The following is a 113,828-nucleotide window of genomic DNA, read 5'->3' on the forward strand; positions in this document are numbered from 1 at the left end:
TGGCCTCCCGGCCGACCAGCAGGGGCACGGTCTGACCTCAGAAGTCGATGCTTCCGGCGTCGAAAGTGCTCACCTGCTGGCGGCTACGGAACCAAGCATTCCCCGGTTCCGCAGCTCCCATTAGGCGCTGTCGTCGACGTGGCAACCGTCGCAGACTGATGATTCGTCACAAACCAACGCTTTCACGGTGATTGTCTCCATTCAGGCGTATCCACCCCCGCCCCGCACCGGCACGAAAGGTCACGACTACGGCTGCCGTGCCTGATGGTTCATTTGTCGCGTTCGCCGCCTCGCCGGCCGGCTGCGGGAGTAATATACAGCAGCGGTGATCACTGCTTACACTTCTCGGTGACCATGCAGCACCACCGAGGGGGTTTTGTGTTCGCCCTGCCCAGCCCGACATCCGTGTCACGAGCCGTGAAGGGTGCGGTGTCCGGTCTTCCGAGCCAGTTCTGGTGGCTGTGGACGAGCACGCTGATCAACCGACTCGGTGGCTTCGTCACCACCTTCATGGCGCTCTACCTGACTGCGGACCGCGGTCTCTCGGCGAGCTTCGCGGGCCTGGTCGCCGCTTTGTACGGGGCCGGCGGAGCGGTCGCCTCGGTGCTGGGAGGTGTGCTGGCGGACCGGGTCGGCCGACGTCCCACACTGCTGGTCTCCCAGCTCGCGACAGCCGTGGTGATGGCGATACTCGGCTTCGTGCGGGAGCCCGCGGTCATCGCGGTGCTGGTCTGCGTGCTCGGGGTCGCCGCCAACGCGGCGAGGCCCTGCATCCAGGCCATCATCGCCGACCTCGTGCCGCAGGAAGACCGGGTCCGCGCGTTCTCGCTCAACTACTGGGCCGTCAACATCGGCTTCGGTGTGGCGTCGGCCGCGGCCGGACTGATCGCCGAGCGCGGTTATGTGCTGCTGTTCCTCTGCAATGCGGTGTCCGTGCTGGTATGCGCAGTTGTGATCTTCTTCAAGGTTCCCGAGACCAGGCCGGAGATCGTGGCCGACAAGACCGGCGGCACGCTCGACGCCGCGACGGCGGACTCGGCCGGCAGTCCCGCCATCGGCCTCGGCACCGTGCTCCGCGACACCAAGTTCATGGCGGTCGTGGGCCTGTCCTTCCTCTTCGCGATGGTTCTCATGCAATACACCACCTCGCTGCCCGTCACCATGGGAAAGGAGGGCTTCTCCAGCGCGGACTACGGCTTCGTCATCGCCATGAACGGACTGGTGGTCGTCCTCGGCCAGATCCCCGTGAACAGGGGACTGCGGCACGTCAAACCCATCACGGTCCTGATCGTGGCGTCCCTGCTCACCGGCTTCGGCTTCGGACTCACCGGCCTCGCCCACTCGGTCCCCATCTACATCGTGACCGTGTGCATCTGGACCCTCGGCGAGATCATGCACAACCCCACCAGCATGGCGCTCGCCGCCGCGCTCTCCCCGCCCACCGCTCGCGGGCGCTACCAGGGCGTCTACTCGCTGTCGTGGTCCGGCGCGACCTTTGCGGGACCGCTACTCGGCGGGTTCCTCATCGACAGCTTCGGCGCCGATGCCCTCTGGGCCGGGTGCGCGGTGGTCGGTGCGGCGGCCGCCGTTGGCTACTGGCTGCTGAGGACTCAGCTGGCTGACGTGATCGCGCCGGCCGCCCCGGTCGAGGCGAAGCCGGAGGAGAAGGAGGTCGGCCGCAAGGCGTAGCCGGCCCGGGTCCCGCTCGACGCCGTGGCAACCGGCTGGCAGCGCGGCATCTGACGCACAGTCGCGGGGTGGCGGCTTCGAACGTGACCCCGCCCTTGTCGATGACCTCACCCGCCCTGCTGAGAGCTGGTGAACGGTGACTCACCGGATGCCGACCGCGTTGTCGGGTCGGCGCTCTGGCGAGACCGGCATCACCCCGGCATGATGATCAACCGTGCTGCTGCGACTTTCCTGTCTGAGTGTGACAAACGCGTTCCTGGTGCTGCGTCTGCTGCCGATGAGCGACCGCTCGGCTCAGTCCTGCCCGAGAGGTAGGCGGGGTGCTGTCACGTTGTCGGGGGTGTGATCGCCTGAGGGCATGCCGGAGGCGGGCGTGGCCCGGTGTTCAGGCGATGGCGGGCATGCCGGTGGCGGCGGTGATGTGGTTCCAGATGGTGAAGCGGATGGTCATCTCGAAGCGGTAGTGGCCGGCGGTCATCAGATGCCGATGGGGCCGGAAGTGGGGTGAGATCCCGGAGAACGCGGCCATGAAGCGTTGCGCCCCGCCGGGGCTGCGGAATCCTTTCATCGCGCGTTCACGCTGTCTGGTGGGCTGGTGGGAGTTCTCCGCCCGGTTGTTGATCCCCTTGTGGGAACGCTGCTCCACCGACGACATGACCTCCCGGTGGGCTGCGCCGTAGGAGCGGAGCTTGTCGGTGATGATCACCCGGGGCACCGAACCGGTCGTCTTGAGGAGTCTTCGGAAGAAGCGCCTGGCCGCGGCCTTGTCCCGCCGGTTCTGCACGAGGATGTCCAGGACGTTGCCGTCGGCGTCGACGGCTCGCCACAGGTACTTCCACTCGCCGTTGATCTTGATAAACACCCGCGCCCGTGAGGACTGGCTCCGCCGGCTGCTGCGCGCCCAGCTCCAGATCCGCACCCATGGGCCCGACTACGTCCGCGGCCTGACCCTGATCAGCATGGAGGAGCTGCACGCGATCCGCCACGAGTGGGTGGTGGTCAAGCACGAGGTCGAGGACACCCTTCCCCGTATCTACCAGGAGGAGACCGGTGAAGCCTTCCCCGGCCCGGCCACCCTGGACGGCGGCTTCGGCTTCGACGCCGACGCGATGGCCGTGCTGCGGGAGGTCTGCGGCGACGAGGGCCTGTACGAAGGGGTCCGCGCACTGCTCGGCGTGGAGCGGCGCTTCCGTACCTCCACCCGTCGCGCCGGCCTCTTCGGCGCCCTGGAGAAGACCGTCACCCGGCACATGTTCACCGGCGAGGACGACGCCCTCGACTTTGCCGTTACCCGCGAGCAGATCCGCACCGGCCTTTACGATCAGGCTGACGCCGATCCGGCGGACGCGGGCGCCAGTGGCACCGGCCAGCAGCCTCCGAAGGAGAATCCGTGACCGATCAGCTCCCCGCTGCCGATGCCCCCGTGCCCGAACCTGGCCTGCCGTGTGCGGAATGCGGGGAGGACCTGCTGCCCGTCGGTGCGCGTTTTGTCTGCGGGAACGGGCAGTGCGCGGAGTTCGGTATGGAGAAGCAGGTGTGGCGTGCGCTGCGGGCGGCCGGGGTGGCGGCTCCCACCGCCGCTGGGCTGCCGCGGCCGGTCCACCACGGTCTGCCGGTCCCATGGGTGGCCGCGTGCACGTCGACGAAGGTCTGGTGGCGCGCGATGGATGCCGGGCGTCTGGCTCTCGCCCAACGGGAGTGGCGGTGCCAGGTGTGCGGTCTTGCCCTGTCCGAGCGCGCCTGGGTCCTGGCCACCCCCTCCGGCGCCGTGCTCCAGGCCGCGCTGCACGAGAGCTGCAAGGAACTCGCGCTGCGGTTCTGCTCTCACCTGTCCAGCGACTCGACGAAGGCCACGGCCCATCTGGTCACCCGCGATCAGCTGACCGCCGACGGCCTGCCGCTGCCAGAGGCGGTCCCCTCCGACCCCGACTTCCTTCAGCAGTGGGAGCTGGCCGCAGCCCGACCGACAGCGGTCACCCGTTGCAGCGCGGCGGGTCAGCAGCCGTAGGACTTCAGGATCTGGATGGACTTCGCATCGGCCGCCGTAAGCCGCTCAAGGCCGCCCCGGACAGCGTGATCCAGCACCAGCGGCTGGTACGCCTTGTCGATCGGGGTGACGGTCATCCGTCCCGAGCCCGGTTCGTCGTAGGTGATCTGCGACGACTTCGGGAACTCACGCTCACTGCCGTACGGGGTGGCGTGCAGGCAGTGGCCCGGCCCTCCGAGTTCACGGTGGTATCGGGCCATCTGGTCGGGGAAAACGTAGGCGGCGGCCTTCGGGGCCGCGGCGCCCGCGCAGCACAAGAGCGCCGTGGCAAGGGCGATGTGCCACCAGTGCGCGCCGAAACGCCGGAACACCGCCTTGGCCGCGAAGAACACGGTGAACGTCGCGGCGACCGTGACCGCGCTGATGACGGTGTACGCCGTCGTGCGGTGGTCGCTCAGGAGCTGGGACTCCAGCACGAAGTAAGCGGTCCCGACCAGGGCGACCCACATGGTGCCCACCGCGATCCCGCCCGCCGGTGCGGTGTAGTCCGGTTCCCCCCGGCTATTTCGGGAGACCCGAATACGCGAGGCGAGCGCCACATTTCCCCCTATGCCCGATCAGACCTCTCTCGGTCTGCCTTCGATGCACAGTACGACACGCCTCTGACAGACCGGAGCCGTCTTCACGCCCTTCGTCAGCCGAGCCCGCCCTCCCGACCGTGACATCGAACGATGCTGCGCACCTGGACAGGGCCACCCGCCACGGCGCGGCGACAGCGCCTCGTACCAGTTCCCGCACGACCAGCCTTCGCACCGGCCGCTGTCCTGTCACGAGTGTTCGTGGCCGTTTGGCCCGGTGAGCGGAAACAGCGGTCTCGTGCGTGCGCGTCCGCGGAACCGCGCCTCGGGCCTTCTGCGCCGAGGCGGCACGTATCGACCCCTGCCGGTGCAGGGTGACGGCCTCTTCGGCGGCTAGAGGGTCGGGGTCAGCAAGATCGCGATGGCGGGCAGGACAGGCGCGGACCGAAGTCGGCGGGCTGCACATATCGTGCCGCAGTCCCTGGCGGCCACCGAAAGGGCGTTCCATTTTGTCGGCGGGTGGGGCTACTGTCCTGATACGCAAGATCGCAAGGGGGCACAGATGACTTTCGCAAATCACCGGCCGGGCCGGCCACCGGGCATCCGGGTAGGGCCCCACGGACTGACACCACGCCAGCAGGCCATCTTGGACGCCATCGCCGAATCCGTCACCAGCCGCGGATATCCGCCCTCGATGCGCGAGATCGGTCAGGCCGTCGGTCTGTCCAGCACGTCCAGCGTTATGCCGCTAGTTCCATCGGTCCTTCGCTGAGTCCAGCGGCCGCATAGTGCCTGCTCAGGGCAGGCAAAGCTCTGAGTTTAGGTGCAACAGTGTTGTGGTGCGTGTGATGGGCTTGCTGAGGCATCGAGGCGCGTGGTGATCAGACGCTCGCTCAGGGCGGTCCTCATGGCATACGGGGCCGACGAGGTAGTGCTCGGACTTTGGCGGCTTGCTCCTCGCGGCCAGACAGAGCGGTGTTCTCCAGCGTGAGAAGGCTGACTGCGGTCGCGTAGATGGCGAGTCGCTCTTCCAGGACACGGCAGCGGTCCTGAAGCTTGGTGTGCTTCTTCTTCAGCTCCTCGAAGGCGTCCGCGGCTCGGACGTGGGTCGCCCGTTTCGCCTCGGCTTTGGCGGCTTCGCTTTGGAACAGGTCTTTGAGGTCAGAATGCTGGTGGGTCAGGTGCCAGCGTTTGACGTCGGCTTCAACCGCGAGCTGGGAGACGTTCAGCCGCCCTGCGGATCGTTGCGGGGTGCCGGCGAACAGCCGGTTCATCGCGGCCAGGATGGCCCGGCGGACGGGGTCCGGTTCGCTGTCGAACGGGAAGCTGGTCACCGGGTGTCCCGTCCTTCTTCGTGGGCGTCGATGATGGTGTTCAGGCGGGCCAGTTCGTGCCGCTCGCGCTCGTGGCGGTAGGGCGGGGCGAGGGGGTCAGCGACGATCTCGGCCAGCGCGTCCCGCTGCCGCCGGACGTACTCGATGTCGCGGTCGGTGCGGGACAGGTTCAGGCATTTGGGTCGGCAATCGTCCGTGTCGGGGGTGACCATGGGGTCGTCGACCGCCCCGCGGAGCTGGCAGGCGGCGGTGGCGGGGTTCAGGACACAGGTCATGCCGTCACCGTGGTGAATCTGCAGGAGGGTGTTGCCGACCAGGTCGCGGGCCTGCCGGTCGCTGGTCAGCACGAGGCCGGCGAACTCGCGGGTTGCCGCGTTCACCCGATAACGGTAGGCGTCGGCGGCCGGACCACTGACGTGCTCGCCCGCCGCGAGGGCCTTCTCGTCCTCGGCCAGGCCCTCGAGCCGAAAGAGCCAGTCCTCGAATGCGTATTCGTCGGGAAATCCGGATTCGTAGGAACCCGCGTAGCCTTCCAGCATTCGTGTATGGGCATGGCCATACTGCACCGTGGCCGCGACCAGCCCTCGTGGTCTGCGGCGAATGAACCAGGCCAAGGTGCGCCGGAACCGACTGGCGGTCAGCCGTCCGCGGCCGTCGTCCGGGATCAGGTCGGTGCGGCCCAGCACCTGGCACTCGGTGTTGACCCAGGCTGTGAACCCGGCCAGGTCGTCGCCGATCGGCGTGCTGGTGCGCGCGCCGCCCTGCCGCTTCCAGGATGCTGCCCGCATCAGGTAGGGCTTGATGTGCTTGGGGAACAGCAGAGGGCTGTCGTGGAGCCGTTCCATCACCGCGACGGCGCGGGCGACGACCTCGATGACGACCCACGGGTCGGGGCGGATCATCCCCTCGGGGATCTTGTTGCCGTCCTTGTCCTTGGCGCCCTTGAAATACAGTCCTTCCATCAGCCACAGACCAGTGTCCTTGTCACGGTGGACGCAGCCGCGCCGCAGATTGAGCACCTCTCCCATTCGGGCGCCCGAGAGGTAGGACACGACCACGAAGCCAGCCGTGGCCAGATGCCGGGTCAGGGCCGGGGACTCGTCGAAGGTGATCTGCCGCCGCCACGGCTTCGAGTCCAGCAGGCCCGTGATCGGCGTACTGAGCACGAGACCCTCGGAGATCGGCAGGCCAGATTCCCGCACTATCTCTCCGACCGGCGTGTGCTGGATCGCCGAGCGGGTCTCCAGCTGCATGGCCAGGTAGGACCACCGGATCTGCAGAGTCCCGTCTTCGTCCCGGATGCCTGGCAGTGATTCGCCCCGTTCCCGCAGGCCCTCGAGGTGTGCGGAGACCTGCGCCCGCAACTCTCCCCTCCGGCGCCGCAGGCCGGGTTGCCGTAGGCGATCCGCCACGAGAGGGGAATCCGGCCGGCGACTACGCAGGTCTAGGTACTCGACATTGGCGGCCACGATGTCCTCGGCGAAGTCCTCGATGAACCGGATCGACCAGAGCAACAGCAGCTGCATGGTCTGCTCGCCGATCCGGCGGGTCAGGTTCACCCGGCCCTTGACGGAGCGGCCCAGCAGATCCTGGCTGGCCTCGCCGTCCCAGGGCGGTGCCGGCGGCAGCCGCATCTCGGCGGGCAAGAGGTCACGGTTGGCCCAGAGCCTACGGATTTCGCGCAGGAACGCGTAGCGCTGGTGGAGTGAGACTTCCTCGTCCTCGAGATAGTCGAGGTAGTCATCCAGCATTTGAGGTGTGACCTGCGAGAACGTCGTCACCCCCTGTGTCGTGAACCAGGTGAACACGAACTGCATGGCGCCGGTGAAAACCCCTGCGACGGTGGTGACCGCGATCCGGACGCCGGGCGCACGGCGTACCGATCTGGGCTGGGGATGGTTCAGCAGCTGCCAGACATAGTGCTTGGCCGCCGACCGCAACGGGGCCGGGACCAGCCCGAAGTTCACGCAGTCGGAGTTGGCGTGCTCTTCGAAGATCCCCGGATTGAGGTCCCAACGGTCCTCGCCGAACCGCGACAGTCGGGCCAGGTCAGTGCCCGGCCTCAGTTCACGGTTGAACAGCACCAGGGTTTGCGGTCCGGGCCAGTGGGTTCCGGGCGGGACTTCGCCCCAGGCGTTCAGGGGCAGTGGCGTGCTCATCGCAGATCCAACTCCCGGTTCAACAGCCGCCCGACCAGAGCCTGGTCTCCGTCGGTGAGGTCGTGACGTGCGTCGTGGACCGCGGCTTCGCCGTGCTCGTTCATGATGTCGGCGAGCTGGGCGTGCGGGCCCGCGAACCGCTCGGCCCAGGTGAGGGCGCCCATCTGCTCGCGCCGTTCCTCCAGTCGGTCGTGCAGCAGCACCTGGACCGGCAGATGCCGTGGCAGAGCGCGGGCGCACTCGCATCCCAGACATACGAGGAACGATGCCGGGCAGGGCTGGCCGACCTGCCCGTGGGTGCCGCCGGTGTGGTCGCTGCAGGCCGCCACGACGGTGTCCAGCCGGCCTGCGATCATGCGGGTCAAGGTCGGGACGTCCAAGCCCTGCTCGGCCGCGACCGCCTCCGGGGCGGTGCGGGCCCGCTCGACGTCGGCCGCCGACATCACCGCGACCGCGCCCCGGGCGCGCGCATGGGCCACTTCCGAGGCCAGCGTGTCAGCGACCACCTTTCGGTACTCCTTGACGTTGCCCCGGTTGCGGACCAGGTAGGTCCGCATGGTCTGCTCGGAGTGGGCGACCGGCCGCTGGTGCAGTTCGATGAAGGTCAGCCGCAGCAGATCCAGCCGGACCACCAACGGCACCGGTTGGTCCTCGTCGTCTGCGGCATCGGCCGTCAGTCCCCATGCCTTGCTCCGGCGCCCGACCTGCGGTCCGCTGGCAGGGATCGGTCGCAGTCCGCGGCCCTGGCCGCAACCACCTGACTGGGAATAGCCGACCAGCAGGCGAGGACCGCCGACCAGCGTCCGTGAGCGGGCCGTCAGCTCGTGCAGCAGCACGTAGAGGCCGAAAGCGGTGTGCAACTCGTCCTTAGCCGAGACCTCGTCGGGCTGGTCCGGGATACTGATCCAGTCCGGGACCTCCGTCAGCGCCAGGTCCATGTAGGCACGTCGGCCCCGCCGAAGCTTGCGCAGGCTCACGATCGCCGTCCCGGCTGCTCCGCTATAGCCGTCGGCCCGGTGGTGGGTGGCCGGCGTCTTCAAGATCACCTCGGGGTTCTCGCCGGTCAGCACCCCCAGCAGCACCGCCGCGGCCGCGACCTCGTCCGACGACAGATGCAGCCAGCAGATGATCTCCTTGACCGTGCCGTGGCGAGTGATCCATCGCTGCTGGGACAAGTTTTCCTTGCCAGGACCCGAAACCCGGACCGTGCGGGGGACATCGCCGAGCCGGTCTACGGAGTCCAGGAGCCTCCACCGCTCCTGCACCCGGATGTCCCCGCAGCTGGTGATCTCGCCGGCACGGATCTGCCGCAGCGTCTCGCGGTTGGCCCGGATGCGGGCCGCAGCGACGCGCAGGTCCTTGCGGGCAGCCTCCGCGATCCGCTTGAACTCCGCCCGGCTGTAGCTCGCCTTGGGTTCCATGTCCGGCCGCGGCGCGAAGGGCACTTCCATCCGACCGGCGAGGCGTTCGCCCACCCCCTCGGCCCGGGCCAGCACCCTGACGAACTCGGCCACCTCCTGGCCGCTGCGGGCCACATGCGCGCGGTGCTTCAGCATGCCGTCAATGTGCTCTGGCATCACGTGCACCATCGCCGTCGGCGGCCAGGAGAGCGTGGACACGTACCGGTCGAACAAGAACACCGCGCGACGGGATTTGTTCATCGACTCCAGCGACGTCAATCCGGCGCCGGGGGCCGTGCGCTTGACGAAGGCGGCCACCAGCGCATCGCGCAGGCCGGCCGCCATGGTCAGGGAGGAGAAGTCATAGTCCTTGCACTCCTCCCCGTCCTGGCTGAAGCACCGCACCACCACCCGGCCGTCCTCAGCCGGCAGAAGGCCATGACCTGTCCGGGGGCCGGCCCCCGGCAGCGACGCGCGCCGTCCCCGCCCGCTCACCGTGCGACTGCCAGCGGATCGGTGAGCACCCGCGGATGGCCGGTGAACACGTCGGCCATGAACGCAGCCACCGGGAATCCCGCCGCATGGGCCAGGAACGCCTCGACGTCCAACGTCAAAAAGGGCTCCAGATAGACGCTCTTCGTCGTGTCCACGCTCCGATGACCGAGCATCGTCTGGACCAGGTGCCAGACATCCCCGAACTGCTCGCGGAAGTCAGCCCGCTCGGACTCGGTCATGTGCCCGAACCGGGCGGCCTGCACCAGCTTGCCAACCGAGTACCACTTCAATGCGAGCGAGTGACGGAGCATATGGGCGGTGCAGCTGAAGTGCTCCAGCCCCAGCAGCTTGATCCTCTCGTTCGCGGCGTCGAAAGTGTGCTCCCAACCCCGCCCGTCGCGCGGCAGGCCGGTCCTCGTTCAACCACAAGGCCACCGGCTCCAGGCCCTGCGGAGTGCGGTGGAACAGGCGCAGGCGCGTTCGTGGACCCACGTCGTTCCAGGCCATGCGCTTGGCGCCGCCCCGGGTGCCCTCCAGCGTCACCGCGTCGGTGCCGTGCGTGGCCAGCACGACCCGCAGACCGGGCACCCGCTCGTAGCGGCCTGCCACCTGGGCGCGGCGGACCGCGGCGGACCGCGCGCCCTCCCGGTAGGCCAGCACCCCTTTCAGGACCGAGCGCGGCATCCAGTACTTGTGCCCGTACCCACCCTTGGCGCAGGCCTCGGCCAGCTCCAACGTGTAGTAGGCCCGCTTCCGGTCGTAGATCGGCAGTTCGGGGATGGCCACGCTCGCCCATTCCGCGACCCGCAGCCCATGACCGTAGCTTGTCGTTTAACCCGAGTGCCGGGGCCTGACCTGCTGTCCGGTGGGGATGAATGCGGCCACGTAGTCCTCGAACCCTTCGTGTAGACCCCATTCCTCGCGGGACATGGCGGCTTCGTGTCTGGCTCGGGAGTCTTGGCGGCCCTTGGCGTAGACGTGGACGGTGTAGATCGTGGTCGGGTCGAGCTGCAAGGCTGGGACATGTCCCTGGCTACCTGTAAGCCAGCCCGCAGCTGGTGCGGCAGAGCCGGTGGTGGGGCCGTACATGCTCATCCGCCCGCCTGAAATCGGCAGGTAGGGCCGCGTGCCGAGTAACTGCCAATGCTTGGACTGTTGGACGGGCTCGGCCTCGGTGAGCATGAGGGTCACCCAGGCGTCATGGGACTGGACGCAGCTGACGATCGTGAGCTGGCCGGGGGTGACGATCACAGGCTCGTCGGTACGGAAGTCAGGTGTCTGGTCGACACCCTCCAACACGGTCTCGATGTGCTCGTTGATGTAAAAGTGCGAGTACTCGATGCTGACAACGCCGCTGACTATGTCCATGTCTGGACCGTACGTCGTCATCACACTGGAGTGAGATGAGGTTGCCTAAGACGTGATGCGTCTGGGTTTGGTGCCCTGCTTGTGGTGGCTGGGGCGCGAGTACGGTTCACCGGTTTTGAGGACGCGTCCGACGTCGTGAACGACAGCGCGAATGCCGTTCTTGGATCCGAGCGGGCGCCCGGGGCCTGGCCTGGCAGGTTTTGGTGCACCGGCTGGCTGAGGGCACTTCGCGCGGAGGTTCCTGAACCCGCGCCGGACTCGGGCGGGAGTGAGCTTGTTCGGTGCGGCGGGTCTCTCCCAGGGCCGCCGCAGGTCGGCAGTGAGAGGTCGGGCGAGCCGAAGTTGGGCGTGGACGGCGATGATCAGCCAGGTCCAGCGATCCGCTGCCTCGGGGAGACGGAGTTTCGGACGGGTTCAGCCGAGCGTCTGCTTGAGAAGGCGGAAGGTGTGCTCCAAGTCGAAGCGGCGAAGGAAAGCGTGCCAGAGCCGGTCGACATCCACCGGGCTCGCGTCGGTGCCGGACCACCACAGCCAGACCGGCTTGGGCTCGCCGCCCGTGGGTAGCCGATCAACCTTCAGGCGGATCACGGTGCCCTCAATGATCGGCAGTTCGGCTCCGTGGCTGAGCCAGGCCGCACGCCGGGTCAGTCTCGGGTGGAGACGGTCGAACGCGGTAGCCACCGCTGTGCCGTACCGCTCGGTGACCGTGGCTGTCCGGACGTCCGGCTCGCCCCAGGTGTCAGGCTGGCCGAAGACAAACTCGCCGCCATGCTTGGGCGGCCGGCCGCCCTTGGGGTCGTAGACCCTCGGCGGGGTCGGACGACGCATCACTCTGTCCGACCTCAGCCTGCCCAGCAGTTCCAACGGCAGATCCTCCAGCAGGAACGACAGCCGTTGGACGTCGTAACCCGCGTCCAGTACGAGGAGGATGTCAAGGTCACCCGGCTTCCACTGCCCGGCTGTCACCAGACGCTCGACGACGTCGCGGACCTGGGTGGCGGTGACGGCCGCGACATCGGCACCCGGCTCCAGGCGGACCGCGTCTAACAGCGCGGTCCAGGAGGTGCGGCCTACCTCCAGCGCCGCGACGATCGAGTACGGCCAGCCCGGGATCATCCGGTGCTCGTTCTTGCCGCGGCCGTAGGTATGGCAGAACGAGCGGTCTGGTGAAGTATTCGCGTCCGGCCGCAGCCACGGGCTGACATCCGCGGCCAGGACCAGCCGCCCATCCGTGGCCCTCGGCAGTGGCAGGCCAACCAGTGTCCTGCGAAGGCGGTCGATGTCGATCCGGCCCCGATTGAGCCCGGCATAGAGGGCGCCGTGGCCACGGCGGTGTTCGGGTGCGAGCGCGAGATCGACCAGAGTCCGAACCGGCCCATCGGCGCACAGGACCGCATCCGTGAGCTCGAACAGTTCGTCGCCGCGAGTGGTCAGACATAAGTAGAAGTCGGCCCGGAAGCGTGACAGGTCAGCGAGCGCATTCGCTTGGGCACCTGGAGGAGCAGACTCATGTCCACGGCCTTCGTGCTGGTCACATGCCTGATTCGATACGGCACACAATCGCGCGAAGACCGCCCACGTATCCAGTGAACTGTACAAACCCGGGTCAAGTTCGAGACGCCGTTCGACGCCGGACGTTAAACGTCAAGCTAAGAGGGCGTTTAGTTCTTGATTTAGCTGGTTTGTAGGCATATTGAGCCGCAGTTGGCTGGGGCTGTTGGGACTGGTGTGGTTGGTGGTGTGGGAGTGGTGGTCAGGCGGGTGTCTTGGTCAGGCTGCTCCCGTTTGGTCCCAAGACGCCGGGCTTCGCGCCGTCTGCTTCGGGCGCCGGTCCGCGCGCCTGGGTCACACGGGTAGTTCCAGAGCATGCCTGAACGTCGCCGCTATCCGAGTGACCTCTCTGATGCCCGATGGAAGCTCGTCGAGCCGGTCCTGAACGCCTGGAGATCCGAGCGCCGCGGCCGCGGTCTGGACATCGGCCGACCGCCCGACCACGACCTACGAAGTCTGCTCGACGCCGTCTTGTACGTGAACCGGACGGGGATTCCCTGGCGCTACCTCCCGCACGACTACCCGCACTGGAACACCGTCTACGCCTACTTCGCCCGCTGACAGGAAGGCCGGGAGGAGGAACCGACCGCATGTGTCATCGACTCACAGAGCATCAAAACCTCCACCAACGTCCCCGCCCGCGAGCAGGGCATCAACGCAGGAAAGAAGATCGTCGGACGCAAGCGGAGCATCGTCATCGACACCGTCGGACGCCTCCTCACCGTCCTGGTCACCGCCGCCAGCGTGCAGGACTCCATCGCCGGCCAGACCCTCATCGACCGGATCGCCGCCGAGTATCCGACCGTCCGCAAGACCTGGGTCGACGGCGGCTACCGCCAATACCTCGTCGAACACACCGCCACCCTCGGCATCGACATGCACATCGTCCGCCGCGACCCCACCACCAGGGGATTTGCCGTCCTACCGCGACGCTGGACCGTGGAGAGGACGCTGGGGTGGCTCATGAACCACCGCCGCCTCGCCCGCGACTACGAAGCCCACTCCCACCGCTCCGAAGCCATGATCCACCTCGCGATGATCAACCTCATGACCCGCAGACTCACCCACGAATCCACCCCCACATGGCGCGGAGCATGAAACAGGATCAACCCGGTAATCCGGGATAAAACAATGGGATGAAACGCCCTCTAAGCGTTCTCAGCCGCATTCAGCTGTCCAGGCGGTCCTGTGACTGCTCCATCTCCGGGCGTTGACGCGGACATGGGGCGGGGTGATCTGAGTGATGCCGAGTGGGAACGGCCGGCTACGGCCGTTCCTGCCGGTCAGCCACCTCGCCGCGGTCAAGACCTACAGCACGAAGCCACCGTGTCCCCGCTCGCCCGTTGCTGCGCCTCAGCCGGGCCACCCCAAGGCCATCAGCTTCCGAAACCCGGGCCGTCCTTCCGGCCCACCCCGATCGAGGGAGCGGTAACCATAGGCTCTGCCTTCCAGTTACCAGCCGGGAATCCCCCCTCACCCGACGAACACGAGGTTCCTGTGCGACCCGCCCATCTCCCCCTGCTCGGCCTGGCCGCCACGGCCCTGCTCGGCCTCGGCACCCCGGCCGCCACGGCAGACCCACCGCCGCCATCCCCCGCGCCCTCACCAAACTTCACGCCACCGCCGAGCGATATTGTCGGTGACTGCGCAGTGGAGGGCGAGATGAGAGTCTCCGGCACAGGATTCCTCACCTGCGACCACGGACGGTGGGTCTACCGGGACTGCGGCCCCGGCACCGCGGCCCGCCCGACCGTCGGCGGCATCGTCTGCGACTATCCGCCAACCCGGCCCGACGACAACCAGACGCCCCCACCGTCGTCGCCACCGCCACTGCCGCCTCCGCCGTCGCACGCATACCTCCCGCCGCCCCCAAGCGGCGACCCGTACCCGCCGTCGCCCCCCAACGGCGGCCCATACCCGCCGCCGGCTGCGGACGGGCGCTAGTCCTGTCACCGCGGCCCGCCTTCCCAGCAGCACAGGAGGCGGGCCGCCCACAACGCCACCCGAACAAGGGTCAGCCAACCATCGGACGGCGCAGCCGCTTGAAGCGCAGCGCGTGACACCACACCCCGCCCCGGTCGACAGCCCGGTCAGCGCTGATCTCCGCCACCAGATCCGGGCGGACCAGGGTCGCGTCCAGGACATCGCGGGAGCCACAGGACGCGGCGAACCGCACGCCCTCCCACGGGTGGCCGGGGCCGGCGGCGGCCAGGTGCTCCGCGACCTCGCAGGCCGCGTCCGGGCGCAGCGTGGTCGTGCGGCCGACCGTGCGCAGCCGCCCGGCCTGGTCGTGGCGGCCGAGGATGAGGAGCTGAGGGCGGGTCAGGGCCGGTGATCGCGCCGATGATGGCTTCGGTGGTATCTCGACGGCGGATCTTGGAGCTACCTCATCAAGATCACCACCAAAGTCCGCCGCGGTGTCGTTGTCGAAGGCGCCGACGTCCCAAGTGCCCATGGTCTCTCCTGATCACGATGTTGACCGGGGCATCCTGACAGAGGCCACTGACAGAAGCCGGGGGCCAGAGCGGGTTTTCAGCTGCATGTGACTGGTCGAGACAGATGTCGCATGGCCTCGATGGCCGTCACCCGTGTCAGCTCAGCGGGCTGCCATCATGCTCAGATGGCCCACGACATAGTGTTCTTCCTCGCCGCCGACGACGAGACCGCTGCTGCGACGCGCCTGCGGGGACCTGGTGGCCTTTGAGTCTGTGACCTGCCGTTTCATTGAACCGGACAGCGCCATCACCGAGTGGGACATGTACTTCCAGAAGCCTTCGGCCGAGGCCCCACCGGTTGATCAGCTCCTTGGGTGGGCGTGGCCAGAGTGGGTCACCGGCCCCTTGAACGATGGCGTTGAGTTGTTCGCTCTGCCGAAGTGACTGACCCGATCACTGGCCAACGCGAGCTCCGCCGAACTCGAAGAGCTCGCAGGCCGCTGGGCCACGCGCCTCCGATCCGAGGACGGAGACGACATGACCGACGATGACCTGCTGGCAGTCCTGCAAGGCGTTGCCTGCCTCGCAGCGTCTGCGGTGAATACGGGTGGCGGCCTCTACAGCTGGAGCTTCTGACCGGCGCTCCGCGAGGGACGCTCGTTCTTGACGCCGCTGCACGCCAGGAGCTCGGTCCCGGTGGCGTCGAAGTACAGGGTGAAGAACCAAGATCGGCTTGCTGCGACGATGTTGCCGGTACGCAGTTGCTCATCGCGGTGCCGGGCGCGGAGGATCTCAACGGTCTCGTCAAGGCCGACGGTCGTCAGGCCGATCTTCAACGACCGCCTCAGTCTTGTCGCAGCAATGCCAAGGACCATCCACTGTGGAGGCTGTCCGTCGTAGAGCATGACCTCGCCGCCGGCTGCGATGGCCTCGCGCGCTGCCTTGCAGGCACTGGTCTGGTCTTTGAGCATCGCAATGATGTCGCGCTGGCTTGGATTCTCGTCCTCGGTGGCCATGCGGCGACTGTAGAGACCGAACGCAGGCGTTGCTACAGGATTCGCCGTGACCTGCGCAAGGGCTTTGGGACAGCGGCGGTCGTAACAGGTAGAGCTGGAGACCGGCATGTCAACGATCAAGTAATTCGGCTCTGTCGGGGATTTTGTGATGGAGCGCGTCTGCCGTCACGTGCTCGTCACGCTGGTGACGGCAGCACAGGGTTCGCCACGGCTGGGTCAGCACCCGGCCAGTCCTCACCAGTGAGAGTCGCAGTCAAGCGCCCGTCCTGTACGGCCACCCCCACGTCCATGCCTTCAGCCGCGGCCTCGGCAAAAGCAGCTGGCGAGGTGTCGTCGAGGAGGAAGACGAAGTGCAGAGTGAAAGGCGGCCAGCTTTCGTACGGGACGCCATCGGCGTCGAGCTGCAGGTTCGCATTCCAGCCTGCCTGGCAAAGGACCGAGACGAACAGACCGAGGAACTCGACACCGAGCAGGTCATCGGCGTTGTCAATCACGACGGCGATGTCCTTCGAGTCGCCGCCGTGGCCGTGTCAGTCGTGCAGGCAGTCCACCAGGGCATCCCAGTTGCGGCCGAAGTAGCCAGGAAAGGACAGCTCTCGGGCAAAGGCAGCAAACAGCGAAGTTGGCTCTCGCAGCTCCCGGCCGTCCAACCGGAACACGCGCCCGCCTTGCTCATGGAGTTCGGCGGTTTGGGCGCTCACCCATCGGTCGTCAGCGTGAGTGAAGACGACCCAAGGAGACCGGCGCTCCGTAAGGGTGGGGATGTTCATGACGGAATCCTCGCACGGGTGTGCGGCGCCATTCAGTTGTCGCAGGGTCATGGGCTGAGGAGGATCCGTTGACGTAGGAGGTCGAGGTTTGCGCGGCCGTAGCCCATGCGTTTGAGGAGTTTGACGCGGGTGACGTCCTTCGACCTGGACCGAGCTCCATGGTGTGGACAGTCCGGCGGTGACGGCATCGAAGTCGCGTCGCAGGCCGCTGACCAGGGAGTGCAGTGCCGGGAGGTCGTCGCCCATGACGCGGTCCATCCAGTCGGGAAGTTGGTCTCCGCGGAGCTGGTGGAGCATCTCGGCGAAGTCGTGGACGTGGCGGGCTGCGGCGTCGAGGTGAGGGCAGACCGTGCGGATCTCCTTCAGTTCGGCGGCGTTCGCGGGGGTGAGGTGCTCCGGGTTTGTGAGGATCCACCGGACGACGCGTCGGGGCTTCGGCGCCGGCCTCGGTTGAGGCCGGGATACGCGCTGCTGCTTCCGCCCTGGCTGGCGGGGCGGTCTGAAAGCCCGGAAGTAGCGGCGGACGCACTGAACACCTCCGGTAAATCCGCGCTCTCGCAGTTCCCGGTGGAGCTGGGGGATGTCGTGACAGCCTTCCAGCCAGCGGGCAGAAGGTACGGCTTGTGCTCGTCCAGTACGGACAGGCGTCCGGTGGCTTTGGCCAGGAGTTCGTCGAGGCTGCCGGCGCGGGCGAACCGGCGGACAGCGGAGTGGTCGAGCCGCAGTATCCGGCCGATCGCCGCCAGGGATTTCCCCTCGGTCAGCAGCTTCTGGACCGCCGCGTAACGCTCGGCCGTGCGGGCCACCAGACGCCGGGGCTTGCCCATTACGTCAAGAGTGCCGTCGGGTGGAACGAACGGCACGGCCGCAGCCCCGGCCGACTCCGCCGCGACCGGGGCCTGCACGATCGCCTCCGCCGTGACCAGGGACTGGGTGAACGCCTCCCGGATACATCCGTGGTGGGATCCGACCAGCTCAAGCACTTGAAGCGTCGCACGATCAGCTCGATCACCATCGGGATACCGGCGACGGGCGCGTCACCGAGCCTCCGGACGTACCGGCCGTGCACCCGCCACGACGGCATCCCGCACCGCGGGCATCTCACCGGCAAGCTCTGACACCCGGCGCGAGCGTGATGACCCCGGCCGATCGCTTGATCGACTCGACGACAACTCCGGACAGATGCGGCAATAACCGCCCCAACGCCCCTGAACCGCACACCCGAAGACTGCCCAGCTCAACCCTGCGACATCACAAGATCCCCGACAGAGCCCGTAATTCCCCACGATCTGCATGATCAGCGTCAGGTACCTCCCCACCCTGGCGGTCAGGATTCCCCAGGGGGACGCTGACCGTTGATGGTGTCGTAACCAAAGACTGCCGGAGAAATGCCGAGATGATCTGGTATCCGACCGACCGCGAGGAAAACCCGTTGGCCGTCGGTGTTCCCTGCTGGAACGATCCTGGGATGACCGACCACCGTGATGCCGTCCTCCGCCTGTGGGGTCGCCAGCTCTACGAGCGTCAGAGCGAGCCGCTCGCCTGGGCGGAGGCGGTCCTGGAGGCCACCGGTCGCCCGCCGACCGCCGTCACCGCGGCGATGTCCGGCCGACTCGACGCCGTCGCTGATTCCCCATCGGACCGCGCACCACTACTGTTCCGTACGGTCGCCAAGCTGGCCGCGAACCTGCGGGGCGACGGCCGCTACGACGCGGACGTCGGCACCCGAATCGGCCCACTGGCCCTGTCGTTGGGCGAGCGCGAACCACCGCTCGCCAGCCCGCTCGGGGACGCACTCGGCCACCCGCCGGACGGGCCGACATCCCTCGTCACCGTCCACGCCGCCGAGTTGAGCAGGAACCGCACGATCCGGCTGCGGGCGATCGACGCTCTGCTGGAGTGGGCTGAGCTCGGCCATCCGCAGGCCCGGGCGGCCCTGTCCGAGGTCGCCTGCGACCACCGGACGCAGGATGTCACCGTCTGGACCAAGGCACTCAACCGGATCGCCCTGTTCGGCGACGCGAGCGTCGAACCCGGGCTACTGCGCGCGCTCGCCGACACCGGGCACCGCGGGGTGCGGTGGTCGGCGCTCGCCTGTGCCGAACTCGGCTTCCGCCGGGCGGTTCCGCTGATCACCGCTCTGCTGGAGCATCCCGATCCGATGGTCCGCGAGGGTGCCTGCGAGGCTCTCGGCCTCTTTGAGGAACCGGCCGCCGTGCCCGCGCTGGCAGCCCGGCTGAACGACGAGACCAACTGGGTACGCAGCAGGGCCGCCCTGGCGCTCGGCCAAATCGGCGGCGACCGGGCACTCGCTGTGCTCTGACAGGCCATGATGGAACACCGGAACCCGAAGGCCAACCATCTCGCCTCAGCGATCGCTGCCTTCGGCCCACCGGTGGTGGACGACCTGATCGCCCTCACCACCGATCCCGACCCGGACCTCCGAGCACTGGCCTGCCGCGCTCTTGGCTCCACCGCCGACGACCGGGCCCTGCCAGCACTGGAACACCTCGCCGCCCACGACCTCGCCAGAACCACCCTCGGCGGCCTCGTGGCAATCGCCGCCAAGCAGGGACTGCGGACCGCGCACCGCATTCGCGCGCGCACCGCATTCGCGCGCGCACCGCATCGACCTGAGCTCGACGCTCGTCTCGACTGACGTTCACTCTGAACCCCGTCGGTCGCCCTGACCGTACAGCGGCTGGGCGTGAGACGGTGGGAAATCGTCTGACGTTTGATATAGGGAATTGACTGACCGGCGACACGGCAACATAGCGGTCAATCGGTCAATGCCAAACCCTGGCTGCAAGAGGCCTTCCAGGCCCGCGACGTCGGTCCAGGACTCGAGCCACTCCCGCGCCACGGCGACGTCCGTGGTCATCGGGCAGAGCATCCACGGGGCCGTCAGGGCGCGCGCAGAGAAGAGCACTTCCAGTCGGCGGCGGCGTTCCCGGTAGGGAAGGGTGAGCAGCTGCTCGCCGTCCTGCTGCAACACATCGAACACCACGAAGTGGGCCGGCAGGCTGGCCGCGAGGGCGGCCGCGCCCCGGCTGCGGGCGGCCGCCCGGCGCTGCAACCCCTCGAAGCTCAAGTGGCCCGCCTCGACATCCCAGACCAACAGCTCACCATCGAGGACCAGGGCGCCGGGGAGCTGGGCGGCGGCGGCCGCCAGGTCTGGGAAACGATCCTGGATGAGAGACCCGCGCCGGCTCTGCACCAACACCCGCCCGCCCGGCCCGGCCGGGGTGAACACCAGCGCCCGGTGCCCGTCGAACTTCTGCTCATACGCCAGACCCGGGCCGCTGCGGGGCGGGGCCGGAATCGTATCGGCGGCCTGCGCCAACATCGGTTCAACCGGCGGTCTCAGGGTCATCCTGGAGCCTCCCTTGTCGTCCTCCCTTCCAGAGTCCGCCAGGCCAGACCGGCCGGTCCGCAATGCGTCCAAGGCGTCATCCATCCGAGGGGCAGGCGGGGCCGTCAGGCGAGCGGGGTCGCCTGCGTGCGGCACGGTGGCGGCATGCGCCGCTGGTCCCTCCCCCTGCTCCTGGCCGTCCTGCTCACGGCCCCCGGATGCGTCACCGTCCACCCCGCCCCGCTCCCGCCTCCCGGTGCCCGCGCCGCGGGGGCGGCCGATCACAAGCACCCGGCCGGCCCCCTGCCCGCCCGGCCCGTGCCCGGGGCGGCACTGCCGCTCTCACCCCTGCCCAAGCCTGCGCCCGCCGCACCGACGGCTCCCACCCCCGCGCAGGACCACGGACCCGGCCCCACGGCAACGGACCGCCAAAGCACCAGCGAGGCCCGGCGCACCGGGGCCGCTCCCCGCCGCCCGGCCGGGCCGGGAACGCCACGGGGCCGACGGGCCACCGCCCCCAAACGGGCCGCGCCCCCCGCAGCGAAACCGACGGCCCGCGCGCAGACGAAAGCCCGCCCCAAGGCCCCGGCGCCCCACCGGCCGGCCCGTCCCGCACCCGGTGCCGGTGCCGGTGCCGGTGCCGGGGACATGCGGGAGCTGTGCCGCGCCGCGCACGGCGTCACCAGCCCCGCCATCACCTCGCTGTGCCACCAGACCTACCGCTGACCTACGGCCCGCCACCTCGCACCGAAAATCGAACACATGATGGAATAGGGGGACCCCCGCACCGAGGAGCAGCGCCATGACCTCCCCCGCCCCCACTGCCAGACCGCAGGTCGCTACCTGGTCTCCCTCGCAGACCGGACCCTGTGCGTCCTGGCTTGTTGACTGCACTAACGGTGCTCGCGCCCCGGCGCCGTAATTCGGGGTAGGGCGGCAGTCAGACCCTGACCGCCCGTTCTCGACGACCAGGGCCAACCCGCTCGCGCCAGGCGTTCGGGGCCCGGGAAGCGGATCGCCGCGTCGGAACCCAGAGGAGCGAATGGAGGAATAACTACGCCTGGCTATGGGACAGTTCATGAAGCCGTGTCACCGGCTGCTGGGGGAAGGGCGGAATATGGTGGACGAGGGGGGCGGCTGGCTGACGGAGCGCCAGGTGAGCACCTTGTGGCCGGGCGTCGGTACTCGCTCGGTGTATGTGAATGCGCTGGCCCATGGGGTGCGGATCCATGCGGAGAGCTGGATGACCACTACGGGGTACGCCAGCAAGAGGTGGTATCACGCCGACGACGTGCGCCGAGTGGCCCCGCAGATAGCAGCCCAGCCACCCCTCAAGGGGCCGTCCCCGCTACCGTGCTGTCTACTGCTGATCGTTCTGGCAGCGGGACCTGTCGTGTGGCTGGTGATGGCAATACGACCTGTCTGCTGCTGATCGTTCTCGCAGCGGGACCGATCGTATGGCTGGTGATGGTTGTACGAAGCGGGCAGCAGAGGTCAAGCGTGTGGCTGCGCGGCCGGCCAGCCGCGAGATGCTGGGGTGTCAACTGCAACATCTCTGGCTCATTGGGCAGGGCGCTTCCGAGCCTCAAGGAGAGGCCGGACAGATGCCTGCACGCGTGGGTACGGCGTCCGCACGTCCGTAGCCGAGCACCTGGGTGATGACTTGCAGGAACGTGATGAGGTCTTCGGCCGGCGCTTCGATGACGGCCTTGATCTCGCTGTCGGTGCAGAGAAGCCACGCTCCCACCTGCCGTTACGGGATAGGGGCTTCGCCTTTGTGCCCGGCCTGCCGCGAGCGGCGCCGCGCCCAGTACGGAACCTGACCACCCCATCGCCTTCCGGCCCGCGGACGTGGTCGGCCACCTTCTGCGCGCTGACCGTATCCACCATTGGGCACCCGTCGCCCCGGCCTTGTTCCACCTAGCTCTCGTCCACACCCACGGACGGACCGCCGTCGAACGCGCCGAAGCCCACGCCGTACGCCGCCTGAACACTCGCTGAGACAGAAGCCCGAATTCGGTTCGTTGAGAAACGACTCGGTTGAGTGAGACGGGACATCACCGAACTTTGATCGATGGAAGCCCGGGTCACGAGCGGGCGAATGCCGCACCCAAGGCCGACGCTGCTCTACGGCTCCGCCGGGATCTGGCCAGCGTGATCAATCCCTCTGGCCACCGGCCCGCGCCCCGCAACGCTCCTCGCACCCCCGATGACCTCGCGCCGGGCCCGCCTCGCTGCCGAGCCGGCTGACACGCCCTGCACGGCCGCTGAGGCGCCACCAGCGCCCCGATCCCCCGGCCGGCGCACGTCGCACGCGGGTTCGCCCCGCAGCGGAAACCCCGGTTCAAATCCGGGCGCTGGCCGCCCACCCCACTCACCCTGTGAGTGGGGTCTTCTTGTCCCGGTCGGTGCGGGGTCTGCCACCGCGGGTAATGCACCTGGTCACCCCGGCGGGTGTTCCCTCTCCGGTTGCCGCTGGGCATGAGTTCCCGGGGCTTGCGGAGGGGGAACGGCGGGTCAACAGTTGGTGGTTGCGCGGTCAGCGGCTGTGGTCAGGCTGTGGCGCAGGGGCTACCGCTGAGGGTGAAGGTGGTCGGGGTGGTGTTCGTGCTGCCCCTGTTGGCGATGAAGCCGAGGACGACGGAGCCACCGGCGGGGATGGTGTTGGTGTAGGAGGCGGGGGTCACGCTCACCGAGCCGCCGTTCTGTGACGGGGTGCCGCCCCACATGTTGTTGATGCTCTGGCCGCCTGTGAAGGTGAAGCCGAGATTCCAGCTGTTGATGGCGGCGGTGCCGGTGTTGCGAATCACGATCTCGCCCTGGAAGCCGCTTCCCCAGTCCCCCGCGATGCGGTAGCCGACGGAGCAGGTGCCCGTCGGGGCGCCCGTGGTGGTGACGGCGACGGGGGCCGAGCGTGCGGAGCGGTTGCCGGCCGCGTCCTTGGCGTAGACGGCGAAGGTGTAGGCCGTGTTGCCGGACAGCCCCGTAACGGTGACCCGGTTGGACGCCGAGCCGGCCACCTGCGTCTCGGTGCCACCATGGACACCGACGACGTCGTAACCGGTGACACCCACATTGTCCGTGGACGCCGCCCAACTCAAGGTGGCGGATGTGGCCGTCACCTCGGAGGCCGTAGGAGTCCCGGGAGTGGTGGGCGCCGCGGTGTCATCGCCGGGACCACCGGGGTTCTGGCTGAGCAGGTGCGTCCTGAACCCTTCCCCGTAGGTGCTGGTCGGTGTGCCGTTCCAGTCCTCGATGAGCACACTGCCACCGCTGCAACCCCAAGGGTTCCAGGTCCAGGCCGTGTACCCGATCCTGTGGGTGTCCGCCCAGGCCATCACCTGGTCGATGTAGTCGTGGGCGCAGGTGTTCTGGCCGATCTCACCGGCGTGGACCGGCACCTGGGCGGCGACCGTGCCGATGTTGCTGTCCCAGCACGAGGTGGTCACGCAGCCGTTGAAGTTGTACGAGTGCCATGAGGCCATCAGATTGCCGGTGGGGTCGGTCGGCTTGAATTCCAGCCACCGGCTCAGGTTGTTGGCCCACTCCAGGCCACCCGCCATGATCACATTGGTGGCGCCCGTGTGGCGTACCGCGTCGACGAGGGTCTGCATGCCGGCGACCTGGTAGTTGATCCCGGCGCAGGTGCCGCCGTCTCGCAGGCAGGTCCACGCGGCCGTGGCGTCGGACCAGTTGTTGGCCGCGTCCGGGTACGGCTCATTGAACAGATCGAAGATGACCGCGTCGTTCCCCTTGAAGGTCGTGGCCACCTCGGACCAGAACGTCGGGGTGTAGCGCGTGTTCGGCATCGGCTTCTGACAAGTGGCCGCGACATCCGGGCATCCTGCGCCGGGCCCGGTGTACTCACCCCAGGTCCAGTGCAGATCGAGGATCACGTGAATGCCGTTGGCCACCAGCCGGCCCGTGTAGTCCTTGACCGCCTGCTGGTACTCCGCGGCGCTGGGTGCCGTCGCGGGGATGTTCTCGGTGCCCAGCCAGCACTCCTCGTTCAGCGGGAGCCGGACGGTGTTGATGTTCCAGGCCTTCATCGCATCGATGGCCGCTTGGTTCGTCGGCCCGTCGAATATCTCCTTGCCCTGGACACAGCCGAACTCCCCGCCGGACCGGTTGACGCCCAGGGGGCGGAACGGGGAACCGGACACGGTGACCAGGCGGTTGCCCGACACGTGCAGTTCCGGCGCCGCGGCGACGGCCGATGCCTGGCCGGCTGTGGCAAGTTGACCGGCCGCCGGTGAGGCGACCGCCGAGTCCGGGCCGCCGAGTCCGGCCACCGAACCCGTCACAAGCACTCCGACGACACCGAAGGCCCGAAGAGCTCTTCGCATGCTCATCACACTCCCTCAACCCGCGTATATGACTGATCGCCCCATATGGGCGCCAGTCGGCAAGAGACCGGCCTCAAAACGGTCGAAGCAACGTCTGCGTCAGCGAACGGGATCCGTGACACTCACCGGCTGCCGCACCGAGGCGATACCACTGCTGCTCCAACAGCGGGCGAGGCGCCTCTACCTGGACGACCTTCTCGACTGTGCATGACGGTGATCCGCTGGCGATGGGAGCGCTCCCATCGCCAGCGAGCGTAGACGCGCCAGACAGCCGGACGGAAGCTCTCTGCAGACACTTAATTTTTCCGGAGACCCTGAGGCCTCGAATTAGAGGTGCCGTTTCCCGAGGGCGCTTGCCCACAGGACCTAGCCTGCAAGAACGGTCCGATCGAGAGAACGGGGGTTCACACCCCCGGTGCTACCTCCGGTCCCCCGCTGCAAGCAACCGTTCAGCCCCCTTCCGGGTGCAACCCCGATCCGTCCCGCAGCCGGGGAGGGTAGACAGCGACGGGTCACACGGGAGTACCCGTGCGACCCGTCGCTTCACAGCGCTGATCAGGCACGGCCGTCTGGGTAGCTGGCTGCGTCGCGGCTTGATGTCCCCTTGCACGGCAGTAGGTACTGGACACCCAGACGGCATTCGACTTCCGGAGACTGAGTGCGCCTACGACAGAGGGGCTCATCCCCGCATACTGGGTCAGTGGCCACACGGGCCCCAGCGGTTGCAGCAAGGACTAGCAGATGAACGACTGGTCAATCGGGGACCGGGTCACGCTCACTACCGCAACAGACCACCCCGAGGACCCTGTGGGCGAGGTCGTCATGAAGACTGCGGACGGCGGAATCGTCGCCCTCTTCCCCCAGGCAGGCGCGGAGGTGCACCGGCCTGAAGATCTCGCACCCGCCCCTGAGCCACCCGTGTAACGGGACGCCCCACCGGGCAGCTCACCCAACTCCTCGCCGGCCAAGACCTGCTCCCGGTCAACACCGGCGACCGTACATACCGGGCCTCCAACGCCTCCAGCAAGGCGCGGGCCGGCCTGATGCCGAACGCTTTCTGTATCTTCCTCCGCCGCAGTCGCTGTCAGTGGGCCGACGAAACCCCGCACGGACAGCTCGACTGGACCCGGGCCCGCAGTGGAGCGCCCCCAGCGCCCGGGCCAAGGACGAGCCGAAGGACATGCAGGGCCGTCCGGCGCACGAGCGCAGCAGCCAGAACCCGCCGCGTGAGCGCGAGCGGGAGATGGACGACGACATGCGTGACGACGCGCTGGAGCGCGCCGCCACGTAGCGGGCCCGCCCGAACCGCGCCCTCGGGCGGGCCCTGCCATGTCCTCGCAGCCTGTCCAGTGGTGTGCGGCACCGTTGCAGAAGGAGATGTCCGCGACCGGCCGGACGTCCGCGTCGGCAGATGCGCCCAACCAGGCGAGCCGGCTTCGCCCTGCCGGCAGGGGCAACACGGTGCTCCTACATGTGCGGCATGTTGTAGTACCGGCCGAACTGCTCAAGGTAGGTGGGCTCGCTCGTGTGCTGGGCCTCGTCGAACTCGGGGGCGTCCTTGATCTGCTCTTTCGTCCGGTCGACGTAGACCGTCTCCTGGACAGCGTCGATCAGCGTGATGGTCCCGGCAGGCAGCAGGACGTGCTTGCCGAAGATCCACACCCCGGTGTCAACGACGAGGTAGGACGCACCGACCTCCTCGGAATGCTTACTGATCTTCCCGATGCTGCCGTCGGTGGCCTCGACCTTATAGCCGATCAGGTCGGTTCCCTGCTGGTACCCAGTGGTCGGGCGATAGCCCCAGATGTCGAACTCGCTCACAATCAAGCCTCTCCGGTAGGTGATGGTTTTGGAGAATCTGCCGGATTTGACCAGAGATGAAACGGAAGTGTGCAACTCCCACCCGGCTGCCTGCCCTTCGCGCCAACTGAGCGAGGGTCAGCCGGCCGCCGGCCCCGGGCCGAACCGCGCTACGTCCTCCCCGGAGCGGAGTGGTCAGGGAGCGGGCGGCGAAGAGCCCTTCCAGTCAGCGGCGCTGCTTGTACGGGAGGGTGAGCAGCTCTTCGCCGTCCTGCTGCAACACGTCGAAGACCACGAAGTGGCTGGCAGAGCGGCCGCGGGGCGGGCGCCCCCGGGCGTAGGCGGCTCGGCGCCGGTGACGTCACCGCGGACGACGACCTGCGGGTGGATCACGACGTAAAACGGTGGGCTTGTTCGACTTGGCCAGCGCCCGTTTCCTGGCTCAGCGGCAGTCCCTGGCCGAGGCAGGCCGGCGGCTCCCCGACGAGCGGTCGTCCTCTACCGCCACGTCGTGGGGCCAGAGACCGTGCTCGATGAAGTGCGCCACGGCCCGGCAGGCGACAGGGAAGGGGACGGTGTCCCGATTGAGATACGTGTCGATCTGCCCGTTGGACATCGCGTACCCGCCGGAGTCGCCCTTGCTCTTCGGATCGACGAGGTGCTCACCGGGATCACGTGCGTGGTCGAGCAGAGCGACCACCGCGCGCTCGCCGTTGGTGATCACGGACAACAGCTGGCCCTGGCCATCCTCGAACCACGTCTCGTTGCTCGCCCAGTCCAGCCTGTGTACGAGCAGCGTGCGGGCCTCCTGACCGGTGTAGCCGTCAGAGACAGTGCCCCGCAGACGCCAGCGTTGTGAAATGGCCATGGGATTCTCCGATCTGGCGTGTCCGGCAAAACCGGAGATGCAGGGCCGGCAACGTTGGGCCAGCACATGATGTGCAGCAATTGTCACACCTGAAGCCTGAGCGACCTGCTGGCCGACGACAGGGCTTCGGCGAGGGCGTTGGCGAGCCACCGCGAGATGTCCCCGCCTCGTTTGATCTTGGCGGTGGGCGGGTCAGCAGGCGTTTGGCGCTGCGCGTGCAGTCCGTCGGTCATGGACAGTGCAGACGGACGGCATCTGCCGGTCCGGGGCGCAATAATCACCCGGTCGTCGCTCGGTCCCCGCAGGCCGGGACCTCAGCTCGGCCGAGGGGTACTCCCACCGTCGGCTGCGCGCCATCGACGCCCCCACCGCCGATGACAACGAACCTCATCCGTCTCATGCAGGAGAGGCGAAGTCGAGATCCGCGGCGGCCTGGATGTCCGCGTCCATGTTGATCTCCATCATCTGCAGAGCGCTCTGTGAGGGCCTCATCGCCTCCGCCGGCTAAGCAGTTGATTTGACTCCACCCGCTCCCGGTACGCGATGTGCCCACGTTGGAGCGTCGCCGAGCTTGAGTACCTGAACCTGCGAGGTGTTCGTGGGGTGTGAGATGCGAAGGGTTGTGCGACCTGAGCATCGAATTCACCCCTGCATGAGGTCGATTCACCTATCTGGCGGCGTGCCTGCCTGGGCTTGGGCGGCGGTGGTGGGGCGACACTTGCAGGAACGTTCAGCCCTCCCGCAGAGCCCGTGAAACGGGCCTGGCCGCGCCCGTGGTCAGGGCCTCGTCGGCTGCTGCATCAGGGCTAAGGCAGTCGGAGGTGCATGTCCCGTGGTGGCTGATACAGATCCACTCATCAGGCGGCGCTGGCTGGGGGCCGAGCTTCGCAAGCTACGCGAGTCCAAGGGCATCAAGTCCGCCGAGGCAGCAGCCCTGCTCATGGTCTCCCAGCCAAAGATCAGCCTGCTGGAGAACGGCCACCGCCGGATCAACCCGCGTGATGTCCGTGATCTCTGCCGGATCTACGGAGTCCAGGACCAGCAGGTCATCGACGCACTCATGTGTGAGGCCAGCGAATCGTGCCCAGCGGGCGCTCCGAGGTAGCCGGCCCTGGCCCCCACCTCGTGACGCAGCCGCGTTGAAACGCAGCGGATGTCAGAAGACCCCGCCCCGGTCAACGGCCCGGTCGGTGCTGATCTCCGCCACCAGGTCCGCGGGCGGACCAGGACCGCGTCCAGGACGTCACGCGGCCCTCATGCCGCCGTGAACCGCGCCCCCTCCCACGGGTGTTCGGAGTCGGGGGCGACCAGGTGCCCGGCGACGCCGCGCGCCGCGTCCGGGCGCAGCGGGACCGTACGCCCGACCGCGCGGAGGCGGCCCGCCTGGTCGTGGCGGGCGAGGATGAGGAGTGGGCGGCTGGCAGGGCCGGTGACGTCACGGCGGACGACGACCTGCGGGTGATCCGCCCCAGGTCTGGGAGAGCACCGGGCCGCCCGGTACGAGTGAGGTGAAGAGCAACGCCCCGTGTCGGTCGATTTTCTGCTCGAAGGCCAGCGAGCCGGCCGTCTTGGGGGTCGGCATCGACTCGGCGGCTTGCGCGAGTATCGGCGCGATCGGCGGGGACAAGACCACTCGGGATGGCCTCCTCGCCGGCGCCCGCACCTCACCGCGACCAACATGACCCGGATGAACCGGCGAGTACCCCGGAAGGCTCAACCTAATTACTCGGTACTAATCAACGGGCGAACGCGGTGCCCCCTTTCGGGGGGCGTCCCGGCACGGCACCGCGCCCCACCGGAGGAATCCGGTGGGGCGCGGTGAGGGGGCACCGGGGTGTCGCCCGCGGTGGGACGGCACGGATCAGATCAGGTCGGTGAACTGGTTCCAGCCCGCGCCCAGGGCGGTGCGGGGCTCGTAGGTGGTCGCGGGGTCGAGCAGGGTGCGGCCGCTCGCGGTGTACAGCCAGAGCGTGCCCTGGGAGTCGCGGGCGACCAGGTCGGACAGGCCGTCGGCGTTCAGGTCTCCGGGGGAGACGATCGCGGTCATGTCCTTCCAGCCACTGCCGACCTGGACCGGCTGCGCGAACGGCATGGCCGTGTCGCGGGTGCCCTGGTACAGCCACAGGCGACCGTCGGTGCCGCGGCCGACCAGGTCGGGGAGGCCGTCGCCGGTCATGTCGCCGGCTCCCGTGATCCGGTCCAGGGAGTTCCAGTTGCTGCCGACCTTGAGGCGGTTGTAGAAGCCGGTGCCGGTGCCGCGACCCGGGTACAGGTACAGATCGCCGCCCTTCTCACGGGCCAGCAGGTCGCCGCGGCCGTCCCCCGTCAGGTCGCCGATGCCGATGACGGTGTTGTAGATGCCCCAGCCTGCGCCCAGGTTCACGTCACCGGCTTCGCGAAGCGCCCACAGCTGACCACCGGCGGTGATCTTGAGGACGTTGCCGTCCGCGTTGGTGCCGAGCCCCGAGGCGTGGATCAGGGTGTCGGTGCTGCTCGGGACCTGACTGAACGCGTAGTAACCGACCGGCCCCTCGAAGCGGTTGCGGCCGCTGGAGAGGTACCGCGACATGGAGCCGCCGGCGTCGCGGGCGATCAGGCTCTTCTTGCCGTAGGCACCGTTCGGGGAGTCGTCACCGGCGAAACCGAGGAAGTGCGGGAACTCCAGGTCGTAGGTACCGGTCTGGCTCAGCTTGCCGTTGCCCAGGCTCGTGTAGACCAGCGCGCCACCGTCGTTCATGCGGGCCAGGAGCCGGACATTGCCGTCCTTGTCGCCCTGGGCGAGGACCTGGTCGAACTGCTGCCAGCCGTGGCCGATCTGGACGGGGGCGCCGAACGTGTCGCCGGGCTTGCCGGTGGAGGGCCGGAAGTACAGCAGACCGTCCGGGGACCGGGTGATCAGGTCGGCCAGGCCGTCCTTGTCGAAGTCGTAGCCCGTGACGAGGTTGACGAGGTTCCACTGGTTGCCCATGACCTCGATCGGGTCCGTGTACGGGCTGGTCGTGTCGGCCTTGCCGGTGCCCGCGTACAGGAAGAGCCGGCCCTTGGTCGTACGGGCCAACAGGTCCGGGCGGCCGTCGCCGGTCAGGTCGCCCGCCCCCGCCACCTTGTTGAACACGTGCCAGCCGCCGGAGGCCCAGCCGGTCGGCGTGCTGCCCTTCGTGGTTGCGGTGTGCAGCTGGATGCCGCCCAGGGTGTTGATGGTCAGGAGCTCGGGGCTGCCGTTCCCGTCGAGGTCGCCGACCGGCACGACCTCTTTGTGCTCGGCGACGTTCTTGATCTCCCCGGCGATCGGGAACGCGGCGGTGGCGCCGGAGCCGTAGCGCACCGACCAGCCGCCCCACACGTTGCGCAGAAGGAAGTCGTCCTTCCCGTCGCCGTCAATGTCCAGGCGCGGGGAGACGGCCGCGGCCGCCTTGGCGGCGGTCTTGGCCTTCGGGGCGGCGACGGCGCCACCCGGCTGCGGGACGGTCTGCGCCGCGGCGGACGGCTTGCCGGGGACGACCGGCGGCTCGGAGGCGAAGGCCTGACCGGTGGTGATCATCCCGGTGACCAGGGCGAGGGCGGTGCAGGTGAGCACGCGGAAGCGACGAGAGGTGGCGCGGGCGTTCATGAAGATGTCCCCCAGGACTGCTGTCTTGACCTCCCCCCCTGGGAGGCAAGATGAAATGTAGATCATGCAAAACCACTGGTGGAAGAGGGTTTTGAGAGGTAGCTGAGGCTGCGGCAGCGTGGTGACGGCGCTATGACGAGCTCGTGACAATCGGGCCGGGAAGGGGTCGTTCCGATACCAGGGCCGACACGCCGACCCGGGCCTACGGGGCGGGGGGACCTGACGCAACACTTCCCACAGCGGTCGGGAGCCAGCGGCCCATTGAGCGAGGACTTTGCGGTCCACCATTGCAGGCGTTGGTCCTTCGCGAAGTCCACGCGGCCGTCGGTCGCGTCGGCGGCCATCTGCTGCGATGGCATGGCGTCGGTGCGCTGCGCTAACAACGTGGTGCACGATTACGTCGGCCGTCCGCAGTGCAGGATGGCCACCATGCGTGCTCCCTTCGACCGCCCTGAGCCCCGCCTGGTCCCGCCTGGTCCCGCCAGGCGAATACCCCCTGTGACACGAGGCTCTCGCTCTACTCAACCGCGATCTGGCGATGAGCGTGCCGGAGCAGAAACTCCTCCAGCTGCCGGCCCTTCCCCCATACGACGAGGACGAGCCGGAGAGCGTCTACGTCGCTTTAGCCAACGGTGAGTGGCACGGCAATCCTTTGGATCCGGACTCGGCGGAGAACCTCGCCCTCGCCCTGGCGGCCATCGCCGACGCCGCTCAGGAGACCGTCACCGAGCGGCTCTGGCGGGCGTGGCCGCTCTGTACCGAGCACGGCCTCGGCATGCATCCGCTAGGCGGACGGGCGGCTCTCCTGGTGGTGCGCAGGCGAGCGCCTCCGGTCCGGTCCGTCCCACATCCGTGCAGTTGTGGGCGAACTCGACGCACTCGTACGCCCGCGCCGCCCCAACCGCAAGCGGCGGCGCCAGAGCTGACGACGCGGTGTGCCAGAGCCAGTGTGGGCGTGCGGTGACGTGAGGGAGGCCGGGCCGTGCGAGTTGGTGTTGTTGTAACGCAACACCTGGCCAAGGACCTCTTTGAGAGCAGCCGTACCGCCCGGCGCCCCGTCATAGAGGGGCTGCCCGCGTCCAGCGGCGTCCCGGCTGCGCGCTGAGGTCCGGCCGTATGTCAGGCCGCGGTGGAGGCCGGCGGGGTCAGAGGGCCGGCGGCCCGGTTTTCGGCGTTGTCGCGCTGCGCTTCCTCGAGCTGGCCTTCGAGGATCATGATGCGGCAGGCGGCTTCGATGGGGGCGCCGTGGTCCACCGCAGCGCATCCTTCGCCTGGCGGCATTGCGGCAAGGCGCCGGCATCGTTGAAACGGGCGCATCACTCACGAGACCGTTGCCGAGCCGGTCTCGCCGCCGGTCTGGCCTCCCCCTCGGGCCAGGACTGCCCGAGGGCCTACAGGCCCGCCGCCCCGGCGCACCAGGCGGAAAGGGGACGAGTCGCTGCTGCGCCGCTTGCGGACAGGGCCACGACTACCTCCCGCCCAGCCGTCGTGCCGCCACCCCGCTCGTTCAGGTGGGTTGCGCGGACGAGGGGCGAGTTCGGCGGTCGTTTCCAGGGCTTAGGCGAGGCGCAGCAGGGATCCGATGCCGAGTGTGGCAGGGCGCGTGTCGACGTACTCAACCGCCGACTGTCCTGCAGGGGATCTCAGCCTGCCAGCTTGTTGAACTTGCGGATCTGCTGGTCGAAGACCCGCGCCGGAGCGAGGCGGCGCAGCACGCTGAGGCGCCTGGCGAAGGGGCCGGCGGTGTAGCGCTGCTTCGGCTTGGGGGTGGTGGCCGCTGTGACGATCGTGTGGGCGACGGTGGCGGGGGCGTCGCCGCCTTTGACCGCTTGGGCTACTACCTGGTCAGTGACGCGCCGCTGTTCGGCGTAGACCGGCAGCGGCGCGTCGGGCTGCACGATGTTCCCCTCGAACGCCGTGTTGGTCCCGCCGGGCTCGACGAGGAGGACTCGGACGCCGTGCTCGCGGACCTCGTGGTCCAGGGACTCGGAGTACCCCTCGACCGCGTGCTTGGAAGCGACGTAGACGGCCATGTAGGGCTGGGGGATGAAACCGTAGATCGACGACATGTTGATGATGCGCCCGCGGCGCTGGGCCCGCATGTGCGGCAGGACGGCCTTCGTCATGCGGATGACGCCGAAGAGGTTGATGTCGAAGACCTGCTGGTCCTGGGCCAGAGAGGTCTCCTCGGCGGCACCTGTCGAGCCGATGCCGGCGTTGTTGACCAGGACGTCGATCCGGCCGAACCGTTTGATGACCTGCTGGACCAGCGTGGTGACCGACGCGTCGCTGGTCACGTCGAGGTCGAGGAAGGTCACGCCGTCGCGCGGGGTGACCTTGGAGGTGTCGCGGCTGGTGCCGACCACCTCGAAGCCGGCTTCGACGAGCGCGAGGGCGGCGGCTTGCCCGATACCGGATGACGCCCCTGTGACGAGTGCTACCGGACGGTTCGTGGTCATCATGAACTCCTGGAGAGTTGATCGTTTTCGGGGTGGTTCCACGGGCATGTGGGGCGTCGGCCGGCAGTCGGGGCCCTCCTTCGGGCAGCGGTGTCCCCCTTGCTCGCGACGGCCTTCCCCGGCCTTCGCGCGGCCCTTCCCGACACAGGCCAGGGCGCTCGGCCAAGAAGGCCCTCATCGTCGCCTCCCGTCCTTCTCGGCGGCCTGGCACTCACGACGCGGTCGGCGCCAGCGCCAGGCCCTGCTTGACGATCCGGGTGACGTCGTCGGCGAGGATTTCGGGCAGGCCCTGCTCGATGGCGTCCAGGGCCTGGACGGCGACGTCGGCGGGGTCGGCCTTCTGATCCGCCGGGACGGCGCTGGCCATGTCGGTGTCCATGTACCCGACGTGCAGTGCGGAGACGGTGATTCCGCGGGGTGCCAGCTCCTCGCGGGCGGCGTTGGTCAGCGCCCAGGCGGCGGCTTTGGCCGCCGCGTAGGCGCCGAGGTCGGCGGGGTGGAGCCAGGACAGGACGGACAGGACGTTGAGTACGGCGCCGCCGCCGTTGCCCTCGATGACCGGGGCGAAGGCCCGGGTCACGGCGAGGGGACCGAAGAAGTTCGTCTCCATCTCCAGGCGCACCGCGTCCGGGTCGCCCCCTATCAGGGGGGTGCCGGTGGAGATTCCCGCGTTGTTCACCAGCAGCGTCGCGTCGGAGGCGAGGTGCGCCGCGGCCCGGATGGACGCCTCATCGCCCAGGTCGAGGCGCAGCGGGATGACACCGGCCAGGTCCACGGACTCGGGGCGGCGGGCCGCGGCGTAGACGGTGGCTCCTCGCTCCAGGAGCTGGGCGGCCATGTGGCGTCCCAGTCCTCGGTTGGCTCCGGTGACTACGGCGACCGCGCCCTTGAGTTCCATGTCCGCTCCTTGTGTTTCTGCCGCCCGAGGACCGGGCGACGTTTAGATGATGACTGTAATCTAACTCGAGTCTAAGATAGATGGCAACCGACATCCAACTGGGAGGTGGCCGATGGGCCGCGTGTCACAGACACAGGCGCAGGAAAACCGGCAGCGGGTCGTGGAGATCGCCTCCCGGCTGTTCCGCGAGCAGGGCACCCACGCCAGCGTCGCCGACCTCATGAAGGCCGCCGGCCTGACCCACGGCGGCTTCTACAAGCAGTTCGCCTCCAAAGCGGCACTCATAGACGAGGCCACCACTCACGCCTTCGGTGAACTCGCCGAGCTCCACACGGCCGGCCTCGAACGGCACGCCGGACAGCGCGAAGCCGCCCAGCGGGAGCTGATCGACACCTACCTCTCCGTCGGGCACCGCGACAACGCGGCAGGCGGCTGCCCCGCCGCCGGGCTCGCCGCCGACTTGGGACGCGCGGCCGACCCCCAGGAAGCTCATCGCGTCTACGCCGAGGGCGTACGGGCCTTCGCCGACGCGCTCGCCACTGAGGACCAGGAGGGCATCACCCGGCTGTGCACCATGCTCGGAGCCCTCGTCCTGGCCCGCGCCACCAAGGACTCCCCGATCTCGGAGGAGATCCTCACCACCGCACGCGCGGCCCTGACAACGGCGAGCGCCGATCCGGCGTAGCTCCCGCGCTGCGGCCGTCGGCCGCCCGGCCTAACGGCGCGTCGCATCACATCGCGCACGGTTACGCAGGCCAATGCCCGGAGTACAGCAAGGTCGCCGCGCGCGTTGGAATAAGCGCCGCCGACCGGCCGACGGAGGGTCGGCGTTCGGGCTCTGCCAAGAATTCCGTGAAGCCGATCATGCTCCTGCACGCTGGTGACACCCCGTCACCCACGGCGTGATGCCCGCCAAGCGTGAGGAGCTACTGAAGACGGTGTTACCGCACCTGAGCAGGGGGATGGTGGAGCAAGTGAGCCCCGAGGCGGAGGGTTACGCATCGCGGCCAGAACATTGGAGTCGGTGCCTGCGCTGCGCCCGGAGCCGCGGGGCATTGTCGACGCGACGGCACAGCGGACACCGGTGCTGTCTTGCGGATGGCGCGGGCGGCGGGCGGCGGGCGGCAGGTGCGCATCGAGCCGACGATCCGCCGTCTGTTCTGCGACGCGCCGTGATGCGTACGGGTGACCTTCGCCGAGCAGGTGGGGGGCGAAGCGTCAGCCCATGTGCGCCGCATCGAGCAGGGTGGTCACCGTGGGCGCGATGAGCCCTGTCAGGTTGTCGGCGCCGATCCCCGCGCGGGCGCTGGCGCCGTCGAAGACCAGGGTCAGCTGCCGGGCCAGCAGGTCGGGATCGCTCGCGCCACCCTGTTCGACCTCGGCACGGAAGAAGGCTTTCAGGTTTCCCTTGATCCGGTGTGCCACCTGGCTCGCGGGGTGGCTCTGGTCCTTCAGCTCGATCTGGACAGACAGGTATCGACAGCCTCGGAATTCGGGCGCGCCCGCCTGCAGTTCCACCTGTTCGAAGACGTGCAGGATCCGCTCGCGGGGTACACGGTCGTCGTCCGCCGCAGGCAGGAGCCCGGCCACGAAGGCGGCGGCGCGTTCCTCCAGGCTCGCCGCCAGCAGTTCGTCCTTGCTCTCGAACAGCTGGTACATGGAACGCTTCGACACCCCCGCCGCCTTGCACAGCGCGTCGACGCCGATGCCGGCACCGTCTCGGTAGGTGAGCGTGGCCGCCGCCTCCAACAGCCGCTCGCGGGAACTTGGCTTCACATTGGTGGTCATACTGCGAGGTTAACTCGATTCCGGCGAAATGGAAACCGATCGGTTTATGACGCTTCGCCGGGACGGCCTTCGCGCCATCCACGGCCGAGCGGGCACGTGCGTACGTTCCGCTACGCCCGGGGTGCGGCGCAGCCCCTTGCGGTCGCTCCCCTTGACCGCGACCGGCACCCCGCAAACCGATCAGCCATCAGAACGAAATACAAAAGTGCAGGTCAGGTGATGCCTGACCTGCACTTTAAAAGCGCCGCCTTCGGGATTCGGACCCGAGACCTACGCATGGCGAGGTCGTCGTCGTGGATTTTCCCGTGGGTACGACAGCCTCAGTGGGCGATGACGGGCTCGCCCTCCGACGCCGCCAGGGCCGTATGGGGGATCAGGAGCGCTGCGAGTACCGCACCGACCACGAAGAACCCGGCGCCCCACGCGAGAGTGGCCGTGTAGCCCTCGACTCCGGCCTGCGCCGCGGCCAGCGCGCCGGGCTTGTGCGAGGACAGGTAGTCGGTCGCGGCCGATGAGGCAATGGTGGTCAGCAGTGCCGTGCTGATCGAGCCGCCAATTTGCTGGCCGGTGTTGATCAGTGCCGAGGCAACGCCCGAATCCTCGTGGTGGATGCCTGCGGTCGCGCCCTGGAACGCGGTGGTCATCACCCCGCCGAGGCCGAGACCCAGCAGGATCAGGCCGGGCATGATGTGGGCGGCGTAGGTGCTGTCCAGCCGGAGTTGGGTCAGCAGGGCCATGCCGGCTGCGGCGACCAGGAAGCTGGCACTGACCACGACCTTCGGGCCGACCCTGGGCAGCAGCAGAGCAGGCGCCGTGGTCGACGCGAGGACGATGCCCCCGACCATCGGCAGGAACGCCAGACCGGTCTTGATCGGCGAGTAGCCGAGGCTGGCCTCCAGGTAGTAGGTCAGGAACAGGAAGATCGAGAACATTCCCATGCCGATGACGAACACCGCCAGGAACGAACCGCCGCGGGTGCGGTCCCGTACGAGTCGCAGCGGCAGCAGCGGATGCGCGACCCTGGTCTCCAGCCATACGAATACCGCGAGCAGCACCACGCCGACGATCATGGAGCCGAGGGTGACCGGGTTGGTCCAGCTGGTGGATTCGACGTGCGCGAACCCGTAGACGATGGCGAACAGCGCGGCGCTCACCACGGCGGTGCCCGGAATGTCGAGTTTGGGCCGCTCGGTGATCGCAGGCTTGGCCAGCAGCAGCAGCGCACCGACCAGCGCGACGGCCGCGAAGACGACGTTCACGTACATCACCCAGCGCCACGACGCCCATTCGGTGAGCATGCCGCCGAGCAGTAGCCCGATCGCGCCGCCCGCACCGGCCAGCGCGCTGAAGATGCCGAAAGCCTTCGCCCTTTCGGCCGGTTCGGTGAAGCTCACGCTGAGCAGCGAGAGTGCCGCGGGCGCGAGCAGCGCGGCGAAGAGGCCCTGGGCCACGCGTGCCGCGACGAGGATTTCGAAGCTGCCGGCCGCGCCGCCGACGACGGACGCGCCCGCGAAACCGATCAGGCCGACCACGAAGGTGGTACGCCGGCCGAACAGGTCACCGAGTCGGCCACCGAGCAGCAGCAGGCTGCCGAACGCCAGGGCGTACCCCGTGATGATCCACTGCCGGTTGCCGTCGCTGAAACCGAGGTCATGCTGTGCTGCGGGCAGCGCGATATTCACGACGGTCGCATCGAGCGTGACCATGAGCTGCGCCACGCCCAGCACGACAAGCACCCACCAGCGCATGGCATGTGAGCCGCGGCGGCCCGAGTCCGTTGTCCCGGAGGCAGGCGCCCCGCGATCGAAGGTGGTAGTCATGTCTTCCCTTTGTCGCTGGTCATAGGCCGAACACCGATCGGAAACCGATCTGTTTCCACCTAGGAAAACAGATCGGTTTCCGCGGCGCAAGCGGGCGGGCACCCTCTGCCCCATGAGCGAGTACGCCTCCCTCGGGCTCGGCACGCTGGAGAAGGCGCACACCGCTGCTGGCCTTGGGGCCTGGGACCTGGGACCTGGGACCTGATCGTGGTCGATGAGACGTCGCACTTCGACGTCGCCTGGGAGGAGGAGGGACTGGCCGCTGCACGCGGGTGGGCCGCCGAGCACGGCCATCTCCTGGCGCCGCTGGACGCTGCCTTCCAGAGCGCGGCGGTGGGGATCTGGCTGAAGAACGCCCGGGGCGCCGCGCGGAACGCGCAGGAGATCGAGGAGCGGCGTGCCGAGGGGCTGCCGGTGGAGTCGTCGGCCGGAGCGATGACGAGGAAACGGCATGAGCAGCTGGAGGACATCGACCCCGCGAGGTGCCCGGTGTGGCCGCGGTCATGTGGCAGCGCTGCTTCCACCTCGTCCGACTCCACCTCGGCACCGGAGCGACGCCGCCGACCACTGCGGGCGAGGTCGTGCGCCAAGGCGAGGACCGCGGCCGGTGGGTCACCACCGTCCAGCACGGGTGGGACCAGCTCACCGGAGTCCAGTAGTGGATGTGCGCGCAGATCCTCGGCATCGAACCCGCCACCGAGGAAGAGAAGCCGAAGCGCCGCACCAGCCAGGCCGACAAGTGGGCCATGCACTACGCCGCCTCCGCCCAGCACTTCGCCCGCGAGGGACACCTGACGGTCCCGCGCAAACACGTCGAGACGATCACTGTGGGTGGGGAGGGCGAGGGCCAGGCGCAGCGGGGCGTAGAGCTGAAGCTCGGGATGTGGGTCGACAACCAGCGCCGTCGGGCTGCCACACTGGCGCCGGAGCGGATGGAGTTGCTGTCCAAGGTGGGGATGCGGTGAGCGTGATGGGCGTCGTCACCGCGGCCGGCTATCTGCTCGGGCGGGGGCGCCCGTGGCAGCTTCTGGGCGCCTGCGCGGGCGATCAGGTGCGCTTCACCGGGCCCTGGCCCACGTCGTCACCGTGCCGTGCGCCAGCTGGCGGGTGATGCGCGCTCCGATCACCGAGGCGCGGGCGCCGGTACCCGTACGCGATCCTCGCTGGTTCACCAATCCAACCCGGACAGACAAGGCACAGCGTGAGCTAGGACCAGCACGACGCGACGCGCACGGCCAGGACTGGCCGGTCCTGTGGGAGGCCCGGGGGCCTGGAAGCGGGGAGGGGGGTGCTTCCGGGCCCCGGGAAGCCGCCGACCGCGGGGGCGGGTGCATTTGTTCGGCGACATCTGATTTAACTATTCTCCCGCCACCACGTCACGGGCATGGGTCAGGCTGGATGGACCGGGGCTGGCCCGGTGATATCGCGGCATGCGGCAGTCCCCCGTTGCACGGCCGGATGCTGATCGAAGTCAGGCGTCGACACCATCCAAGGAGGGAAGGGTGGCGGTCATGACCGAGCACCACACGCGGGAGCATGCCTCCAACCCGCACCAGGACCGCGAAGAAGCCGTCCTGGAGCGTTACCTGGAGGACTTGCGCAACCGCGTGGGCGAAGAATGCTTCGAGGTAGTGGTGCGGGCGGTGCAGGACGCCTGCCGGCGCTTGAACGGTGAAGGGCAGGTACTCCTTGACGTGCCGGGCGAGGACGGCTGGACCCCTGGGCTGCAGCGCGAATGTCTCAGCCTCCTGGCCGTGATGATCACCGGAAAGCTGGACCATCACCTCATCGAACGCCCCGGACCCGGGCGCAGCACAGGCTGGCTGGTAGTCCAAGCGGACACAGAGCATTCTGCGCCCGCATCGCCGCCGCTACCGCCCCAAAGCGATCCCGCGGCACAACCACCCGGGAATCCCAACCAGTCCGGAATCCAGTCTCCTGCGCTCCAAGGCCCCAACATGACACTGCCGCCGGCCACCCACACGTACCCCGCGGCGATGGTCGACACCGGTACACGGGCACTCATCGAACGGATCGTCACCGCTGTCCGCGACGGCCAGGACCAGCAGGTCCAGGAACTGATCACAGCATTCGCCACCGTCGCAGCCGGCCCCGCAGACCTGTACCTGCTGCACGCCCGCCTCCGCGACCCCACGGCAGAGTGACCTCCAGCAAGGAGACCTCGCCCACGGCCACGCACCTGGCGGGTGGGGGGAGGCCCGGCATGTCACCGTGCGCCAAGCCCCCTGTGAGCCCCCGGCTCAAGACAGATCAGGGCCGCGCGATCGCGCGGCCCTGATCGTGTGCGTCACAGATCCCGCCGGGCCCGAACGAAGCCACAGCAAAACGCCCACGCCAACGGCGTGGGCAAAGGGGAACTTCCGAACCACGACAGCTGACCCAGACGGTACACGCGACAACCCGCTGTCACCAGGGGAAACGGCTACACGCCACGCCCGGGCACAGGTGCGCGCAGGCCCGCCGAAAACACGGCGGGCGCCCGCCGCAGCTCAAACCGCGGCCGTCGGATTCAACGATTCAGCAGCACACCGATATCCGGCGTTGATTCGCTGGGCCTCCTCGAGCTGGTCCTCGAGGACGATGATCCGGCAGGCCGACTCGATCGGGGTGCCCTGATCGACGAGCTCCCGGGCACGCGCGGCGATACGCAGCTGGTAGCGGGAGTAGCGGCGGTGCCCGCCCGCCGAGCGCAGCGGGGTGATCAGGCGGGCCTCGCCCAGGGCGCGCAGGAAACCCTGGGTGGTGCCGAGCATCTCGGCGGCCCGGCCCATCGTGTAGGCGGGGTAGTCGTCGTCATCAAGCCGGCCGAACGAGTCGTCTGCTGTCATTGCACCTCTCTGTGAAACGCGTGGAGGGGCCCGGGTGCATGTGGCACCCGGGCCCCGAAGGAACTGCTACACCATCTGCCGGCCCTCATCCTGCGCCGGCCTTCTGTTTCCGCCGACCCGACTGATACTCCGTCGGGGGTGCGGGGATCGCGGTTGCTTGACCGGAGACCACCTCACTAACGATGTCCTGCGGTACCCGGACTCAACACTCCGCCCGGGCGATCCTGATGATGCTTAGCCCCTCCGCTCTTTCCCTCTGGATCAATCACTTGCCATACAGGAACTGCGTACTGCTGATACTGCGAACTGCTGGCAACGCTGCACTGCTGTAACGCGGGTGCTACATCTACTGCTGATACTGCGCACTGCTGTGTGGCCTGCGGTAGCGCCACTCTTCGGCAGCCAGCCCCGTCGCCGATCCTGCGTCTGCTCTGGCTTAGAACCCCACTGCCGAACCTCCCGGTGCGCGCGCCCGCAGCCGACGCCTTCACCGAGGAACTACCCACTTCACTTCACTGCTGGGTACCGCGAACTGCACTTACTTTGGGTACTGCCAGTACTGCCACTGCGTTAACTGCGGTCCTGCATGGCGGCCCCTGATCACTGCGGGCCACCCGGTCCGGTCGTCAGTCCCGTCGCCGTCCTGCAACCGCTCTGGCTTCGGAACTCCACCACCGCACCGTCCTGCGCACTGCAACTGCGTGTACTGCGGGTACCGCTCTGCCCGGCAGTTCGTGTCTGCCAGGCCCTGCTGTCTCTCTGGGCTACGAGAGAAACCATAACCACACCACCGCCCAATGTCTACTCCGGCCGTCAGAGGTTTTCGCGCGTTCGACAGAGAGGTAATTGACCTCGAACAGCACGGGGCATAGGGCGGCCACTGCCCGCTTGACCAGTACAGAGCGGGGCACAGGAACGGGGCAACATGCTGGGCAGGACGACGTGCGAGCAGAGTCAAGGGGAGACCGGATGGGCACGATGGGCACCGACCTCGCAGCCGCCCCTTCCTCTGCTTTCCCCGCCAGCGCACGCGAGCGGCACCCGGGTCTTCCTCGACACTCTGGCCCGTCCGCTCCCCGGCGAAGCCGAGCAATCCGTGGTCCTGGTCGCCTCGGAGCTCGTCACCGACGCCCTGCGGGGAGGCTTCGGCTGGCCCATGGTCAACCGCCTCGCCCCGGCCACCCACGTCACCGCCACCCCCGGCGGCGGCAAAACCGCACGAGCCCTACTCCCCCGCTAGAACCCACCACAACGCATCCCCCGCCTGGCGGCATTGCCGCCAGGCACCGGCGCCGTTGAAACCAGCGCATCAATCGCGAGACCGTTCCCGAGCCGGTCTCGCCCCCGGCCCTGGCCTCCCCACGGCCAGAGCCGTCTTCCTTCCCCACACCGCAGCCATAACCACGGCGGGCGAACACGGGCAGCGGCCCTGTCCATGCGGGCAAGCCCCAGCTGCCGCCGACAGCGGGGGCTTGCCCAGGATCACCTACGGCTTGCCCACACCTGTCGGCGGGAGGCTTGCCCGGGGATCAGGGGGCTTACCCGGCGGAAGCGGGAGCGCCAGCCGCGGGCCTTCCGCTCTGGTAGGACCTGCTCCTGGTGCGGATCACGCCGAGCCTGGCTTTCTACATGTCGAAAGGTTCTGGCTCAACTTCTGTGGTGCCGGCTCGACGCTCGGTTCACCAGGGTGCTGAACGCTTGAAACCAGCAGGTCACTCCGTTGGTCCGAAGCGAGCACGGGCACGGACGGCGCAGCTCCACAGAAGCTGTGCCAGAGCCTGTCGAAGAGCAGCGTTTCGACAGTAGTTCGGGAGTCACCCTGGCCGTCGGCACCGAGCCGTTGCTCACGACAACGGGAGTCACCACCCATCGCCGGGACTCACGCTTATGGCCTGGGCGCCGCCGGGGCCGGGCCCGGCCGCAGGGGAACATCAGCGCCGCACGCCGTCGGACGAGACCTCTGCACGACACGGCAGCTCCGGGGGCACTCCTCCCCGCATTCGACATGGCCGCGTGCTAGGGATAACAAACAAAGAAGCCCAAAATGAGAGGTATACGACGATGCGCACAACTCTTCTCCGCGTGACGACCGCACTGGGCGCCGCGACGGTGCTGGCTGTCTGCGGCGCCGGCACGGCCAGCGCCGACGACACGGGGCCGGGCCATTCTGTGGGTAGCTCCGGCTTCGGTAACTCGGGCGTCGGCAACGCGGGCGCTCTCAACGACGGCCTCGGCAACGCAGGCATCGCCAACTGGGGTCTGGGCAACGCGGGCATTGGCAACACCGGCATCGGCAGCCACGGCATCGGAAACTCCGGCATCGGCAGCTCCGGCATCGGAAACTGAGGCAGGCCCACGGCCAAGCACCACCGCGTCACACGACGCGCCTGGCTGACCTCGGGCCGGCCCACCCGGGCCCCCTTCCATGAGCGGCAGGCCCGGGTGCCCGGCGCGGAGCAGCTGACCCACGAGGACGGCTGACCGCGCGAGCAGAATCGGCTTCACCTGGTTGCACGAACACCAGGACGCCGCCGCCCCCCATGCGGCCCACCTGGCCGCATGGGGGGCGGCGGGTACGGCTTCAACGCCGGATCGCGGCCCACTGTGGCTCGCTGCCTTCCGCTCTCGTTCTCGTTCTCGTTCTCGTGAACATCGACATCCCGGGCACCAGGGCGGGAAACCCGCCCGCTCGGTAGTGCCGGACCCACTGGTCCAGCGTGCTGCGGACGACCTTCACCCATCGGCCCAACGGATCGGTGTGTTCCTTCTCTGCCAGTTCGCGGGCGAGTTTCCCGCGCTGGCGTGTCGTGAGCTTCGTGTCGATCAGGTCCTGGATCAGGCCGTAACGGAACAGGCCCATCTGCCGGGCCCTCTCCGCCCGCCCACGGTCCTCATCCTCGTTTGGTGACATAGGCAACCCACCTCGCGTCTCGAACAGAGCCCGCCGATTCCCCGGCGGACACGATCAAGGCTTCCGGCACCTGCCGATCCCGCCCAGGGGCGGCCCGTGGTGATCAAATGGCTGTAGAAGGCGAGGTCAGCAGCCTGCCACCTATCGCCCGTCCGGCGAACTCCCACCGCGACACCGTGAGCATGTGCGGCCACCTCGCTGCGGCTGCCCGGTGCGCTGCTGCCACCGCTGAAACGGCATCGACGAGCGTCAACGGCGCCGCAGCCGGCATCACTGGGTCATCGGCCAGCGCGACCAGGACGACGGTGAAATGCCGTCGGACGTCCTCCGCCCGCCCGGCCAACGCCCGCAACCAGTCGCGGACCGTGCCCTCGGCCAGGCCCAGGACGGCGGCGACTCGGCCGTGCCCCATGCCCAACGCGGCTATCTCCAGCCCGGCCCCGATCACCACGGCCGCATCCGCCCGCCGCGCCCAGAAAACCTCCGCCAGCAGCACGTGCATGACGCCGCAGCCCGAGCAACGCGTACAGCGCGGCCGCAGAAACAGCCTCGCTCCCAGATCGCCCCGTACTTCCCGGGGGCGGCCATGACCCCACGGTGCCAGAACCGCCCCACATGGCGGGCACGTCAGCCGGCCGGCCCGCAGCTGTCGCTCTACCAGCAGCGGAACCTGTGCAAACGAACCGGCGGTCATGCCCGGATCACCCGGTCAGTAGCACCAGATTCCGATCAGCCACACGCGTCTGGAGGGGAGACTGTCCCGAATTCGGTACGCCAGTCCGGCAGATCCTTGTCCAGCCATTCCTCGACCGTTCGCCGCCACGGGTCGGGGGAGTCGCCGCCGGCGACATCAGCCCACGTGTCTTCCGCCAACTCCGCATCGATGACCAGGCTGTCGAGGTAGGCGTCGAAGCTGTCAGTGACCTTGGTGAAGACACCTTTCGACAGGTATCCGGGCCAGGAAATGCCATGGACGAAGGTGTGGAGCTGGCCATGGGTCGCCGGATTCAGGTCCAGAAACAGGGTGTCGCTGCCGCCGTTGCGGGCAATCGGCAGAAGGCCCGCGAGCGAGACCTCATCGGCGAGCCCTCCTTCACGGCTGCGGCGGTAGGGGCAGGCCGCAGGCGGAAAGAGACAGCACCATCTCGTCGACGCCGGTCAGCCGGCGCTGCCGCTTCTTGAGATCTGCGGCTCGAACGAGCCCTCCCGGTCCCTCGGGACCTCGAGCACCACCGGGCCGACCTCAGTCACCACGGTCTTGGACCGGGTTCCGTTGCGGGTGTTGCCCGAGCCTGCCTTCTCGTGCTTCTCGTGCCCGAGATGGTCAGGGATCTCGCCTTCCAGGGCCGACTAGAGGATCCTCTTCCTCAGCTGCTGCAACATGCCACCCTGGCCGGTCAGCTTGATCCCCTCGGCCTTGGCACGGTCCACCAGCTGACCGATCAGCTGGTCATCCGAAACGTCCGGCGCCAAGCTGGCCGGCTGTACTTCCACCACGGCCTCCGCCGACACGGTCACGTCTGTCATCAGGTGTCACTTCCTGTTAGAAGATCCACCGTCGACCGTACAGACCCTCAAAAGCCCAGGCCCGACTTCCGTGGGCTCTTCCCGGGCACCGAGCATGACTGCTCGGAAGCACTACGACCAGTACCCCGACACGGCGCCCTCCTCATGACGCTCTGACACCGCCCGCACGGCTGCGCCCCCGCCCGATCGCTCGGCGGGGGCGGGGTCCGGACCACGCTGATGGTCCTACCGGCGCCGCGAGCCACGGCTCCCCGTAGCCACACTTCGACGGCCGCCCAGGCCGACAGCCGTGGTCAAGACCCGGGCCGGCCTGTCGGCAGCGCTCCTGATCAGTACACCTAGGACGCGTAGGTCTCGAACTCGGCGATCTTCGGGGTGCCGGTCGAGCCGGTGATCTCGAAAGTGACCTTCTGGAACGAGGTCGCCGGGAAGGTGATGACACCCGCCCCGCTGCCGGACGTCAGGACCCTGCCGGTGTCTCCGTTGACGACCCGCCAGGAGCCGATGGAGCCCGCCGAGCCCGCCGGCTCCCGGATGGCGATCCGGGACACGGTGGTGGCGGAGGCCCACTTGATCGAGACGGAACCGGCCGTGCCGACCGGTGACCAGAACGTGCTGAGGTCACCGTCCCGTACGTTTCCGTAACTCGTGCCGTCGGCCTTGCTGGAGCCGTCGGAGCCGGCGCCGATGGAGAGGTTGGTACCGGTGGGCTGGGTCGGAGTCGGCGCGGGGGTGGTAGGTGCGGGGGTGGTGGGCGCGGGGGTGGTGGGCGCCGGCGTCTGCGGGGAGCAGTTGCCGTCCGACACCCGCAGGCCCTTGCCCGCGCCCGCCGTCTGGCTCACGACGGCCGGTACGCAGCCGGCATTGTCGAGGCTGTACGCGTAGGGGATGGCGACCGTCGTGTTGGACTGAGGGTTCGGGCCGGCCGGGTTGTTGTCGGTACCGGGGCTGGACCAGGTCACGTTGTCGAAGGTATTGCCGCTGACCTGCCAGTATCCGGCCGCGTCCGTGTAGAACGTGCCAAGGACGTCCTTGGAGTCCTGGAAGTAGTTGTTGTCCACCTTGGCACGTGCTCCGGCCCGGGAGTTGATGCCGGACTCGTTGAGGCTCACGTAGTGGTTGTTGTAGATGTGGGCCGTGCCGCCACGCAGCAGGGGCGCACGGGAGTCTATGTTCTCGTACAGGTTGTGGTGGTACGTGATGAAGCTGTTGGAGAGGTCGCTCTCGCTGGAGCCCACGAGGCCACCGCGGCCGGAGTTGCGCAGAGTGCTGTAGGACAGGGTCACGTACTGGGTGTTGTCCTTCATGTCGAAGAGGCCGTCGAACCCTTCCGACTCCCCGCCCGACGCCTCCAGGCTGACGTGGTCGACCCACACGTTGCGGACGTCGCTCTCCATGCCGATGGCGTCGCCGCCGTTGGACGTGGTCGACCCCGACTTCTTGACGTTCCGTACGGTCACGTTCTGGATGATTATGTTGCGGGATTCACGTATGTGGATGCCGACTTGGTCGAAGACCGCGCCACCGCCGACGCCGACGATCGTGACGTTACTGATCTGCTTGAGCTCGATCACCCCGTCCGCGGTGTTACAGCCGGTGCCCGACACCTTGCCGGTGTTGCCGTGGTTGACGGTTCCCTCGACCTCGATGACCAGGGGCGTGCTCGTACTGGGGCGGGCGCACAGGGCCGCGTGGATCGCCGTCCCGGTGGTGGCCCGAACCGTCTGCCCGCCCGCGCCTCCGGTGGTCCCCCCGTTCTGGGTCGCATAGCCGGTGGCGCTGCCGGTCGCTGCCGATGCCTCGGGCATCAGCAGCACCGCGCCACCCGCCGCCACCAGGGCCGCGGCGGCCAGTGCCGCGCCAAGTCGTGGTGCGACTGCTCGTCCCATTCTCGTCTCCCAACTCGTCTTCGACACGCGTCGTCGCATGCCGGGTCCTCTGCTGCGTACGTGGTCGTGCGCCGGCGGGCCGATCGCGATCACAGGCCTGGCGGACAGCCGGTCCTGACGCGTCGACAGCCCGGGTGGAACGCCGCGCCGGATGCCAGATCGGTGGCGACTCCTCGGTCACCTCTGCCGGGTGTTCCGTGAGGGGACGAAGCGTCTTCCACCGACCAGAAAGCGCTTTCTGTTCGGCGACGATAGGGTGCCGTCAGTTCAGCTGGCAAGATTCCGTCGTCTCTCAATTCAGAGATGTGAACGGCAGGGTCTCCTACAGCCCGGTGCTGAGGGGGTGCCGATCAGCGCCTTACGATCGGCTCCGCCGAGTCCGCGGCTGCCCATGAATCACGCGATCCGCCTCTCCAGCGACGAGATCGGCGCGATCGCCGCGATCGCCGCGCATGACGTACGGGTCACACACAGTCCGCTCTGCGACATGCGTTCGCGACAGGGTGCTCGGTCGGCAGCAGCCAGCGGGGGCGCCGCCTTCCCCTCCGGCCCGCGCGGCCGATGTGAGCTGTTCCGACCCACACAGCTTATGACGGGCGTTATATCGCGGTGTAGGCTCGGTTTATAACAGTCGCCATAGGGAGAGTCACGACCGTCATCACCGTGAACAGTCCGAAGGGCCGCCTGAGCCTGGAGCAGCGCCGCAGGCTGGCCGAGACACTGACGGACGCCGTGCTCGTGCCCGAGGTCGGCCAGTTCGCCCCGGCCGCGCGGTCGGATTCCAGGTGCACTTCACCGAGCGCGAGCCCGACATGATGGCCATCGGTGGCCGGCTGCTGGCGGATGCGGGACCGGACGCCGACGCGATGGTGATCGATGTGACGGTCATGGACGGCGACTGGCGCCAGGATGTCCGCAGCGAGGTCATCAAGCGCGTCCTGGCCGCGATGGCCGACGCCTGCCGTGCGGCGGAACCGTCGCCGACCTGGTGGGTGACCTTCCGCGTGATCGACGAGGGCAGCTGGGGCTCGCGCGGCGCCGTCCTGTCCGTCCTCTCCCTCCTCGACACCGGCGTGTTCACCCCCGAGAAGGCCGAGGCCGTCCGCACCGCGCTCGGCGCATGAGAAGCGCGCGGCCGGCGCCCCTCGCTCACCACGTGGGACGTCGGCCGCGCCGTGGCGATCGCGGCCGACGCTCCCTCCGTCAGTCTTTGATCGTGGCAGCGATGAGGGTCTGAAGCTGCGCCGTGGTGCGGTCCAGGGGTTCGGTGCTGCGCTTGGCGCGGCAGAGGGCCACGGTGCCCTCGACGGCCGCGACGATGAGCGTGGCGACCTGCGCTGCCTGCTCGGCGTCGGCGCCGTGTTCCCGCAAGGAGTCGGCGAGTAGCGTCTCCCACTGGTCGAAGACTTCGGCAGCGGCCGCCAGGGCGGGCGGTACCTCGCCGGTCGGGGGTTCCTCGATGGCCACGGCCAGGACGGGGCACCCGGCGTGGAAGTCGGTGTCGACGATGATCTTGCGCCACAGGGCCAGGAAGGCGTGCAGTCCGGCAGCCGGGCCCGCCGTGAGTTCCTCGCGCAGGCTGCGGGCGACCCACTCGCCCGTGTAGCGGACGGCTTCCGTCGCCAGCTGCTGCTTGCCCTCGGGAAAGTAGTGGTACGTCGAGCCGAGCGGCGCATCGGCGTGCTTGGCCATCTCCCGGATGCTCGTCGCGCTGAGCCCGCGCCTGCTGATCATGTCGGCAGCCCCGGCCACGATCCGGTCGCGGGACGACGTACCGCCACTGCTCTTGGCCACCCGTGCACTCTCCTCTGGCTATAGCGATCGTCATAGTCTAGCGTGGCCTCTCGTTATGACGAACGTTATAGCGAGTCCGGAGGACCAAGGAGCTGCCATGCCGATGATCCGATTGACCGTCCCGACCGGCACCCTGACCGATCAGGGTCGCGCGACGATTCAGCGAGATCTCGCCGCCGTGCTGCTGCGGTGGGAGGGCGCGCCCGACACCGCCTTCTTCCGGGCCCAGGCGTAGAGCTACCTCGTCGAGTTGCCCGAGGACGCTCAGACGACGGCCGAGGACGAGGGGCCCCGCTTCCTGGTGGAGGTGACGGTTCCCCTGGGGGCGCTGTCGGAGCGGCGCAAGGGCGGCCTGGTCGAGGAGGCCACCGCCACCGTGCTCGCGGCCGCCGGGCTGCCCCCGGCCGAGGCGCCGCGGGTGTGGGTGCTGGTGCACGAGCAACCGGACGGCACCTGGGGCGCGGGCGGCTCCGTCGTCCGCTACGCCGACCTTGTCGCCCTGGCGAAGGGGCAGCGGGCCGATGCGTGAGCTGACCTACATCGCACGGCGCACGGTCGAATGGCGCGAGGCACCCGACCCCACGATCCAGTCCTCCCAGGAGGCGATCGTCGCCCCCGTCGCCGCCACCTCCTGCGACGTGGACTCCTCCATCCTCGCCGGGCACGGCTTCATCGACCCGCCGTTCGCCCTCGGCCACGAATGCGTGGCCCGCGTCACCGACATCGGCGACCACGTGACCAGCGTGGCCCCTGGCGACCTGGTCGTGGTCCCCTGGTCCATCAGCTGCGGCACCTGCGCCCCTTGCCGTGGCGGGCTCACCGCCCACTGCACCTCGGTCCCGCACATGGCCATGTACGGCGCGCCGATCGGCGGCAGCTGGGGCGGACTCTTCTCCGACCTGGTCCGCGTCCCGTACGCGGACGCCATGCTGGTTCCGCTGTCGGCCGGCCTCGACCCGGTCGCCATGGCCTCCGCCAGCGACAACTGGCCCCTTGCCTGGCGCCTGGTCGCCCCGCACCTGAAGGCCCGCCCTGGCGCCCGGGTCCTGGTCGTCGCCCGGGGCAGCATCGGCCTGTACGTGTGCGACATCGCCCGCGCCCTCGGCGCCTGCGACGTCCTCTACGTCGCCCCCGACGCCGAACACCGCCGTCTCGCCGAAAGCTACGGCGCCCGCACCGCCGAGACGATCGAGCCGATCCGCCACGGCTTCGACCTGGCCGTCAAGGCCACCGGCCGCGTCGACCAGCTCGCCCTCGCCGTACGGTCCCTCGCCCCCGAAGGCATCTGCGAGTCTGCGGGCAACCACTTCCGCCCCGGCGAACTCCCGCTGCTCGACATGTACCTCACCGGCGTCACCCTGCGCATCGCCCGCGCGCACATCCCGGACGCCCTCGACCTCGCCGCCTCCGGGAAGGTCTCACCCGAACGCGTCGTCTCCCACGTCCTCGACTGGGATCAACTGCCCGACACGCTGCCGGAGAAGCACCTCAAGCCCGTCTTCGTACGCGACCTCACCCCGTCCCCGGCCCCGAACTGACCCACTTCACCCCGGCCGCGGTACGCGGCCGTGCAACGAGAAACCCGATGAAATCACCCCTGCCCCACCACTCCCCCATCAGCCCCACTCCCGAACAGAGAGACGAGGAGGAACTGCATCAGCAACGGGCGGCGATTGCCGCGATCGGCCATGAGCTGCGGGTGCTGGTCGATGTGGCCGTCCGCACCGCAGCAGCACCAGACACTCTGCACCGCGTGGCGGAAGGTGTCCGCAGCCTCGCCGCACAGTTGACCGGGCACCTCCGCGCACGCGCGGAAGTCCCTGCGGTGGACGAGTTTCCGGGGGGAGTGCGGATGTACAGCCCCGTCACCGGTACCGGCAGCCCACTCTCGCCGCCCCTGCGCGTCACACGGCTCGACTGCGGCGCGGCCGGCACCTGCGTCCTCGGCACCGCACACGAAGGGCCGCCCGGCTACGGGCACGGCGGCATCAGCGCCATGCTGCTGGACGAGCTGATGGGATGGGCGTGTGCGGCCGCGGGAATGCCGGGGATGACCGTCTCCCTCCAGATGCGCTACCACCGCCCCGTTCCGCTGGAATTCCCACTGCAGGTACTCGCCCATGTCACAGGCACCGAGGGCCGCAAGGTGTATGTGTCTGGTTCGATCACCACCGAAGACGACCTCTCCGGTCCTGGTGTCGGCGGAAGGAGTCTTCTTCTCACCGGACCCCGAACACGCCCAAGCTCTGCTTCCCGGCCTGCGGGGCCGCTCCGCGATAGGCCCCCTCTGCCTCGACAGGAGCCGTTCCACGGCGACTACCACCCAGGGCGGGCAGGCTGGAGTCGATGGCCGTCCGAGGGATGAGCTCGGTGGTGAGGCCGGCTGAGCCGGGCGGCGATGTCGGCGGTGACGTAGCGCTCCGTGGGTGTGAAGCCGGCCTGGTGGCAGGCGTGCAGCATGGCTTGTCCGCAGTCCGTGGTCGGTGGCGGCAGGGCAAGGCTGTGCGTGGCGGACTCCCACAGGGCTATGGGCCGTTCGTCGGCTCCGTCCGCCGCCGTGACGACGAGCAGCTCTCCTGCCCGGACCCTGCTCGACGGCTCCGGCCGCGCCAGCCTGAGAGCCCGCTCGACTCCCACTCAGTCGCTGCCCTGACGGAGCGTGCTGGCGCCCTCCACGTGAGCGAGAGCAAGGCGTCCACATGGCACGGAAGTTCGCCACAGCAGCAACCGCTCGCCCGAACACGATGGGCCGCGTCCGTGCGGGTGCATCGTCGGCCACCTGCCCGACCGTGAAGGCGAGCTCGTGGCGCACTTGAGAGCACTCGCTGCCTGGTAGTGCTTCGCTACGCGACCGTGGTCTCCTCCACGACCCACGCGCGGTATCCCTCGGAAGCTCCGCTACCCGCCAGGGTGATCCACTCGGGCACGTCGTAGCGGTGCTCGTTGCCGACCCACTCCGCCAGGGCCGGCAGACGGTCCTCAGTGGTCTTGAAGGACACACGCCACTCCATCGCCACCTCAATCTTGTCCTTCCAGCGGTAGACCGCTGTGTGGGGAGGGTCGATGTGCGCGCAGGCGGCCAGCCGCGCGGCCACGGCGCCCTGCGCGAGCTCCCTCGCACCCTCCTCGTCATCAATGGTGGTCTGCACGATCACGATCTCGGTCGCCACCATGCCCTCTCCCTTCATTGAATGATCGACTCGCACCCATGACGGTCGGTCAAGATCACGGCCTGCTACGTACCCGCACGACGATGCGGATGGACATGACCGCGTTGTACAAAAGCTGTCCGCCCGCCGCCCAATGGACGCCCCGGAGCCACCGTCGGAACGGGAGCCGGACGGTGCTCATGCGGCCGAGCCACAGGGCAGCACCACGCTCGGGGTAGCCCTTCGCGGTCCTCAAGCACTGCTCCTTGATCACGACTGTCGTCGGCGAGATCGAGCCGACCTTATCGGCCTCCGTCCATCCAGCTCTTCCAGGGCTTCCAGGGCTTCCAGGGCTTCCACCGTGGCGTAATACCTCGCACGGTACGGGCCCGGCTCACACGGTGCCCCGACTTCCGCCCTCCTCGGTGTCCCCTTCCCCGGTGCCTTGTCGTTCGTGGCCCGCCGGACCTCGACCCACCCGGACGCCCGCGACCTGATACTGCTCTGCCGGTTCCTGCATGAGTCACGCGGCGGGAAGTCGATCTGGCGGTGCGATGGCGAGGACCTTCTCGCCTACAAGCGCGTACGGCTGCTGAGCAGCGGCCCGTGGACCGTCTCGGTTGGCACATGGCGACCGCAATGACTCGTTCGCCGACGCGCTGGTGCACACGGGCATGCGGTTGGGAGAAGACTCGTTAGGGCACCAGAATTCGCACTAGTACTCCAGTGTGACTTCATAGTCCACGTCACGTGGTGCGTGTAGTGGCTACGCGGAGTCGTGCCCGATATGGCGCAGGACATCGGCGAGCCAGACCAGGTGGTGGCCGACGGCCCGGGCCGGGTCGGCAAGAGGCCCTCTATGTGCTGCCATGACTCGGAGAGCTGTCCGATTGTGATCGTTCTCGGTTCGTTGGGGGCGTCATAGAGTTCGTCGCCCGGAACAGACCGGAAGTGAGGACGTCGAATTCCTGCCCAAAGGAATGCGGCTGACGCTGCTCAAGTACCGTGCCCACCGGCTGCGGCACCGGGCATTGCGCGACGCGACCCGAAGCGGGTGAAGGAAAGTGATGTCACCGACGGGATCTTCTCCGACCAGCCCGGGCGGGAGGCCAGCGAGGTGGTCCGGCGGCTCCCGGCAGCCACAGAGCAGGCCAGGCGGAAGGCGCCGCACATCGCCAACCCACTGTTCGTCCGGGCCATGGTCCATACCGATGGCCATCTGGCTTTTGACTACTGGAAGCCCACGTTCCACCGCCACTCTCGGCGTGTGGCTGGAGTTCTGGGAGTCACCATGGCCGGAGCAGCCGACGCCGGCCGGCTGCGGAAGTCCACGAAGGTCGAGAAGGCGATCGTCACCAGAGGACGGATCAGCGCCGCGGCCGACGACCACTGGGTGCTGGAACCACCGCCCAGTTCGATCAATCAGGTGAGGAGAGAGGACCCCCGGTGCTTCGATAAGAACGTCCGCCGGCCGCCGAACGGTCGGGAAACCGGCTCTTCCCTCTTGGAGGTCGCGCACGATGGTGACGCACGGACGCACCGGCCCCACGCTCGAGGAGGTGGCCGCGCTCGCGGGCGTCGGCCGGGGCACGGTGTCCCGGGTAGTCAACCGCGCGCCCGGCGTGAAGGCGGCCACCCGGCTGCTGGTCGAGAACGCGATCGACGAGCTGGGGTACGTCCCCCACCACGCCGCGCGCGCCCTGGCCGGCCACCGCACGGGAGCCGTCGCGCTGGTCATCACCGACAACGAGCGGCGCCTCTTCGCGGAGCCCTTCTATTCCGAGATCGTCCGGGGGATCAGCACCGAACTCGCTGACCGCGAGGTGCAGTTGCTCCTCACACTGGTGCGGAACGACCGGGAGCGGGCACGCTTCACGCGGTACGCGAGGGCTGGCGGGATGGACGGGGTGCTGCTGGTCTCCGTCCACGACGAGGACCCGTTGCCGGACCTGCTCGCCGAACTGGGCCTGCCGACCGTCCTCGCCGGCCGCCGCTCGGCCGAGGAGTCCCTCTCCTACGTCGACTCCGACAACGTGGGCGGGGCGCGGGCCGCCGTCCGCCACTTGGTGGCCACCGGGCGCAAAGCCATCGCCACGATCACCGGCCCGCTGGACATGCACGTGGGGCAGAGCCGTCTGCGCGGGTACCGGGAGGCGATGGTCCAGGCGTTCGGCGGCGTGGAGCCCTCCTGGATCGCGGAGGGCGACTTCTCCGAGGAGAGCGGCCGACGAGGCACCGCGGAGCTGCTCCGCCGCCATCCCGGTCTCGACGCGGTGTTCGCCGCATCGGACCTGATGGCCGCGGGGGTCCTGCACACCCTGCGCGCGGCGGGCCGCCGGGTACCCGAGGACGTGGGTGTCGTGGGCTTCGACGACACCCCTTTCGCCCGGCACACCGACCCGCAGCTCACCAGCGTCCACCAGCCGGTGCAGGAGATGGGCCGCACCATGGTCCGGATGCTGCTGCAGGACATCGACGACGACCAGGACGCCGCCTGGCGTCACGTCGTCCTGCGCACGAAGCTGGTGCGCAGGGCCTCGACCTGATGAGGCATCGCTCGACCGGTGCTCCGGCGGACTCGCGGCGCTGCGCCGGGTTGCCGGCCTCGATCGGCCGCACGGCGGTGGTGCGCACAGGACTTCCTGGGCGGGCGTGCGAAACGGGGCTGGTCTGCGCTGGGCTGGGCGGGGCTGGTCTGCGCTGGGCTGGGCGGGGCTGGGCTGGGCTGGGCTGGGCTGGGCTGGGCCGATGGTGGGTGAGCCCTGTGGTGGGCGAGCCCTGCGGTCACCTGAGCGGGGCCCGGCCGAGGGTGGGAGCGCTCCTGGCGGTGCGGAGCCCATGCGCCATCGGCGGCGGACGCGCACTGCTGCCCCACTCGGAGTGAGGCGGCGGGTCATCGGCGGGTCGTACCGGGGGGGGCGAGCAGGCCGAGAGGTCCAGCCGTCGCCGGGTGCCTGCGCCGGACGTCCGGCTCCCCCGCCCCCCGGGGCGTCGAGCGTCGGTCCCGCCGCCGCGGGAGCCGATGTGCCGTGCAGGTGCCGTGCACGACGGTGCCGGCTCCACGCACGGCGGAGCCGGCATCGTCGTACGGGGGCTGCTACCCGACGCAGCCGATCGTGCCTTCCGGGAAGTTGTTGCCGGTCGACGTCGCGGTGAAGCCGAAGGTGACGCTGCCGTCGGCCGCGATGGTCCGGTTGTAGTCGAGGTTCTTTACCGTGACCGTCCCGTCGGACGCCGTGGTCAGCGCACCGCTCCAGACGTTGCTGAGTTTGGTTCCGCTGCCCGGTTTCCAGGCCACGGCCCATCCGTTCCGCGGCGTCGTGCTGTGGTTCATGACCTCAACGGAACCCTGGAAGCCGCCGTTCCAGGAGTTGGTCACCATGTAGACGGCCATGCAGGTCCCGGTGTGCGGGTCGGTCGGCGTGGGCGTAGGCGTGGGGGTGGGAGTCGGCGTGGGGGTGGGAGTCGGCGTGGGCGTCGGAGTGGGCGTGCTGCCCGAGCCCCGGATTCCGGTCACTTCGCCGTTGCCGCCGTCGAAGGCGATGTCGGAGCAGGAGAAGAAGTTCTCCTGGCTGTCCGACCGCACCCACTGGATGAACAGGAGCGCGTTGCCCGTACGGCCCGACGGGAGATTCAGGTCCCAGGTGTACGCACCGCCGTCCGTACCCGCGGAGCCCGACTGCGCCGGGTTGGTGACCGTCTGGATCAGGTCCAGGTCGCCCCAGCCCAGCGCGGAGGTCGGCGAGTAGCCCGGTTTGGACAGGTAGACCCGGAAGTCACCGGGGTGCGCGGCCCAGTTGCTGTAGCGGACCTTCATGGTCGCCCCGGAAGTGAGGTGCGTGCGCGGCCAGTCGGCACGCGTGGCGTTGTAGCCCGTGAAGTTGTACGGGGAACGGTCGCCGGCGCTGCACAGCTTGCCGTCCGGCACGTACCCCGCGCCGCGGCCGCCCGCGTTGGAGTCGAGCACCGCGAACCAGTTGTACAGCGACGAGGCGCCGCTCTCGGCGAGCGCGGCCTTGCACGCCGGGTTCGTCGGGTCCATGCCGCCGGTGGCGGTGCGACCGTCCACGTAACAGAGGTATGTGCGCGATCCGGGCATCATCGCCACCCCGTGCGCCTGCGCTTTGCCCTGTCCGAGGAGGGTGAAAGCGAGGCCGGCCAGCAGCGTCGCCAGCGCCGCCGCCACGGAAACCAGTCGTCTTCTACTTCTGATCACGCTGTGAACCATCGTGTCTCCTACGCCTTCTTCGTGTGGGTCGTGCCTGGTAGCGGGTGAAAACCCCGCCCGTCCGGCTCCGGCTTCGGCGCAGGACGGGCGCGGGGGTGTTGGGGGGGGAACGGGCGGTGTGCGGTCGGGTACGGATGGGGCGGTCCGCGCGTACGGGTACGTCTCGGGCGGCGTGTGCGGGGGAGGTCAGCCGGCGGTGCACCGGGGCGCCGGAGCGCCTGCCGTGCCCCCGCCGGTGAACCCGAAGGAGGTCGTGGCGCCGACCGCCACCGCGCCGTTGGACGCGGTGTTGCGCACGGTGGCGCGGCCTCCCGCCACGGTGAGGACCCCCTTCCAGAGGCTTGAGATCGTCGCCCCTCCCAGGTCCCAGTCGACCGTCCAGCCGGTCAGCGGCGCCGTGCCGCTGTTCCTGACGGTGACCTCGGCCTGGTGTCCGCCGGGCCAGGAGTTGACGACCCGCAGGGCGGCGGTACAGACCTTGCCCGCAGGCGTCGGGTCGGGATCGGGGCCCGGATCGGGATCGGGGACCGGGTTCGAGGTGAACGTCAGACCGAATCCGTACGGGAAAAGGGGACTCTTCCCGTCGCCGTCGTTGATCGGCTGCTGTGACGCGCTGCGCATCCAGCTCATGGGAAGCCTGCCGGTCGGGGCGTGATCGCCGAAGAGCACGTCGGCGACGCCGCGACCCTCGCTGCCGGGCAGCCAAGCGGCCATCAGGGCCTTCCAGTCCGGAAGTTGGGCCGCGATATCGAGCGGGCGCCCGGCGACGAGCACCACCACGACCGGCACGCCGCTCGCCTTCAGCCGGGCCAGCGTCTGCAGGTCTTCCTGGTCCAACCCCATCCCGCCCGGCCGGTCACCGTGCATCTCGGCGTACGGAGTCTCGCCGACGACGGCGACCGCGGCCGTATAGCTGCCGTCGATGCCATTGCCGTAGCGGTCGTAGGTCACCCGCGACGGGTCTGCGGCGGTGGCCCGGATTCCCTGGAGGACCGTGGTGCCCTCGGTGACGGGACCGCTGCGGCCCTGCCAGCCCAGGGTCCATCCGCCGCTCTGGTTTCCGATGTCGTCGGCCGACTTCCCCGCGACGAACAGCTTCGCGCTCTTCCCCAGGGGCAGCATTCCGCCGTCGTTCTTCAACAGCACCTGCGACGCGCGCACGGTCTCCCGGGCGAGAGCCCGGTGCTCGGCGGAACCGACGGCCGGGGTGAGGGAGCGGTTGGTCAACGGCCGTTCGAAGAGACCGAGCTGGAACTTCTTGGTGAGGATGCGGCGATTGGCGTCGTCGACGCGCGGCAGGGGGATGCGGCCGGCGCCCACCTCTCCGCGGAGCAGCGTCAGGAACTTCCTGTAGTCGTGCGGGACCATCACCATGTCGACCCCGGCGTTGACGGACGTGGCGATCTCGGCGCCGGTGAAGCCGGTCTGTCCGTCGAGCTGGTCGACCGCCGCCCAGTCCGAGACGACGAACCCGGTGAAGCCCAGCTCACCCTTGAGCACGTCGGTGACGAGGTACTTGCTCGCGTGCGAGCGAACCCCGTTGAAGCTGCTGTAGGAGAGCATGACCGAGCCGACGCCCCGGCGGACCGCCTCCTTGAAGGGCGGCAGGTGGACGGCGCGCAACTCGGCCTCGGACACTTCCGAGTTCCCCTGGTCGACGCCGCCGGTGGTGCCGCCGTCGCCGATGTAGTGCTTGGCGGTGGCGAGCACCGACGCCGGGTCGCCGCCCAGCGTCTGGCCCTGCATGCCGGTGACGAACGTCGCCATGGAGGTGGGCAGTTCGGGTGTCTCTCCGAACGACTCGTAGGTGCGGCCCCAACGGTCGTTGCGGGCCACGCACAGGCAGGGCGCGAAGCTCCAGTCGATGCCGGTGCCCGCCACCTCCTCGGCCACCGCGCGCCCCACCCGCTGCGCCAGCGCGGGGTCCCGGGTCGCGCCCAGGGCGATGTTGTGCGGGAAGATCGTGGCCCCGCGCACCGCGTTGTGACCATGCACCGCGTCGATGCCGTAGATCATCGGAATGGCGAGCGGGGTACCGAGGGCGGTGCGCTGCAGGGAGTCGTAGGTGTCGGCCCAGGTCTGCGCGTTGTTGGGGCTGACCGTGGAGTCGCCGCCGGAGAGCACCGAGCCGATGCGGTACGCGGCGAGGTCGGACTGCGGGAGCAGCGCGTCCTTCTCCACCTGCGTCATCTGCCCGAGCTTGTCGTCGAGCGTCATCCGGGCCAGCAGATCAGCGACCCGGTCCTGTACGGGAAGTCCGGCGTCCTGGTACGGGAGCGCGGCGACGGCGTGCGGTGGGTCGGACGGCGGGGCGGCGGCGGACAGTCCGGTCACGGTGAGCACGGCGGCACACAGCGCGGCGACGATCGCGGGTCGGCGGGTGGGGGACGTGGAACGCGGGCGCATGGGGGGCCTTTCCGGGTGTGGGCCGGACGGGGCGGGGAGCGAGCGGTGGGGAAGGACGAGCCCGAGGCGACGGGCGAACGGGGATGCGCGAGACGAGGGGGCGTGATCGGGGATGAGCGGGGGCGGGACCGGCGGTCACGGACGGGCGGCGGGGGTGGGGCCCGGTTCTAGCGGTACGGGGCCGGTGGGGGCCGAGAAGTATGGCCGTGCGGCGGATGGGTGCTCCAGGGCCCACCCCCTGTCGGCGTAGGGAGGACGGGTGGGCCCGGGAGCGGTCCTGTGTTGTGGTGGCGCGGCCAGGTGCGCGTGGCAGCTTCGGGTGCGTGCTGTGCTTGAGGTGCCCGGGGGTTCTCGGTGCGCCCGGGGCCGTAGGCGCTGTCGCTCCCGCGAACACCGCCGGCTCACCCCGTGGTGCAGGCGGCGCCGTTCAGGCTGTAGCCGGACGGTTTGGCGAAGCTACCGGTGTAGGTGCCCTGGAAGCCGAACGTCTGGCTCCCGCCCGCCGCGATCCGCGCGTTGTGCGCCAGACCGCTCGCCGTGACGGACCCGGACGACGGGGAGACGGTGGCGTTCCAGACGTTGGTGATCCCCTGTCCGGAGGGCAGGGTGAAGGCGAGCTTCCAGGCGTCGACCGCGGACGAGCCGTTGTTGGTGACCGTGACGTCGGCTGTGTAGCCGCCCTGCCACACGCTCGTGGCCATGGTGACCTTGCAGGACGCGGGGGTCCCGGGATCGCCCGGGTCGCCGGGACCCGCGCCGGTGTTGACGGTCGAGGAGAAGGAGTTGACCGCGAGCCCGGCGCCGTTCTGCCAGGGCTCGAAGCCGGACTGGACGCTCGTCAGGTACCAGGTGTTCTGGGCCATGCCGCGGGAGATGGTCTGCCGGACGAAGTCCATGACGTCGAAGCTCCAGCTGCTGATCGCCGAAGGGGCGACGAAGGAGATGACGTCGTTGGAGCCGTTGCTGCCGGTCCACACCTGCCAGGTGCGCCCGCCCACGGTCGCCGTGCCGACCTGCGAGCCGATGGGCTGGATGGAGCCGACCTTGTTGAACCAGATCATGATCTCGGTCCGGTTGACGCCGTCCTTCCGGGGTGTCGGGTCGAGCCAGATGTCGTACGAGGCGTTGTAGACGGCGTTGGAGACGTAGCCGTAGGAGATGGAGCTGGGGGCGCTGGAGACGGTGCTGATCTGCGCCGGGAGGTTCGTGCCGGGCGAGCAGTTGGTGTAGTGGCAGCCGTTGAACACCGACGGGTAAGACTTCGGGGCGCCGTTGACGGGCACCGAGCCGTCGGCCTGGGCCAACCGGAATCCGGTGTCGGTGGCGGTGACGCACTGGGTGGCGCTGGTGCCCCAGCGGTTGTTCTGGACGACGTAGCGCCCCTGGATCGTGGTCGATCCGAACGGCTCACAGAGCGTGGTGTCGGCCTGGGCCGCCGACGCGCCCGCCAGGAGGGCGGCCACGGTGGTGAGTGCGGTCAGTAGGGCGCCGAACAGTGCGCGGACGGTGCGGGGGCGGTGCGGTGACGGTCGCATGAGGGGGCCTCCTTCGGAGGGTCAACCGGATTCGCGTGCGCAGAGCGGAAGCGCTCCCACTCCCCCGAAGATGGGAGCGCTCCCATACCTTGACTCGGACGGGACTGTAGGAGTCGACCCATACCCGTGACAACCCCGGGGAAGGGACATTGTCGAAGCACTTTCGAAGTCCCTGATCAGAGGGGGTAGGTGGGGCTTCTTGATCCAACTTGGCGTCACAGTAGGCCAGTTGAAGCACCCGGCGGGGGCCGCCGCGCCCGGAGGCCGCGACCCGCCATGCTCGGATTCCGCGAGACCGCCGCCGATGGCCTCCCGGGGGGCAAGGCGGGTGACCGGCAACCGCAGCGGCCGTCTGTCCGCCGTCCGACAGTCCGGCAACCGGTCACCCGAGCAACCTGTGACCACGTCGGACAGGAGGCAAAGACCCGCAGGACACGTCCTGCCGACGCCATGCCGGCGCCGCGGGTGAGCCGTCAGCAGCCGATCGGGGTGGACCCCACGGCCACGTCGTCGAACCACAGGGTGTCATCGCCCGTCCCGTAGCTTTCCCAGCCCAGGCGCAGGGCAGTGGGCCGGGGCGGTACGGTGCGTGCGAGCCACTGCTGGTCGACGTCCTGCGTGGGGACGCCGTCGGCGTGCAGGCCCGCAATCCGCTCGTCGCCGAGCCACGTGTCGAGGCCGACGGCCCGTGTGTCGATCGCGAGGCGCAGGCACTGCCAGGTCCCCGTCGGCAGCGGCCCGCTCAGCGCCACACCGGTCGGACTCTGGGCCGGCAGAGTGGCGTCGTCGCTCTCCCGGTTCCATTGCAGCGCGCCGTTCTGCCCCCCGACGCGCAGGCTCCGCCCACTCTGTGAGGCGTCGGGCAGGGAGAGGAAGGTGACGTGGGCGGCGGGGAGCGCGGTGGTGTGCCGGACCCACGCGCGCACGTACAGCACCGGGCCGACGGACGACAGGTCCGCGGTGGCGGTCACGAAGGCGTGGTTGCAGTAGCCCGCCCGGCCGGCGATCCGAAGCGATCTGCTCCCGCTGTGCGCGATCGCGGTGTCGACGGCGACCGTGCCGGTGCCCTGGCAGTCGGGTGCGGTCACCCGCCAGGCGCCCGACGGGACGGAGCCGGTCTGGTCCTCGAAGTCGGAGCAGATCACCGCGCTCCCGCAGTCCGCGCTGGGCGGCGGGGTGGTGGGGGGCGGCATGGTGGGCGGAGGTGTCGTCGGCGGAGGGATCGGCGGACTGCCGCCGCAGGACACGCCGTTGAGGGCGAAGTCCGTCGGCGCGGGGTCGGAGGTCCGCCAGGTGCCCTGGAGCCCGAACTCGCCGGTGCCTCCCGTGGCCAGCGCGCCGTTCCAGCTCGTGCTGACGGCGAGTACGGACGTGCCGGTCTGGGTGACGGCCGCGTTCCACGCCGACGTCACCTGCTGGTCGCCGGCGTACGTCCAGGACAAGCGCCAGCTGTTGAGCGCCTGCCCGAGGTTGGTGACCTTGATCTGTGCGGTGTAGCCGCCGGTCCACTTGTTCGCCGTGTAATCGACTCGGCAACCGGACTCGGCTCCACTCGCGGACATCGCCGTGAAGCCGGACGCCAGCACTACGAGGGTGGTGAGGACCACCGTCCAGGGCTGGGGCAGTAATCGCAGAGAGAGGACGCGCATGTCTACCTCCGAGGGGGCCGAGGGGGGGTGAGAAGGACGGGAACAACTCCGGCCGTCCGGACACAGGGGGGGCGGGGTCCGGTCCCCCCGTACGGACTGGGAGCACTCCCGAACCCCTCGACGGGACTCCGGTTCGGACCAGAGCCCCGTCGAGGGCGTAATGATGGGGGGGGAAGGGTCAGCTGGTGGGGAACGAATCAGGGGTACTGATCCTGCTCTTGACCAGGGCCCCGGACTCGGTCAGCACACCGCTGGAGCTGTAGTCGGTGCCGCTGCAGGTGCCGGGCCGGAACGCGGCACTGCTCTCGTTGGCGTCGGAGTAGGTCCAGTTGGCGTAGCCGATCTTCAGCTGGTCGAGCAGGTCGAGCCAGGCCATGGTGCTCGTGCGGTCCATCGCTCCGCCGCCGGTGGCACTCACCGTTCCGAACTCGGTGACGAACAGGGGCAGTTGCGACGCCGCCCGGCTCACCGTGGTGCGGTAGTTGTCCTTGTGACTCGCGGCGTAGAAGTGGAAGGCATACATGATGTTGGTGGCGTTGACGGGGTTGTTGACGATCTCGCTCTCGTTGGAGCCGTCCGAGACGCCCAGCGACGACCAGCCGCGGGTACCGACGATGACCACGGCGTCCGGGTCGGCGGCCCGGATGACCGGGATGACCTGGTCGGCGTAGTTCTTGATGGCCGTCCAGCTCACGCCGTTGGGCTCGTTGGCGATCTCATAGATCACGTTCTTCTTGTCGGCGTTACGTGCTGCGACGGCTCCGAAGAAGTTCTTCGCCCGGTCGATGTTGAAGTTCGGGTCCCCAGGTGTGAGGGTGTGAAAATCGATCAAGGCGTACATACCGCGGGCTTCGGCCTGGTCGACGAGGCTGTTCACCCGGCTGGTGAAGCCCGAGGGGTCGGTCTCGTAGCCGCCCTCCTGCACGTACATGGCTATGCGGAGCAGGTCCGACTTCCAGTCTTTTGCCAGCGCGTCCAGAGAGGCGGGGTTGTAACACTTGCCGAACCACTGGAGGCCGTGCGTACTCATGCCCCGTAGCTGAACGGGCCGGCTGTACTGGTTGCACAAGTGCACGCCGCAGACGTGGAGCTGTCCGTTGACGTCCACGGGCGTGTCGCTGCCCGGGGTCGGCGGTGTGGGCGTGGGCGCCGGCGTCGGCGTCGGCGGCGTCGGCGTCGGCGTCGGCGTCGGCGTCGGCGTCGGCGTCGGCGTCGGCGTCGGCGTCGGCGTCGGCTCACCGGTGGAGCCCGTGCAGGCGACACCGTTGAGCGTGAACGCCGTCGGTTTCGGGTTGGCGCCCGTGGAGGTAGCCGTGAATCCCAGGTCCGCGACCGCACCCGTGGCCAGCGTGCGGTTCCAGTCCAGGCTCGCGGCGCTGACCGCGGAACCGGACTGCGACCAGGTGGCGTTCCAACCCTGACCGAGCTTCTGCCCTGCGTCCGGCATGGCGAACTTCAGCATCCACCCACTGACGGAGTCTCCCAGATTGGTGACCTTCACCCCGGCCTGGAAACCCCCCTGCCACTGGCTGGTGACCGTGTAGTCGACGCGGCATCCGGCGGCCGCGGCCGCCGGGCTGCTGAGCAACGCGTGGACGCCCAGGATCATCGCGCAGGCCGTCAGTAAGGCCAAGATGCGTTTCATGGTGTTCCTCCTCGAGCGAAGCGGACACAACATATTGGGAGCGCTCCCACCTTCCGGCCGGTGACGGCGCCCCCCGGTCGTCCGATCGACAGGGGGACACCGTCATGCCGGGCCTGGTGGCCGACGGCCCTCTTGGGAGACCGCGACATGGGTTGCGGGAGATCAGGGGGCGGTGCCCCAGGAGAGGGTGCCGTTCACGTACGCGCCGATCTTCGCCGCGTCGGTGAAGGACGTGCTGGTCGAACGGCTGTAGTCGTCCGCCTCGTTGAAGTTGGACCAGTCGCTCTTGTTCAGCCGGAGCTGCATCTCACCGGTGGAGGCGCCGGCGGCCAGGGTGCGGCTGCCGAAGGAGACCTCCAGGTAGTGGCTGGCACCGGCTGCCGAACCGGCGGTCCTGACAGCGTGGGTCAGGGTCCCGCAGCCGATGACCGCGTAGTCGCACGAGGTACCGAAGGTGGAGGCCCCGGCCTCGGGGGTGAACCAGTAGCGCAGCTTCACATTGGACAGGTCCACCGCGGCGCTGCCGGTGTTGACCAGCTGGAGGGCCATCCGGATCTGGTTGTCGGTGGCGGAGGAGTCGGTGTTCTTGTACTGGACCTTGAGCGCGCCCGTCCCGGTGCCGCCGCCCGCGGACGTGGTGACCGAGAAGGCGCTGGAGGCCGCAGAGACGTTACCTGCAGCGTCCTTGGCCTTGACCGTGTAGCTGTAGGCGGTCGAGGCCGCCAAGCCCGAGTCGGTGTACGAGGTCGTGCTGGAGGAGCCCACCTTCACACCGGCGCGGAACACGTCGTAGCCGCTCACGCCGGTGTCGTCGGTCGACGCCGTCCAGGACAGCGAGACGCTGCTGCTGGTCTTCACGGCCGACGTCAGGCCGGTCGGGGCGGTCGGCGCCTGGGTGTCGCCCCCGCCGCCCCCGCCGTTGATCGCCGGGTAGGCGTTGCGCACGAGCTCCTGGAACTGCGCGGAGAACCAGTGGCCCGCGAGCGGGGAGTTGGGCAGGGCGCCGGTCATGCTGTTGCCATTGCGGCCGTTACCGGTGTACGTGGGGTCGCACATCCGGTCGAAACCCTTGCCCTCGTCGTTCTCGACGGGGGCGCTGTTGCCGTCGGACTCACCCGGGGGCTTGGCCCAGACGTACGCGTCGATGCCGGGCTCCGGGGCGGCGGTGGGACGTTCGCCGATGCCCGCGCCGCTCTGGTTGCACCAGTTGCCGGCGTGGATGCGCCGGTCGACCCGGCCGCCGTTGACGTAGGTGTCCACGCTGGTCAGGGGGCCTGCGGCGGTGGGCCGCGCGGAGCCGCCCCAGCCGTTGCGGGCCGTGTCGATCAGCATGCCGATGTTGGGGTTGAAGCCCTCGGTCACCAGCCGGGTACGCAGCGCCTGGGCGAACGACAGTTCATCGACGTAGTAGTTCCAGTCGACCCACTTGGACTGGCGCACCGTGGTGCCGTTCACCGAGTCGGTGACCTTGAAGTTCGGCTCCTTGAGCGCCGAGTAGTTGGCCGTGTTCACGATGAAGCCCGAGACGTCGGCGACCGTGGCTCCCTCGGACGTCGCGGCCTTCTTGAACTCCGTGGCGGCCGGGCCCATGTTGGTGTCCCAGCCCAGCCAGCCGTGGTGCGCGGCGTCGATGTAGTTGTAGACGTTGGGAATGGCGCCCAGGGTGTGCAGCGCGTAACCGATTCCCTTCTCGTAGTTGCCGTTCGCCTTCATCGTCGCGCAGGCATCGGTCGAACCGGCCGTGCCGCCCGCGTTGGTGACCAGGTTCGGAAGCGAGTCGGGCTCGATGATCGTGACGATGCGCAGGTTCGCGTACGCCGGATCGGCGAGTATGTCGGAGATCGGGTCGATGTACTCGTTCTTGTAGCGGCCGAGCTCGGTGGGCCCGAGCTCACCGTTGGACGCCAGCGCGGCGCAGTCCCGTCCCGGCAGGTCGTAGATGACGACCTGGAACAGGTTCGCGCCCTGCTCCAGCGCCGTATCGAGGTGCTCGCGCAGGCTCATCGCCTGGGCCGAGCCCTCGATGGCCGCGATGCGGTCCATCCAGACGAAGGCCGGCGTGTCGGCGATGGCGGCGCCGCCCGGTTCGGCCGCCGCCTTGGCGGACCAGTCGGGGTTCACGTAGGCCGTGGCGCCCACGTAGGGGTTGTCGACCCGTGCCGCCGCCGAGGCGGGAGCGGGGATGACGACGGCCAGCGCCGCGCCCATGGCCATCGCGGAGACTGCGGCCAGTCTCCGGCGTAGCCCGTGCGAGGTGGTTCCTCTGGTACTCATTGCGGCTCCGTGCTCCTCTCGTGCGCCTGCGGGTGCTCCCCGCAGACGGTTCGTGGGGGTGTGGACCGGGAGCGGGTGGCCCGGGGTCGGGGGCCACTGCTCCCGTCAGGGCGCCGTCGGTGGGGACGGGGACCTTCGGTGCGTCGGTGAGACGGTGGTGGAAGGCGGGTCGTCCGGCGGTCAGGGCTCGATGCCCCAGGCCTGCTCGCCACCCACGTAGACGACGATCTTCGAGGCGTCCGCGTACGAGGTGCCGCTGCCGTGGCTGTAGTCGTCCGACTCGTCGAAGTTCGACCAGTCCGCCTTGTTCAGCCGCAGCTGGATCTCGCCCGTGGAGGCGCCCGGGGCCAGGCTGCCGCTGCGGAAGCCCACTTCGAGGTAGTGGTCGGCGCCCGTCTTCGGGACACCTGCGGCGACCACCCTGTGGGTCACGGTGGAGCAGCCGATCGGGGACCAGTCGCACCACGTGCTGTACGCGGAGGCGCCGTTCTCCGAGGTGAACCAGTACCGGACTTTCACGTCCGAGAGGCTGACCGTCGCGCTTCCGGTGTTCACGAGTTGGAGACCGGGCTTGATCTGGTTGTCGCGCGCCGAGGAATCGTTGCTCCGGTACTGCGCCTTGAGCACCCCTGGCTCGCCGCCCTCCCCGCCGTCGTCCTCCCCGCCCAGAGCCGTGCGTACGGCGGAGTAGGCGGGCTTCGGCAGCAGGTTCTCGTCGTACAGATTGGCCGCGCCCTGACCGGGGAACGCGCTCGGCACCCAGGAGTACTTGTCCGTGTAGTCCCAGACCGTGAGACCGACGCAACGCTCGACCGCCAGGCAGGCTTCGACCACTTGCCGGTAGTACGAGGACTGCGTGGCGGTCTTGGCCGTGTCGGCCGGCAGCTGCATGCGCACGTCGAGTTCCGTGACGGCCACATCGAGACCGAGGTCGGCGAACCGCTGCATGTTGGCCCGCATCTGGTACGGGAAGCCGTACTGGACGGCCAGATGAGCCTGCATCCCGACGCCGTCGAGCGGCACGCCCTCGTCGAGCAGCTCGCGCACCAGGGCGTACATGGCGTCGCTCTTCGCGCCGAGCCCTTCGATGTTGTAGTCGTTGAGGTACAGCTCGGCGTCCGGGTCAGCGGCACGGGCGGCGCGCAGGGCGGTGGCGATGTAGTCGCGGCCCATGGCGGTGTAGAAGGGGCTCGTGCGGAAGGTCCCGTCCTCGTTGAACGGCTCGTTCACCACGTCCCACGCGGTGACCGCGCCGCGATAGTGCGTGGCCTCCTCGGTGACGTGGCGGGTCATCGCCGCCTCGACCTGCGCCGGCGGCAGAGCGCCGACCCAGCCCGGCAGTTGGCTGTGCCAGACCAGGGTGTGGCCGCGCACGGTCTGCCCGTGCTGCGCCGCGAACTCGGTGATCACATCGCCCTTGGCGAAGTTGAACTGGCCCTGGACGGGCTCGGTGGTGTCCCACTTCATGGAGTTGCCGGGGGTGATCTGCCCGAACTCGGATCCCAGGATGGCCGAGTAGGCGGCATCGGGTAGTTCCGGGTTGTCGGTGGCGGAGCCGAAGTACTTGCCCTGGGCCTCGGCCAGTTCATGCAGCGTGTCTTGGGCCGCGGCCAGTTCATGCAACGTGTCCTGCTGGGCGGCGGTCGCCGACCCGCCCGTCAGGATGAGGGCGCCGATCAGGAGAGCCGGGAGCCCTCGGGTACTGGTGGGTCTACAACGCTTCACCGAGCTCATGACAAACGCCTTCCTCTGCCGGGTGGCGTGGAGCGTGGCGGGGAGCGCGTATGCGCCCCCCGTCACGCCCTTTCGCCACCCGGTGCTGGGGAGAGGGGAGGGAGCGGAATGTGCGAGTCACCCTTGTGGGAGCGCTCCCAAAGTGACGCGATGAGAGGCACGTGTCAAGGCTTAAATCACAACTGCCTTACGAGGGGGTTAACACCGCCACAAGTTGAACGTGCCTCCCTCTGGACGCGGTTGACGCCAACCGAAGAGGTGTGCCGCGCGCCGGGGCGCCGGTTCCGGAGGGAGACGATGGCTTCGCGGGCCCGGTATGGACGCCCCGCGAAGGTGTCCGGCCATCGGTCCGGGACCGTTCGCGTTCGCGTGCGGGGTGGCCGCGTCGGGCCCTGTCCGCGGCATGCGGATCGAATACGTTCGGTGACGCAGGGGGAGCCCGTGTGAGTCGGTGCATCGGTGCGGGCACCTTCGAAGGAAGACCCACACGGATGGCGATCGGCTTCGTTGCCGGGCGGTGCCGCCAGTGGGGAACAGCTGACCTGCCCGGCAGGAGACAGGGAGGAAGGTGAGGGGGCGCGGCGCGGTGTGAGCGCGAGCGGACAATCCGCGTTGCGTGAACGCCTGGAGCCGGAACATGGCGCGCCCCGGCCTGCACCCGTCCCGGCGTCGACGGAGAGTGACATCCGGAATGAGTTCGACGCGGAGCGGCGATCTTGCCGCGAAGGGCTCGGATGCTCAGGTCGGAGTGCGCAATGGTGTACGTGGGAGCTGCCGGCCCGTCGGAGTCCAGGGGCGCGGGTCACCGGCCGGGCGCCGCAGCAGCCGCTCATCCCCGCACTGCGCCGCGAGATCCAGGTACTGGTGCGGCATTGCACGGCGGACAGCGGCGCGCCGGTCTGGCGCATGGTCGACGCATCACCCGTTCTGCGGCAGTACGAGGACGCGATGAGGCTGCGCCAACGACCGGCCGTAGCCGACGATTCCGAACTGTCACAGACCGCCATAGCGAGCCGGACGATCGCGAGGTCCGTTCCCACACACCGCGGCCGCCGTCCTCGTACTCACTCCAGAGGTTGCGGTACGGGTCCTGCACGAATCCTCGCCAGATCCTGACGGACTCGGCCGTGACGGCAGGCCACAGATAGTTCCGGCGCCTCTCGACCCTGGCAACTTCGGCAAGAGCAGGCGCGGACAGGCCAGCGATAAAGGGTTGATAGGTGTGCCTCGGCCGCTGCTCGGCACGGACACGCCCGGGCCGTCTACGCGGCATGGGCCTTTCTGTAGAACGTCATGGGGTGATCCTGCCGGAGACGATCGCGCCGCGGCACCTGACTTGCAGCTCAGTCCGTTCGTCGCGGCTTCGTCCCCTTCTTGTGGTGGGCAGGGCGGCTGTACGCCTCCCCGGTGGCGAGGACTCGTCCGACGTCGTAGCGGGTGGCTGGCCGCCGGTTCTTTGAGCCGAGCGAGCGGCCGGGACCAGGGCGGGCGGGTTTCGGTGCACCGGCCGGCGTGCCCGTCTTCGCCCGGTTCCTGAACCGCGACGGACCCGGGCAGGGGTGAGTCTGTTCGGTTCCCCCTGCCTCTCCCACGGCCGTCGCAGATCCCGTGCGAGAGGGGAGCCAGGCGGAGCTGAGCATGCGCGGCCAGGACGAGCCAGGTCCAGCGGTCGGCTGCCGCCGAGTCCCGCAGCTTCGGCCGGGTCCAGCCGAGCGTCTGCTTGAGGAGCCGGAGGGTGTGCTCCACGTCGAAGCGACGGATTCGCCGCCGTACTTGGGTGGGCGCCCGTCCTGCGGCGGGCAGATCCACGGCACCGGAACAGGCTTGCGTATCACCCGGTCCGAACGGAGCCGACCCAGCACCGCGACGGGCAGGTCGGCGAGGAGATGGACGATGCGGGGTGCGTCGTATCCGGCGTCGAGCACGACTAGGAGATCCGGGTCACTCTCCCGCCACTGGTCGGCGTGCATGAGGCGTTCAACGACGTCGCGAGTCTGATCGGCGGTGACTGCGGCCACGTTGGCGCCGGGCTCCAGCCGGATCGCGTCCAGCAGGGCCGTCCATGAGGTCCGGCCCGACTCAAGAGCGGCGACGATCGAGTAGTGCCAGCCAGGGACCATCTGGTGTTTGCCCAGGCCGCGGCCGAAGGTGTGGCGGAAGGACCGGTCTGAGCTGGTGGCTGCGCCCGGCCGCAGCCACGAGGAGACGTCCACGGCCAGGACCAAGCGGCCGTCGCTCGCCCGGGGCAGCGGCGCGGCCGCCAGAGCGCGACGAAAGCGGGCGACGTCGATCCGGCCCTGGTTGATCCCGGAGTACAAGGCGCCGTGCCCGCGCCGGTGTTCCGGCGCGAGCGCCAGATCCACGAGGGTGCGGACCGGTCCGTCGGTCCACAGCAGCGCGTCACACAAGTCGAATAGGGCATCCGGCCGCGACGTCACGCACGCGTACAGCTCCGGCCGGACTCCGACGGCGCGCCTCCGTGAGCGTCACGGTCCGGGCCTGCTGGCCGTGCTCGCGCTGTCGTCCACGGTCCTCGCCCTGTCGCGTACGGCGGCTTCCGCGTGCCGATTCCACAGCTCGGTACCGCACATCATGGGTGGCACTCCTTCCCGCGCGTCCTGTGGTTCCCCACACCTTTTCGCTGCCCCGGAGGACGGCCAGCGTCTTACCCACGACACCGGCCGCGGCGAGGGCCCGCGCGGGGTCGCGTCCCCGGGCCCCCGTCACGCTTTCTGCCCGGACAGTGCGACCGGCGGCACGGCGGACGCTCTCTGCCGTGCCGCCGGGCTAAGGCCGCTGTCCCGGGCCGGCGCGCTCGCTCAGGCTGGCGGGGTACCCCAGGCGAGAGTGGTTCCGGTGTAGGCGGGGATCTTCGGAGCGTCGGCGTACGAGGTGGCCGTCGAGCGGCTGTAGTCGTCGGCCTCGTTGAAGTTCGACCAGTCCGGCTTGCTCATCCGCAGCTGGATGTCACCGGTGTCCTCGCCCGCCGCGAGGGAGCCCCCCGCGAACGTCACCTCCAGGTAGGTGTCCGCGCCCGCGACCGGTGTGGACAGCGGGACCGTTTTGAGCTTGACCTGCGCACATCCGATGGCGGCGTAGTCGCACCACGCGCTGACGGAGGGGGTTCCGCCGTCACGGGTGAAGTAGTACCGGACCGACACGGTGCTCAGATCGAGGGACGTGGTCCCGCTGTTGACGACCTGGAGCCCTGGGCGGGCGGCGTTGTCCGTGGCCGAGCTGTCGTTGTTCTTGTAGCGGACCTTCAGTGCGCCCGTGGGATCGCCTCCGCCGCCTCCGGCCTCGGTGGTCACGGTCAGCGCCGCCGAGGGCGCCGACATGTTGCCCGCCGCGTCCCGTGCGCGCACGGTGTAGCTGTAGGCGGTCGACGGTGCGAGGCCGGTGTTCGTGTACGTCGTGCCCGTCACCACAGTGGCGTTCACCTTCACCGTGCCCCGGTACACGTCGTACCCGGTCACGGCCACGTTGTCCGAGGAAGCCGTCCACGACAGCGACACGCTGTTCGCCGTCCTCGCGGTGGCGCTGAGCCCGGCCGGTACGGTCGGCGCGGTGGTGTCCGTCGGGTCCGGTTCGCCGCCGCCGTACACGTCGGCCAGACTGATGCCGGTAGTGCTTCCGGCACCACCCAGCGGCACCTCGTGGTCGAGGCTGACGAACTTGCCGCCGTGCTGCCACAGGGCCGGCTTGAGGAGGGCGTACTTCGCCTCGTCCCATGACTTCCAGTCGCCCAGCAGCAGGCCGCCGGTGTCTCCGGAGTTGGGGTTGAGGCACCAGAAGGTGTGGTGGATGCGGTGCTCGACGATGAGGTCCCGCAGGGCCTTCATCCACTTCTCGTTGGGCCCGTTGTCGAGGAATCCACCCCATTCGCCGATCAGCAGCGGGGCCTTGTTCTCCTTGTGCAGGTAGAGCCAGTTGGGGTCCCACACGTCCCGTTCCAGGGTGGTGCGGTTCCAGTCGCCGGTGAACCAGGGCTGGGCGTAGACGAGCGGGCCGTAGTCGTGCGGGGAGTACACGAGCTGGTCGCTGTCGGCCCCGAGGTCGACCGGGTGGTCGCGGACGCCGCGCAGGTTGCCGCCCCACCAGGTTGAGTAGTAGTCGGTCGCGGTGGTGGAGGACCAGCTCGCGCCGGCCCTGGGGTACACCTCGATGCCCTCGCACAGCACCAGGACGTTCGGGTTGATCGCCAGAATGCGCTTGCCCGCGGTCTCGCAGGCGTATTTGAAGTTGTCCTGGTCGGTCGAGCTGTCCCACTTCGCCCGGAGCGTCTCGTTCGCCCTGCCGTGCGGCTCGTTCTTGATGTCCATCGCGACCAGGGTGTCGTTGGCCTTGTAGCGGGCCGTCACCCATTCCCAGGCGGCATAGAACTGCTCGGTCGTGACCGTGCCCTTCCACCACACCGGGTAGACGTGACCGGAGTTGTCCGCCTCGGCGCTGTGGACGTCCAGCATGACCTTGATGCCGTACTGCTTGCACAGGGCCAGCCAGTAGTCGAAGATCTCCAGCGAGGTCTTGCCGGCGATCTCGGGGTTGGCGTAGTTGTTGACGCCGGACGGAACGGTGGCCTGGCCGTTATTCCACTCGAGGAGAAGCTGGGTGGAGATCGGGACCCGGACGAGGTTGATCCCGCGGTCGGCCATCGACTTGGTGATGTCGGTGATGTTGCCCGACCACAGGCCGTGGAAGACCCGCTCACCGGCGTTGAACCCGAACCAGTTCGCGCCCGTGAGCCAGACCTCGTCGCCGTTCTTGTCGACGATCTTGTTACCGGAGGTGTGCAGCCAGTCGTCGCCGGCCGGGGCGCCCGCAGCGGACGCGGCGGCCGGCGCAGCCGTGCCGGCCGTCAGACCGGCCACCGACAGGAGCCCCGTGGTCACGATCCCGACGACCAGCCCTCGCAGGCGTCGTCTTCCTCTTCGTAGTGGTCCCACTTGCATGCCGTCCTTCCGCCTTCGGGAGAGATGGGGAGTTGCACGTGCGTGTGTTGCGTGCGAGGTCCGGAGAGGGGGGTCTGTCTGGCGGGTGGGACACCGGGCCGCTCCCGGACACGGCTGGGCGGGGCACCGGGCCGGTCCGTCGTACGCGTCGTACGACTTCTACGAGTCGCAAACGGTCCGTACGGACGGAACCGGCCCGGCACCCTTGACGCGCCGTCAGGTGGGTTCGGTCATCGCGGTGGTGTCGTCGCGCAGGGCTGGTCGTTCAGCCGGAAGACCCGGGGGTCGTACACCAGGCCGGTCGACTGTCCGTTGAAGCCGAAGCGGACGGTTCCGCCGACCGGAAGGGTGGTGTTCCAGCTCAGCGCCTTGGCCGTGACCACAGGACCGCTCTGCTCGACGTCCGCTCCCCAGGGGGCGGACAGCTGCTGCCGGTCGGCGAAGGTCCAGTCGAGCTTCCAAGGGCTGATCACCTTGGTTCCGGTGTTCTTCACCACGACCTGCGTGGTGAACCCGCCGCTCCAGCGCGTCGAGTTGTAGGTGACCTCGCAGAGTGGCTTCACGGTCTTGCCGCTACCGAGGTCATCCACGTAGGAGGCCACCCAGGCGAGCGGGGCGTTCCAGTTGATGGTGACCTCGTTCGTGGCCCAGGACTCGATGTCGTCGATGTAGCACATCGACGGCGCGCAGCCCTTGAGCTTGGCCTGGGCTACGGGGTCCTCGATGCCGTCGTTCGGACCGCCGGCCAGGGAGCCGGGTGCGGGGTTGGGAAGGGCCGGGTCGAGCTGGTTCGCCCAGAAGCGGTGGTGCTGGTTGTGCGAATCCCGTTCGCCGTAACCGGTGACGTACGACAGGTTCAGGGGGTTACGACCCAGCAGGTAGTCCAGGCCGCGCAGTACGGCGTCACGGTAGACGGTCTTTCCTGTGAGGTCGTGCGCCGTGCCGAGGACCACCATGTTGTTGGCGACCTGACTATTAGAGCCCCACACGTAGTGTCCGCCGTCGGGGGCGTAGGGCAGGCCGTACGCGGCTTCGGCCGAGTCGGTCGCGTAGCCGTCGGCGGCCTCGGTCACCGTGGTCCGTACCGTCTTGAGCTGGTCGGCGGTGAGCTTGTTCGGTACGGTCGCGAGGTTGAGCGCGCCCAGTCCGGCGGTCGCGCCCCAGGCCATGCCGCCGCGCGGGAAGACCGCGTCGGTGTCACCGTGCAGCGGGGAGCGGAGGACCTCCTGGCGGTAGCCGTCCTCGCCGGTGGTGAGGAAGAGTTCGGCCGCGGCCCAGTAGAACTCGTCGCGCACGTCGTCGTCGGGGTAGGCGCCGCCACCTGTGCCGTCGGCGGGGTCGGCGTAGATGGCCGGGTGGGCCTTGGCGGCCGTCCAAGCGGTCCGCGCGGCCTTGCGGCACTGGTCGGCGAAGTTCGCCTCGTACACCTGGAACAGACGCGCGCACTGGGCGGCGGTGGCAGCCAGGTTGAGAGTGGCCGCGGTGGTCGGGGGGTGCAGTTCACGGGGTTGCGGGTCGCGGTCGGGCCTGGTGGGCAGTCCCGTCCACGCCTTGTCGTGCAGCTTGTGGTGCGCCATACCGGCCAGCGGCTCACCGGCGGGCACCTGCATCCGCATCAGCCACTCCATCTCCCAGCGTGCCTCGTCGAGGACGTCGGGAGTGGCATTGCCGTGCTCGGGCAGCCGGAGCCTGCCGTCGCCGAGAGGTTTGGCGTCGGCGTTCTCCTCGTACAGGGTCCGCTCGAACGTCGACATCAGCTGGGCCACGGATATACCGCCGTTGACGACGTACTTGCCGTGGTCACCCGCGTCGTACCAGCCGCCCGCCGCGTCGAGCCGGTAGTCGCACACACCGGGCTGGCACGGTACATCGTTGTCACCCTGGTTGGGGCTCGCGTTCACGTGCCCGGCCGGTCGGGCGTATTCCTCCCCCACGATGCCGGCGTCGATCTCGATGCCGCTGCGGTTGTGGTAGAAGTACGCGAGCGCGTCGGTGCGCAGGGAACTGTAGAGATCGTCGCCGATCTCGAACGGCTCGCTCTTCTTGCCCGCCACCGTGACGGTGTAGCCCTTGCCCGGCATGGTCACGGCGCTGAAGCCGAACGTGTGGGTGTTCTGCCGCGAGCCGGAGTCGACGCCCGCCGGAACGGTATTGCCGCCGGCCACGCGCGTTCCGTCGGCCGCGTTGAGGGCCCAGGGCTGCGGAGTGGTCTCCTCGGTGACGAAGGTGCCGCTCTTGGGGCCGTCGGTGAGGTAGCCCACCTGGTTCACACGGACGGGGGAGCCGGTGTCCGGCTCGTAGGGCGGCGGTGTGGTTCCACCGACCAGGGACACGTCGTCGAGGCAGAAGGTGAGGGCCTGCGCGCTCCCGCCGATCTGGAAGACGAGTTGCGCGGCGTCGTGGTCGGCTCCGGCCGTGAAGTTCTGGGTGACGGGCACGGCGGTCTCTTCGACCCGTTGGGTGACGGCCAGTTCAGAGGTCCACGGGTCGACCGGCACCTGCACGTTGGTGCGGATGGTGATGGGCACGGTGGAGGTTGCCGTGTAACTGAGGGTGTAGCCCTCCCCGGCGGTGAGGGCGAGGTCGTTCTGCCCCACGATGGCGTCCCAGGCGTTGGCGGTGCCGGCGGGAACGTCCGCGCACAGGCGTCCGTCCACGACGGAGAGGGGGCTGTTGGCCGTCGACCACCAGGGGGCGGTGCCCGCGGAGAAGTCTCCATTGACGATGAGCTCGGGGCCCTCCGCGGCGGCTCCGTCAGCCGCGGCGGGCACCACCAGCGCGGCGGCCAGCATCCAGGCGGTGGTCATGCTGCCCAGCAGCGCACCGGCGCCTCCGGGCAGGCCCGCTCGGCGCGGTCTGGGAGAGGTACGGGATCTGCGGGGATCGGGGGACTGATGTCGCGGCACGCTGTGGTCCTTAGGAGGTAGGGAAGGAGGGTCGGCGACCGAGAAGGTCTGCGGTGATCGGGATGCTCAGTTGCCGGGGGTAGCCGGGAGGCGCGGCAGGTTCTTCGTGCAACGAACGTGGGAGCGCTCCCAATTTCGGTGCCGGGCGAGGCGCCGTCAAGATGTCGAACAGATCTCGCAGCAGAGAGGCCCGGGTTGTCGGGGTTCGCGGCCCCCTCCGGCTTCCGAACGGCTGCGACCGTGACGGATCCGTTCAAGATTCGATCAACACGGTGAGGATCGGGCGCCTCCGGTGATTCGATGTGAACGTCTTGTGCGACGAGAAGCGGCCGCAGAACCGAACATCCCTCCTTAAGGTCGCGCACGATCGGGCGATCACCGAGCCGGGGTACGTCCCCAACCACGCCGCGCGCGCCCTGGCCGGCAGCCGCACCGGCGCGGTGGCGCTGGTCATCGCGGACAGCGAACGGCGCTTCTTCGCGAAGCCCGTCTCCTCCGGCATCGTGCGCGCGGTCGGCTCCGAACTCGCCGACCATGACATGCAGTTGCTCCTCACGCGCTGGTGCGGAACGACAGGGAAAGACTGCGCTTCGCGCAGTACGCGCGGGCGGAGTGGACGCAGTCGTGCTGGTCTCCGTGCATGACGAGGACCCGCTGCCCGACATGCTCGCCGAGCTGGACCTGGCGACCGCCTCAGCGGCCGCCGGTCGGCCGAGGAGACCCTCGCCTACGTCGACTCGGACATCGCGGGCGGAGCGCGGTCGGCGGTCCGTCACCTCGGGACCTCCGGACGACTGGCCATCGCCACGTTCACCGGCCCGTTGGACATGTACGCCGCGCAGAGCCGGCTCAGCGGGATACCGGGAGGCGATGACGGAGGCCTCCGGTGAGGTGGGGGCATCCTGGATAGCCGAGGGTGACTTCTGCGAGGAGAGCGGGCGCCACGCCACAGCCGAGCTCTTCCGGCGACACCCCGAACTCGACGCGGTATTCGCCGCGTCGGACATGATGGCCGCGGGCGCGCGGCAGGCCGGCGGGTGCCGGAGGACGTGGCCGTCGTGGGGTGCGACTACTCCCCTTTCGCCCGGCACACCGATCCGCAGCTCACCAGCGTCCACCAGCCGGTGGAGGAGTTGGGCGGCACCCTGGTCCGGTCGCTCCCCAAGAACATCGACGACCCGGGAACCGCCTGGCGCCACGTCGTCCTGCGGACGAGGCTGGTACGACGAGGCTCCACCCGAGACGCCCTCCGGCGCCCGGTCCGCCGGCCGGGAACCGCGGTACGACGCACGGAAACCGCGGTACGCCGAGAGCTCCGCGCCCGCCGTCGGGCCCGCAGAGCGGTCGCGCCGTTTCCGTCCCCAGGTTTTCACCGGTCGGCGCATTCGCCGCGGCGGCGCAGTTCAGCGATGGCCGCCACCGGCCCATCGACGTACGGACGCATCTCGGCGGCCGTCCGAGCGACCCGCCAGCCACCGCCCTCGGACACCATGCGCAGGGCGCCCGCGACACCTCCGCCGCTCCAGTGGACCTCGACCGTGCGCCGGTCCACGGGCGCCGGACCCTCTACCAGGCGCTCCGCGCTGGCCGAGAAGAGTCAGCCGCACGCCGCCCTTGAGGCCAGCACCACGAGCAGCACTGCCCTTACGACCAGTTCACTCTCCCGACCGACGGAGTTCATGACGTGACCGCGCAGCACCGCCTACCCACCGCCGAATACTGGTTGCTCCACAAGTTCCTTGAAGACCGGCTCTCCGACGCGGGCCCGGCCAGCGTGACCGAGCGGCGGCTGGCCGCGGGGGTGGATGCCCAGCTCCTCATCCACAGTTGCCTCCTGCCGTACCGTGACCACGGCGCACGCGACGGCCGGCCTTCCGGGTTCATCGAGGGCATCGGACTTGGACTTCGCCACGTCGCCCTCCGCTGGGACGACCATCCAGACTTCCGCCCTTGCTGGGCCCCTCCTCTCGTCGGCACTCTCCATCTGCTGGACGGCGGGGGCGAGTACTGATGATCCCCTCCGACGCCAAAGGCCTCGCAGCCGCCGGTCATCGGTGCGCCGCTTCCTGCCGCGGCCCCGTCCAGGTTTCGACGGCCCACCTGGCAGTGCCGGTGCCGCGCGGCGGCGAGTGGCTTGATGCGGCGAGAGGCCGGCCGGACATCGCGGCCGGTACGAATGGCTGGATGCCCTGCGGTGCTGTAGGAAGCATCCGGTCTGCACGTCACCCCCGGCGTAGGTCTGAGCGCGCCGACGGTCTCAGGGCGGGCACCGAAGGCAGCACGGCCTCCGCCCGGGGCAGCGGTAGCACTGTCTCGCCTTCGGAGTACTGACACTTCCAGCCCCTCGCCTCGACGAGATCGAGGACCGCCTGCCAGTCCTCCACCGAACAATCCGGGACACGCACATCCGGCAACGGCCCCCTCAAGTCCGGGTCGAAGAAACACCTCACCTCATCCCACAGAAGATCAGCCACGCCGCCATGCTGCCCGGCTCCCCGACCAAACGCAGCCCCCGTTTCCCTTGACCAAAGAGATAGGGGCACCCCTCGCACCGAGGCAGCAGCCGACTCGCGAGCGGAATGGACCCGTTCTCGGGCCCCACCACGGCCTGGACCTGGCGGGCCGCTGGCGCCAGGCGGGGCTCCAGGACTCGGTGTCCACCGTGCGGCCGCGCTCGTCGCGCAGGGTCGCGGTGTCGGCGCGGTTGTCCCACACGTAGTCGCGGCGGTCCTGGAACAGGTCGGTGCGGGTGTCGCGGCCCTGGCCGGTGTGGAAGCGGAAGGTGGCACGAGGGGCGATACGGATGTTCTCGAAGTGGTAGCACTGGCCGTCCTTGTCCCGCAGCGTCCAGCCCTTGAGGTCGACCGGCTGGCGGGTGGTGTTGGTGATCTCCACCCATTCCGCGTTCAGCGACCGGTTGCGACTCGGGCCACACCCAGAGCATCGGCACGGCACACAGCCCACACGAGTCCCGACTACGCCAATTACCGAACACAGACGTCCCCGTCACCCTTGCCTGTACGACGCATGGATTCAGAACCGGCAGCACCCTGACAACCGCTGCCCCATACACCCACCCGCCCCCAGCCCCAAAGGCGACCATCCAACCTCGGCACACCGCCAGAGCAAACACGGCACCTCACTCCCCCGAGCGGAGCAGTCGACTCCGTAACCACAGTTCGGCAGCCTTCGTACACCGATCCCATCACCGCAGGTATCACCGGAGATGAGCACAGGCAACCCGCGGCGGCTCATCGGCGGGACTACCGGTCCCCAGGCCCGGCCTGTCCCAGGCCGCAGCAGCTACCGTGGCGGTCCGGCTCAACTGCAGTGCCCAGGCCCTCGAAGGGCGGCACTGGCCGCGCACGGCGAAGGGCGACGCCCCCGCCCCGCGCCATCCGTCGGACCTGCGAAAATCCGCGGCGCCCTCTCCCCGGGGCCCCGGGACCCCTGAGGGCCACGGGCGTGGGCCACCGCCGAGGCCGGCACTGACACGCACCCGGGCCTCTCGCGTGCGGGGCACGGGAGAGGCCCGGAGCTGCTACCAGGAGGCGAGTCCCGGGGACGCCGTGTCGATCTCTTCCACGATCTGGGCGACGACCAGTGAGATCTGTTCGTCCCAGTAGAAGTGCGCCCCGGGGTAGAGATGTTCGCCCTGCAGCAGGTCGGTTCCGGCGGACCAGGCCGTCAACTGCTCCGCGGTCACCACGTGGTCGTCCTCCCCGCCGAAGAGGGAGCAGGGAACGGTGATCCGGGAGCGCTCCGCGGGGCGCGGCCTCCAGCTCTCCACGAGCTGGAAGTCGGCGCGCAGCCGGGGTTCGTACACGGCCCAGAGGTCGTCGTCCTCCAGGATCGGGGCGGGCATCCCGCCCATGGCGCCGAGAGCGGTGCGCAGTTCCCCGCCGGGCAGTGTGTGCAGGGGCGGTCCGGCCGGCGCGACCGTTTCGAAGGGGCTCTCGCACGCGGAGACACCGAGCCAGACGGGCGGTTCGAAGCTCCGTTCGATCGCCTGGAGGGTCAGCTCGTAACCGACGAGCGCGCCCATGCTGTGCCCGAAGAAGGCGTAGGGCGCGTCCAGCCAGGGGGCGAGGTCTTCCAGCAGGTACGCGGCCAGGTCATCGGCGCTGCGCCGTGGGGGCACGGCGCTGAGCGGCCCCCGGCCGGGCGCCTCGACGAGGCACACGTCCCAGTCTTCGGGGAAGTGCGCGACCCAGGAGGTGTAAGCGAGATGGGACCCGCCCGCGTGGTGCAGCACGAAGAGCCGCAGGACCGGATCGTCGACCGGACGCGGCCGGATGACGCTGGATGCTCGGGTGTTCATCGGGTGTCCCTCTCAGCGCGGATCGAGCGCAGCATGCGGGTGAGGACGGTGCTGTCGCCGGCCTCCTCGAAGACGGTGTCCGCGTCGGAGTCCAGCAGGCTCTCCACCGTCTGTCGCCACAGGACCGGGTGGTCGATCTGCTCCCTGAGCACGTCCGCCATCGTGGCCTCGGTGTACGGCAGGGCGGTCCGGTTCGCGATGACGGGGAAGGCGGGTGCGGCGAGCGGGGTACGGGCCAGCAGTCGGCCGAACTCCTCGGCCGCGGGGGACATGTGACCCGTGTGGAAGGGCCCGCTGACGGGCAGGCGGCGCACGGCCCGTGCGCCCGAGTCCTTCAGGAGCGCCGCGGCCGACTCCAGTTTGGCGACGGGGCCGCCGAGGATCGTCTGGTCCTGCGTGTTGTGGTTGGCCACCTCGACCGCTTCGAGGCCGGCCCGGCGCAGCAGCAGCCGGATGACGGCCTCGTCCATGCCGAGGACGGCGCACATCCCTCCGTCCCGGACGCGTGCCATCGCCGTGGCCCGGGCGACGACGAGCTGCAGTCCGTCGGCGAAGCCGAACACCCCGGCGGTTTCGAGCGCGTTGTACTCGCCGAGGCTGTGCCCGACGGCCACGTCGGGGACGGCTGAGCCGTCGGCCCGGGCCGCGGCGTAGGACAGTGCGTTGACGACGTAGACGGCGGGCTGGGTGTAGATCGTCAGCCCGAGCCTCTCGTGGGGGTCGTGCAGGCACAGGTCGGCTACCGAGTAGCCGAGGACGGCGTCGGCCACGGCGGTCATGGCGCGGAAGCGGTCGAAGAGGTCCCCGCCCATGCCCGCACGCTGCGTTCCCTGACCGGGGAACATGTAGACGAGGGTCACGGCCGCTCCTCCCGTCCCGCGAAGGCGCTGTCGGCGAAGACCAGCGCGGGGCCGTCGCGGAGCACGCCGAACTCCTCGACGCGGCCCACGACGAGGGTGTGGTCCCCGGCCCTGCGGGTCTCCTCGACAGCGCAGTCGAAGTAGGCGACGCCATCGAGGAGGATCGGCGCACCGGAGTGCGCGGCCGTGCGCCAGGGGCGGCCGATGAAGGCCTCGGCGCCGTCCGGGCGGGCGGGGTCGGCGAACCAGCGGGCGTCGTCCTCCTGGGTGTCGGAGAGCACGCTGACGGTGAAGGAGCCCGCCAGGAGGAGCTTGTCGTGCATCCGGGAGCGGTGTCCGAGTGCTACGAGGACCAGGCAGGGGTCGACCGAGACGGTGGTGAAGGAGTTGACGGTCGTGCCGTGCGGCCGGCCCCCTTCGAGGGCGGTGACGACGGTGACGCCGGTCGGGAAGCGTCCGGCGGCGCTCCGGAAACGCCGGCCGGGGTCTTCGGCTCCGGGCCGGGGCCGCAGGGCCAGCGAGGAAAGCGGTGCGTGGGTGCTCATGCGGTGGCCCTCCGGAGTTCGTCGAGTGTGTGGAGCCCGTCGAGGACCACCTTGGTGGGCAGGCCGAAGTCGACGAGGCAGGCGATCTCGTCGACTCCGAGGCCCTTCAGCCGTTCCACGACGCGGGCCGCCTTCGGGACGGTGCCGAGCAGGGCGCCGTCCTCGTAGTAGCGGTCGAAGGCGCGCGCGGCGAGGAAGTCCAGGTCCTTGTCGCGGAGTTTGGCCGGGTCCACCCGGCGGGCGCTGCCGTGTGCCTGGGAGCCGAGGAGGAGGTTGACCGAGGTGCGCAGGTAGGCGGTGAGCGGGTCCCTGACGAGGGCGCGGGCGGTGTCCTCGTCCGAGTCCAGGTATGTGTGCGCCATGACCACGACGTGACCGGCGCTGCCGTCCGCGTCCGGGCGGGCCGCGTACGCCTCCCGGTAGGCGGCGATCTTCCCGGCGAGGTCGTCAATGTCCTGTCCCAGCAGGTGAGTCAGGACCCCGGCGCCGAGGGTGCCCGCGTGGCGGAAGGTCTCGACGCCGCCCGCGCTGGTGATCCACACGGGGAGTTCCGACTGGACCGCACGCGGGTACGAGCGCACTCGCTGCGGGGCTCCGGCGCCGTCGAGGACGTCGATCTCCTCGCCGCGCCACAGAGATCGGACGGTGCGGACGCTGTCCAGGACGACGTCCCGGCGGTTCTCGTAGGACTCGGGGCGCAGCGCGAAGTCGGTGGCGTGCCAGCCCGAGGCGAAGGCGAGCCCCACCCGGCCACCGGAGATGTTGTCGACGACGGCCCACTCCTCCGCGATGCGCAGCGGATGGTGGAGCGGGGCGACGACGCTGCCGGCCCTAATGGCGACGCGGCTGGTGACGGCGGCGACGGCCGCACCGGTCACGGCCGGATTGGGGTAGAGGCCGCCGAATGCGTGGAAGTGCCGCTCGGGCGTCCACACGGCGGCGAAGTCGTGGGTGTCGGCGAACCGGGCGCCCTCGAGCACCAGGTCGTAGCGGTTGCCGGCGTCGTCACCGGCGTCGCTGTCGTTGCCGAAGTAGAACAGGCTGAATTCCATGCTTCTCTCTCTGTACGGGGGCCCGCGGCGTGCGCAGTGGCCCCTGGAACGCTGCGGTGGGCTCGGGCCGCTCAGGGCCCGCGGAGCGGGGGAACGGGTGCAGAAGGGGGGCGGGCGGAGCGGGGGAACGGGCGGAGTGCCCCCGTCACACCGCTGCCGGCTCGGTGCTCTGCTCCTTCCCGGCGCCCTGCCCCTGCCCGGTGCTCCGCGCCTCGGCGGTCACCGCGGCCGGATCCGCCGCCGGTTCGGGAAGGCGGGTGTTTTGCGCCCAGCGTGCGACCGCCGGTGTGGCCAGCCCGCCCGCCAGCAGGACGGCGCCGAACAGCAGCCAGCCCGGCAGGCCCCAGCCGATGATCACGACTGCGGTGAGGGCGGGGGTGACGGCGCCTCCGACGCGCTGGGCCAGGTTGAACATGCCCTGGTACTGGCCGTGCGCGTTCGCGGGCGACAGTTCGTACGACAGGGCCCACGATCCGGCCGAGTGCAGCATCTCCCCGCAGACGTGGACCACGGCGCCCACGACGAGGCAGATGGCCGCGACCCAGCCGGGCTGGCCCGCGGACAGCGCGAAGCAGGCACAGCAGACGGCGAGCAGGATGCCGGAGCGCCGCATCGCGCGCGCACCGCCCGCGACGTCCTCGGACCCCTTGCTCATCCGCACCTGGAACAGCACGCACATGGCGGTGTTGATGAAGATCAACGCAGCGAAGAGGGAGACCGGGGCGTCCGTGCGCTCCGCTATCCACAGCGGCAGGGCCACCGTGAGCAGGGCGTCCGTCCCCAGGACCAGAACGGCGTTGAGGGCGGCGACCACCACGAAGGGGGTGTCGCGCAGTACGTGCCGGCGCTCCTCGCCCGGGGCGGCCTCTGCGGCCCTGGTCCGGGGCAGCGGCAGGCACATGAGGCCGGCGGCGATGAACAGCACGCCGGCCGCCACGAGCAGCAGGCGGTAGAGCCCGGCGGAATCCGCGGCGAGCGCGGTACCGCCGAGCAGGGTGCCCAGGGACAGGCCGACGTTGATGACGGACTGTAGGTAGGCGCGCGCGGGGACCCGTTCGGCCGGCGGCAGCGCTTCCGCGATCAGGGCGCCCCGGGCGGCGGCGCCGCCCGCGTCCGCCATCGCGGCGAGGGCGACGACGACGAGGAAGCCGGAGAACCCGCCGGCCAGGGCGTAGGCACAGACCACTGCGCCCTGGGCGCAGCCGAAGACCACGGAGGTGGTCCGTGAACCGAACCGGTCGGACAGCTGGCCCGCCGGGATGCTGACGAGCATCGCGAGGACGGCGGCGACGGTCATGCCGAGGCCGACGTGCCCGGCGGAGACGCCCACGGCACGCATGAAGTACAGGACGGTGACGGACAGCAGGAAGCCGTTCGCGATGGTCCGGGCGAAGTTGCTGACGGCCAGCACCCTGACCACTGGCGACGGAGGCCGCAGTTCACGCAGCAGGCTGGAGACGGACAGTGCCACGGCGGGTCACCGGGTCCCTTCGGGAGCGGGGCGGGTGAACGCCGCCGCGAGCGCGGGGCGGTCGATCTTGCCGTTCGGGTTGAGCGGCATCGCATCGAGGTGCTCGTAACGGCGGGGGACCATGTGGACGGGCACCCGCTTGCGCAGCCAGAGCATGACGTCGGTCGCCTTGAGGGGTTCGCCCGTATAGCAGGCCACGAGCTCGGTCTCGACGGGGCCCGGGACGGCGAGGACCACCGCGTCGGCCAGGTCCGGGTTGGCGCGCAGGGCGGACTCGATCTCACCGAGTTCGATGCGGTAGCCGCGTACCTTGACCTGGTTGTCGAGGCGGCCGAGGTGCACGAGGGCGCCGTCTTCGTGGCGCACCCGGTCACCGGTGCGGTACCAGTGCTGGGGGGTCAGCGGGGCCGCGCCCTGGTAGACCTCCGCGGGCAGGCCGCTCTCGTGGTCGAAGGCGAGGAACCGGCCCCGGTCGTCGGCCGGGTCGAGGTATCCGTCGAAGCGCTGCGCTCCGCGCACGCAGAGCTCGCCCTCGGCGGACGGGAAGCCGTCCACGCCGAGGATCACGTGGTCGAGGAACCCGTAGACCGGGCCGATCGGGATGGTTCCGTTCGAGGTCGCGGGCCACTGGTCCACGTCCTCGGAGAGCCGGAACTGTGTGCAGGCGACCGTCAGTTCGGTGGGCCCGTAGACGTTCTCGATGCGGGCCGAGGGTGCCGCGGCGGCCCACAGCCGGGCCTGCCGGTCGGTCAGTTGCTCGCCGATGAAGATCCCGTAGCGCAGGCCGGTGGCCTCGCCCGCGGGGAGCTTGCCCAAGCTCGAGGAGACCGAGACGACCGAGGGGACGGAGAACCAGTGCGTGACGGCCCGCTCGACGACGTACCGCACCGGCTCCAGCAGTTCGGAACGCCGCGGGACCACCAGCGTGGCTCCGCCGCCCCAGGTGACGAAGAGGTCGAAGACCGAGGGGTCGAAGGTCAGGTCGAAGGTGTGCGAGACGCGGCAGCCGGGGCCCACCTCGAAGCGCTCGATGTTGTGCGCGATGTACGGGGCGAGGTTGCCGTGCCTGATCGGGACGCCCTTGGGCCGTCCGGTGGAGCCGGAGGTGAACAGGACGTACGCGACGTCGGCCGGTCCCGTCGTACGGGGCGGCAGCCCGGCCGCGTCGGCCGGCAGCTCGACGGTCGCGCTGTCGGTCAGCCGAAGCAGGACCGGGCCGCCGTCGGCGTGCCCGGTCGGGTCGGCGCCGGTCAGCTGGACCGATCCGGCCTCGTCAGCGAGGAGTACGTCGGCCCGCGCCAGCTCCCACACGGCCCGGTTGCGCTCCGCCGGGTAGGCGGGGTTGAGCGGGGTGATGGTGGCGCCGAGGCGCAGCCCCGCCAGGTATCCGGCGAAGGCGGTGAGGCTGCGGGAGGCGAGCAGGGCGATCCGCTCCGGCGGGATGCCGCCGCCCGCACGCAGCAGGGCACCCGCGACGGCGACCGCACGCTCGTCGAGGTACCGGTAGCTGTAGGTCTGCCCCAGCACTTCCAGGGCGGGCGAGTCGGGGTGGGTCTCCAGTGAGCGGGCGAACCAGTCGTAGAGCGTGTGGTCGTGGAGCGCGAGGCCGCCGGACGAGGGGAACCCGGTGGCGGCCGGGGCGGTCCCGTCCACGGTGGTGTGCGTCGTCGGGGGGATGAGCGTGGTCAGGGTGGTCATCGGGATCCTTGGGGCGTGCCGAGCAGGTCGGCGAAAGCGGCGTGGTGCGCGGAGGCGAAGTCGAGGCTGCTGAGGAGGGAGGCCGCGGACGGCTTGGGGTCGTGGCCGCCCTGGAGCAGCCAGGGCTGCCAGGCCTGCGCCTCGACGCGGCTCGTGCCGAGCACCAGGCGGCCGAGGCCGCGCGGTGCGAGCGGGTCGAGGGCTTCGTTCTCCTGGTCGAGGGCGCGCAGGGCCACCGCACGCTGCCATGCGTGTTCGGTGACGGTCCGGGTCGGCCGGTGCGACGTCCCGAGCAGGTCGAAGAGGTGCTGGGCGGTGACGGTCTCCTCGCCCACCAGGTGGTAGGCGCGGCCCTCCGAGGCGGGTGAGACGGCCAGTTGGGCGATGGCGCGGGCGGCCACGTCCACCGGGCTCACGGCCAGGGGCCGGTCGTCACGCGGATGGGTGCCCACCGCCAGCCCGCCCGCGATCAGCCGCCACAGCGGGTGCTCGGGATCGCAGGCGCCGGAGGCGCTGTCCCCCAGCAGCAGGCCCGTACGGAACACCCGAACCCGCATGCCGTCCCGCTCGGCCCGCTCCGCCAGCCGCTCGGCGACCCAGGCGGCGACGCCGCCGCCCGGCATCCCCGGCCGCAGGGTGGTCGTCGGCCCGGCCGAGGTAGCCGATCTGCCCGTCCTCGCGCAGGACCGCGCGGTCCCCGGTTCGGTACATCGGGGTGCCGGCCTGCCGTCCGTAGCGAGCCGCGTACGGGTCGGGAGGGAACCCGGCGGCCGTGGCCGTGGGGTCGCGCAGGTAGCCGGCGGCCACGCCGATGCCCGCCACGTACAGCTCGCCGGGTACCCCGGGCGGGAGCTCCTCGCCCCGGGGTCCCATGACGTAGGCGCGGGTCCCCGGCAGCGGCAGGCCGATCGCCGGGGGTTGTTCGTCGGCGGGGTCGACGGGCGACCAGGTGCTGTTGCAGGAGGCCTCGGTCGGTCCGTACACGTTGACGACCTCGGTGCCCCAGCGGCTCGCGCACTGGACGACCAGCCGGCGGGAGAGCGCCTCCCCTCCGGAGTACACGGTGCGCAGGGTGGTGCCGAGGTGCGGATCGGTGTCGGCTTCGAGCATGGCGTGCAGGAGGCTCGGCGTGATGGATCCAGCCACGGTGGCTCCCCGGGGCCCCCGCACCAGCCCGAGCAGCGCGGCCGGGTCGCGGCGTTCGATGTCGTCGGCGACGACCAGGCGGGCGTCGGCGAGCAGGGCCTCGACGACGTTGTAGCCGGCCGGGTCGAAGGCGGTGCCCGCGGTCAGGAGCAGCCGGTCCCCGGGTCCGAGCCCGCAGTCGCGGCCCCACCACAGGGCGGTGTTCAGCAGTCCGCGGTGCGGCACCAGAACGCCCTTGGGGCGGCCGGTGGTGCCGGAGGTGTAGAGGAGGGCGGCGACGTCCTCCGGACCGGGGGCAGCCCACTGCGAAGGGTCGAACTCACCGGGAAGGGAGCGGAGTTCGGCCAGTTCGAGCCGCTTGGCGGCGGCCATCGGCCCGGCGCCGTCGATGTCTCCCCCGGGGCCGTCGGCGCCGTGGAGGCCGTCGAGGAGGCCGTCGAGGAGCCTCGCCCCGTCGGGGCAATCGAGGACCCTGTCGGCCCGGGTCTCGGCGAGGATGTACGCGATCCGGGCGGCCGGGGTCTCCATGGCGAGCGGCACGAAGGCCGCACCGGCCCTGAGCACGCCCACCCAGGCGGCCACCAGCGCCGGGCCCCGGCCGGCTAGGACCGGCACGTAGGAGCCGGGTCCGATCCCGTCACCGCGCAGCCGGCCCGCGACGGCGGCCGACCAGGCGTCCAGTTCACCCCAGGTGAGGTCCCCCGCCGTGGACTCCACCGCGATCCGGGCGGGGTCCGCGGCGGCGAGGGCCTGCTCCAGCGCGCCCGTCACGGTGTCCGAGGGACTGGACTCGGGGGCCGCGCCCACCAGCACCCCGCACGGAGGGGCTCCGGCGGGACGCGCGGTGACCGGCAGTTCACGCAGCCGGGTACCGGGCCGCGCCAGGGCCTCGGTGAGCAGCGCCGCATAGCTTTCGGCCAGGGCGCGGGCCGTCGCCGCGGTGTACCGGCCGGTGTCGTACTCGACGACGGCCGAGAGTCCGCCGCCCGGCACGGTTTCCAGCACGAGCGAGAGGTCCTGCTTGGCCGTTCCCGTCGCCAGGAGTTCCGGTCGCGCCCACCGGCCGGAGGGGCTCGCGGCGGGGGAGTTCTGGAAGACGAAGCCGATGTCGGCCAGTCCGGCGAGCCCCAGGCGGGCGGCGAGCCGGTCGAAGGGCAGGCGCTGGTGGGCCAGTACGCGGAAGGCCTCGGTGCGCGAGGCAGTGCACAGCTCCACGAAGGTGGCTTCGGGGTCGGGGGTGCACAGCAGCGGGACCGTGTTCACGAAGAACCCGACGAGACCGGCCACGGACGGATGTGGGCGGTTCGCGGCGACCGTGCCCAGGAGGAACTCATCCCGACCGCTCCAGCGCTGCACCACGGCCTGGAAGGCCGCGAAGAGGACGACGAATGGTGTCACCTTGAGGTCCCTGGCCAGTTCGGCCACGGCCTCCTCGACCCCGGCGTCGAGGGCGAAGCGGTACTGGTCGCCGCGCCTGTCGCCCTCCGCGACCCGTTCCCGGGCGACTGCCGGTCCGAGCGCGAGCCCCTCCCCCACGGCGCGGGAGAGGACTGCGGCGCGGGCCTCGATCTGGGCTTCGAGGCCCGGGTCTCGGCCGTTCTCCCTGTCCCAGACCGCGAAATCGCAGTATTGAACCGGAGGTTGCGGGAGTTCGGGGTGTGCGCCGCGCAGCGCCTGCTCGTACGCGGTGGCGAGCCCGTCGTACAGCGCGGGCAGGGACCAGCCGTCGACGGCTATGTGGTGGACGTTCAGCAGCAGGGTCCCGGGCTGGGTTCCGCCCCCGGGCCAGACCGCGGCGCGCAGCGGCGGTTCCTCGTCCAGTGCGAACGGGACGCGCGCGTGGCGCGACAGTTCGGCCTCATCGGGGGCCGCGGAGCCGGTGACGACCTCGATCCGGACCGGCCCGGGGGGCGCGACGACCTGGACGGGTCGGCCCTCGCGGGAGACGTACGTGGTGCGGAGCACTTCGTGGCAGGTGGTGAGGGCCTCCAGGGCCTTGGTGAGGGCCGGTACGTCGATGGGTTCGCGCCACTCGGTGAGCAGGGGCACGTTGTACACCGGCGAGTCCGGGGCGGCCTGGTGGATGAACCAGAGCCGCTCCTGTGCCGGTGAGAGGGGGGCTTCGGTGGCCCCATCCCTTTGCGGGGCGGGCGGGCGCGGTTGCGCCATCGGTGCTACTCCTTGCGGGTGGTCTGTGACGGGTGTGCGACGGCCGGTCTGTTCACGGCTGCCGCGGGAGGGCGGAGTGCTCGGGCAGGACGGAGGGACGCGGCGGCGGGGAGGCCGGGGGCCCGTGCGTGCGGCCCGGCCAGGATCCGGCGCCGCGGCGCCGCCGACTGCCGGGTGGCCGCAGGGATCGCGCGGCGGTACGGGGCGGGGCGCAGCCTCACCGGCTGCGCCGCGGCCTTGATGACGGCTCGCGGCGATGCCGCCGGCCGCTGCCGGGCGGACCTCCGGTGACGGCCCGCCGGGTGACGCCGACCCGGTGCTACGGGCGGGTGCCGACGGGACGCACCGCGGTGTGCCCGAGCCCCCGCCCCGCCGACGGCCGCTCAGCCGATGGAGCTCATGGTCCTTCGGCGGTGGGGACTTCGGCGCGGAGCTGCTCGGCCAGACCGGCCAGGCTCGGCGCGAGCAGCACGTCGGCCGGATCGACCTGCACGCCGAGCTGTTCGGCGAGCCGGAACGCCGCTTGCGTGGCGAGGATCGAATTCCCGCCGAGGCCGATGAAGTCGTCGCTGTCCGTGATCGACGCGCTCGGGACCTCGAGCAGACCGGCCCAGACCTCCGCGATCAGCGCGGCCGTCGTGTCGACGGCCTCCGCGTCCGGTCGCACCCCGGAAGGCGCCCCGGTCTCCGCGGGTACGGCGGGTACGGCGGGATCTTGCGCGTCGGCCAGCAGCGCCTTGATGCGCGACCGGTCGGCCTTGCCGGTGGAACCGTAGGGGATCTCGGCCAGCGGCAGCCACCGCGCGGGCAGCATGTACGGGGGGAGCTGCTCGGCGAGGGCGGCGGACAGGCCGTGCGCCGGGTCCGGCGCCTCTCCCGGGACGGCTCCGCGCGGGAGGAGGAAGGCCCCGACGAGCCGCGCGGTGTGGCCCTCACCGACCTTTTCGACGAAGGCCGCCTCGGTCCGGCCCGTGGCAACGGCGGACTGCTCGATCTCCTCGAGCTCTATGCGGAACCCGCGCAGTTTCACCTGCCGGTCGGCGCGGCCGACCACTTCGAACAGGCCGTCGGGCAGTTGCCGGGCGAGGTCGCCGGTCCGGTACACGGTCCCGGTGGAGCCGTCGGCGGCGGTGTGGCGCACGTACGTCCGGCCGGTGCGTTCGGGCTGGTTCAGGTAACCGCTGGTCACGGACGGCCCGCCGACGCACAGCTCACCGGTCTGGCCGGGGTCCACGGGGCGCAGCTCCTCGTCGAGGATGTGCACGCTTGCTCTGCGGACCGGGCTCCCTACCGGGATGCGGCTGCGTCCGGAGAGTGACTCGGCGGTGCATGCGAAGGCGGTCGCGAAGACGGTTGTCTCGGTCGGTCCGTAGATGTTCACGAGCCGTCGGGGGCCTCCGGCGTCGAGTACGCGCAGGGTCGCGGACAGGTCCAGCTGCTCTCCGCCGACCAGGAGTTCCCGCAGGGTTCCCAGGGCCGCGGGCGCCTCCCTGGCCACCATGTGGAAGAGCGAGGTGGTGAGCAGGGCCGTGCTGACGCTCTCGCTGACGAGCAGGCCGGTCCAGGTCTCCAGATCGACCTCGACGACGGAGGGCAGCACGATCAGCGGGGCGCCGGCGGTGAGCGCGCCCCACACCTCCCAGGTGAAGGCGTCGAAAGCGGGGTTGGCCAGCTGGCCGACCCGGTCCGCGGACGTCACGGCGCCGAAACCGGCCTCGGTGACCAGGTCGCGCACGGCGCGGTGCGGGACGACGACGCCCTTGGGGACCCCGGTCGAACCGGAGGTGTAGCCGACGCAGAGGGCGCTCTCCTCGTCGACCCTGACGTCGGGGTGCGAGCCGCCGATGATGGGGGCGTCCCCGGGCGTGGGCACCGTCAGTACGGGCGTTGCGGCGTCGGCCTCGAAGGGGCGACGGCGGCGCTCGGCGCCCCGGCCCACGATCACGGCACGGGCCCCGGAATCCTTCAGCACGGCGGTGACCCGGTCGGCGGGGGCGTGGCCGTCGATCGGCAGGTAGGCCGCTCCCGCACGGACGGCGCCGAGCAGGGCGACGATCAGCTCTGACCCGCGCTCCAGGTCGAGGGCGACCAGGGCGCCGGGACCGATCCCGGCACTGGCGAGCAGGGCGGCCGTCTCACCCGCGCGGTCCCACAGCTGCCGGTACGTCAGCTCGACGCCGGTCCGGGCCTCGCGTACGGCGCAGGCATGGGGTGTTTCCCGGACCCGCTCGGCGACGAGGGCATGCGCTCCCCCAGCGCCGAGCGGCGATGTATGGACGGGTGACGAACCCATGAATTTTCCCCCAGTTTTTTGTGCGTAGTTGCCGCATTCACCGGTGCGAAGCGGTAGCGGAGCGCCTGACACAAATCCGATCGTCCGTGACACCGAACGACACAGGCTGAATCGGACATACCATGCCGATCCACTCACACACGCGGCCAGTTTTCCGTTATGCGGAAACATTGTTCCGTCTATCGGTAGACTACGATCGCGTTCTGGATCTTGTCAACGAGCACATCCCCTGGAGACCGCAATGAGCGAGAGTCGCGTAGCCCTTATCACTGGATCGTCATCCGGAATTGGCGCCGGGATCGCCCGGCGCCTCGCGTCCGAAGGAATTCGGATCGTCGTCAATTCCGCACGGAGCGAAGCCGCGGGCAAGGAACTGGCGGCAGAACTCCCGGACGCCGTGTACGTCCGGGGCGACGTGGCGGACGCGCAGTCCGCGAAGCACATGGTGCAGGCCGCGATTGACGCGTACGGGCGCCTGGACATCCTCGTCAACAACGCGGGGACCACCCGCTTCATCCCGCTCGACGACCTCGAGGGCGCCAACGCCGACGCCTGGCGCGAGATCTTCGAGGTCAACGTGATCGGCGTGTGGCAGATGATCACTGCCGCCACTCCTCACCTGCGCGCATCCGACGCCGCCTCCATCGTCAACATCTCCTCGGTCTCGGCCACTCGCGCCCTGGGGAGCTCCATCCCCTACGCGGTCAGCAAGGCTGCGGTCAACCACATGACGCGCCTGCTGGCCTCCCAGCTCGGCCCCTCGATCCGGGTGAACGCCGTCGCCCCCGGGCTCATCGACACCCCGTGGTACGAGGGCGCGGAGCAGGTCTGGGAGAGCTCTCGGGACTGGATCACACAGAACACCCCGCTGCGTCGCGTGGGTACCCCGCAGGACGTCGCGGAGGCGACCTGGTATTTGGTGAATGCCGCTTACACGACGGGCGACGTGCTGACCGTGGACGGCGGGCGGCATATCGTCTGAGCGCGGAGTCCCCGGCTGAAGAAGGCCGCACTTCCCTCGTAATTCGCGGGGAAAGTGCGGCCTTCCTTTTGCTTCCCGAACGTTGCGGGAAGCTTTGCGGCAACGCGACGGAACTCTTAATTCCGGCCAACACGATCGACCGAATGTCGCCACGCCTGGCCGGAAAGCGACTTTGCCAAACAGGTGGAAGGCGGAAGTCGAGCTCATGCGGGCCGAAAGCAGACGGAAACACGACGTCAGCAGACATTCCGCCGTTTGAAATCTCGCGATATGAGATATCGCCCTTGCCGTCCCGCCGGGCGGAGGCCTGGGACCGATTACCCGGAGGTCGGAGAGTTGGCCGGCCGGCCAGCCGGTGCACGGGGCCCGTAGCAGGGCCGCCGTAGCGGACTCGGCACCATTCCGTGGTCAGTACGCGGGCAAGTCAAAGACTGTTTTCCCTGAGGCCCCGTCCGGACCCCATGTTGGGACAGGTCCAGGTGCTGTCGGTCGGTCTGCCTAATGGATGGGCCCGCAAGCGCGGCGACGTTTGCCTACCGCTCCTGGCTGGACGGTGCGGGGGTCTACGGCCTCGCCGGGGCCTCCGGTCTTGTGGGGACCGTCGGGCTCTGCGTCGCGGTCGTGCGGCAGGAGGTAGAACACCCTGCGCTTGTGCAGGCCGCTGTCGGGGTCTGCTTCCGCCGTGTCGCTGAGTTCGATGAAGCCGGCCATACGTCCGTCGCGGGCGTAGCGGGGCTTGCCTCTGCGGCGAGGGGTCTTGTCGAGGGCCTGGCGTACGTAGTCGAGTCGTGCGGGGTCCTCCAGCCACACCACTTCGTCCTCGTGGGCGAGTTCGCCTTCCTCAGGAGCGAGCTTTCAGTCGGGCCCTGACCTGGTGCACCTGTTCCTCGTCGTGGCAGAACACGACGAAGTCGTCGGCATACCTCGCCAGCACCGGGGTTCCCGGGGCGGCGCCGGGCTCGCGCCCGGCCCGAACCGTGTATTGGCACCCTGCGGCCTGTTCCAGTCCGTGCAGAGCAACGTTCAGCAGCAGGGGCTGATCACAGCGCCTTGAGGAGTTCCTTCCTCGGTCGGTGCGAACCGGCCGCGGTCGATCACGCCCGCCTTCAGCCGGCCGCGGGCCAGATCCCTGGCGGGGCCTTGGCCCCGGGCCCCTCCGAGGGATCTCACCGAGACCGGCGGTGCCGTCGGTACGGCCGAAGGGCCGAACCAGTACCAGGAGTCAGGCCGCGACGAGCGCCTGCTCGCGGTCCGGCGTCGTGACCTTGGGCTTCTTGTTCGGCAGCGAGAGCCGGAAGACCTTGTGCCACGCGGAGTACACCTGCTTGGGCAGCGGCCCGGTGACATACTCCAGCTCGTACTTCTCGAACAGCGCGCGCACCTTCACCGCGACCTCGGCGTACCGGTTGCTCGGCAGGTCCGGGAACAGGTGGTGCTCGATCTGGTGCGACAGGTTGCCGGTCATGAAGTGCATGGCCTTGCTGCCGCTGATGTTCGCCGAGCCCATCATCTGGCGCAGGTACCACTGGCCGCGCGTCTCGCCCTTGATCGACCGGCGCTCGAAGACCTGTACGCCCTCGGGGAAGTGCCCGCACATGATCACAGAGTGGGTCCAGACGTTGCGGACCAGGTTCGCGGTGAACGTGGCGGCGAGCGTGGTGAGGAACGACGGGCCCGAAAGGAGCGGGTGGATCACGTAGTCCTTGAGCACCTGCTTGCGAATCTTGCGGCCCACGGCCCCGGCCCGCGCGCGGAACTCCGGGTTCTTGCGGCGGCGCTTGTGCAGGTTCTTGCCGAGCTCCAGGTCGTAGGCGGCGATGCCGTACTCGAAGAAGCAGGCGTTGATGAAGTTCCACAGCGGCTGGCCGAGGTGGAACGGGTGCCACCTCTGGTCCTCGTCGACGCGCATGATGCCGTAGCCGAGGTCGTTGTCCTTGCCGATCACGTTGGTGTACGTGTGGTGCAGCTCGTTGTGCGAGTGCTTCCACTGGTCGGCCGGCGAGACGTGATCCCAGTCCCAGGTGGTGGAGTGGATCTTCGGGTCTCGCATCCAGTCCCACTGGCCGTGCAGGATGTTGTGGCCGATCTCCATGTTGTCCATGATCTTCGCGACGGACAGGCCGGCGGTGCCGATCAGCCACGCGGGCGGGAAGATCGAGAACAGCAGGACGCCTCTGCTGACCAGTTCGAGTTTGCGCTGTGCCGAGATGACCTTGCGGATGTAGGCGGCGTCCTTCTCGCCGCGGCCGGCGATCACCTCGTCGCGGATCGCGTCCAGTTCGCGGCCGAGCTCCTCGATCTGCTCCGCGGTCAGGTGGGCGGTGGGGTCGGTGGCAGTCACGGTGCTCCTACCGTTCGATGTCGCAGGGGCCCGCCGCGGCGGACACGCAGGTCTGGATGAGGACGCCCGGCCCGGCTTCGGTGATCTCGCCGGTACGCAGGTCGCGGACGGCGCCCGCCGTGAGCGGTGTGACGCAGCCGAAGCAGATGCCCATGCGGCACCCGGACGGCATGAGCACGCCGGCTTCCTCGCCGACGTCCAGCAACGGCGTGGCACCGTCCGCGTCGACGATCTTGCCGGTCGTGCCGAACGTGACCTCGCCACCATCGCCGGCGACGACTACGCCGGGGCGGAAGCGTTCGGTGTGCAGGCGCTCTGGGACACCGTGCCCGGTCCAGTGCTCCTCGGCGGCGTCGAGCAGGCCCGCGGGCCCGCACGCCCAGGTCTCGCGCTCGGCCCAGTCGGGGACGAGTTCGCCGAGACGGGCGATGTCGAGCATGCCGTCCGTATCGGTGTGCAGCTCGGTGAGCCGCAGCTTCTTGTCCGCGACCAGGTCGTGCAGGTCGTTGCGGAAGATCACGTCGTGCGGCTGTGGCGCGGAGTGGACCATGACGACGTCGTCGAACTCGATGTCGCGCAGCATGCCCATCACCGGCGTGATGCCGCTGCCGGCCGTCAGATAGAGCACCTTGGCCGGCTTGGCCTCCGGCAGCACGAAGTCACCGGCCGCCTGGTCGAGCTGGATCAGCGTGCCCGGTTTCGCCTTGCGGACCAGGTGGTTGCTGACCTTGCCGTCCGGGATCGCCTTCACGGTGATCGTGATCCGGCCGTCCCGGCGGTTTGTCGGCGAGGTGACCGAGTAGGCACGCCACAGGCGCACCCCGTCGACGTCGACCCCGATCCGCACGTACTGACCGGCTGTGTGGCCGCGCCAGCCCCGTCCCGGCCTGATCACGATGGTCGCGGCGTCACCCGTCTCGGGCTGCACGGCCTCGATGCGTCCTCGCAGGTCGCCGCCCGCACGCAGCGGGCTGACCAGGTCGAGGTAGTCCGACGGCAGCAGCGGCGTCGTGACCATCTCCAGCAGTTTCCACGCCCTACTACGGAGGGCTGTACTCGTCATGACTCCAGCTTGGTGTGCTTCAGAGGGTAAAGTCCTGTCCGTAGGACGTGAATCTGATCAGCTGAATTGTTCGCAGGGAATAAAAACGTGAGCCATGCAGTCCGGAGGGCCAGCGAACTGGTCCTGGATGAGACGACGGTCACCGCGATTCGGGCCGCGCTGAGGACCACCGCCGACGAGGTCGTCCAGGCGATCATCGACGAGGTCCCTCCCTACGCCAACGCCCTTTCCGGCCGCATGGGCGCCACCATCCGCCGAGCCGTCCGCACCGCCCTGAGCCTCTACCTGGACCTCGCGAGCGGGAACGCCACGGGCGGCGACGCCGGCGACGCGGCCTACGAGCTGGGCCGCGGCGAGGTCCGCGACGGCCGTTCGATGGACGCCCTGCTCAGCGCCTACCGGGTCGGAGCCCGTGTGGCCTGGCGAGGCCTGGCCGCGGGTGCCGTACCCGCAGGTCTGCCCGCCGCCGGGGTCGCCAAGTTCGCCGAGCTGACCTTCGCCTACATCGACGAGCTCTCCGCCGCGAGCGCCGCGGGCCACGCCGACGAACTGGCCGCCCGGGGCCGGGCCCACGAGCGCCACCTGGAACAATTGGCCCGCGACCTCCTCTCCGGCGCGAGCCCGGACGTGCTCCTTGCCGCTGCTCAACGGGCCGGGTGGCAGCCGCCGGTTTCGCTGACCGCAGTCCTGCTGCCCGCCGCCCAGGCCCGGCCCGCCTGCCGCGCGCTCGACCCGGGCACCCTTGTCCTCGACGATCTGCCGGACGCCTCCGGGGTGCTGCTCGTCTCCGATGCCGACCGAGCACATCTCCTGAGGCAGCTGCCCGACCGCACTGCCGTGGTCGGCCCGGCCCGGCCATGGACGCGCGCGTCAGCCTCGTACGCACGAGCCGTACGCGCGCGCTCCCTCTCCTGCGACATCCGCGACACCGAGGACCACCTGCCCGAGCTGGTACTGAGCGCCGACGCGGACGCGTTCGCAGACCTGCGTGCCCGAGCCCTCGCACCGTTGCGGACCTTGCCCGCCGCGACCGCGCGGCGGCTTGAGGAGACGCTGCGGGCGTGGCTGCTGCACCAGGGCAGGCGGGACGAGGTGGCGGCGGCGTTGTTCGTCCATCCACAGACCGTCCGGTACAGGATGTCGCAGCTACGGGAGCTGTTTCCGGATCTCGGGTCGCCGCACCGGGTCCTCGAACTGACACTGGCGGTCGGTCTCCGGGTGGGCTGACGTGTTCTTCGACCGTCCACGACCGCGTCCTCGAACGGTCCAGGAAACGCGCCTCGCCCTCGGTGCGATCACTTCCAAGGATCGGCACGTCGGCGAGAACCTCAGCGGGAGGGTGCGATGACAAGCCCGAATCCACGAGGCCTCGGCCAGGTGTTCAACGACGTGCCGGAGCTCTACGACCGGGTCCGGCCGGGATGCCCCGGCGAGCCTTCGCGGACACCCCGGCTGGGGTCATCCGCCGCTTGAGGACGACGTACGCACCACCGACCAGGGCTGGGAACACCTCGATCAATGGGGAGTGGGTGCTGATCACCAACGGCACCACCACCGCGGTCAACCTCAAAGGCTGGACGCTGACCGACACCTCCAGCCACACCTACACCTTCGCCACCTTCACCCTGGGCGCCGGTAAGACCGTCACCGTCAAAACCGGGAAAGGCACCAACACCGCCACCACCCTGTTCCAGCAACGCGCCGCCTACGTCTGGAACAACGACAAGGACACCGCCACCCTGCGCCGAGCGAACAAGACGGCGGGTCGAGTGGACGAGGGGGCGAAGCCGATAGACACACGCCCAGGCCCCTTCAGGACGTGGGGGCGCTGGTCGGTGGCGGCTAGTCGAAGGCGGGCGGGTTCCACGGGCGTGGGGCCGGGATCGGGTGCGAAGGGGCCGGCCCGGTTGGCCAGGAGCACGATCGTCGCGGCGAAGACCAGGCTGATGACGACCAGTGCGAGCCGATCGGGTTGGCGGGGTTGTAGGTGTAGCGGTTGGTTCCCCACTTGCTGCGCTTGAAGACCGGCTCCTCGTCGTACCCCATGGCTGACTCCATCCGTCGGGGTGGCCCCTCACACGAGGGTGAAGTAGCGGAGCCAGATGTAGAGGGCCGCGATGGCGGTGGTGACGGCGGTGACGACCAGGCCGTACTTGGTGAACTGCCAGAAGGTGATGGGCTGGCGGTTGCGTTCCGCGATGCCGAGGACGACGACGTTGGCGCTGGCTCCGATGGCGGTGGCGTTGCCTCCGAGGTCCGCCCCGAGGGCGAGGGCCCACCACATGACGTGGTCGCCGCTTCCGCCCATGGACTGGACGAGGTCGCTGGTGATCGGGGCCATGGTGGCCACATAGGGGATGTTGTCCACGACCCCGGACAGGACCGTGGAGGCGCCGAGCATCAGCATCGAGCCGCCCAGCTCCCGGCCGCCGATGGCGCTCGCGAGGGCGTCGGAGACCTCCTTGATGACGCCGGTGTCGATCAGCCCGCCGATCATGATGAACAGGCCGGCGAAGAAGGCCAGGGTGGGCCACTCGACCTCGGCCAGGACCTCGCCCGTCTCCACCGTGGAGATCGCGACGAGCAGCCCCGCGCCGAGGAGGGCGACGATGCTGGGCTCGTAGTGCAGCACGGGGTGCAGTACGAACCCGGCGACGACCATGGCGAGGACGACCAGCCCCTGCACGAGCAGGCGCGGGTTCTTGATGGCCTCGCGTTCCTCCAGGGCCATGATCTCGGCGGCCCGCTCCTCGTCGTAGACGAAGGTGGCGCGGAACATCCACCGGCACAGGCCGATCAGGACGGCCACCAGGACCACGCACAGCGGGGCGAGGTGGACGATGAAATCGTTGAAGGTCAGTCCGGCGCGGCTGGCGATGATGATGTTGGGCGGGTCTCCGACGAGGGTGGAGGCGCCGCCGATGTTGGAGGCGAGGACCTCGGCGATCAGGAACGGGGCCGCGGGCAGGTTCAGACGCTCGCAGACCAGCAGGGTCACCGGTGCGACGAGCAGCACGGTGGTGACGTTGTCGAGGAGCGCGGAGGCGCACGCTGTGATGACGATGAGCATGGCCATCACGCGGAAGGGGCGCGCCCTGGCCTTCTTCACCGACCAGATGGCCAGGTACTCGAACAGGCCGGTCTTTTTCAGCACGCCGACGATCATCATCATGCCCAGGAGCAGGAAGATGACGTTCCAGTCGATGCCGGAGTCCTCGGAGTAGAACGCCGAGACGTCGTCGGTCGCCCCGATCGCGAGCATCAGGCCGGCGCCGCCGAGGGCGGCGGCGACCCGGTGGATCTTCTCGCTGATGATCAGGGCGTAGGTGCCGATGAAGACGGCGATCGCCGCCCAGCTGTGCCAGTCGCTCACGTCACTCTTCTCAAGGGGTCGGGGTCGTGGGGCTCGTCGGCGGGGCCGCGTCGAGGAGCCGGTCCAGGAGGTGGGCCGCGGTGATCACGCCGAGAAGCGTCGCGGTGCCGTCCTTGTACCGTTCGACGACCGCGACGAGCGGGCTGCGCTGCTGCGCCATGAGGGCCGCCACTTCCAGCGCCGTGTCGTCCGGGGCGGCCACCGGCGGCGCGGGCGCCTTGGGCGGCAGGCAGGCGCCGACGGTCCGACCGCGCAGGGCCGCGCACAGCCGGTCGGCGTGCTTCTCGTCGATCACCGCCGCCAGCGCCGGGTCCTCCAGCACGTACCCCGGCACGAGCATCCGGATCATCTGGGAGGCGGGCAGAATCGCCTTCGGGGCGCCCTGCCCGTCCAGGACCAGCAGCCCCGGCAGCCGATGGCTCGCCATCAGCCGGGCCGCCGCCAGGGCGTCGGTGTCGACGGTGACGGTCTCGTACTCGACTGCGAGGTCACGTGCGCGCATGGAGAGTTCCGTTCGCTTCGGGGGTGTCGTGGGGCCCGGCCTGGTCCCCGTCCGGGATGCCGACCAGGTCGTTGACACGGAACATACGGGCCACGGGGACGTCCGTGCTGCTGTGTGCGCGATGATCGAGAAGGCGATGCACACCGCGATCAGTGTGTACGCCTCCTCGGCCCGTGGGATCCCGGACTGAAGCACCAGCAGCCCGTACACCACCGAGGCGAAGCCCTTCGGCCCGAACCAGGCCGCGGCCAGCTTCTCGCGGCGGTCGAAGGGCGTCCCTATGAGCGACAGCAGCAGGGACGCAGGCCGGATCAGCACGATCGCCAGCACCACCGCCGCGTACCCGCCCCACGGCAGGTCCCCGAACAGTTGCGGCGTCAGCAACGCCCCGAAGACCAGCAGTGCGGCGAATTTCGCCAGCTCGGCCAGTGCCTCGCCCAGCGGCTCGAAGGCCCGCTTCGACTCCGGCGACACGGAGGCCAGGACCGCGCCCGCCGAGAACGCGGCCAAGTACGGGTTGGCGTGGGTGAGGTGGCAGGCCGCGTACAGGATCACGCCGGTCGCCAGCGCCAGCAGCGGCTGCAGCTTCGGCTCGGCCCCCAGCAGCTGGAACCGTACGAGCCCGCTCACCAGCAGCGGCAGCACGGCACCGAAGAAGAGCCCCAGAGTCAGCTCGAGCGCGATCTTCGACCCTGATGCCTCCGCGGAACCCGCTGCCGGGCCCGCTGCCGCGATCAGCAAGGAGGACGACGGGCAGCGCGAGGCCGTCGTTGACGCCGCTCTCCACGTTCAGGAGCTGTCGCAGCCGGGCCGGAACCTCCTTGCGCCCGACGATCGCCGACGCGAACACCGGGTCGGTCGGCGCCAGCACCGCGCCGACCAGGAGCGAGGTCGTCCAGTCCAGACCCACCAGGTAGTGGGTGACCAGAGCCATGAACACGAACGCGAGCGGCATCCCCAGGCCCAGGGCGCGCGCCGGGTTCTTCCAGGCGCTGCGCAAAGCCGGGAAGGAGACGTGCATTCCGTCGGTGAACAACACCGCGAACAGTGCGAGGTCGGCCGTAACGGCGACGATGCCGCTGTCCGGTGTGATGTGGATCAGACCCAGGAACCCGTCGCTGACCAGTGCCCCACCGATGAGGAAGAGAAAGGAGGTGGAAAGGACCGTTCGGGCGGCGAGGACGGACAGCAGCACCGCGACCAGCAGTGCCACACCGAAAACCGCGACAAGCACCATGAGATGAGCCCCCGATCGGAAAAGAGAATTGTCCCTTGTTCGCCGACCAGGCTTCCCGGCACACCGCAACCGACCTTATACGTTCTTGACGCGACTTTGACAGGACCTTCAACTCCGCGAATCGGGTCTTGCCGTTTCCGGAGTCCGGCAACCGGACCGCCGTCAAAGCTCCTTGGCGGGCCAGTCGAGCAGCCGGGCACCGATGACCGCGGTCTGGAGGCTGTAGCGGTGGACCGGGTCGGCGGGGTTCGCGCCGGTGAGCTGCTGGATGCGCTCCAGCCGGTACGTGAACGCCCGCACGCTCAGGCTGAGCCGGCGGGCCGCCTGCGCGGCGTTGCAGCCGGGAGTCGAAGTATGCGATCAGCGTCTCCAGCATGGGCAGGGGCCCGCACCGGGCTTGCCGCAGCGGCCCCAAGGTGCTCAGTACAAGGTCGGCCATCGCCTGCCGGTCGCGGGTCAGAACCGGGAAGACCAGCAGTTCGGCGGCGCGCAGCACCAGGTCGTCCAGGTTCATCCGCTCCGCCAGGTCGAGGGCGTTGAGGGCTTCCTCTGGTCGGTGCTGGTGATCCGGCCGAGCAGGTCGTTTCCGGCACTGGTGTAGAGGTCGGCCAGTTGCGGGCCGGTGACCGCGAGGAGCACGGCGAGGCAGGCCAGGGGCGAGGTACACGACCGTGGCTTGGGTGCGGAACTGCCGCCAGGTCAGCCAGATCATCGGAGCACCTCAAGGGTGGGTCGGGAGTCGCGGAACGCGTCCGCGGGGCGGGTCATATAGGCCAGGACGATGTCCTCCAGGCCGAGCGGGCTCACGGTCCAGGACGGATCGCGGACCGCGGTGTCGGTGCGCACCAGGAGCGCGGTCTGCCGGCCGGTGTGGCTGGCGGAGATGACGTGCTGGCCTGCCGGAAAGGTGGCCGGGTCACGGCGCGGGCCGGTGAGCCGGTGGTGCGAGGCGACCAGGTCGTCGATGTCGCCCGCGATCTGGACCCGGGAGTCGACCAGGACGATGACGTAGTCGCAGGTCCGCTCCACGTCGGAGACGAGATGGGAGGAGAGCACGACGCTCATCTCGTGCTCGGCGACCGCCTCCATCAGGTCCTGCATGAACTCCCGTCGGGCGAGCGGGTCGAGGGCCGGCTCGTCCAGGATGAGCAGCTCGGGCCGCTTGGCGATGCCCAGGGTGAGGGCGAGCTGCGCGCGCTGGCCGCCTGACAGTTCTCGTCGCTAACGCCCTGCGCCACGGCGGCGGCACCTACACCCCGCGCCTGACCGTGTACCCCGCCGCCATCGAAGTGGCCCGTCGAGGACCCCAGCCCCCGACTGCCACACTGGCGAATTCCTGACCTGCACGACGGCACCCAAGGGTTCGGGTGGCACATGGTCAATGACCTCTCACACGCCGTCGCCGTCACCCCCACACGCGAAGGCGGCAAGACCATCCGCGCCCTCCTCCCGCGCTAGTGCGCCCCAGCCGCAGCCACCGTGGCCGGCCTCTCCTGGCTGGGTAGCCGCCCGCAGGCTGGGGAAAGCCGCCGCCTGGAGGGTGGCTGGGCGTCGTCGGTGCCGGCCTGGTGGAACGGCTGGTCTCCGATCTCGTCCCAGTTCACGGGACGAGATGGCCCGGTCCAGCCGCATACGCATTCCGACCGCAGGACCGCGGCCTGGGGCCGCTGGGGCCAGGAACCTCCGTCGTAGACGCACCAGTGCCGATTCGCGGCCGTAGCTGGAGCTGTCGTCGAAGTACGCCCGGCTGCTGGGGCTGATCGGAACGGTGCTCGGCGGGCGAGCTCTTTCCCGCTCCCGCCGCCGCACAGGCTGACCGGCGCGGTCACGCCTGCGGGCGGTCACCGCACGGCGTATCCCGTAGGCAACTCCGCGAGCGAGCGGCCCGCGTCGCGAGCTGACTATGCGGCCCGAGACTCTGCGGACATGGCAGCAGGGGCTGTACGTACGAGCGGAGTCCTGGTCAGCCGATCTGGTCACCATGCGGCGATAACCGGCGCGTCGGATTCGTGCTGCCGCCAGGCTTCGTTGAGGCGCGCGAGCCGGACCGCTGCACCGATGCCGCGCAGGGAGGCGACCTTGCCGTCACGGACTTCGAACGCCACGGCGCCCACAACCCGCTCGTCCACCACGGCGAGGACGGCCGGGGACCCGTTGACCAGTGCGAAATGGAACGCGGGTGAGCCGCCCGCCAGCCGCCGCTTCGCCGGCGTCGGCTTGAAGCCGGCCCGCACGTGGGAGGCAACCCGCTCGGGCGTCTTGTACTGCAACAGCCGCTTGGCCAGCCCGGCACCGTCCGAGAGTGCCGTCACATCGTCGGTGAGCAGCGCTACCAGACGTTCGGTGCTCCCCGACGCGGCGGCGGCGAGGAACTCCTCGACGACCCGGCGCGCGGACGCGGGGTCGGCCTCGCCGCTGCGGCGGCGCTCAGCGGCGACCCGGATCCGGGCCCGATGGACGTGCTGCTGGCTCGCGGACTCGGTGATGCCGAGGATCCCGGCCATCTCGGCGTGGCTGCAGGAGAAGGCCTCGCGCAGGACGTAGACGGCCCGCTCGAGGGGCGAGAGGCGCTCCATCAGGGTCAGTACGGCCAAGGAAACCGATTCGCGCTGCTCGAAGGTGTCGGCCGGGCCGAGCATCGGGTCACCCTCCAAGAGCGGTTCGGGCAGCCAAGCGCCGGCCGCTCGCTCGTGGCGCGCCTGTGCCGAGCGGAGCCGGTCGAGGCACAGGTTGGTGACGACCTTGGTCAGCCACGCTTCCGGCACGTCGATCCGTTCCCGGTCGGCGGCCTGCCAGCGCAGGAACGCGTCCTGCACGGCGTCCTCGGCGTCGGAGGCCGAGCCGAGCAGACGGTACGCGAGCGAGGCCAGCCGGTTCCGGCTGGCCTCGAACCGGCTGGTGTCGAAGCGATCACTGACGTTGCTGTCCATGTGGATCACCCTAGGCAGCTACGCGGACGCCTTGTCGGCGGGGACATCCGGCGCGTACGGGACCGCGTTTGCGGCGCACGCTTCCGGCGCGGCGGCCAGGTGGCGCTTGCGCTTGGGCAGGCAGAAAGTCGGGTGCGAGTTGGTCCACAGCGACATCCTGAGGATGGCCGCCTTGATCCGCGCGGCCTTGCGGCCGCCCAGGTACTTCGGCTTTGCCTGTCCTTCGCGGTCGACCATCTGCAGGATCCCGTCCTGCCGCCCAAGGCTGATGTGGTTGCCCGGGTAGTCCAGCTTGACGTGTCCGATCTTGCTGCCGGTGAGGCGTCCCACGATGGCCTTCATGGCCTGCATGCCGGTGTAGCCGGCCGTAGCGCAGGACATCGGCAGGGGCAGGCCGTTGGCGCCGATGGCGTAGACGCTGTCGCCGGCGGCGTAGACGTTCGGGTGCGAGAGTGAGCGCATGGTGCGGTCGACAAGGATCCGACCGTTCTCGGTGACCTCCAGTCCGGCAGCAGCGGCGATCGGGTTGACCGCGAATCCTGCTGTCCACACGGTGGCGTTGGACGCCAGGGCGGTGCCGTCGGCGCACAGTACCCGCGTCGCTTCGACGGCTTCGACGCTGGTGTGCTCCAGGACGGTGATGCCCAGGCGGTCGCAGGCCAGACGCAGGTGGCCGCGGGCTCCGGCGGAGAGCTGGGCGCCCAGCTCTCCCCGGGCGACCAGCGTCACCGACAGGCCGGGCCGGGATTCGGCGATCTCGGTGGCGGTCTCGATGCCGGTCAGCCCGTCGCCGACTACCAGCACGTTCCCGCCTTCCCGCAGACCGTCCAGGCGCTCGCGCAGGCGCAGCGCCGAGGGCCGGGCGGCGACGTCGAAGGCATGCTCGGCCACGCCGGGGACGCCGCGGTCGTCACCGTGGCTGCCGAGCGCGTAGAGGAGCGTGTCGTAGCCGAGTTCGGTGCCGCCGTCGGCGTCGGTCACGGCGACGACCTGGCGCTCGGGGTCGACGGTGGTGACACGGGCCAGGCGCAGCCTTATCCCCGCGCCCGTGAAGATGTCGGCGAGCTTCCGGGTTTCGATCTCCTGGCCGGCCGCGACCTGGTGGAGCCGCAGCCGCTCGACGAAGTCCGGCTCGGCGTTGACCACGGTGATCTCGATGTCCGCCGGGGACAGCCGGCGGGCCAGGTTCCCGGCCACGTAGGCCCCGGCATAGCCGGCACCGAGAACGACGATGCGGTGCTTCATATGATGCTCCTGGGGGTTCGCTGGGCTCTCGGCGACTTGAGCGGGACAGCCATCCGATTCCTGACAGGAACGCAATGTGACGTGAGTCACAGGCCGATGGGAGCGTCGCCCAGCATTGGTCGGAGCACAGATGCAGGCCGGGCCGAACGAGGACATCCGATGCCGATCCCCATCGACGTCACCAAGCGGAAGGCGCATCGGCATCACACCCGCCAACTTGGCCGTGCCGAAGAACGGCCGCGCCAATGCCGTCCAATTCACCACCCTCGCCGTCGCCGCCCTCTGCGAAGACCTCGGCTGGCGGCCCGGCGACCTGCTGCGCCCTGTGGCTCGAGTCCGGGTGCTCGGAACTCGGTGTCAACTGAGAGCGTCGGTGGCGTACAGGACCACCAGCGCGGCGGCCGGTGAGCCGGTCAGGCCTTGCCTGCGATCACCGCGCGACGTACCGCGTAGGCAGCGGCTCCGGCCGCCAGAACGGCCGCGCCGGCGATCACCGAAGTCGCCGGGAGGGCGAAGGCGAGGACGAGGCAGCCGACGAGCCCGACGACGGGGATGATCCGTGCCGGTCGGCCCTCGTCCGGGGCGAGGGTCCAGGCGGAGGCGTTGGCGATGGCGTAGTAGGCGAGCACGCCGAGGGAGGAGAAGCCGATTGCCCCGCGTACATCGGTGGTCGCGGCGAGTACGGCGCCGACCACGAGTTCGGCGCGGTGCGGCACTTGGAACTTCGGGTGGACGGCGGCCAGGGCGTGCGGGAGGTGCCGGTCGCAGGCCAGGGCCAGGGTCGTGCGCGAGACGCCGAGAATCAGGGCGAGGAGCGAGCCGAGCGCGGCAACTGCGGCGCCCACCCGTACGACCGGTGCCAGCCAGTCCGCGCCTGCGGCGCGTGCGGCGGCCGACAGCGGAGCGGTGGCGTCCGGGAGTCCCTGCGGGCCCAGCACGAGCAGGACGGCGACGGCGACGGCGACGGCGACGGCCGCGTAGACGACCAGTGCGATGCCCAGAGCGAGCGGGATGGCCCTGGGGATGGTGCGGGCGGGGTCACGGACTTCCTCGCCGAGCGTGGCGATGCGGGCGTAGCCGGCGAAGGCGAAGAAGAGCAGGCCCGCCGCTTGGAGCACCCCGCCGAAGGTCGCGTCGTCACCGATGCCGAGCCGGGTTGCGTCCGCGTCGGCGGCGGTCACGGAGGCGGCCACTACGGTGAGGACCAGCCGGCGAGGTAGCCCCAGAACTTGCCCAGCCGCTCCCGCCCGTAGACGTAGGTACCTCCGGAAGCGGGGTAGCGGGCGGCCAGGCGCGCCGAGGACATCGCGTTGCAGTACGCCACCACCGCTGCCAGTGCCAGGCCGAGCAGCAGCCCCGACCCGGCCGCACCGGCCGCCGGGGCCAGGGCCGCGAAGATCCCCGCCCCGATCATCGACCCCAGGCCAATCACCACGGCGTCGAACACACCCAGGTGCCGCTTCAACTCACCCGTACCCGCAGGCCCCGGCACCGCACCCATCACTCGCTCCCCAACCGTGCTCCAGCATGTACCGGCGCACCGTATTGGAACAAGGAGTCGAGACGGGGTCAGCGCCGACGCAGGCAAGCAGTCGTCCCGGGCCCGGGTGCCTGGTGCCAGGTTTGCCAGGTGCCAGGTGCCGATGGGCTCTCGGCCAGTACGCGGGCCGCCGGGAAGCATCGCGACCGCAGTCCGGTGGTCGGGTGCTTGGACTGGATGCGCTAGGCGAAGAGACCATCGAGCACGACAGGCTTGCCCTCGACCTCGTCGGCGCTGAACACCGGCTGGGCCGTTGCACCCTCATTGAGAGCCTGTCAGCACGTTCACCCAGACCGGCGATGGCGCCACACCTGTTGCACTCGCTAAGGTGCGCCGCTGAGAAGCCAAGGCGAAAGGCCAGAGGGCCGGCCCCTTTGGGGCGAGCGTCTGGCGCCCCCACCATGCCCTGTGGGGGCGCGTCAGTTCTGCGAGATCGCCTCGAGCAGGTCGCCGACCTTGGTGTCCGGCAGGGCGCGGGCGACGTCGGCCAGGGCGACGATGCCGACGAGGGTGTGTCCATCGATGACGGGCAGCCGGCGGACCTGGTGCTCGCCCATCGTGCGCAGGATCTCCGCGGCGTCGTCGTCAGCGCCGATGGTGACGGCCTCACCCTGAGCCAGGTCGCCCGCCTTCACCTGGCCGGGGTCCTTGCCCGCCGCGAGAACCTTCACGACGATGTCCCGGTCGGTGAGCATGCCCTTGAGCTTCTCGTCCAGGCCACAGATCGGCAGCGAGCCGACCTTCAGCTGGGCCATCTTCTTCGCGGCTTCCAGCACCGTCTCATTCGCACCGATACACGTCGCGTCCGCCGTCATGATGTCGCGGGCCTTCGTCATCTGCCGTACTCCTTCGTCCTCGTCTTCGTCTGCACGGATTCGGGCCGCGCCCGCTCACACCGGGCCGACCACGGGCCTATGAGTGCCCCCTGCCCCCTCCCACTAACGGTATTCACCCCACAACCACCCCCAGGGCATGGCCCGCCCCTGCAGTTCAGCAAGCCTCACACCGGGCACGCGAAGGAGCACGCCAGGATGGAGGACCGCCAACCGCCAGCCCGGGCGGTGTAAGGAGCACGCATTGATCACTGTCGACGTGCAGCACTGCGGCAGCACGGTCCCAGTCAACGCCGGCGGAGAAGTCGACGAGGACACGGGCGAGGCCTTCCAGACAACGCTGAACAGTGCCACCACCCACCACCGGGCCCGGGCCGCTCCGTCGGTGCGGTGGGATGCAGCGGAGTCGCGCAAGCGGGCTTGATGCATGCCTGCCCGGATCCGGGCACGCGATGGCCCGCATTGATATCGCGCTGCTACGAGGCCGTGTGTAAGCCCGCCCCTTCCCGGGGACAGGTCGCCCTGCCCGCGCGGCGATCGCTCTGTGCGGCAGCGGCGCGGCCCCCTGGCCGCCGGCGGGCAGAGGGGAGGCGAATTGCCGGGCTGCGGCTCCCGTGCACGGTGGGGAACCGCAGCCCCGTGGACTGGGATCAGATGTGACTGTGCCCGTAATACTGGCCGAGCTGGTCGCGGTAGGCGGCGTCCCCGCGGTGCTTGTCCTTGTCGTACTCGGGCGAGTCCTTGATCTGGTCCTTGGTGAGGCTGACGTGGATCTTCTCTTCCTTCACGTCGATGCGGACGACAGTGCCGGCAGGCAGCAGGACCTCCTTGCCGAAGATCCACGGGCCGGTGTCGACAACGATGTAGGAGGAGCCGACTTCTTCGGTGGCCTCGTCGACCTTGCCGATGTGCCCGTCGCTGGCTTCGACCTTGTACCCGACCAGACTGGTGCCGGGCGTGTAGTGCGACTCGGTGTTGTAGTTCCACATGTCGGTCATGTTGGGGGACTCTCTTTCGTGGGTGGGGACGGCCTGTCAGGTGTGCAGGAGACTGTTGTGGCCGTCGTGGCCGTCAGCCGCGTCCTCGTCGAGCCAGTGGCCACCGTCCGCGAGGTAGCGGAACCCATGGCGCTGGCCCGCCGGGAAGGTGACCGTGACCGCGCGGGACCCGTCAGGCCGTCCGGCCATCGGGTGGGTACCCGGCCGCCAGTCGTTGAAGTCACCGACCACACTGACCTCACCCACCGGGTGGCCGGCGGGCAGGACAAACGTGATCTCGGTCCGGTTCTTACGCCGGGTGCGTTCCAGCATCGACGGTCAGCTCCTCACATACGGGGCATCGGCTGCGCCATTCATGCCCGTAGGGGCGGGGTCAGGACCACTCGGGATGGCCTCCTTCACCGCTTCGGGCCTGGCCTCATCAGCCTCCCGGTCCGGGCCCGGGGTGGCGCGCCGGGTACGGCCACAAGGCCCTCTCGCATCAGGCTCCCGGGTGCGCCGGCTTCTGCGGGCACGACCCGGCACGACCCCTACGCCGTCGGGCCAAGGGAGTATGCGATCGCGCCGACTACCTGCGGCTCCTCGTGCTCGAGCTGTCGCCGACGATGGCGGACCTCATCCTGTTCGAGGGGACTGCGCGGGCGGTGGGATGGCGCTCGGATGGTCCGGGTTTCGCCACCGCGTGCGAACCGGTCGCGGCCGGGATCGCGAACCGGTCGGGCCGGCGTCGGCGGTGACCTACCGGCGGCGCAAGCGCGACACCACGTTCACGGTCGCAATGGATCAGGCCCGCGAGGCGGGGGCTGCGGCGGCCATGGAGTGCGGGAGCCCCCTGACGCGGTGTACGGGCGGCGCCAGCGCGACGCGGTGTTCCGAAACCTGACGGACCTGGCCCGGCGTAGCGGTTGAGCCGATGAGCTGGTGTTGGTCAGATAATCCACCTGTCGTGCACTGGTCCTTCGCGGCGGAGGTCATGCTGCCTGCGTTCGGTCAACCGATTCGAAGGTGGTGACAATGAACCCGGTCCTCACGACGGTTCGGCGGGCGCGACTCACGGCTGCTCTCTCCGTGCCCTTGGCCTTCACCCTCGCCGTGATCGCAGCCCCGGCGCACGCGGCCCCGGCCTCGAGCACGAGCGCCGTCCAGGCCGCCGACTGCTCCGACTCCCGGGCCCTGCCCAAGAGTGGAACCAGCAAGGCCAGGTCGGCGAAGAGCCTCAAACGACTCCCCGCAGGCTGCTTCAATCAGCGCGGAACCCCGGGACCCAAGGGCCCCAAGGGAGACCGCGGCCCCGCCGGACCGCCCGGACCCTGTGTCGATGTCGCCGTCGTGGCCGGCATCGCCCCCGGAAGCGAATACAGCGCCGCCATCACCCGCGGCAGGGCGTTCGTCGGCTACCGCCCCTCACTCACCGGAGCACCCATCTGGCGCGACCTGACACGCCCCCTCACCCCCGGATACCCGCGCAACGCCTGCGGCATCGCCGTGAAACTCGCCGGCGGACGCGTCTACGTCAAGGTACTCACCACAACCGGCGACCTCTACGAAACCTCCTGCACCACCCCCGCACTCGCCTGCACCGTCGGATGGGCCGCCGTCGTCAAACCCTGACCACCCAAACCCCAGCACCAAACCGCGTCCGGACAACGAAGATCCTGACGCGGCCCGCCGTCCGCACCAGCGGGTCGCCGCCACCTACTGGCGAAGACCCGCTCGCCACCCCGTGCACGAGGGGCGCCGGGTGACAGTGGAGTCCATCGGACGTGCTCGGTTGCCCAATGCGGAGCGCTCTTTGCGGTAAGAACACCGAGGACGGCCTGCATACCGGGTGAGGTCTTGCACCGGGGCATCGCTCCCGAACGTGCGGCCCAAGTCGCGATATTCCTGCGGGTGATGCACTGCACCAGCCACCGCTGGCAGCGCCACCATCCGAGACGGGCCTGAAGGACGCGGGGCTGCCGGAGGTAGCGGCCTGGGTGGCTGGATGGCCGTACCCCAACCTCAGCCCGATCGCCATGCGGCTGATAGTCCGCGGCCCTGGCAGGCGCGGACTCCGTCGGCATGCTCACCGACAACAACCTCGCGCCCTGGCGGACGAAGAAGGCCGAGGGGGGAGGCGGGCGACCACGCGCCCGGTCCGGCAGTCCGCTGATTGCCGGTATCGCGCGGCAACTGCAGAGGGCATGAAAGTCGATGAGAAGGAGGAATGCCCGCCCCTCTACGGGGGCGCCGTCGGAACGTACGCTGCGATCATGGATGACCCCGTGCTCACCGCCCGCGAACTGGTGCGGGGCCGATTTCCCGCCGCCCGGGCGGCCTTCCTCACCGGCAGTGTGCTCACTGACCGCCGGACGCCCACATCCGACCTGGACATCGTGGTCCTCCTGGACGGGCCGCCCGCCCCCAGCCGGGAGAACCTGGTGTATCGCGGCTGGCCGGTGGAGCTGTTCCTGCAAACGGCAGCCGTCTGGCACAGCTTCGCCGACCAGGAGACTGCGAAGCGGAATTCACCGCTGCTCGCCATGTGTGCTGACGGCATGCTTCTGGTAGACACCGATGGGCTGGGCGCCTCACTCCAGGACGAAGCGCGCAAGCGCTGGGCCGCGGGCCCGCCGCCACTCTCGGACCGTGAGCGCGACCATCAGCGCTATGTTCTGACCGACTTGCTCGACGACTTGCGTGGCTGCGCGGACGCCGCCGAGCGGGTGTACTTGGTCGCGCACATGCTGCAGCGTGCCTCGGAGCTGGTCCTCCTGGTCGGCTGCCACTGGCTCGGCAGAGGCAAATGGCTGTCACGGCGACTGGCCGCAGCCGCCCCCGCAGTGCACCGCTCCTTGTCCGAAGCTGCAGCGCAGGCGGCCACCGGGGATACCGAACACTTCGCCGCAGTAGTGGCAGAGGTACTGAATGTGGCCGGCGGTCCTCTGTGGGACGGATATGCCATCCGATGAGTCGGCCTACCTCGGACCTCGGCAGCGCCCGGGCTTCTCGCCGTACAGGGAACAGCCATGGACCCGAAACAAGCGTCCAGGTGTTCTCAAGGCTCAGCGACCGCGCTCTCCCGTTAACCACGCTGCTCTTGCCCTGAGCAAGTCAGCAGGCGGACGCCGCGCCCGCGTGCCCGGCCGCCCCCCTGGAGACCGGTCACGGGTTTAAGAGGTTCCGGCGGGCCCGTCGCCGGTGCGGGCGAGCATCGCCGCGAGGAGCCGCACCGCGTTCTCGGCGTCGGCGAGTTCATCGCCGGTAGGCAGGTGCGTGCCGAAGGCATGGATGTCAGGGGCGTCCAGAGCGCGCCAGTGCAGGATCGGGGCGAGTTCACTGCTGCACTGAGCGAGAAACCAGGCCAGATGTCCGTGCGTACGCGCAATCGTCAAGGCGAGAGCGGCGAGGGCTTCACGCAGCCCCTCAAGCCGGTCGATCCGCCGCATTACTCCCTGCACGTCCCGGGGCCCCACGACTGCGGCCAGAGCTCGAGCGGTTTGCCGTACCAATGCCAGATCGGACTCGTGAGGCTCCCACAAACCCCGCCCCAGCTGATCCCGCGCCTCCTCAACAGTCCGCTCGACCGCGGTGAACATACCCATAGCACCAAGCCTATTCGAGCGCCCGAAGCGGAAGTTCTGGTACCCGGGCGACGGCCGGCGCGAGCCCCCGGCCCGATGCGGCGTAGGGCAGGTCAAGGGCTGGGCCTCCGCAGGTAACGGCATGCTCGAGCTACCCGGGATGGACTCGCGCCACTGGCGCAGCGGTCGGCGGTGCGCCTGGGCGGGGAGGGTGCGGCCCTGACGCCTGATGCCGCACCGGCAGTGTGCGGCAGTCACTCGCGCTCAGCCCAGTGGTGGATGGACACCAGCGGCAGACGTGTCGCGTCAGGACCTCGGGACCTCCGGAGTGGCCCTGGGAGGGCAGGGCTCGTCCCCGCAGGTCTCAACGGGCAGACCGGCCGCGCGAGACCGCCCCGGAGCACAGCGGCGCCGTCACCCCGGGACATGGATGGTCAGGGCATCGGCAGCCGGTCCACAGGCGCATCCATGAGGCCCGCGACATCGTCCAAAGTCATGCGCAGACAGCGCGCATCGCAGTGGTCACGCCAGCACGTCGGCGTGGGGGCGGCGGCAGGGAACATGCGGAGGAGCCGAGGCGACCTGTGCCGGCGCTGCCGCCCTCGATGCGGTCAACGTCACGGGCGGGGGCGGGGGCGGGGGCGGTGGCTCAGTGTGGAGCAAGGACCGCGGTGATGGTTTTGCCGCCGGGCTGGTCGATACGGATCTGGACTTGGTCGGCCAGGCTGTTGATGAGGTGCCAGCCGAAGCCTCCCGTCCCACCGACCGTGTCGGGGGCGCGGGCGCCGGGGACCTCAGTGCTCGCGTCGGTGACCGCCACCTTCAGCACGCGCCTGATCCCGCACGGCATGGACGCATCCCGCCTGCCCGTCCAAGACGCGCACGACCAAGCAGGGATCGTGAGAGTACTGGTTCATCGGTGTCCGTCGCTGTGTCGTGTGCCCTGACCGCCCCCCGTCATCACACAGCGACTGCCCGATTCCTTGCGAGCAATGTGCCCTCAGACGGGCTGGTATCCCCCGGCAGCGACCCCTCGCCTGACGGAACATCATCACTGACCGGACAGGCGCATCCGATCAACTGACCAACCCATCACAGAGAAACGCTCTAGAAGTGGCCAGAGATGCCGGTGTTGCCCCCGATGACGGCTTTCCCGGAGCGGCGGACCGCTTGCACCGGACGCCTGTGGTCGAGGGCGTGCCGGGAGCGGTAGGCGAGCGAGGGCTTTCCGTGGGTATCCGCAGTCGCGAGGAGCAGCCCGCCCAGGACGGAGAGGTCGGTGAGGAAGAGGGCGCGCTGGCGTCCTCGCTCCTCATGATCCTCCACCTTCCAGAAGGCGTGGCTGGCGAAGGCGTTGGGCACCAGCGTGGTGGCCAACGTGAGCGCGGCCAGCCTCGGGGCTCGGCCGGTCGCAAACAAGAGGCCCGCGCCGACCTGCACCGCACTGTTGACGCGCATCAGCTTCAGGGGGTCTGCGGCCAGTTTCAGGGAGGGCACCCACTCCCCGACGGCACGGGCTACGGGCTGCGCAAGCTCCGCCACCGCCTCGGGGCGGCGCAGGGTGTGCAGTCCGCCGGTGATGAGGGGGGCGGCGAACAAGGGGCGGGCGAGTTTTCGAAGGAGAGCCATCTTCCGCTGGTGCCCTGCCCCGGCCCGTCCATACCAGCCTGTCCATACCGCCCCGCCAGTCTTCGGATCGGATCTTCCGGCGGCAGTACCACTTCCTACACATCGGCCGGCCAGAACTGGATGGGGTAGCGGTCCACGCCGCCACCAGTGCCGTCACCCCCGCCGCGGACTGGCTACCGCGACAGGCAGACACCGCACTACACCCCGCCGCGCCCTGCCCCGGGAAACGCATCCGGCCGCGCTAGACCTGACGAGGGGCACTGGTTTGGCGGGTGTGGCCAGCCAACAAGCGCGCTCAGCTCAGTTCAAACGCCTGGCGCAGCGTCCGACGTCCGAGGTAGCCAGGCATGTTGACGTCGCCGAGCGGTACCCGTGGGTCGGCTGCGTGCTGGGCGAGCCTGCCGGAACCGCTCAGGCGGAGAGGAAGAACCCGGTCACGTCAGCGAGGAGGCCGTCTCGGTGCACTGCGCTGCTCACGCCCGTCATGAAGGCCCCGCCGTCCGGGCCGAGCTGGGTCCAGCGGGCCAGTGACCGGCCGTGGTGGTCGAAGACGTCCTCGATACGGAAACGGTGTCCGGGAAACGCCGCAGCGAAGCCGTTCATGTAGGCGTCCAGTTCGGCCAGACTGCTGACCTCGGTCTGCGGGTCCCGGTAGCTGACGTCGTCAACCACGACCGCGCCGAGCGCGGCGAGTCGTATCTCGGGGTCGGCCGACCAGCATGCCGCGTAGTTGTCCCAGAGCTGTCGTTGGTCACTCATTGGTGTCCTCTTTCTTGGTTTGCTTGACTGTCTTGGCTTGTCTGGCGCCGATCGATGCCAGGGCTCCGGCGGTGATGGTGTGCAGTTTGGCGGCGGCCGTCCCGGAT

At 69.5% G+C, this 113,828-nt stretch carries 96 protein-coding genes and 16 pseudogenes (1 of these 112 running past the window's edge); 36 read left to right on the plus strand and 76 right to left on the minus strand.

Features of this window, described 5'->3' with window-relative positions; all coding sequences use genetic code 11:
• Positions 1-429: 429 nt before the first annotated feature.
• The gene (locus OTB20_RS17050; protein WP_267818438.1) at positions 430-1,689 is read left to right on the plus strand and encodes an MDR family MFS transporter; all 1,260 of its coding nucleotides are present in this window, start codon (positions 430-432) and stop codon (positions 1,687-1,689) included.
• Between the two features lie 385 nt (positions 1,690-2,074).
• Here OTB20_RS17050 and OTB20_RS17055 read toward each other — a convergent pair.
• Positions 2,075-2,551, minus strand: a pseudogene (locus OTB20_RS17055) (IS6 family transposase); the annotation flags it as partial.
• Here OTB20_RS17055 and OTB20_RS17060 point away from each other — a divergent pair.
• On the plus strand, positions 2,541-3,083 hold the full coding sequence (locus tag OTB20_RS17060) for a hypothetical protein (protein WP_267818440.1): 543 nt from the start codon (positions 2,541-2,543) through the stop codon (positions 3,081-3,083). The pseudogene OTB20_RS17055 and the gene OTB20_RS17060 sit on opposite strands and share 11 nt — an antisense overlap.
• A complete protein-coding gene (locus OTB20_RS17065) occupies positions 3,080-3,697 on the plus strand; it encodes a hypothetical protein (RefSeq protein ID WP_267818441.1) in 618 nt (205 codons plus the stop codon). The genes OTB20_RS17060 and OTB20_RS17065 overlap by 4 nt, the downstream gene beginning before the upstream one ends.
• Here the strand turns inward: OTB20_RS17065 and OTB20_RS17070 are convergent.
• Complete coding sequence (locus OTB20_RS17070) at positions 3,685-4,275, minus strand: hypothetical protein (protein WP_267818442.1); 591 nt, start codon at positions 4,273-4,275, stop codon at positions 3,685-3,687. The genes OTB20_RS17065 and OTB20_RS17070 overlap by 13 nt on opposite strands.
• Positions 4,276-4,816: 541 nt before the next feature.
• Here OTB20_RS17070 and OTB20_RS17075 point away from each other — a divergent pair.
• Positions 4,817-4,996, plus strand: a pseudogene (locus tag OTB20_RS17075) (repressor LexA); the annotation flags it as partial.
• A 163-nt stretch (positions 4,997-5,159) separates the two neighbouring features.
• Here OTB20_RS17075 and OTB20_RS17080 read toward each other — a convergent pair.
• The 7 genes and pseudogenes from OTB20_RS17080 to OTB20_RS17110 all read right to left on the minus strand — a co-directional run bounded on the left by OTB20_RS17080 (position 5,160) and on the right by OTB20_RS17110 (position 12,477).
• Entirely contained in the window at positions 5,160-5,588 is a 429-nt protein-coding gene (locus OTB20_RS17080; RefSeq protein ID WP_267818443.1) for a hypothetical protein, read from the minus strand.
• A complete protein-coding gene (locus tag OTB20_RS17085; protein WP_267818445.1) occupies positions 5,585-7,747 on the minus strand; it encodes a hypothetical protein in 2,163 nt (720 codons plus the stop codon). Before OTB20_RS17085 ends, OTB20_RS17080 begins: the two co-directional genes overlap by 4 nt.
• A complete protein-coding gene (locus tag OTB20_RS17090) occupies positions 7,744-9,558 on the minus strand; it encodes a hypothetical protein (RefSeq protein WP_267818447.1) in 1,815 nt (604 codons plus the stop codon). Before OTB20_RS17090 ends, OTB20_RS17085 begins: the two co-directional genes overlap by 4 nt.
• Positions 9,559-9,638: 80 nt before the next feature.
• Positions 9,639-9,881, minus strand: coding sequence for a hypothetical protein (locus tag OTB20_RS17095; protein WP_267818449.1), 243 nt, complete (start codon positions 9,879-9,881; stop codon positions 9,639-9,641).
• Positions 9,859-10,428 (minus strand): hypothetical protein, encoded by a 570-nt coding sequence (locus tag OTB20_RS17100; protein ID WP_267818451.1) that lies wholly within the window; start codon positions 10,426-10,428, stop codon positions 9,859-9,861. The genes OTB20_RS17095 and OTB20_RS17100 overlap by 23 nt, the downstream gene beginning before the upstream one ends.
• 45 nt (positions 10,429-10,473) lie before the next feature.
• Positions 10,474-11,010, minus strand: a complete 537-nt coding sequence (locus OTB20_RS17105) for a hypothetical protein (protein ID WP_267818453.1) — start codon at positions 11,008-11,010, stop codon at positions 10,474-10,476.
• Between the two features lie 45 nt (positions 11,011-11,055).
• Positions 11,056-12,477: pseudogene (locus OTB20_RS17110) on the minus strand (NF041680 family putative transposase).
• 399 nt (positions 12,478-12,876) lie between these two features.
• Between OTB20_RS17110 and OTB20_RS17115 the strand changes: the two are divergent.
• A pseudogene (locus tag OTB20_RS17115) lies at positions 12,877-13,659 on the plus strand (IS5 family transposase).
• Positions 13,660-14,575: 916 nt separating this feature from the next.
• On the opposite strand, the gene OTB20_RS17120 reads toward OTB20_RS17115, so the two are convergent.
• From OTB20_RS17120 to OTB20_RS42770, 6 genes are all read right to left on the minus strand, one after another.
• The gene (locus tag OTB20_RS17120; RefSeq protein ID WP_267818455.1) at positions 14,576-15,016 is read right to left on the minus strand and encodes a DUF4259 domain-containing protein; all 441 of its coding nucleotides are present in this window, start codon (positions 15,014-15,016) and stop codon (positions 14,576-14,578) included.
• Between the two features lie 597 nt (positions 15,017-15,613).
• The gene (locus OTB20_RS17125) at positions 15,614-16,012 is read right to left on the minus strand and encodes a hypothetical protein (RefSeq protein ID WP_267818456.1); all 399 of its coding nucleotides are present in this window, start codon (positions 16,010-16,012) and stop codon (positions 15,614-15,616) included.
• A 176-nt stretch (positions 16,013-16,188) separates the two neighbouring features.
• A complete protein-coding gene (locus OTB20_RS17130; RefSeq protein WP_267818458.1) occupies positions 16,189-16,506 on the minus strand; it encodes a hypothetical protein in 318 nt (105 codons plus the stop codon).
• 36 nt (positions 16,507-16,542) lie between these two features.
• Entirely contained in the window at positions 16,543-16,782 is a 240-nt protein-coding gene (locus OTB20_RS17135; RefSeq protein ID WP_267818460.1) for a barstar family protein, read from the minus strand.
• A gap of 362 nt (positions 16,783-17,144) precedes the next feature.
• Positions 17,145-17,609 carry a hypothetical protein gene (locus OTB20_RS42765; RefSeq protein WP_420716424.1) on the minus strand — a complete coding sequence of 155 codons (465 nt, stop codon included), beginning with the start codon at positions 17,607-17,609 and terminating at the stop codon, positions 17,145-17,147.
• A complete protein-coding gene (locus OTB20_RS42770; RefSeq protein WP_420716425.1) occupies positions 17,609-17,866 on the minus strand; it encodes a hypothetical protein in 258 nt (85 codons plus the stop codon). The genes OTB20_RS42765 and OTB20_RS42770 overlap by 1 nt, the downstream gene beginning before the upstream one ends.
• A 384-nt stretch (positions 17,867-18,250) precedes the next feature.
• Between OTB20_RS42770 and OTB20_RS17145 the strand changes: the two genes are divergently transcribed.
• Together OTB20_RS17145 and OTB20_RS17150 are read left to right on the plus strand one after the other, a co-directional pair.
• On the plus strand, positions 18,251-19,105 hold the full coding sequence (locus tag OTB20_RS17145; RefSeq protein ID WP_267818463.1) for a HEAT repeat domain-containing protein: 855 nt from the start codon (positions 18,251-18,253) through the stop codon (positions 19,103-19,105).
• Between the two features lie 6 nt (positions 19,106-19,111).
• Positions 19,112-19,441 (plus strand): HEAT repeat domain-containing protein, encoded by a 330-nt coding sequence (locus tag OTB20_RS17150; protein ID WP_267818465.1) that lies wholly within the window; start codon positions 19,112-19,114, stop codon positions 19,439-19,441.
• Positions 19,442-19,444: 3 nt separating this feature from the next.
• Here the strand turns inward: OTB20_RS17150 and OTB20_RS17155 are convergent, their stop codons facing one another.
• Positions 19,445-20,155: a hypothetical protein gene (locus tag OTB20_RS17155; RefSeq protein ID WP_267818467.1), complete on the minus strand. Its 711-nt coding sequence runs from the start codon at positions 20,153-20,155 to the stop codon at positions 19,445-19,447.
• 144 nt (positions 20,156-20,299) lie between these two features.
• On the opposite strand from OTB20_RS17155, the gene OTB20_RS17160 reads away from it, so the two are divergent.
• On the plus strand, positions 20,300-20,860 hold the full coding sequence (locus OTB20_RS17160) for a hypothetical protein (protein ID WP_267818469.1): 561 nt from the start codon (positions 20,300-20,302) through the stop codon (positions 20,858-20,860).
• Between the two features lie 859 nt (positions 20,861-21,719).
• Here the strand turns inward: OTB20_RS17160 and OTB20_RS17165 are convergent.
• Together OTB20_RS17165 and OTB20_RS17170 are read right to left on the minus strand one after the other, a co-directional pair.
• A complete protein-coding gene (locus tag OTB20_RS17165) occupies positions 21,720-21,881 on the minus strand; it encodes a hypothetical protein (protein ID WP_267818471.1) in 162 nt (53 codons plus the stop codon).
• Positions 21,882-22,686: 805 nt separating this feature from the next.
• A complete protein-coding gene (locus tag OTB20_RS17170) occupies positions 22,687-24,480 on the minus strand; it encodes a cellulase family glycosylhydrolase (RefSeq protein WP_267818472.1) in 1,794 nt (597 codons plus the stop codon).
• 741 nt (positions 24,481-25,221) lie between these two features.
• Here OTB20_RS17170 and OTB20_RS17175 point away from each other — a divergent pair.
• Positions 25,222-25,404, plus strand: coding sequence for a hypothetical protein (locus OTB20_RS17175; RefSeq protein WP_267818474.1), 183 nt, complete (start codon positions 25,222-25,224; stop codon positions 25,402-25,404).
• 163 nt (positions 25,405-25,567) lie between these two features.
• Positions 25,568-25,771, plus strand: a complete 204-nt coding sequence (locus tag OTB20_RS17180) for a hypothetical protein (protein WP_267818476.1) — start codon at positions 25,568-25,570, stop codon at positions 25,769-25,771.
• A 176-nt stretch (positions 25,772-25,947) separates the two neighbouring features.
• Here the strand turns inward: OTB20_RS17180 and OTB20_RS17185 are convergent, their stop codons facing one another.
• Together OTB20_RS17185 and OTB20_RS17190 are read right to left on the minus strand one after the other, a co-directional pair.
• Positions 25,948-26,301: a PRC-barrel domain-containing protein gene (locus OTB20_RS17185; RefSeq protein WP_267818478.1), complete on the minus strand. Its 354-nt coding sequence runs from the start codon at positions 26,299-26,301 to the stop codon at positions 25,948-25,950.
• 421 nt (positions 26,302-26,722) lie between these two features.
• The gene (locus OTB20_RS17190; protein WP_267818480.1) at positions 26,723-27,148 is read right to left on the minus strand and encodes a hypothetical protein; all 426 of its coding nucleotides are present in this window, start codon (positions 27,146-27,148) and stop codon (positions 26,723-26,725) included.
• An 835-nt stretch (positions 27,149-27,983) separates the two neighbouring features.
• Between OTB20_RS17190 and OTB20_RS17195 the strand changes: the two genes are divergently transcribed.
• Positions 27,984-28,253: a helix-turn-helix domain-containing protein gene (locus OTB20_RS17195; RefSeq protein WP_267818481.1), complete on the plus strand. Its 270-nt coding sequence runs from the start codon at positions 27,984-27,986 to the stop codon at positions 28,251-28,253.
• Between the two features lie 330 nt (positions 28,254-28,583).
• Here OTB20_RS17195 and OTB20_RS17200 read toward each other — a convergent pair whose 3' ends face one another.
• The 5 genes from OTB20_RS17200 to OTB20_RS17220 form a co-directional block, all read right to left on the minus strand.
• Positions 28,584-28,781: a hypothetical protein gene (locus OTB20_RS17200; RefSeq protein ID WP_267818483.1), complete on the minus strand. Its 198-nt coding sequence runs from the start codon at positions 28,779-28,781 to the stop codon at positions 28,584-28,586.
• Between the two features lie 228 nt (positions 28,782-29,009).
• Positions 29,010-30,758, minus strand: coding sequence for an FG-GAP repeat domain-containing protein (locus OTB20_RS17205; protein ID WP_267818485.1), 1,749 nt, complete (start codon positions 30,756-30,758; stop codon positions 29,010-29,012).
• A gap of 1,119 nt (positions 30,759-31,877) precedes the next feature.
• Entirely contained in the window at positions 31,878-32,012 is a 135-nt protein-coding gene (locus OTB20_RS17210; protein WP_420716426.1) for a hypothetical protein, read from the minus strand.
• Positions 32,013-32,401: 389 nt separating this feature from the next.
• Complete coding sequence (locus OTB20_RS17215) at positions 32,402-33,217, minus strand: oxidoreductase (protein WP_267818487.1); 816 nt, start codon at positions 33,215-33,217, stop codon at positions 32,402-32,404.
• 211 nt (positions 33,218-33,428) lie between these two features.
• A complete protein-coding gene (locus tag OTB20_RS17220) occupies positions 33,429-34,115 on the minus strand; it encodes an SDR family oxidoreductase (RefSeq protein WP_267818489.1) in 687 nt (228 codons plus the stop codon).
• Positions 34,116-34,227: 112 nt separating this feature from the next.
• Between OTB20_RS17220 and OTB20_RS17225 the strand changes: the two genes are divergently transcribed.
• Positions 34,228-34,800, plus strand: a complete 573-nt coding sequence (locus OTB20_RS17225) for a TetR family transcriptional regulator (protein ID WP_267818491.1) — start codon at positions 34,228-34,230, stop codon at positions 34,798-34,800.
• 533 nt (positions 34,801-35,333) lie between these two features.
• On the opposite strand, the gene OTB20_RS17230 is transcribed toward OTB20_RS17225, so the two are convergent.
• Together OTB20_RS17230 and OTB20_RS17235 are read right to left on the minus strand one after the other, a co-directional pair.
• Positions 35,334-35,903, minus strand: coding sequence for a TetR/AcrR family transcriptional regulator (locus tag OTB20_RS17230; RefSeq protein ID WP_267818492.1), 570 nt, complete (start codon positions 35,901-35,903; stop codon positions 35,334-35,336).
• A gap of 320 nt (positions 35,904-36,223) precedes the next feature.
• A complete protein-coding gene (locus OTB20_RS17235) occupies positions 36,224-37,723 on the minus strand; it encodes an MFS transporter (RefSeq protein ID WP_267818494.1) in 1,500 nt (499 codons plus the stop codon).
• Between the two features lie 207 nt (positions 37,724-37,930).
• Here OTB20_RS17235 and OTB20_RS42775 point away from each other — a divergent pair.
• The 4 genes and pseudogenes from OTB20_RS42775 to OTB20_RS17245 all read left to right on the plus strand — a co-directional run.
• A pseudogene (locus OTB20_RS42775) lies at positions 37,931-38,137 on the plus strand (helicase associated domain-containing protein); the annotation flags it as partial.
• A gap of 77 nt (positions 38,138-38,214) precedes the next feature.
• The gene (locus OTB20_RS42780; RefSeq protein WP_420716435.1) at positions 38,215-38,382 is read left to right on the plus strand and encodes a hypothetical protein; all 168 of its coding nucleotides are present in this window, start codon (positions 38,215-38,217) and stop codon (positions 38,380-38,382) included.
• Positions 38,383-38,385: 3 nt separating this feature from the next.
• Positions 38,386-38,688: a helicase associated domain-containing protein gene (locus OTB20_RS42785; RefSeq protein WP_420716427.1), complete on the plus strand. Its 303-nt coding sequence runs from the start codon at positions 38,386-38,388 to the stop codon at positions 38,686-38,688.
• A gap of 546 nt (positions 38,689-39,234) precedes the next feature.
• A complete protein-coding gene (locus tag OTB20_RS17245) occupies positions 39,235-39,888 on the plus strand; it encodes a hypothetical protein (protein ID WP_267818496.1) in 654 nt (217 codons plus the stop codon).
• A gap of 345 nt (positions 39,889-40,233) precedes the next feature.
• Here OTB20_RS17245 and OTB20_RS17250 read toward each other — a convergent pair whose 3' ends face one another.
• Positions 40,234-40,572: a MerR family transcriptional regulator gene (locus OTB20_RS17250; protein ID WP_267818497.1), complete on the minus strand. Its 339-nt coding sequence runs from the start codon at positions 40,570-40,572 to the stop codon at positions 40,234-40,236.
• A 925-nt stretch (positions 40,573-41,497) separates the two neighbouring features.
• Here OTB20_RS17250 and OTB20_RS17255 point away from each other — a divergent pair.
• Together OTB20_RS17255 and OTB20_RS17260 are read left to right on the plus strand one after the other, a co-directional pair.
• Entirely contained in the window at positions 41,498-41,812 is a 315-nt protein-coding gene (locus OTB20_RS17255; RefSeq protein ID WP_324290385.1) for a hypothetical protein, read from the plus strand.
• An 842-nt stretch (positions 41,813-42,654) separates the two neighbouring features.
• Positions 42,655-42,918, plus strand: coding sequence for a hypothetical protein (locus tag OTB20_RS17260; RefSeq protein ID WP_267818499.1), 264 nt, complete (start codon positions 42,655-42,657; stop codon positions 42,916-42,918).
• A gap of 235 nt (positions 42,919-43,153) precedes the next feature.
• On the opposite strand, the gene OTB20_RS17265 is transcribed toward OTB20_RS17260, so the two are convergent.
• The 4 genes and pseudogenes from OTB20_RS17265 to OTB20_RS17280 all read right to left on the minus strand — a co-directional run bounded on the left by OTB20_RS17265 (position 43,154) and on the right by OTB20_RS17280 (position 46,899).
• Positions 43,154-43,483, minus strand: a complete 330-nt coding sequence (locus tag OTB20_RS17265; RefSeq protein WP_267818500.1) for a helix-turn-helix domain-containing protein — start codon at positions 43,481-43,483, stop codon at positions 43,154-43,156.
• Positions 43,484-43,586: 103 nt separating this feature from the next.
• Positions 43,587-43,985 (minus strand): hypothetical protein, encoded by a 399-nt coding sequence (locus OTB20_RS17270; protein ID WP_267818501.1) that lies wholly within the window; start codon positions 43,983-43,985, stop codon positions 43,587-43,589.
• A 612-nt stretch (positions 43,986-44,597) separates the two neighbouring features.
• Positions 44,598-45,010, minus strand: a pseudogene (locus OTB20_RS17275) (transposase); the annotation flags it as partial.
• A gap of 338 nt (positions 45,011-45,348) precedes the next feature.
• Positions 45,349-46,899, minus strand: a complete 1,551-nt coding sequence (locus tag OTB20_RS17280) for a pectate lyase family protein (RefSeq protein ID WP_267818503.1) — start codon at positions 46,897-46,899, stop codon at positions 45,349-45,351.
• Positions 46,900-47,562: 663 nt separating this feature from the next.
• Between OTB20_RS17280 and OTB20_RS17285 the strand changes: the two genes are divergently transcribed.
• Both OTB20_RS17285 and OTB20_RS17290 read left to right on the plus strand, forming a co-directional pair.
• Complete coding sequence (locus OTB20_RS17285; protein WP_267818505.1) at positions 47,563-47,715, plus strand: hypothetical protein; 153 nt, start codon at positions 47,563-47,565, stop codon at positions 47,713-47,715.
• Positions 47,685-48,023 carry a hypothetical protein gene (locus OTB20_RS17290; RefSeq protein WP_267818506.1) on the plus strand — a complete coding sequence of 113 codons (339 nt, stop codon included), beginning with the start codon at positions 47,685-47,687 and terminating at the stop codon, positions 48,021-48,023. Before OTB20_RS17285 ends, OTB20_RS17290 begins: the two co-directional genes overlap by 31 nt.
• A 79-nt stretch (positions 48,024-48,102) precedes the next feature.
• On the opposite strand, the gene OTB20_RS17295 is transcribed toward OTB20_RS17290, so the two are convergent.
• The gene (locus OTB20_RS17295; protein ID WP_267818508.1) at positions 48,103-48,693 is read right to left on the minus strand and encodes a TetR/AcrR family transcriptional regulator; all 591 of its coding nucleotides are present in this window, start codon (positions 48,691-48,693) and stop codon (positions 48,103-48,105) included.
• A 97-nt stretch (positions 48,694-48,790) separates the two neighbouring features.
• Between OTB20_RS17295 and OTB20_RS17300 the strand changes: the two are divergent.
• The 3 genes and pseudogenes from OTB20_RS17300 to OTB20_RS17310 all read left to right on the plus strand — a co-directional run bounded on the left by OTB20_RS17300 (position 48,791) and on the right by OTB20_RS17310 (position 51,058).
• Positions 48,791-49,222, plus strand: a pseudogene (locus OTB20_RS17300) (tautomerase family protein).
• The gene (locus OTB20_RS17305; RefSeq protein WP_267818510.1) at positions 49,215-50,231 is read left to right on the plus strand and encodes a zinc-dependent alcohol dehydrogenase; all 1,017 of its coding nucleotides are present in this window, start codon (positions 49,215-49,217) and stop codon (positions 50,229-50,231) included. Before OTB20_RS17300 ends, OTB20_RS17305 begins: the two are co-directional and overlap by 8 nt.
• Positions 50,232-50,707: 476 nt before the next feature.
• On the plus strand, positions 50,708-51,058 hold the full coding sequence (locus OTB20_RS17310) for a PaaI family thioesterase (RefSeq protein WP_267818684.1): 351 nt from the start codon (positions 50,708-50,710) through the stop codon (positions 51,056-51,058).
• Between the two features lie 478 nt (positions 51,059-51,536).
• Here the strand turns inward: OTB20_RS17310 and cutA are convergent, their stop codons facing one another.
• A complete protein-coding gene (gene cutA, locus OTB20_RS17315; RefSeq protein ID WP_324290386.1) occupies positions 51,537-51,866 on the minus strand; it encodes a divalent-cation tolerance protein CutA in 330 nt (109 codons plus the stop codon).
• A 52-nt stretch (positions 51,867-51,918) separates the two neighbouring features.
• A complete protein-coding gene (locus OTB20_RS17320) occupies positions 51,919-52,098 on the minus strand; it encodes a hypothetical protein (protein ID WP_267818512.1) in 180 nt (59 codons plus the stop codon).
• A gap of 1,264 nt (positions 52,099-53,362) precedes the next feature.
• On the opposite strand from OTB20_RS17320, the gene OTB20_RS17325 reads away from it, so the two are divergent.
• Positions 53,363-54,388 (plus strand): LacI family DNA-binding transcriptional regulator, encoded by a 1,026-nt coding sequence (locus tag OTB20_RS17325; protein WP_267818514.1) that lies wholly within the window; start codon positions 53,363-53,365, stop codon positions 54,386-54,388.
• A 551-nt stretch (positions 54,389-54,939) separates the two neighbouring features.
• Here OTB20_RS17325 and OTB20_RS17330 read toward each other — a convergent pair.
• The 7 genes from OTB20_RS17330 to OTB20_RS17360 all read right to left on the minus strand — a co-directional run bounded on the left by OTB20_RS17330 (position 54,940) and on the right by OTB20_RS17360 (position 67,313).
• Positions 54,940-56,055 (minus strand): lytic polysaccharide monooxygenase, encoded by a 1,116-nt coding sequence (locus OTB20_RS17330; RefSeq protein WP_420716433.1) that lies wholly within the window; start codon positions 56,053-56,055, stop codon positions 54,940-54,942.
• Between the two features lie 201 nt (positions 56,056-56,256).
• Positions 56,257-58,476, minus strand: a complete 2,220-nt coding sequence (locus OTB20_RS17335; RefSeq protein ID WP_267818518.1) for a glycoside hydrolase family 3 N-terminal domain-containing protein — start codon at positions 58,474-58,476, stop codon at positions 56,257-56,259.
• Between the two features lie 401 nt (positions 58,477-58,877).
• Positions 58,878-60,011 (minus strand): GH12 family glycosyl hydrolase domain-containing protein, encoded by a 1,134-nt coding sequence (locus OTB20_RS17340; RefSeq protein ID WP_267818520.1) that lies wholly within the window; start codon positions 60,009-60,011, stop codon positions 58,878-58,880.
• A 473-nt stretch (positions 60,012-60,484) separates the two neighbouring features.
• A complete protein-coding gene (locus OTB20_RS17345; protein WP_267818521.1) occupies positions 60,485-61,660 on the minus strand; it encodes a cellulose-binding domain-containing protein in 1,176 nt (391 codons plus the stop codon).
• 178 nt (positions 61,661-61,838) lie between these two features.
• Positions 61,839-63,305: a cellulase family glycosylhydrolase gene (locus tag OTB20_RS17350; RefSeq protein ID WP_267818523.1), complete on the minus strand. Its 1,467-nt coding sequence runs from the start codon at positions 63,303-63,305 to the stop codon at positions 61,839-61,841.
• Between the two features lie 162 nt (positions 63,306-63,467).
• Entirely contained in the window at positions 63,468-65,579 is a 2,112-nt protein-coding gene (locus OTB20_RS17355) for a glycoside hydrolase family 6 protein (protein WP_324290387.1), read from the minus strand.
• A 180-nt stretch (positions 65,580-65,759) separates the two neighbouring features.
• Positions 65,760-67,313, minus strand: coding sequence for an endo-1,4-beta-xylanase (locus tag OTB20_RS17360; protein ID WP_267818524.1), 1,554 nt, complete (start codon positions 67,311-67,313; stop codon positions 65,760-65,762).
• An 801-nt stretch (positions 67,314-68,114) separates the two neighbouring features.
• Here OTB20_RS17360 and OTB20_RS17365 point away from each other — a divergent pair.
• Positions 68,115-68,348, plus strand: a pseudogene (locus OTB20_RS17365) (TetR/AcrR family transcriptional regulator); the annotation flags it as partial.
• 308 nt (positions 68,349-68,656) lie between these two features.
• Here the strand turns inward: OTB20_RS17365 and OTB20_RS17370 are convergent.
• The 3 genes and pseudogenes from OTB20_RS17370 to OTB20_RS17380 all read right to left on the minus strand — a co-directional run bounded on the left by OTB20_RS17370 (position 68,657) and on the right by OTB20_RS17380 (position 75,072).
• Positions 68,657-69,763, minus strand: a pseudogene (locus OTB20_RS17370) (transposase).
• A gap of 369 nt (positions 69,764-70,132) precedes the next feature.
• Positions 70,133-72,205, minus strand: a complete 2,073-nt coding sequence (locus OTB20_RS17375) for a cellulase family glycosylhydrolase (protein ID WP_267818527.1) — start codon at positions 72,203-72,205, stop codon at positions 70,133-70,135.
• Positions 72,206-72,495: 290 nt separating this feature from the next.
• On the minus strand, positions 72,496-75,072 hold the full coding sequence (locus tag OTB20_RS17380; RefSeq protein WP_420716428.1) for a glycoside hydrolase family 9 protein: 2,577 nt from the start codon (positions 75,070-75,072) through the stop codon (positions 72,496-72,498).
• 410 nt (positions 75,073-75,482) lie between these two features.
• On the opposite strand from OTB20_RS17380, the gene OTB20_RS42435 reads away from it, so the two are divergent.
• The 3 genes and pseudogenes from OTB20_RS42435 to OTB20_RS42445 form a co-directional block, all read left to right on the plus strand.
• Positions 75,483-75,815 carry a hypothetical protein gene (locus OTB20_RS42435; protein ID WP_324290388.1) on the plus strand — a complete coding sequence of 111 codons (333 nt, stop codon included), beginning with the start codon at positions 75,483-75,485 and terminating at the stop codon, positions 75,813-75,815.
• A gap of 226 nt (positions 75,816-76,041) precedes the next feature.
• Positions 76,042-76,143 (plus strand): annotated as a pseudogene (locus OTB20_RS42440) (LacI family transcriptional regulator); the annotation flags it as partial.
• 17 nt (positions 76,144-76,160) lie between these two features.
• Positions 76,161-76,397 (plus strand): annotated as a pseudogene (locus tag OTB20_RS42445) (substrate-binding domain-containing protein); the annotation flags it as partial.
• 143 nt (positions 76,398-76,540) lie between these two features.
• Here OTB20_RS42445 and OTB20_RS17390 read toward each other — a convergent pair.
• On the minus strand, positions 76,541-76,723 hold the full coding sequence (locus tag OTB20_RS17390; RefSeq protein ID WP_267818695.1) for a hypothetical protein: 183 nt from the start codon (positions 76,721-76,723) through the stop codon (positions 76,541-76,543).
• Positions 76,724-76,855: 132 nt separating this feature from the next.
• On the opposite strand from OTB20_RS17390, the gene OTB20_RS17395 reads away from it, so the two are divergent.
• Positions 76,856-77,182, plus strand: coding sequence for a hypothetical protein (locus OTB20_RS17395; protein ID WP_267818529.1), 327 nt, complete (start codon positions 76,856-76,858; stop codon positions 77,180-77,182).
• Positions 77,183-77,447: 265 nt separating this feature from the next.
• Here the strand turns inward: OTB20_RS17395 and OTB20_RS17400 are convergent.
• The 11 genes and pseudogenes from OTB20_RS17400 to OTB20_RS17450 all read right to left on the minus strand — a co-directional run.
• Positions 77,448-77,645: pseudogene (locus tag OTB20_RS17400) on the minus strand (hypothetical protein); the annotation flags it as partial.
• Entirely contained in the window at positions 77,638-78,135 is a 498-nt protein-coding gene (locus OTB20_RS42790; protein WP_420716429.1) for a lamin tail domain-containing protein, read from the minus strand. The gene OTB20_RS42790 and the pseudogene OTB20_RS17400, both read right to left, overlap by 8 nt.
• A 577-nt stretch (positions 78,136-78,712) precedes the next feature.
• Complete coding sequence (locus OTB20_RS17410; RefSeq protein WP_267818530.1) at positions 78,713-79,492, minus strand: thioesterase II family protein; 780 nt, start codon at positions 79,490-79,492, stop codon at positions 78,713-78,715.
• Positions 79,489-80,352, minus strand: a complete 864-nt coding sequence (locus OTB20_RS17415) for an ACP S-malonyltransferase (RefSeq protein WP_267818532.1) — start codon at positions 80,350-80,352, stop codon at positions 79,489-79,491. Before OTB20_RS17415 ends, OTB20_RS17410 begins: the two co-directional genes overlap by 4 nt.
• Positions 80,349-80,897 (minus strand): flavin reductase family protein, encoded by a 549-nt coding sequence (locus OTB20_RS17420; RefSeq protein WP_267818533.1) that lies wholly within the window; start codon positions 80,895-80,897, stop codon positions 80,349-80,351. The genes OTB20_RS17415 and OTB20_RS17420 overlap by 4 nt, the downstream gene beginning before the upstream one ends.
• A complete protein-coding gene (locus OTB20_RS17425) occupies positions 80,894-81,949 on the minus strand; it encodes a MupA/Atu3671 family FMN-dependent luciferase-like monooxygenase (protein WP_267818534.1) in 1,056 nt (351 codons plus the stop codon). Before OTB20_RS17425 ends, OTB20_RS17420 begins: the two co-directional genes overlap by 4 nt.
• Before the next feature lie 145 nt (positions 81,950-82,094).
• Positions 82,095-83,420, minus strand: a complete 1,326-nt coding sequence (locus OTB20_RS17430; RefSeq protein ID WP_267818536.1) for an MFS transporter — start codon at positions 83,418-83,420, stop codon at positions 82,095-82,097.
• A gap of 6 nt (positions 83,421-83,426) precedes the next feature.
• Positions 83,427-85,118 carry an AMP-binding protein gene (locus OTB20_RS17435; RefSeq protein ID WP_267818537.1) on the minus strand — a complete coding sequence of 564 codons (1,692 nt, stop codon included), beginning with the start codon at positions 85,116-85,118 and terminating at the stop codon, positions 83,427-83,429.
• Positions 85,115-85,663 carry a hypothetical protein gene (locus tag OTB20_RS17440; protein ID WP_267818538.1) on the minus strand — a complete coding sequence of 183 codons (549 nt, stop codon included), beginning with the start codon at positions 85,661-85,663 and terminating at the stop codon, positions 85,115-85,117. Before OTB20_RS17440 ends, OTB20_RS17435 begins: the two co-directional genes overlap by 4 nt.
• Positions 85,551-88,433, minus strand: a complete 2,883-nt coding sequence (locus OTB20_RS17445) for a non-ribosomal peptide synthetase (protein WP_267818540.1) — start codon at positions 88,431-88,433, stop codon at positions 85,551-85,553. Before OTB20_RS17445 ends, OTB20_RS17440 begins: the two co-directional genes overlap by 113 nt.
• Positions 88,434-88,830: 397 nt before the next feature.
• A complete protein-coding gene (locus tag OTB20_RS17450) occupies positions 88,831-90,726 on the minus strand; it encodes a non-ribosomal peptide synthetase (protein WP_267818541.1) in 1,896 nt (631 codons plus the stop codon).
• Between the two features lie 241 nt (positions 90,727-90,967).
• Between OTB20_RS17450 and OTB20_RS17455 the strand changes: the two genes are divergently transcribed.
• Entirely contained in the window at positions 90,968-91,708 is a 741-nt protein-coding gene (locus OTB20_RS17455) for an SDR family NAD(P)-dependent oxidoreductase (protein ID WP_267818543.1), read from the plus strand.
• A gap of 498 nt (positions 91,709-92,206) precedes the next feature.
• On the opposite strand, the gene OTB20_RS17460 is transcribed toward OTB20_RS17455, so the two are convergent.
• The 3 genes from OTB20_RS17460 to OTB20_RS17470 form a co-directional block, all read right to left on the minus strand.
• Positions 92,207-92,518: a DUF6009 family protein gene (locus tag OTB20_RS17460; RefSeq protein WP_324290389.1), complete on the minus strand. Its 312-nt coding sequence runs from the start codon at positions 92,516-92,518 to the stop codon at positions 92,207-92,209.
• A 412-nt stretch (positions 92,519-92,930) separates the two neighbouring features.
• The gene (locus OTB20_RS17465) at positions 92,931-94,049 is read right to left on the minus strand and encodes a fatty acid desaturase family protein (protein WP_267818546.1); all 1,119 of its coding nucleotides are present in this window, start codon (positions 94,047-94,049) and stop codon (positions 92,931-92,933) included.
• Positions 94,050-94,056: 7 nt separating this feature from the next.
• A complete protein-coding gene (locus OTB20_RS17470; protein WP_267818547.1) occupies positions 94,057-95,112 on the minus strand; it encodes a ferredoxin reductase in 1,056 nt (351 codons plus the stop codon).
• An 87-nt stretch (positions 95,113-95,199) separates the two neighbouring features.
• Between OTB20_RS17470 and OTB20_RS17475 the strand changes: the two genes are divergently transcribed.
• Together OTB20_RS17475 and OTB20_RS42450 are read left to right on the plus strand one after the other, a co-directional pair.
• Positions 95,200-96,339 (plus strand): PucR family transcriptional regulator, encoded by a 1,140-nt coding sequence (locus OTB20_RS17475; protein WP_267818549.1) that lies wholly within the window; start codon positions 95,200-95,202, stop codon positions 96,337-96,339.
• A 302-nt stretch (positions 96,340-96,641) separates the two neighbouring features.
• Positions 96,642-97,133: a lamin tail domain-containing protein gene (locus tag OTB20_RS42450; RefSeq protein WP_420716430.1), complete on the plus strand. Its 492-nt coding sequence runs from the start codon at positions 96,642-96,644 to the stop codon at positions 97,131-97,133.
• A gap of 53 nt (positions 97,134-97,186) precedes the next feature.
• Here OTB20_RS42450 and OTB20_RS17485 read toward each other — a convergent pair whose 3' ends face one another.
• From OTB20_RS17485 to OTB20_RS17520, 7 genes and pseudogenes are all read right to left on the minus strand, one after another.
• Entirely contained in the window at positions 97,187-98,485 is a 1,299-nt protein-coding gene (locus tag OTB20_RS17485; protein WP_267818551.1) for an ArsB/NhaD family transporter, read from the minus strand.
• Between the two features lie 10 nt (positions 98,486-98,495).
• Positions 98,496-98,987 carry a CBS domain-containing protein gene (locus OTB20_RS17490; protein ID WP_267818553.1) on the minus strand — a complete coding sequence of 164 codons (492 nt, stop codon included), beginning with the start codon at positions 98,985-98,987 and terminating at the stop codon, positions 98,496-98,498.
• A pseudogene (locus OTB20_RS17495) lies at positions 98,974-100,224 on the minus strand (cation:proton antiporter). The gene OTB20_RS17490 and the pseudogene OTB20_RS17495 overlap by 14 nt, the downstream one beginning before the upstream one ends.
• Positions 100,225-100,386: 162 nt before the next feature.
• Positions 100,387-100,777 (minus strand): annotated as a pseudogene (locus tag OTB20_RS17500) (PucR family transcriptional regulator); the annotation flags it as partial.
• 155 nt (positions 100,778-100,932) lie between these two features.
• A complete protein-coding gene (locus OTB20_RS17505; protein WP_267818555.1) occupies positions 100,933-101,325 on the minus strand; it encodes a hypothetical protein in 393 nt (130 codons plus the stop codon).
• Between the two features lie 875 nt (positions 101,326-102,200).
• Complete coding sequence (locus tag OTB20_RS17515; RefSeq protein WP_267818557.1) at positions 102,201-103,154, minus strand: sigma-70 family RNA polymerase sigma factor; 954 nt, start codon at positions 103,152-103,154, stop codon at positions 102,201-102,203.
• A gap of 18 nt (positions 103,155-103,172) precedes the next feature.
• A complete protein-coding gene (locus tag OTB20_RS17520; protein WP_267818558.1) occupies positions 103,173-104,399 on the minus strand; it encodes an NAD(P)/FAD-dependent oxidoreductase in 1,227 nt (408 codons plus the stop codon).
• Positions 104,400-104,592: 193 nt separating this feature from the next.
• On the opposite strand from OTB20_RS17520, the pseudogene OTB20_RS17525 reads away from it, so the two are divergent.
• A pseudogene (locus OTB20_RS17525) lies at positions 104,593-104,721 on the plus strand (helix-turn-helix domain-containing protein); the annotation flags it as partial.
• Between the two features lie 91 nt (positions 104,722-104,812).
• Here OTB20_RS17525 and OTB20_RS17530 read toward each other — a convergent pair.
• Positions 104,813-105,900: pseudogene (locus tag OTB20_RS17530) on the minus strand (APC family permease).
• 458 nt (positions 105,901-106,358) lie between these two features.
• Positions 106,359-106,775 (minus strand): CBS domain-containing protein, encoded by a 417-nt coding sequence (locus tag OTB20_RS17535; protein WP_267818560.1) that lies wholly within the window; start codon positions 106,773-106,775, stop codon positions 106,359-106,361.
• A gap of 241 nt (positions 106,776-107,016) precedes the next feature.
• Here OTB20_RS17535 and OTB20_RS17540 point away from each other — a divergent pair, with 241 nt between their 5' ends.
• On the plus strand, positions 107,017-107,196 hold the full coding sequence (locus OTB20_RS17540; RefSeq protein WP_267818561.1) for a hypothetical protein: 180 nt from the start codon (positions 107,017-107,019) through the stop codon (positions 107,194-107,196).
• Positions 107,197-107,422: 226 nt separating this feature from the next.
• On the opposite strand, the gene OTB20_RS17545 is transcribed toward OTB20_RS17540, so the two are convergent.
• Complete coding sequence (locus OTB20_RS17545) at positions 107,423-107,770, minus strand: PRC-barrel domain-containing protein (RefSeq protein ID WP_267818562.1); 348 nt, start codon at positions 107,768-107,770, stop codon at positions 107,423-107,425.
• Positions 107,771-107,806: 36 nt separating this feature from the next.
• Positions 107,807-108,082, minus strand: a complete 276-nt coding sequence (locus OTB20_RS17550) for an isoamylase early set domain-containing protein (protein WP_267818564.1) — start codon at positions 108,080-108,082, stop codon at positions 107,807-107,809.
• Between the two features lie 702 nt (positions 108,083-108,784).
• On the opposite strand from OTB20_RS17550, the gene OTB20_RS17555 reads away from it, so the two are divergent.
• Positions 108,785-109,381, plus strand: coding sequence for a hypothetical protein (locus OTB20_RS17555; protein ID WP_267818565.1), 597 nt, complete (start codon positions 108,785-108,787; stop codon positions 109,379-109,381).
• A 641-nt stretch (positions 109,382-110,022) separates the two neighbouring features.
• Complete coding sequence (locus tag OTB20_RS17560) at positions 110,023-110,721, plus strand: nucleotidyltransferase domain-containing protein (RefSeq protein WP_267818567.1); 699 nt, start codon at positions 110,023-110,025, stop codon at positions 110,719-110,721.
• 201 nt (positions 110,722-110,922) lie between these two features.
• Here OTB20_RS17560 and OTB20_RS17565 read toward each other — a convergent pair whose 3' ends face one another.
• The 5 genes from OTB20_RS17565 to OTB20_RS17585 all read right to left on the minus strand — a co-directional run.
• Positions 110,923-111,354 carry a hypothetical protein gene (locus tag OTB20_RS17565; protein ID WP_267818569.1) on the minus strand — a complete coding sequence of 144 codons (432 nt, stop codon included), beginning with the start codon at positions 111,352-111,354 and terminating at the stop codon, positions 110,923-110,925.
• Between the two features lie 628 nt (positions 111,355-111,982).
• Positions 111,983-112,162, minus strand: a complete 180-nt coding sequence (locus tag OTB20_RS17570; protein ID WP_267818571.1) for an ATP-binding protein — start codon at positions 112,160-112,162, stop codon at positions 111,983-111,985.
• A gap of 278 nt (positions 112,163-112,440) precedes the next feature.
• On the minus strand, positions 112,441-112,962 hold the full coding sequence (locus tag OTB20_RS17575) for a DoxX family membrane protein (protein ID WP_267818573.1): 522 nt from the start codon (positions 112,960-112,962) through the stop codon (positions 112,441-112,443).
• Between the two features lie 411 nt (positions 112,963-113,373).
• Positions 113,374-113,721, minus strand: a complete 348-nt coding sequence (locus OTB20_RS17580; protein ID WP_267818575.1) for a nuclear transport factor 2 family protein — start codon at positions 113,719-113,721, stop codon at positions 113,374-113,376.
• A protein-coding gene (locus OTB20_RS17585; protein ID WP_267818576.1) for a TetR/AcrR family transcriptional regulator crosses the window boundary here: on the minus strand, positions 113,714-113,828 show its final stretch. 518 nt of this gene lie beyond the right edge of the window; the window shows 115 of its 633 coding nt (coding positions 519-633); its start codon lies off the right edge, out of view; its stop codon occupies positions 113,714-113,716. Before OTB20_RS17585 ends, OTB20_RS17580 begins: the two co-directional genes overlap by 8 nt.

It is taken from the genome of Streptomyces sp. H27-H1, assembly GCF_026627445.1.
GTDB lineage: Bacteria > Actinomycetota > Actinomycetes > Streptomycetales > Streptomycetaceae > Streptomyces.

What these genes read in the sequence shown, in the direction of transcription:
- OTB20_RS17215 (WP_267818487.1), bottom strand. Translation starts at nt 33,217, where the DNA reads ATGACCACGAACCGTCCGGTAGCACTCGTCACAGGGGCGTCATCCGGT.
- OTB20_RS17175 (WP_267818474.1), top strand. Translation starts at nt 25,222, where the DNA reads ATGAACGACTGGTCAATCGGGGACCGGGTCACGCTCACTACCGCAACA.
- OTB20_RS17340 (WP_267818520.1), bottom strand. Translation starts at nt 60,011, where the DNA reads ATGCGACCGTCACCGCACCGCCCCCGCACCGTCCGCGCACTGTTCGGC.
- OTB20_RS17105 (WP_267818453.1), bottom strand. Translation starts at nt 11,010, where the DNA reads ATGGACATAGTCAGCGGCGTTGTCAGCATCGAGTACTCGCACTTTTAC.
- OTB20_RS17360 (WP_267818524.1), bottom strand. Translation starts at nt 67,313, where the DNA reads ATGAGCTCGGTGAAGCGTTGTAGACCCACCAGTACCCGAGGGCTCCCG.
- OTB20_RS17255 (WP_324290385.1), top strand. Translation starts at nt 41,498, where the DNA reads ATGCTGGGCAGGACGACGTGCGAGCAGAGTCAAGGGGAGACCGGATGG.
- OTB20_RS17425 (WP_267818534.1), bottom strand. Translation starts at nt 81,949, where the DNA reads ATGGAATTCAGCCTGTTCTACTTCGGCAACGACAGCGACGCCGGTGAC.
- OTB20_RS17420 (WP_267818533.1), bottom strand. Translation starts at nt 80,897, where the DNA reads ATGAGCACCCACGCACCGCTTTCCTCGCTGGCCCTGCGGCCCCGGCCC.
- OTB20_RS17220 (WP_267818489.1), bottom strand. Translation starts at nt 34,115, where the DNA reads ATGGAACTCAAGGGCGCGGTCGCCGTAGTCACCGGAGCCAACCGAGGA.
- OTB20_RS17490 (WP_267818553.1), bottom strand. Translation starts at nt 98,987, where the DNA reads ATGCGCGCACGTGACCTCGCAGTCGAGTACGAGACCGTCACCGTCGAC.
- OTB20_RS17325 (WP_267818514.1), top strand. Translation starts at nt 53,363, where the DNA reads ATGGTGACGCACGGACGCACCGGCCCCACGCTCGAGGAGGTGGCCGCG.
- OTB20_RS17305 (WP_267818510.1), top strand. Translation starts at nt 49,215, where the DNA reads ATGCGTGAGCTGACCTACATCGCACGGCGCACGGTCGAATGGCGCGAG.
- OTB20_RS17515 (WP_267818557.1), bottom strand. Translation starts at nt 103,154, where the DNA reads ATGGACAGCAACGTCAGTGATCGCTTCGACACCAGCCGGTTCGAGGCC.
- OTB20_RS17145 (WP_267818463.1), top strand. Translation starts at nt 18,251, where the DNA reads ATGACCGACCACCGTGATGCCGTCCTCCGCCTGTGGGGTCGCCAGCTC.
- OTB20_RS17575 (WP_267818573.1), bottom strand. Translation starts at nt 112,962, where the DNA reads ATGGCTCTCCTTCGAAAACTCGCCCGCCCCTTGTTCGCCGCCCCCCTC.
- OTB20_RS17335 (WP_267818518.1), bottom strand. Translation starts at nt 58,476, where the DNA reads ATGCGCCCGCGTTCCACGTCCCCCACCCGCCGACCCGCGATCGTCGCC.
- OTB20_RS42770 (WP_420716425.1), bottom strand. Translation starts at nt 17,866, where the DNA reads ATGCCGTCGTGGCGGGTGCACGGCCGGTACGTCCGGAGGCTCGGTGAC.
- OTB20_RS17155 (WP_267818467.1), bottom strand. Translation starts at nt 20,155, where the DNA reads ATGACCCTGAGACCGCCGGTTGAACCGATGTTGGCGCAGGCCGCCGAT.
- OTB20_RS17470 (WP_267818547.1), bottom strand. Translation starts at nt 95,112, where the DNA reads ATGACGAGTACAGCCCTCCGTAGTAGGGCGTGGAAACTGCTGGAGATG.
- OTB20_RS17095 (WP_267818449.1), bottom strand. Translation starts at nt 9,881, where the DNA reads ATGACCGAGTCCGAGCGGGCTGACTTCCGCGAGCAGTTCGGGGATGTC.
- OTB20_RS17225 (WP_267818491.1), top strand. Translation starts at nt 34,228, where the DNA reads ATGGGCCGCGTGTCACAGACACAGGCGCAGGAAAACCGGCAGCGGGTC.
- cutA (WP_324290386.1), bottom strand. Translation starts at nt 51,866, where the DNA reads ATGGTGGCGACCGAGATCGTGATCGTGCAGACCACCATTGATGACGAG.
- OTB20_RS17565 (WP_267818569.1), bottom strand. Translation starts at nt 111,354, where the DNA reads ATGGGTATGTTCACCGCGGTCGAGCGGACTGTTGAGGAGGCGCGGGAT.
- OTB20_RS17435 (WP_267818537.1), bottom strand. Translation starts at nt 85,118, where the DNA reads ATGACCACCCTGACCACGCTCATCCCCCCGACGACGCACACCACCGTG.
- OTB20_RS17350 (WP_267818523.1), bottom strand. Translation starts at nt 63,305, where the DNA reads ATGAAACGCATCTTGGCCTTACTGACGGCCTGCGCGATGATCCTGGGC.
- OTB20_RS17125 (WP_267818456.1), bottom strand. Translation starts at nt 16,012, where the DNA reads ATGGCCACCGAGGACGAGAATCCAAGCCAGCGCGACATCATTGCGATG.
- OTB20_RS17410 (WP_267818530.1), bottom strand. Translation starts at nt 79,492, where the DNA reads ATGAACACCCGAGCATCCAGCGTCATCCGGCCGCGTCCGGTCGACGAT.
- OTB20_RS17160 (WP_267818469.1), top strand. Translation starts at nt 20,300, where the DNA reads ATGCGCCGCTGGTCCCTCCCCCTGCTCCTGGCCGTCCTGCTCACGGCC.
- OTB20_RS17520 (WP_267818558.1), bottom strand. Translation starts at nt 104,399, where the DNA reads ATGAAGCACCGCATCGTCGTTCTCGGTGCCGGCTATGCCGGGGCCTAC.
- OTB20_RS17455 (WP_267818543.1), top strand. Translation starts at nt 90,968, where the DNA reads ATGAGCGAGAGTCGCGTAGCCCTTATCACTGGATCGTCATCCGGAATT.
- OTB20_RS17580 (WP_267818575.1), bottom strand. Translation starts at nt 113,721, where the DNA reads ATGAGTGACCAACGACAGCTCTGGGACAACTACGCGGCATGCTGGTCG.
- OTB20_RS17560 (WP_267818567.1), top strand. Translation starts at nt 110,023, where the DNA reads ATGGATGACCCCGTGCTCACCGCCCGCGAACTGGTGCGGGGCCGATTT.
- OTB20_RS17230 (WP_267818492.1), bottom strand. Translation starts at nt 35,903, where the DNA reads ATGACCACCAATGTGAAGCCAAGTTCCCGCGAGCGGCTGTTGGAGGCG.
- OTB20_RS17355 (WP_324290387.1), bottom strand. Translation starts at nt 65,579, where the DNA reads ATGAGTACCAGAGGAACCACCTCGCACGGGCTACGCCGGAGACTGGCC.
- OTB20_RS17505 (WP_267818555.1), bottom strand. Translation starts at nt 101,325, where the DNA reads ATGCAGGACCTGATGGAGGCGGTCGCCGAGCACGAGATGAGCGTCGTG.
- OTB20_RS17120 (WP_267818455.1), bottom strand. Translation starts at nt 15,016, where the DNA reads ATGGGCACTTGGGACGTCGGCGCCTTCGACAACGACACCGCGGCGGAC.
- OTB20_RS17550 (WP_267818564.1), bottom strand. Translation starts at nt 108,082, where the DNA reads ATGCTGGAACGCACCCGGCGTAAGAACCGGACCGAGATCACGTTTGTC.
- OTB20_RS42765 (WP_420716424.1), bottom strand. Translation starts at nt 17,609, where the DNA reads ATGGGCAAGCCCCGGCGTCTGGTGGCCCGCACGGCCGAGCGTTACGCG.
- OTB20_RS17235 (WP_267818494.1), bottom strand. Translation starts at nt 37,723, where the DNA reads ATGACTACCACCTTCGATCGCGGGGCGCCTGCCTCCGGGACAACGGAC.
- OTB20_RS17170 (WP_267818472.1), bottom strand. Translation starts at nt 24,480, where the DNA reads ATGCGAAGAGCTCTTCGGGCCTTCGGTGTCGTCGGAGTGCTTGTGACG.
- OTB20_RS42785 (WP_420716427.1), top strand. Translation starts at nt 38,386, where the DNA reads ATGTGCGCGCAGATCCTCGGCATCGAACCCGCCACCGAGGAAGAGAAG.
- OTB20_RS17135 (WP_267818460.1), bottom strand. Translation starts at nt 16,782, where the DNA reads ATGAACATCCCCACCCTTACGGAGCGCCGGTCTCCTTGGGTCGTCTTC.
- OTB20_RS17150 (WP_267818465.1), top strand. Translation starts at nt 19,112, where the DNA reads ATGATGGAACACCGGAACCCGAAGGCCAACCATCTCGCCTCAGCGATC.
- OTB20_RS17190 (WP_267818480.1), bottom strand. Translation starts at nt 27,148, where the DNA reads ATGGCCATTTCACAACGCTGGCGTCTGCGGGGCACTGTCTCTGACGGC.
- OTB20_RS17545 (WP_267818562.1), bottom strand. Translation starts at nt 107,770, where the DNA reads ATGACCGACATGTGGAACTACAACACCGAGTCGCACTACACGCCCGGC.
- OTB20_RS17250 (WP_267818497.1), bottom strand. Translation starts at nt 40,572, where the DNA reads ATGACAGCAGACGACTCGTTCGGCCGGCTTGATGACGACGACTACCCC.
- OTB20_RS17345 (WP_267818521.1), bottom strand. Translation starts at nt 61,660, where the DNA reads ATGCGCGTCCTCTCTCTGCGATTACTGCCCCAGCCCTGGACGGTGGTC.
- OTB20_RS17205 (WP_267818485.1), bottom strand. Translation starts at nt 30,758, where the DNA reads ATGAACGCCCGCGCCACCTCTCGTCGCTTCCGCGTGCTCACCTGCACC.
- OTB20_RS17310 (WP_267818684.1), top strand. Translation starts at nt 50,708, where the DNA reads ATGGGATGGGCGTGTGCGGCCGCGGGAATGCCGGGGATGACCGTCTCC.
- OTB20_RS17445 (WP_267818540.1), bottom strand. Translation starts at nt 88,433, where the DNA reads ATGGCGCAACCGCGCCCGCCCGCCCCGCAAAGGGATGGGGCCACCGAA.
- OTB20_RS17270 (WP_267818501.1), bottom strand. Translation starts at nt 43,985, where the DNA reads ATGCACGTGCTGCTGGCGGAGGTTTTCTGGGCGCGGCGGGCGGATGCG.
- OTB20_RS17085 (WP_267818445.1), bottom strand. Translation starts at nt 7,747, where the DNA reads ATGAGCACGCCACTGCCCCTGAACGCCTGGGGCGAAGTCCCGCCCGGA.
- OTB20_RS17380 (WP_420716428.1), bottom strand. Translation starts at nt 75,072, where the DNA reads ATGACCACCGCCTGGATGCTGGCCGCCGCGCTGGTGGTGCCCGCCGCG.
- OTB20_RS17555 (WP_267818565.1), top strand. Translation starts at nt 108,785, where the DNA reads ATGAACCCGGTCCTCACGACGGTTCGGCGGGCGCGACTCACGGCTGCT.
- OTB20_RS17535 (WP_267818560.1), bottom strand. Translation starts at nt 106,775, where the DNA reads ATGACGAAGGCCCGCGACATCATGACGGCGGACGCGACGTGTATCGGT.
- OTB20_RS17450 (WP_267818541.1), bottom strand. Translation starts at nt 90,726, where the DNA reads ATGGGTTCGTCACCCGTCCATACATCGCCGCTCGGCGCTGGGGGAGCG.
- OTB20_RS17265 (WP_267818500.1), bottom strand. Translation starts at nt 43,483, where the DNA reads ATGTCACCAAACGAGGATGAGGACCGTGGGCGGGCGGAGAGGGCCCGG.
- OTB20_RS17245 (WP_267818496.1), top strand. Translation starts at nt 39,235, where the DNA reads ATGACCGAGCACCACACGCGGGAGCATGCCTCCAACCCGCACCAGGAC.
- OTB20_RS17280 (WP_267818503.1), bottom strand. Translation starts at nt 46,899, where the DNA reads ATGGGACGAGCAGTCGCACCACGACTTGGCGCGGCACTGGCCGCCGCG.